We start from the raw sequence: 95,166 nt of genomic DNA, 5'->3' as shown, positions 1-95,166 counted from the left end.
TTATTATTCATGATTAGGTTATTGTGCCCGTGTTTGTTCCCTTTTTTGGGGTTTTGGTAAACAAACACGGGCAAAAATAAACAAACACAAGAAAACCATTCGCGCGTGATTCACGCGCTTACTATAGTGCGATTGTAGCAAAACTTGTTAGCGTAAAGAATCTTGTTAACGTTCTTGTTAGCGTAAAGAGTAGTGTATAAGTGTAGCTTTAATACAATTAAACTGATTAAACGGAAGTATGTATGAAAAAGGCTCTTATTAATATTGATTACACGAATGATTTCGTGGCAAGCGATGGCTCGCTTACAGTAGGAGAGCCTGCACAAAAGCTCGAGAAGCGCATTACCGAGATATCGCAGCAGTTCCTAGATGATGGCGAGTTTGTGGTCTTTGCAATTGATACGCATCATCTAAACGATCCGTATCACCCAGAAACTAAGCTTTTCCCACCTCACAATATTGCTGGAACGCACGGTCAGAAACTGTATGGAGCGCTTGGCGATTTTTACGAAGCAAATAAAGATAAGAGCAACGTGTATTACATTCATAAGACGCGCTACTCGTCGTTTAATGGCACAGATTTACTGATTAAGCTGCGTGAGCGCCATATTGAGGAATTGCACTTGGTGGGAGTTTGCACGGATATTTGCGTGCTCCACACTGCTGTTGACGCGTATAACCTTGGATTCAAGATTGTGGTTCACAAAGATGCAGTCGCAAGCTTTGATCCGCAAGGTCACGAGTGGGCGCTTCGTCATTTTAAGACTTGCCTTAATGCGGATATTGTAGAGGGCTAGTCGCAGTTTGTTGGCAGCTTTTTGCGCTAGCATATGCGTTATTTTTGCTAGTCTTATTTTCCTATCTTTCTATCGTCTATCTTGCAAAACCCAAAGTACTTTGGAAAATGTCAGATAGAATTGCCAAATATATCCTATTTTCGCTAATTCTATCTTGCAAAACCCAAAGTACTTTGCTAAATTGAAGATAGAAGTGGAAAGAAAAGGAATGTGAATGATTTTCAATCGTCAAAGGTACATAAAGAAACTTAACCAGCTTAGTTGGAATGGCTTGGTTAAAATCATTACTGGTGTGCGCCGCGCGGGGAAATCCTTCATTCTTAATGAGCTGTTTTATAATTCTCTTATTTCTCAAGGTGTTTTGCAGAATAATATTATTCGGTTTGCCTTTGATGCAGACGAAGATATTGATCGTCTTGAGCTATTCGCAAATGGCGAACCAGTAAAAATCGCAGATAAAAAACTTGGCTACGTTATCAATGCTAAAGTGTTCCGTCGCTACATTGCATCGCAAATAAATGATAGTGACAAGTTTTACATTTTCCTCGACGAAGTGCAATTGCTTGATAATTTTGTTGGTACACTTAACAGTTACTTAAGGCACGCAAATTTAGACATATATGTTACTGGATCTAACTCCCGTTTTCTTTCATCGGACATTGTTACTGAATTTAAGGGGAGGAGCACAGAAGTTCACGTTCAACCTCTTACTTTTGCCGAATACATGGAAAGTTCTAGCAAAACGATTTCAGAATCTTGGGCAGATTACATTGTTACTGGCGGAATACCGCTTGTAGCTAGAATGCAAAATGTTGAGGAACAAATAAAATACCTTGAAAATCTTGTTAAAGAAACTTATTTGAAAGATGTAGTTCAGCGAAACGGCGTGCGAAAAGAGCAGGCTCTTTCTGAAACGCTGCAAGTAATAGCTTCGTCAATAGGCGCTCCTGTTAACCCAAGGAAACTTTCTAACACGTTTATTAGCCACGGATATGGAGAAATTACTTCAGAAACTGTTAGTCGTTTTATAGACTACTACAGTGATGCTTTTCTTGTAAGTAAAGCTCAAAAGTATAATATTAAGGGCAAAAAATACATTGATTCCTTGTTCAAAATTTACTTTGAAGACATTGGGGTACGCAACGCTTTGCTTAATTTTAGGCAAATCGAAGAGTCGCATATTATGGAAAATGTTATATACAACGAATTAAGGTATCGCGGATATAACGTGGATATTGGCGAAATGAATATTGCCGAAAATACTGGTCGAAAAGATAGAAATAACCATGATATTTATGCGCAAAAATCTTTGGAAATAGATTTTATCGCTACTTTGGGAAGCGAAAAATATTATATACAATCTGCGCTCGCTATGACGACGGAAGAAAAATCATTGCAAGAAAAGCGCTCGCTTTACTATATTGATAATTCTTTCAAAAAGATAGTAGTTACGAAAAATGGATTGCATGCTACAAGAGATAATCGTGGGGTAGTCACCATGGATCTATTCGATTTTTTGCTTAACGAAGACAGTCTTAAGCGGTGATTTAATAGAATACTATTGAGGCATGGCGATGTCTGAGTGAAGAATGCCATGTGTGCTTTATAGCTTTTTATTGTGCTGATTTTGTATGCAACGCCTATTTACTTAATTGATAAATAGGCATATACTTATATGTGTGAAGCGAAAAGAGTTGGAGAAAAGACTCAATCAATGAGTGCTACTGAGCATGATAATGCAACGACTTGTTTGCAAAATGTGACCGCTATAGCTCGCAGATGCGATGGCTGGTGGGCTATAGAAGTGCCAGAAATACCCGGATTATTTACTCAAGTACGTAGGCTTGATCAGGTTGCAGCAATGGTAAAAGACGCTGCTGCAACGTTAAATGTTAAAGTCAATGGCGTGAAAGTGACTCCGAAACTTAGTGAGCAAGATGAGCTTATGCTTCAACATATGTTAGATGCAAAATCGGCAGCTATAAAAACTCAAGAAGAAGCGTCTATGCTTATGCGTGAAACGGTCCGCTTATTAAGGAATCAGGGATTGACGGTTCGTGATGTTGCAGAGCTTACGGGAGTTACTCCGCAGCGAATAAGCTCGCTTAAAGCTTAGTGATTTAATCACAATGTGGTTGAGACTGTGCGCAAGTAAGTTGCTTAGTAACGCATAAACTCTATGCAAAATAAATCATTAACAGATAAATAATAAAGGCCAAGCCGTAGTATGCATGGCTACAGCTTGGCCTTTGAAAATTGCGATATGTTTTTAAGTTAAAATCGCAGTCTAATGCTTTTATTTATTCTTGGCAATTCCAAGAGCTTTTGAACTTTCATCCTTGTCAAGACCTATAAATAAAAGCACAATTATGCCAATAATCAGCGGAACATAACCGTATCCAGATCCGTGGATTATGCCGAATATTTCCATAAGCCCATTTGCTATTACAGCTAGTGAGGATACGATAAAATATAGTTGCGCGCACCACGGTTTTTTAATGAGAAACATGGTTGCAAGGCCAAATAATCCAGCGATAATTTGAGGCACTCCCCATAGATAATCATTACGCATTACAATCAGCGCAATTCCGCTAGCAAGAAATACGCCATTGGCTATTGTCCAAAATACGGACGGAATTTGTGCTTTTGTATCTTCTAAATTACTCATATTCTTCTCCTTCTAATACAAGAAAATAATTGCGTATATAAAACCTTTACAATTTATAAATTAATGGCGCGCTAAAAGGTAAACAATATCTTGTATATGAAAACCTTTACAAATAATTACTAATCAAAACTACTCAAGATTCATTAATCTTTTAAACTGAATCAGTAAAGTATACTATTTATACGGTTATGTTCATTTTTTAAAGGGATAACTGCATTACATTCCCAATACTTGCCAAAGGCTCGAAAATAAAGTGAACCGCCTAAATGCTTTAGGGTATCGCGATGGAGCAGAAGCCCTTTTTGAGATACTGCGCGAATCGCATCTTTACTTTTCTTGCCCAAAAATCGAACATTGAACTGTTTTATAACAATTTGTTTTTTACGTATCGAAATTCTGATGTAATAAACTAGGGAAGCATATTTTCGCATGTTCAAATATAGCTCTTCGATTAATTCAATAACTTCACAGATGATTTCATCGCTAATGTCTTCAGGAATATCGTTACTAGATATATTGCATATGGATCTTCCTTTTAATCCACATGATTCATTGATTGAGTCGTTCATTTGTAGCGTATCTTCAATGCGCTGAATGAACTCGCTTCGAGCATCATGCTTAGCAGTATTTCCACGTAGAATGTCGATAATATTATGACCTTCCTCAAAAGCCTGATCTGCCAAATCATTTATTTCTTCAATAGCTTCTCGTTGCTTTTTAGAAATAGACTTGTCAAGTAATGCTATTTTACTTTGTAGTGCAATATCTGCAATCTTATTAGTTAATTTATCGTGCATTCGCACAGCCAAATTAAGATTATTAATTGTTTGCTTGTCTTTTTCATAAAGAACCATTTTTTGGTGATAAATGCGCAAAATAATACCAGTGCAAACGCAAAATATATTTATTAAAAGGTAAGCAATAAGATACTTGAAAGACAAAGTTGATAGGTATCGGTATGCAACGTAGTGTAATGCATCTAGTACTAAGAATAAAGGTAGCGTAAATTGAATCGGATATAAATATGAAATAAAAACAAATGATATGATGAGCCCGAAAGTTACTGGTGGAAGATTCAGACTAGGAATAGCAAGAATGCTGAGATGCACAAAAATATAGCACATGCTCATAAAATGCGGGAGCAAGCAAAGGAACAGATTCATAGCAGCAAGAATCATGTAAACTATAACAAGTTGTATTGTGCTATTGTCGCTATTTGAGTAAATATATGCATCCATTGCGCTTGACAAACATCCCAATAGCAAAAATGTTTTATTGTCAATAAGCTTTTCTCGCAAACGACGCATTAAGAAAATAATCATTGTGTATCATTTCCTAAATATTCATCATGCAGCCATGTGGTAATAAGTTGTGAACGATTCGTCACATTCAACTTTTTGAACACGCGACGAAGGATAGTTTCCACAGTACAAGTTTCAACAAATAAACGTTTAGCGATTTGCGCATTGGTCATGCCTTTACTGCACAACTTTACAATTTCAGTCTCATGATCCGTTAAAGCAAGGCGTCCCTTTTTTGGCTTATTTTGCAAACGTTGAAATGCTGTCATCGTGTCGTCAAAATGAAGATTACCTATTATTTGCGGCTTGAATGTGCCATGGGCAATACTGCTAAGCATGGCGCAAATAGTTTCTGGGTGGTTCTTTCCAACAATGCCTTGTGCGCCTGCTGTTGATGCTTTTAAAGCATAATCGTTGATAGGGAATGAAGTTATAGCAATTATTATTGGGAGTGAGTATCTTCTTCGCAATTCGTATAATATTTTAATTCCCGAAACCCCAGACATATACATGTCAATTAGCAGCACGTCTGGGCATTGATTTTGACAAAACTGAATTGCTTGATCGGCGTACGCGGATAACCAGCAAATACTGCAGGATGGAACAACCTGTTCAATATATGTTTTTAGGCCGTGTAGACAAAAACAATCATCATCAACAATGCCAACAGTAATATGCTTTGCTGCCATACTGCTCCTTTATAAAAGCATTATTTAAGTAATAATAATACTTGAATTTGTATAAGGAATATCTTGTCTAGGAAAACCTTTACAAATGGAATCTTATAAAGGTAGTCGCTGAGAGATTACGGGGGTTACTCCGCAGCGAATAAGCTCGCTTAAAGCTTAGTGATTTAATCACAATGTGGTTGCGTCTATGCGCAAGTAACTCGCTCAGTAACGTATAAACTCTATGCAGAACAAATCATTCTCTGGTATTATGCAAGCTCCAAGAATCATAAATAAAAATCATCATTTAGTGTGATGCAAACTCTTTACGGCGATTATAGGCTATTAAGCAAAAGCTGAAATCCTCAATAAAGTGTCAATCATAAAAGCGTTAATCGTAGCATTATCAGGCACTTTATTTATTTTGGATCAGTTTGAGAGGCTTGTTTCAACGCATCCTATGCGTTTACGAGTTTGGAGAGTGAGGAGCTTTGTATTATGCGTAAGTTTACGAAAGTACTCTTGCTTGCTGCTCTGCCAGTGTGTTTGCTTACTGCATGCTCTGGTAGAGCAGTTGATAATAGTCAACAGCAGGCGTCACATGATTCAGTTCCACTTGTTTCAGTCAAAAAACAGCCTTTAACACAAGTTGTGTCGGGTAAAGCAGCAATAGAACAATCGTCTACCTTTGTTATCACTGCTGTAAGTAGAGGGAATTTTTCTCCATCGGTAAAAGCAGGAAGTGCTGTAAAAGCTGGAAGTGTTCTAGGATACAATGCTGGTAACAAAATTATTGCTCCCGTAGACGCTAAAGTTGTGTCAGTAGCTGAATCATCTGCGGACGTGCCTAAATCTTTCCCACTATTCACTCTTAAATATGAAGGTTTTTCAATAAGCCTTAATGCAAAAGCTTTACTTCGTTCTGCGGATATTACAGATGTTAAAGGTCGCTTCCAAGTTGAAGACGGTGTTGGGCCAACCAATTGTTTGCAAATAGTACAAAGCGGTGGAACTTCTACCGATATTGCAGCTTCGGGTAGTAGCAAGAATGATAGTGCTGATTCGACTCAAACAGATGAGTCGAGTTTGCAAAGTACACCTAGCGTATCGTCAAAAGTTTTAACGTGTTTAATAGATAAAAGCGCAGAAGTAGAATCAGGTCAAAATGCGACGCTTGTTTTTAATGGCAAGCATAAACAATCAGTTCTAACACTGCCCGTTAGTGCGGTTGCTGGAAGAGTTCAAAAAGGCTTAGTCTCATACAAAAAAGGCGATAATTGGGAGAGTAAAGAAGTTGGTCTTGGAATAAGTGACGGCGCTAATATTGAAATTACGTCTGGTTTGCATGAGGGTGATGTCGTAGCAGGTGTTTCTCCTGATCTCATTCCAGGAGTGCAATGATTATGGAAAACAATCCTGTTCCGCTGGTTGAACTACAAGACGTGTCAGCGCGTGTAAAACTAGGCAATGGCGAATGGCTTACCACTGTTAACTCTGCTTCTATGTTACTTAATCAAGGTGAAACATACGCGGTAGTTGGCAGGTCTGGATCTGGCAAAACGAGTCTTATTTCTATTATTGGATTTTTGAATAAAAATTTTACTGGAAAATACTATTATTCTGGCAAGTCAATCCAAAAGTGTAGTGATAATACAGTATCGCATATGCGCGCTCGAAATATTGGTTTTGTTTTTCAAAACTATTCTCTCATTAAGCATTTAAGTATTAGAGAAAATGTTGAGTTGCCGCTTTTATATGCAGGACTACAACAAAGCAAGCAGACAAGAAGAAAAACTATAGAAGAAGCATTATGTGATGTTGGATTGCAAGATAAACTAAACGAATACCCTGGAAGGCTATCAGGCGGTGAACAGCAGAGAGTTGCGATAGCGCGTGCTCTCGTTACTAATCCCGAATTACTTATTTGCGATGAGCCAACTGGTGCGCTCGATAGTAGTACTGGAGAAAAAGTGCTTCAAGTGTTGCATGATCGTGTTCAAGAATCTGGAACAACATTACTATTAGTCACTCATGATATGAAAGTGGCTCGTTCTTGCTCTCACATTTTTACCATGGAAGGCGGTGTTCTTTATGATCATGCTGCTTAAAGATTTGCGCCTGTCTCCTATGAGATCCTTCCTCACAGGTTTTTCAATGTTTATAGGCATCATTGCCGTTATTGCGTCAGTGCTTATCGGCACGGTTGGTAAGGACTATCTTATTGCAACTAACGAACAGCTAAACGGTCGTAGACCAACATACGAGATTACTTTTTCAGCACAAAATTTTGACGAATATTCAGTATTTAACAAATTCTTAAATCGCATTGAATCCGCAAACCGTAACGCTAACGTTATGCTACAACCAAACACTGGACTACTGTTTAGCGCTTCTATGCCAGCCTCGAAGAGTGTAAAAATAAGCAAAGAATATAAGACCAGCAATCTTCAATATGTTGACGCTGTTTACACTACGGCAGGATACAACAAAGTTTATAACTTACCTATTGTAAGTGGAAGATGGTTTAGTAATAGCGCTAAAAGCAACGCATTAGAAATGGTAGTAAACCAATCTGCTAGCAAAAGATACAAGATTGGTGAAGTAGCATTTATTACTTCTCGCAAAACAACACAAATGAGTCCTATAAGGATTGTTGGAGTTGTGAACGATGGCGTAGACTCAGCAAAAGTATACGTGAATATTCTAGGATTATTACGTTACGCTCCAACTCTTTGGGAATATTCTGGAAAAGAAGCTCAAGGCTCAATCTACTGGTTGAATAAAGAAAATCGTCCTCAAAAATCAATTAAATCTTATGTTTCAGATGCTCTTTACGACTGTTGTGGTGGACAAGTAAACGAAATTAGAAGACATGATAATAGTGATGATTACGAGAATGTTATAACAGTATTGCAATTAAGTTTTGCTATCGTAGCCGTATTATTGCTTTTTGTTTCCGCGCTAGGTTTAATCAATATTGGTTTAGCATCGTTGGAGCAGCGCACGCATGAACTGCTTATACGCAGAGCTTTGGGTGCTACTAGATGGTCGATTGCTTCACTTGTGTTAGGCAGTGCGATTATTTTAGCGCTGATAGTTTCGATTGCTGCCGTCGCTGTTTCTTTTGGTCTTGTGTCTATAGCATCAAGTTTTTGGGATGTAGCAAGCCCAGTTAGTCCGCCAGTTTACCCATATGAAGCTGCTATTGGAGCTGTTATTGCGGCTTTTATTACAGCGCTTGCTGGAAGTGTGGTGCCGGCAATAAAAGCATCGCGTTTACAGCCAGCATTAGCATTGCGTTAATTTTCAAAAAATAAGAAAGAAGGAATAATGAATAATCATACTATTGGTAAAGCAACTCTTATTATTGGTGTGCTTAGTGCGCTTCTTATGTTCAATGCTTGTGGAGGAGTAGGCAACAATAATGCGAGTGGTATGGGTGATGCGCGCTCGCAAAATAGTTCACCTAGAGAGACTGTTGATTTTGCTCATATAGAGAAGGAATACCAGGAGTCCGTTGCAAAGCTTAGTTGGCCTGAAAAATATAAAGCTCCTGCAAACTTGGTTGGAGAAGAAAAAGACAGCCAGTTCCAGAGTGGATATGGTGATACGCAAGCATCTAATTATTATCAGTGTGCTTGGGAGCGGCAATGGTTAGACACGTATGCTAGTGATGAACAAGCGGCAAGTAAAGCTTTGCATGAGCTTGAAAAAGTGCCTAGCATGCCGTTTATGGGTCCAGACCGTTGTGATGATGCAACGCGAAACTTTTTCAAAGAGCACATGCGTAAAGCAAAACTAGGAGATCCGTCAGGATTCCAACAGGATGTGCAAACTAATTGTCCTGTGATGTAATTGCATTTGTATGGCTTTATTGCGCTGTCGCACTAAATGGATTGTTATATGCTTCTTTTTACCCATGTTGATGGTGTCCAATAATCTTTGGTAAGCATTGATGGGTATGTTTGTTTACGAGTTTGAATAATCCACAAGGCTATGCCTGTTGAAACAAGTATTACGCCAGCTGCAATCATTATGAATAATGATGAATTTAGATTTCCCCATGCTAGTACGCTTGCATACCCTACGATAATGCCGCATTGCTCCATAATAGAAGTAAAAGTAGTAGTCGCGCCGAGAATGTGTGTTGGTATGCCGTCGAGAAGAGCTGTTTGCCCATAGACGATGGTTGCGTCAAAAATAATACCTGCAATGAAAGCAGAGCAAAGAAAAAGAGCAATCCAATTATTAAGTGCGAAAATAAGTAAAGGAATAGAAAGGAATCCAGGTAATAAAATAGAGTATAAAATCTCATAATGTAGCACAATGTATTTGCATAATAGCGAACCTACAATCATGCCAATGTTAAATATGCTGACTATTGACCCCCACGTGGATGCCGAATGAAAAAGCGTGAGACAATGGTGTGCTCCCATTAGTCTGAATGCAGCAAGCCATGATCCAGATTGTAACGCCGATACTACTCCTAAGACTATTAACCATGGTGTAGATTTCATATAGTGTAGAGAAGCTGCAAAACCAGCAGTTTTATTGCTTCCTGTATTGCTTCCTGTCTTCGTATTGTTTGCGCTATTTTGCGATTGCTGGTTTAGATTAACTAACAGCAGAGGTAGCGCCGCTAGTATCATCACAATAGCAATGCTCGTAAAGAAAATGAGCGGATTACATATATCAACAAATATGCCAGTAATCGCTGGTGCAGCAAGCCTGCTGAGATTAATCCACATGCGCATGCTTGCTAAAAATTTGGTTTTTTCGCCAGTCGGTACGCTATACGCCATCAATACTTTTTGATTAGGTGAAGAAAATGCAGTAAAGAACCCGAATATTATGCCGAGTAGTGTAACCATAATAGCAATAAGATTATGCTGTGCTACTAAAGCGAAACCATATCCAGTACACAATAAGGCAAAGCAGAACGTTAGCGCTATAAACAATCTAGTTGGTGGATATTTATCTGCAATAATGCCGCCAAGCGGTGCTGCTACGCAGGTCATAAGTGCTACGGACACTGCGTTAAGCGCTGCGTGAGATAAGTCGACATGTATTAAAAGATATAGGCTTACGCCAAATCTACAGCTCGTTAAAAGAAAAGCATTAAGCGATAAAACGGCAATAATAAGAGTTGTGCGAATCCGCGCCGCAGCGTTCATTTCCTTCTCTTTTTTTTTTCTTTCATATTATGAATGTCTTTCATATTCTGAATAATATATGCCTCTTGATGTACACCTTTTTCTGGACTGTGAGAGAAATGTGTGTTTTATGCAGTTTATAGGCAGGGGTTGCGGCTACTGGCGATAGTAGGAGAGGAAGCTGGAGAGTTTGCCCATTGCGTCGCGAAGCGTCTGCAAGCGCGGCAAGTAGACTACGCGGAAGTAGCCTGGAGTCTGCCAATTAAAGCCTTTGCCGTGCACAATCAGCAACTTCTGATCGCGAAGCAAATCAAGCGCAAACTGTTCGTCGTCGTGAATGTTGTAGCGAGCAGGATCAAGCTTTACAAACATGTAGAAAGCGGCATCTGGTCGCTCAACGCTTACGCCATCCATCTCTTGAAGCGCGTTATAGCAGTACTCGCGCTGCTCATACACGCGTCCGCCTGGCTCCAAATACTTTTCAACGCTCTGGTACCCGCCCAAAGCAGTCTGAATAATTGATTGCGCAGGAACGTTTGAGCACAAGCGCATATTAGACAGCATGTTAAGTCCCATAATGTAGTCGCGAGCCTTGGATTTATCTCCCGAAAGGCTCATCCATCCAATGCGGAAGCCAGCAATCATATGCGACTTAGAAAGTCCGCTAAAAGTTACGCAGAATACGTCTGGAGCAAGAGAAGCAATCGAAATATGCTTCTTGCCGTCCATAACAAGACGGTCGTAAATCTCGTCCGCAAAAATAATCAAATTAAATTCGCGCGCAATCTTAACAATCTCTTCCAAAACTTCGCGACTATACAGCACACCCGTAGGATTATTTGGGTTAATAATCACAATTGCTTTAGTGCGAGGCGTGATTTTAGAGCGAATATCGGCAATATCTGGGTACCAATGCGATTTTTCGTCACACATGTAGTGCACAGGAGTGCCGCCAGCCAAGCTCGCGCACGCAGTCCACAAGGGATAGTCTGGGCTTGGTATAAGAATCTCGTCGCCGCAATCAAGCAGCGCTTGCATAGAAAGGTTAATCAGCTCGGAAACGCCGTTTCCAGTGTAAATATCTTCCATTTGCACGCCTGGAATGCCCTTAAGCTGATCGTATTGCATAATCGCCTTGCGCGCGGCGAAAAGTCCGCGGCTATCCGAGTAGCCTTCGCAGTCAATAAGCTGCTGCTGCATGTCGTAAATCACTTCGTCTGGAGCGCGGAATCCAAAAGGCGCAGGATTTCCAATGTTGAGCTTTAAAATATGCGTTCCGTTTGCTTCCATGCGGTTTGCTTCTTCTACAACTGGGCCGCGAACGTCGTAAAGCACGTGTTCAAGTTTGGTGGATTTGTTGAAATTTCTACGTTTAAGTGTTTTGGAAAGCTCTTCTTCTGTTAATTTGCGATTTTCTTCGTGCTGCTCGCTGCAATCTGCTGGCGACTTTTGCGCGGTTTTTACGCAAGAATGGCCACCTTTAATCGAATTGCTGCCGATTCCATTGCTGCCGATTCCAAGAATTTCTTCGAGCATATCTCGTACGTCTTTGCGAGGCTCAGTTTTGCCACTTAAATATTGACTTAACTGGCTTTTGCCAAGCTTATGGCCACTTTTTGCTGCAAGCTCGATTACATCGATCTGCTTGTATCCCTTGATTTTCATGGCCTTTTTAAGGTCGTTTGCAAAATTCTGTGCCATAATCCGTCTTTCTTTACACCATCTTATAGAAGCTTATAAAATCAGCATTCGTAAATTGAACAAACGTACAACAAAGTTCAAAATAGAAGCTATAAATTGAACTTTGCGGCGATTAAAAGACAATTTTACGCGCCAAAACGCATTTTGCAAGCCTAAAATTGAATTTATTTTGAATTTTGATTGAATTTTTACTGAGCAATAATTAAGAATTGAACTAAAAAGACATTAAATTGAACTTATTGATTCCCGACTTTGTTCCCTTTTGCCCGAAAATGTTTACGTTTTGGGTCAAATGGTAAACAAAAGCAAGAAAAAGGGAACGAATACAAGAAAAAGGGAACAAACGCAAGCGAATCAGCGCAGTTTGTTGCGGTGATACTATGGGTTACATGTATTTCTTTACTCCGCGCAGATGTGAATCTACCCAAAAAATAATGTACGCCAATAAAGGGCAGGCTCTTATGGCAGCGGATAAAAGCTTTAAGGAGCGCGGAGCAAAACTTTGGGTTTATAAATGCGATTATTGCGGCAGCTGGCATTTAACGCATTCAAATCCTGCGATTCGTAAGTACTGCGATATGCGCTCGCGGTTTGAAACAACCAAACCTAAGTCTAGAAAACGCGGATACAAGCCGCGTATGCGCTAAAAATCAGTAAATTAGTAAATCAGTACTTAAAAGTAAATCCTTGCGCATTAAGCTGCGATTCGCAGCTGTGGTTTTTGGCTCCAGGGTCCACCGCAAGCTTTGCGATTTGCGCGCTGAACGCGTCCACTGGCCTATCTGCATTACGCAAATCGTAGTATTTATGCACTCTTTCGTCGAAGCTTGCCAGATTTTCAAGCAAAACGTCATCGCTACTAGGGTATTCATTTTCAAAAAATTGCATGCCAGAATCCATGCGCGGCTTTAGCTCTGGGCTTTGATCTGGCTCGCCAATCGCAAGCCCAAGAACGGGGTACGTGTATTTGGGCAACTTCAAAAGTTCAATTAGCTCGGGAATGTTGTTTAAAATTGAACCAAGAATTACGCAACCAAGTCCAAGCGATTCCGCGGCTGTTTCCATGGCATGTAGCGCAAGAACCGCATCGTTCTGCGACTGCGAGAATCTGTAGCCCGTTTTAAGAGTAAAGTCGTCTCCGTCTGTGTCAATTCCGCTTTTTCGCGCGATTGCAGCATTTCTGTGCTGATCTATTACGAATACGTACAAAAGTGGCGCTGTGGCTATATAAGCCTGATTTCCAAGCTGGGAAAGCTTTTGTTTAAGACTTTCGCTCGTAATTTTAATAGCCGACCAATCGTTTAAAAATTGACTGCAAGCTGAGCGCTGTGCCGCCGCTTCTAGTGTTTTTACAACATCTTCGCTAATCGGATTGTTTTTAAAAGCGCGTATAGATCTGCGATTAAGAAGCGTTTGAATAGTTTGATTCGCATATACGTTCTGCGCGTCGTTTTGTTCGCCGTCTTGCGCATTATTCTGTACATTACTCTGAGTTGACATCATGTTTTTATGTTAATGGCAACGAAATACCAAATTGAAATACCAATTAGAAATTGACATGTAAAAGTGTTATAAAAGTGTTATAAAAGTGAGCGAACTTGGCAGTGAAGCCAGTTTGTATGTAATGGGTTTAGATTTGCGCTAAGGCACCAAGCGCAGATTTTTTACTTGTTGGCGGTGCTAAGGCGGCGTGGATTATGCTGAACAGTATTGACGTTGACGTTAATGGTGGTTCATTTAGCGCAGATTCGTACGCGATTCAAGACGTTCCAGCAACATGCTCGGGCGCGCCCGAAGGGCGACTCGTGCTTTTGCGCCACGGTCAAACTGTTTGGAGTAAATCTGGCCAGCACACAGGCCGCACCGATATTCCACTAACACAAGTTGGCCGCAATCAGGCTATAAACGCAGGCGCCAGGATTCGCCAGGCTTTTCCAAACGGCTTTAGCGAGGATTGCCAGTTTGTAAGCCCGCTTATTCGCGCTCGCCAAACCGCTCAGTTGGCCGGATTTACGCATTGCACGTCGCTAGAATACGCCGCCGAATGGGATTACGGCTGCGCAGAGGGGCGCACAAGAAAAGACGTTTCTACGCTAAGCGGCGTTGAGTCATGGGATGTTTGGAAAGATGGCCCTAAAGCTCTGCCAGATTTTATGTCGGATTCTAGCGAAGAAGTTTTGCCAAGCGGAGAAACTGTAAAAGTGGTGCGCTCTAATGGAGAATCTTTACAAGATGTTTCTAATCGCACTCAAAAAATAATCGACTCTGTTTTGCCAAAACTTAAAAGCGGCAAAGATGTGATTATTGTAGCTCACGCGCATATTCTTAGGATTTTAGCAACCAGATGGCTTGGGGTAGATGCCCAGCAGGCGCGCTTACTTCGATTAGACACCGCGCACTATTGCGCACTTGGAACATATAAAGGCGATCGTGTAATCGTTCGCTGGAATTGCTGATTTTTGCTTGCTAAAAATATGCGACACGCCGCTATATCAACACTGCTATCGTTTGCAATATTTTTATATTTGAGGCATAATAAAAAATGTCGAAAGGGCACCTAGGGGTGCGGCGGCCAAAAGGTAGGCCGACGGCATAGGAGAAAGGTTCGATGATGAATCGTACAATTAAGTCAACAATTGCGCTTGTAGCTTGCTCAGCAATGGCATTTGGTGCGCTCGCTGCATGCGGTTCTAGCTCTTCGGATTCTTCCGATAAGGGCAAAGTTTACTTCCTTAACTTCAAGCCAGAATCTGCTGATCAGTGGAAGGAAGTTGCTAAGGAATACACCAAGAAGACTGGCATTCCTGTAAAGGTTCAGAATGCTGCTTCTGGCACTTACGAGCAGTCCCTTAAGAGCGAAATCAGCAAGGGCGATGAAGCGCCTACACTGTTCCAGGTTAATGGTCCTGTTGGCTACGCAAGCTGGAAGGATTACACCGCAGATCTTAAGGATACCGAGCTTTATAAGCAGCTTCAGAACAAGGATATTGCTCTTAAGGACGGAGATAAGGTTGTTGGCGTTCCATACGCAATGGAAACCTACGGCTTGATTTACAATAAGGCTTTGCTTAAGAAGTACACCGAGCTTAAGGACGCAAAGGTAAAGTCTGCCGAAGAGATTAACTCCTTCGATAAGCTTAAGGCTGTTGCAGACGACATTCAGGCTCGTAAGGGTGAGCTTGGCGTTGATGGCGCCTTCACTTCTGCTGGCTTCGATTCCAGCTCTGATTGGCGCTTTAAGACCCACCTTGCAAACCTTCCTCTGTACTACGAGTTCAAGGAAGATCATGTTACCAAGCAGCCAGCAAAGATTAAGGGTACATTCCTTGATGGCTACAAGAAGATTTTCGATCTTTACATTACAGATTCCACCACTCCTGCAACTCAGCTCAGCTCCAAGACTGGTGAGGATGCAAACTCTGAGTTCTCGCTTGGCAAGGCTGTGTTCTATCAGAATGGTACTTGGGCTTGGACCGACTTGCAGAAGGCTGGCATGAAGGCCGAAGACCTTGGCATGCTCCCAATCTACATTGGTGCTAAGGGCGAAGAAAAGCAAGGCTTGGCTACTGGTTCCGAGAACTACTGGTGCATTAACGAGAAGACTTCGGATGCCAACAAGAAGGCAACCAAGGACTTCTTGAAGTGGGTTCTTACCTCTGATTACGGCAAGGAAGCTATGTCTAAGAAGATGGGCTTCACCACTCCATTCAAGAGCTTTGCAGATATAAAGTCTGAGAATCCTTTGACTGCTGCTGCTGTTGAAGATGCTCAGTCTGGCAAGACTCCTGTAAGCTGGAACTTCACTATGATGCCATCTGACAACTGGAAGAACGATCTTGGCTCCGCTTTGCTTGAGTATGCTCAGGGCACTGGCAAGTGGGATAAGGTTAAGAGCGCCTTCGTTGACAATTGGGCTAAGGAAGTTGCTCAGGCTCACGAAGATCAGGATTAATCCAAAGAATTGGGTTAAAACTGGCTCATTAAATTCATAATTTAATATATGTCATTTTTGTAATTGCATTAGCACAGTGCATTAGTGACAAGTAAAAGAGCTTCAAGCCTAATGGTTTGAAGCTCTTTTTTAGTGTAAAGATAGTTGATAATTGTTAGCCGTTAGCTGTTAGTCGTTAGTCGTTAGTCGTTAGTCGTTAGTCGATAGTCGATAGCAACTAGCTATTTTCAATCTGACTTGTGCTAGATCTAACTATAAGCTGTGCAGGAATGGTAATGTATCTGCAGATTTTGCTTAAGTAATCGCCATTAATCAAAGACAAAGTCATTTTGGCTAGGCTTTTTGCCATCTCAACAGGGTCTTGACGAATTGTTGTTAGCCCCGTTTCTCTTGCGTAGAAACTATCGTCAAAGCCAATAATCGAAACGTCTCCAGGAGTACTGTAGCCGCTTCTAGAAAGCTGGAACATAAGCGGAATTGCTATTGCATCTTCTTGGCAGGCGATTGCCGTTGGAACGTTTGTATTGCTTAAAAGCGAAGAAACGATTGAGCTTATGCGGTCGGCGCCTTCGGGTGCTGCGATTTCTATAGGAGTAATGCCGTTAATTTTGCATTCGTCAATAAAAGAATGGTAGCGCTGCAAAACGCTAAAATGCAGGGAAATATCGCGGTTTGTGCGAATGTAGGCAATGTTTTTATGGCCTAAACCAATAAGATGACGTGCCATAAGCCTAGCGCCTTGATCGTCATCTATGTTAATAGTTGCGTCAAAGTTGCAATCCAAAGGATTCACGCAATTTATTCCCAAAACTGGCACGCCAGTGGCTTTTAAAGAATCAACTTCCTCCTTGTTTACGTCGAATGAGCAAACAATCACAGCATCTGCATTTCTGCGCGTAGGAAGCATGTTAAAGAATTCCGCGCGCTCTTGACTGCTAGATATTTGGAAGACTGAAAGGTCGTAGCCAGCTGGGTGAAGAACTTGATTTAGGCCTTGCATAATAGACGCAGTAAACCAGAGTCGCATGCTGCCGCTAATAAGAAGCGCAACTCTTAGCGTTCTTCCAGATTTTAAAGCAGCCGCAGAACGCGATATTGAAAAGTTTAGTTTTTCGGCAATAGTCAATACTTTGTTGCGGGTTGCTGCAGAAACTAGGTCTGGGCGCGTAAACGAGCGTGAAACAGTAGATACTGATACGTGCGCTTGGCTGGCAACGTCTTGAATATTGGCCGGCATGTGAACTCCTTTATTCGCACAGCAAAATATTTCGTCAATATCTTCATTAATATTACTAAAATATGTACAAAGTTAGTGTACAAGCTGCGTAGCATACGCGATTTGCGCCTGCTTAATTTGCATTTATTACACAAACGTTTGCAATACGAACAATAATAGCAGGTTTTGCCGTAAAATCGCCAAAAATTAGGATTTTTTTCACATTTGTTTTTTAGTATTTTTTGCTGCGACATGCAAAAAATGACAACGTTTGACATTACTGTTACATGTAGTAATATAAAAGTATTGATTCGGGCGCGGCTGCTCGTTCAGTGACGTACTCAAGGAGGAGAAAGTGACGAATTATGATTAATATGAGTGGAAAGGCAATACGCAAGTGGTGGGCGTTATTTGCTCTGCCAACGTTTGCCGCTTTTGTAATTGGCTTTTTAGTGCCATTTGTAATGGGCGTGTATCTTAGCTTTACTAAGTTCCACACTGTTACCGACGGAAAGTTTGTTGGAATACGCAATTATCGCAAGGCTTTGCGCGACCCACACTTCCTTCATTCGTTAATATTTACAACGGCTTTTACGATTGTAACAACAATTGTTATTAATGTTATTGCATTCGCAATTGCCTACATGCTTACAAAAAAGTTTAAAGGATCCAACCTGTTCCGCACAGTGTTCTTTATGCCAAATTTGATTGGCGGCATTGTTTTGGGCTACGTTTGGCAGGTAGTGCTTAATGGCATCTTGGGCTATTTTGGCCGCGCTATTACCTATTCTGCAACGTATGGATTCTGGGGCATGGTTCTTTTGATATGCTGGCAGCAAATCGGCTATATGATGATTATTTACATTGCAGGTTTGCAGGCGCTTCCAGGAGACGTTATTGAGGCGGCAGCAGTTGACGGCGCAAGCCCAGCTCAAACGCTGTTTAAGATTACGATTCCTCTTATGATGCCTTCTATTACGGTTTGCACGTTCTTAACTGTTACAAACGGATTCAAGCTATTCGATCAGAACTTGGCATTGACTAATGGTGCTCCTTCTAGAAAGTCGGAGATGCTTGCGTTGAACATCTTTAACACGTTCTATGGAAGGATTAACGGCGAAGGTGTTGGCCAGGCAAAGGCAGTTATATTCTTTATTATCGTTGCCGTTATTGCCTTGGTTCAGAACAAGTTGGCAACATCTAAGGAGGTGGCAGCATGAACGAGAAAGCTAAGCATCCAGTACTTTGGACCACGCTCTTTTCTATAGTGAGCTTGCTGTGGATTTTCCCAATTGCGTTAGTATTTATGAACTCCTTTAAGTCAAAGGTGTATATTGCTAGCGAGCCATTTTCGTTTACTCCAAAGTCGTTTATTGGCTTTGACAACTACGTTCTTGGCATTAATCGCACCAACTTGCTTATGAGCTTCTGGTGGACGATTGTGGTAACAGTTGGCGCCGTAATTTTGATTCTGCTTTGCACTTCTATGTGCGCTTGGTGGATTGTGCGCGTAAATAACTGGGCTGCAAAACTTCTTTACGTGTTGTTCTTGTTCAACATGATTGTGCCATTCCAAATGGTTATGTTCACGCTTTCCAACATCACTACAAAGCTTGGATTGAACACCCCTTGGGGCTTGTGGATTATCTACCTTGGATTTGGCGCAGGTTTGGCTGTGTTTATTTTCACGGGCGTTGTAAAGGGCATTCCTCAAGAGTTGGAAGAGTCTGCAATGATTGATGGCGCTTCTGTGCCACGCATATTCTTCCAGATTATTGTTCCGATTATGAGGCCAGCGATTATATCCGTTTCTATCTTGCAAACAATGTGGATTTGGAACGACTTCCTTCTTCCTTACCTCACTTTGGATTTGAACAAGTACAAGACGGTTTCTATTGCAGTTCAATATTTGAAGGGCGGCTATGGTTCCGTTGAAATGGGTGCCATGATGGGCTGCTTGGTTATGGCAATTGTTCCAATCATAGTCTTCTACCTAATCTGCCAGAAGTACATTATTAAAGGTGTTATGGCTGGTGCGGTAAAGGGCTGAGATTTTTTCTCCTTCGAATCTCGGCATCTAGCGATGGTGGTTGCACGCGTCTGCAGCCACCATCATTTATATTTATCTCATCATTTATATTTATAATGTATTGTTGGTTAGGATTGCGTTTAAAGCGCGCCATTAGGCAGGAGTGGTTGTAATGATTTCTTTTGGAGGCCCTGATTCAAAGTTTGCACAAGGAATGGAATCGTTTGCAGACGCGGTCTGGCTTACTGTTTTAATGATTATTACAAGTATTCCGCTTATAACAATTGGCGCATCTATTACAGCCGCGCACGAAACAGCTAGAAGAATTGAGCGTGGCGAGGCGCATACAACAGCAATCTACTTTAAGTCTTTTAAGAATAATTTTGTTAAGGCCACCATTATTTGGGCTATTTTAGGGCCACTTTTAGCGCTGATTGTGTGGTCTTGGATTTTCTTGCAACTCACTCCGCTTTTAATAATAAAGTTTGCGATTAGCATTTTGTGGATTATTGTTGCGCAGTGGGTTTTTGCTCTGCAAGCGCGTTTTGAAAACTCCATTGGCCGAACTCTTATTAACTCGCTGATTTTTGGCGTGAGCTATGTGGCAACCACTTTTATGATGTTTTTGCTTGATTGTGTGTTCTTCGCTCTTGTGTATCTTTCGCTAAAGTATTTTTTGCAGGGATTGCCGCTGCTGATTTTGCTTGGATGGGGATCTTTGATTATGCTTCACACGCCGCTTTTGGAGCGCGTGTTTGCTAAGTATGTTGCGGCTAACCGCGATTAGAGGTTAGCGATTTAAGCGGCTAATATGTTAGTGAGGCGAGCATCGCCATAGACGCTCGCCTCACTCAGGACATCAAAAGCGTGATGCGCAAAATGGTGTCTACAAGCCATCCTACGCATCACGCGGAGAGGGAAGAAGTTACTTGCATGAGCAACTTTATGTATTACTAGTATACCTCTAATTGCTCTATTTGCAAAGCTTTTTTAACCTTTCTTTTTACGTTTTTGGTGGTAATTTTACTGTTGTTCTGGGTTATTGGTTAAATTTTTTCACCATTCATAATTTTGGCCATGGAAAGCACTCGTGGAGACTTAAAAACATCGCCCGTGTGAACAACATTGCCATCTTTGTCTGCAAGAGGAATACGCCAATTTGGATATTCCGTACTGGTTCCAGGCTGATTCTGCGAACGCTTTTCTCCAACAGCGTCTACAAGTGCCACTTGCAAAAGCAAAGATGGGGAAGTGCGCATAATCGCATGCATGGCTTCTACGATTTCTTGCACGTGATCTTCCACATGCTCGGCCGCATCTTTGCTAATCCAGCCGCCGTCCAAAAGCATCTTCATCATGGCGTCACGCTCTGCGCTAGCAGCCTTTTGGAAGCTTTCTACAGAATCGGTAAGCAGGTGCAGCTCTTCGCGAATCTTAACATGCTCGAACTCAAGGTAGCCTGCAGTAGGAGGCATATCGTGAGTAGTAACAGAAGCCAAAGCGTATTCGCGGTAGGTAGAAGGATTTGCAAATATGATTTCCTTCTTTCCAGCCTTTTTAGCGGCTTTTTCGGCTTCATCATTGTGTGTAAACCATTCAACAACCGTTCCAAGAATGCCGTGAGAAGCAAGTACCTTGGAAACGTAGGCTGGAACAGTGCCAAGGTCTTCGCCAATCACCAATCCGCCTGCGCGAGTGGCCTCAATGCTAAGAACTGCAAGCATTGCGTCCACATTGTAGTAAACGTAAGCGCCGTTCTTTGCGCCCTGGCCGCGTGGAATCCACCAAAGGCGGAAAAGCCCAAGCACGTGGTCAATGCGAACCGCTCCAGCGTGCAAGAACACGTTGTGAACCATGTCTCGGTAGGCAATGTAGCCAGTTTCGTCTAAGTAATTAGGGTCAAATGGCGGCTGGCCCCAATCCTGACCTTGCTGGTTGTAGAAGTCTGGAGGAGCGCCAACACTAACGCCATTAGCAAAGCGCTCTGGGCTCCACCACACGTCTGCGCCGTATCCGTGCACGCCAACTGCCATGTCTTGCATAAGGCCAATTGCCATTCCAGCGGCCTTTGCTTCGGCGTGAGCGGCTGCAACCTGCTCATCTGCAATCCACTGAAGCCAGCGGTGGAATTCAAGCAAATCGGCGTGTTCGCTTCTAAGTGTGTCAATCTGAGGAGTGCCTTTGCCAGTGGTGTCAAACCAAAGATTATCTCCCCAAGGCGCGCCCCAAACCTCAAAGGCCACGCACCAGGTGGCAAAAGCATCTAAATCTGCACCAGAACGAGCCTTAAAGTCTGCGAATTCCTGCTCGCGCTCGGCGCTTCTAGGCTGCTTAAAAATAAGCCTTAATGCTGGAAGTTTTGCGTTCCACGCGGCGTTAATATCCATTGGATTTGGATTATCGTTAAGCGCTTCCACGCCCGCGTGCAAAATTTCCACCTCTTTGCGCTGGCTTTCGCTAAGCTGCGCGTACTCTGGAATATCTTGTGGACGAATGTATGTAACGTTTAAGAACCTGCGCGATTCTGGCAAGTAAGGCGAAGGCTCCAAAGGTGCCACTGGCGCGCACGCATGAATCGGGTTTATAAGCATAAAGTCGGCTTTGCCAATGCTTCCAGCGTCTTTAAGTAGCCTGCGCAAATCGCCATAATCACCAACGCCCCAAGATTCCTTTGAACGCACGGAGTAAAGCTGAGTCATGTAGCCCCAACGATGGCGTTCCTTAACGCTTTGTGGAAGTGGGATTTTTGCTGGAGCGCAAATCAAAGTTGACTGCGCATGAGCAATGGTTTTGCCATTTTTATCTTCTACTTTTGCAAGAAGAGTGTGGTACCCCATTGGCAAGTCTTGTGGAATCTCAAGCGTTAGGCCGTCTTCCTTGCTGTTTTCAAATCTGTTTAGAGGCTCTTCGTATTGCGACCCATCTTCTAGCGTAAGCGTTATGTGAATTTTTTCTGGGCTGCTTGTGGCTTCTTCAGCGTGAATAGGAACAATCGTTTTTGTGCCGCTAAAGCACACCACGGTTGGCGGCAACAGCTCGCTATTGCGCTTTTCTTGAACGCTTTTTAGCGAATTTTCAATGTTTTCGCTTGTGTTTGCCGGGTAGCCCAGGGCGTCTAGAACGCCTACAAGCGCTTCGTCCGTAATCTCTGTGTAGTCGCCTAGTTGGTCTATGTAGAAAGTTGCGACTCCGCATGCTTTTGCAAGTTTAATTAGTGGGCGAGCAAGTCTTTCTGCGCTTTCTTCTACGGGCACAGGCGTGGCAGCCCTTGTTTTGCCATTGTCTGTTGTGCTCATGATGCTCCTTTGTTAATCGTGGCACGTGTACGAGCATCGAATTTGTTGCAAACGATGCTAAAAAGTGCGGGCTCTCAACACATCGCTGGATTGAGGCACGCTCTAAGCAACAATTATATTAAGTATTGACATCGTTTGCAATATTGGCGATTTTGGGCGATTTTGGGCGATTTTAGCGGAGATAAGCAAAAACCGCAGAAGGTTAAATGCCAACTGCGGTTTTATTTGCAATATTTAAAACGACTACTTGCGGCGGATTCGCATAAAGTGCCATCCAGCGCCGATTGCGCCGATTCCTGCGATTATGCTTCCTGTAACAGCTGCGATTAGCGTTGTGTTGTTGCCAGCGGCCTGCGCGCCGTTGTTTGCGCCAGATGCCTGAGCGCTTTTATCGCTGCTCTTGGAATCTTCGTTATTTGACTCTTCGTTTTTGTTGCTCTTGGAGTCTGCGGAATCCGACTGGCTTTCGGAGCTAGCGGAATCGGAAGAATCTGCGCTCTTTGCGGAGTCTGCGGAATCCTTTGCGTTGTTGCTCTTAGCTGAGTTGCTGGAGCCTGCGCTCTTTGCAGAGCCTGCAGCGGAGGATGCAGAAGAGGAAGAAGAGGCAGAAGACGCGGCAGCATTGCTTGCAGTGGCGCTTGCAGCTTGATTTGCCTGTGCTTTCTGTGCGCCTGCAGAGGCCTTATTTGCTGCAGGAACTACTGCAGAGCCTGATTCGCCAGCAGCCTGAGCGCCCAACTTTTCTAAGACTTGAGCATCTAGAATGCCGTTTTCGTACGCTTTGCCAGCTGCAGCGTAGTGGCTATTTGTGCGTGAGCTGCTGCCAGATTCTTTGGCTGCAGGAGCTTCTACCTGTGGAGCAGCCTGTGGAGTTTGTGGAGCAGCCTGTGGGGCATCAACGCGTGGATCCTGTGGACGCTCTTGGGCTTGTGGAGCCTGTGGTTCCGCTGCCTGTCCTTCGGCGTGATTCTGCTCTTGCTGTTCTGGCTGCTGTGGAGCAGGGTCAGCAGGAGGAACATGGTTTTGATTCTGCTGCTTTGCCTGTAGTGCCTTTTCGCCCTTTTCAAGAGAAGCTGTAAGCTTATTTAAAGCACCACTTAGCTTAGTTTTTGCGTCTTCAATATCTGAATTGCTTTGGTTAATTGATTTGTTGGTTTCCGCAATAACTTTATCTGCGTTAGTTATCTTACCGTTAACCTCGTTTTTCTTAACTTCATTATTTAAAGACTCTAAAGACTTATTTATTCTATCTTTAATCGTTTCTATTTTGTTTTTTAGTGCATCGAATCTGTTCTTTGCTGTGCCAAAATCAGTTCCTACGCTTTCAATTTCTTTTTGAGCTTCTTTTACTTTAGCTTCAGCTTCTTTTACAGCGTCTATAGCAGATTGAATCTTTTCTTTAGTTTCACTTTCTGCATTATCAACTTTTGTTGAAGCTTCTCTGGATGCATCGTCAGCCTTATTTGCGTTTTGCTTTGCATTATCTAATTTATTTTGAAAATCATCCGAGATAATAGGATTTTTTATAAGATTTCCTATTTCAGTTATAATCTCTTGCACATCTTTTTCTACTTGTGCTGCTGCATCAGAGCTGGAGTTATCTTGATTAGCGACTCCTATTGTGCCTTCCTTCGCATCGCCTTGCGGATCAACAGTAACAACTTCGCTTACGCGGTCAAAGCTTTCGCCAGTTTGTGCGTCAGCAGAAGTCTGCGCTGTAGTAGAAACCACGGTGTTGTCTTGCGTCAAGGTTGTAGGGGCATCTGTGGATGCGTTTGCAATTCCAATACTTCCAATAAGTACCAAAGAGCTAGCTCCCAAAGAGATGGCGGCTGCAATCTTAGCGTTCATATTTACCTCATTCTTCAAATCATTTAGGTTTGGGGGGTGGGGATATTTGTTTAATTATCAAGTTGTAAGATCAAAGCGCAAACTGTTTATTACGTTGCGTCTCTGTCTTGTTACTGAACTTTCTCCTCTCCACCATCGCGAGTATACGCATGGGGGGTATAAAGTCTAAAAATGATTCTAGCAGAACAACAGGAATAATTCGCTCACCTTGGCAATTTATAAGGAACAATTAAGGAAATTACAAGGTTTTGCCTTTAAAAAATAATCCCGACTTTGTTTCCAAATCACAAGAATAAGGGAACAAAATCGGGATAAAATACGATTCGCGCGATTAAAACTCGCGCGATTAAAACTCGAGCGATTAAGCGCGCTTGTTGCTTAACACAACAAAAGTACGCGGAGGCACATGAACCGCACGCGGATCGCCGTTATCGTCGCAAAGCATTGCCGCGCGGCTGCCCGAGTCGTGCCCCGTCCACTTATCAAAGTACTCGCTGGAATCCAACACACAGCGCCACGGGCTTGCAGATTTAGCAGGCAAATCAACCGTTGCAGACGCATCTTTCATAGGATTAGCGCATACAATCAAGTCGCTTCCAATTTGCTCTGCAAGAATGGAGTTATCGGATGCCGTAAGGCGAGTGTGCTGAGCATCGTAGAAATCAGCGTTCTTAGCGCGAAGTTTTATAAGCGCACTATACCAGTCTACAAGCGGCTGGAATCGCTTAGCTCTAGACCAATCAAGCTGGTTCATAGCAACTCCGCGATTATAGGAATTATCGCAGCCGTGCTTAGTGCGGCCAAACTCTTCGCCGCCAAGCATAAATGGCATTCCAGCGGAGCACAAAATTATGCCAGCGCTAAGAATGTTAGCGCTGAAGATGTCTGCAACACTGTTTGGATCACTTGCGTCAAAATCGCAGCTAGACGCGTTATCGCGCATAGAAATACACAGCTTATCCCACAAAGTCAAATCGTCGTGAGCAGAAATATACTGCACAATCTGGCCAACACTTTTGCCTGCGCAAGGCATACCACGCCAGCCATTAAACGCGTTTCGCACAGGATCCGCGGTCCAAAACTCGTTGCCGTTTACATAGCCGCGGTCGTGATGATCCATAACGTTGCCCTTAAGCGTGTCTCTAGACTCGTCACTAAACCAGCCGATTCTAGAATCAAGGAATCCGCGCCCCGCTTTATCTCCCATAGGGCAGTCATCGCCAACAGCTGCAGCGGCCGCGCCCCACGGCTCGCCATACATAAGAATATCTTTGCCGCCATCAAGCTTATCTAGTTCGGCGCGAATCATGTTCAAAGTTTGCGCATCCGCTAAGCCCATAAGGTCAAACCTAAAACCATCCACATGGTAGCAGCGCGCCCAATGCAAAATAGACTCAATCATAAAACGCCTAAACATTGGGTGGTCGGAAGCCATTTCGTTTCCGCAGCCCGATCCGTTTGCAAATCCGCCGTCATCCTTGCGTCTGCAGAAGTAGCCAGGAGCAACGCTTTCAAATGCGTTCGACGCTGATTCAAACATGTGATTATAAACAACATCCATCACTACGCGCATGCCATTCTTGTGCAAAGCGCCAATCATTGCCTTGCATTCGCGGATTCTTGCCGTGCCATCGTACGGATTGCTGGAGTATGCGCCTTCTGGCACGTTGTATGCGTGCGGATCGTAGCCCCAATTGTAAAGTGAATCAACGTTTTCGCCATCTTTGCGCGCGGCATAAATCGCAACCTCGTCCACAGTTGCAAAATCGTAGATTGGCATTAGTTGAACGTGCGTTACGCCAAGTTTTTTAAGATAGTCGATTCCAGTAGAGAAGTGCTCGTCGCCATCTAAAGTCGTATGCGAATCTGTAAAAGCAAGATACTGACCGCGGTGTTCTGGCTTAAATCCGCCATTAGGATTGCTACTAAAGTCTTCAACGTGCATCTCCCACACAACAGTTGCATGGCGCACAAATTCTGGCGATTTGTCTTTGTGCCAGCCTGCAGGAGACACGCGATCTTCGTCAATAACAAGGCTGCGCTCGCCATTTACGCCGCTAGCAACGCCCCACGGGTCGCTTGTGCGATTTACTGTGCCGTCTGCAAAAGTAACAAGAAAGTCGTAGTAAACGCCATCCAGCCTCTGCAATATTGATGTTCTCCATGCTCCGTCGCGCAATGGCTTTAAATCGCGTGTTTTAAACGGTTCGCTGTTGTTTCCTGTTTCAAAAAGTCGTAGTGTTACGCATGATGCTGTTGGCGCCCAAAGCGTAAATGTGGTCGATTTTTCGTTAAGTGAGAATCCGAGCTGCCCCGAATAAACTGGCCATTGTGTTGAAGATGGGAACGTCATGAATTATATCCTTTTATATTTTTTAAAGTATTGAGCAGAAAATGAAGGCCAAACGCTTTTAACGTTCGGCCCCCATTTTCTAAACCCCACAATTGCTGCAGAGTTTACTATCCCTTAACAGAGCCAGACATCGATTCTTCGTAGAATCTCTGCATAACAATGAACAGGATTGCGATTGGAATGGAAACGCACACAGCTCCAGCGGAGAATCGTGCGAACCAGTGATTAATGTATTCTCTCTGCAACATTTGGTACAAGCCCAAAGCCACAGTGTAGTTATCTTGGGTACGAGCAATCGTCTTAACAAGAACGAAGTCGAGCCATGGACCCAAGAAGCTAACAATAGCCTGGAACACAATCATAGGCTTGCAGATTGGAAGAATAATCTTATAGAATACTTGCCAAGTTGTGCAGCCGTCCAAATATGCAGCCTCATCCAAAGACTTTGGAATCGTATCCATATAACCCTTCATAACGTAGAAGCCCATGCCGCTACCAGCAGAGTATACGATAATCAGGGAAATAAGAACAACAGAGCCATTCGTCAATCCAAAAGCCTTCAAAATGAAGTAGATAGCAATAACTGCCATGATGCCTGGGAACATACCAAGAATCAAAGCAATGTTCATAAATGTCTTACGACCGCGGAAACGCAAGCGAGACATGCAGAACGCTACTACAAGCACGAAGAACAGAGAGATAATGCACACGAAAATAGACACAATCAAGGTGTTTAAGAACATGCGTGGGAAGTCAAGAACTTCTCGCTCAGTAAACAGCTGAATGTAGTTGTTAAACGTGTACTTAGTTGGGAAGAACGTTGTCTGGTATGGAGCGGTGTTTTGGTTAAAGCTTTCCAAGAACACCCATACGATTGGCGCGAGCCAAATAATAGACATAATAATCAGGAAGATATGAGTGATGATATCTCCGATTATGCGGCGCACGCGCTGATCGCGCCAGAATGGAACGCTGCGTGTACTATGCACAGTTTGTTCGCTTTGCATAAGATCCTTCTTATTACTCACCGGAATCCCTCCTCATTCTTGTAGGAGCCAGAGTTGCGGTATGTTATCAAAGCAACAATCGCAAGCACAATGAATGTCATAATGCCGATTACCGCGCCCATGCTGTAGTTATCTTTATCAACCGTAAGCTTGTACAGCCAGGTGATGAGCAAATCAGTCTTACCTGCCGAAGAGCCGATTGGTGTTGGCTCGCCGCCAGACAAGAGGTAAATAACGTTGAAGTTGTTAACATTGCCAGTGAACGTTGTAATTAAGTATGGAGTCATAACAAAGAAGATGTATGGCATAGTAACGTTCATAAAGCGCTGCCACCAGCTTGCACCGTCGAGTTCTGCTGCTTCGTAAAGTTCTGCTGGAACATTCTGCAAAATACCAGTGATTTGCATGATTGTGTAAGGAATACCAACCCAAAGGTTGATGAGAATAACGGTAACCCTTGCCCAAGTAGCATCCTGGAAGAATGGCAGTGGAGAATGAATCCAGCCAGAAGAGATAAGAAGGCGGTTAATAGCGCCATCTCTTTGAAGCATGCTGTGCATAACAAGCAAAGACACAAACTGTGGAACTGCGATTGTAAGCGAGAAGCAGATGCGCCACAAGCTCTTAAGGCGGGTAGTGCGTCTGTTAATAATCATTGCCATAAACATGCCAAAGAAGAAGTTCAAGAACGTAGCGAAGAAGGCCCAAACAAGGGTCCAAATCAAAACATCGAAGAAGATTCCAGCATTAATGGTTCCAGTTGTGTTTCCAAGAATCTTAACAAAGTTGTCTAAACCAACCCAGTGGAAAAGAAGTGTGTGGTCACGGTCGTAGTTTGTAAATGCCATTGAAATCATGAATGCTAATGGCAATACCGTAAACAGAACAATTCCAGCGGTTGGAAGAGTCATAAAACCAACGTGCGCGTGGCGGTCGAGCAAAGATTCAACATCTTTAACAAAGGTGATAGGCTTTTCTCCGCGCTTTACAAAGGATTGAGCCTTGTATGCGCTGCGCAAAGATAAAGTAGCCAAATAAACTAAAACAATAATTGCTGCAATGCTCATAACGCCATACAGCAAAATCTCAACAGAATTATCTCCAGCAACGTAGTGCCAGAAGCCGTTAATCTTTACTCTGCCTTGCTTTCTAGTGCCGAGAGTACCGAATTTTGGCAGATATTCCGCGCCAGTTGTGGCCAAGAAGGCAAGAACTCCAGCCTCGCATAGAAGAAATACGAGACCTTTCACGTACTGTTTGCGAACGAAGTTACCAAAACCAAAGATAATTATCGAAACCCAAGACAGTGCGTCTGCGTGCTTTGCAGCCTCCTGTAATGAGTATTGCGAAGGAGCCACAAATTCATCGGCAGAAGGTGCCTTCTTTCGCTTCCCTCGCTTGGTGGATGTCGTGCCAGTCATGACATGCCTTTCCGTAAAATTGTGGGGCTTATACAAGCAAAGAACGCCCCGCCCCGATTTATTGTCTTAGGGGAGCGGGGCGTCCTTGCCGTGTTTTTCTAAACAAGAATTTGAGTTTAGAAAATAGTTTGTAAGTTAGTACTTAGTAGTGCTAATACTTACTGATTTCGCTACTTCTTAAGAGCTTCCTCAAAGCCCTTCTGGAAGTCTGCAATCTTTGCAGCGGCGTTGCCGTCGTTAACTTCCTTGTTGGCCAATGCAGTGCCGAAGGTCTTCATTGGATCCCAGAAGGCACCCATTTCTGGAACGGTTGGCTGCAAAACAGAGGTGTTAGCAATGGTGTTCATCTGAGCAACAGCGGCTGGGTTATCCTTAACGAGATCGCTCAAAGCCTTAGCAACTGGGATGTCGCCGTGAAGCTTGTACATCTGCTCCTGGGATTCCTTAGAACCAAGGAATGCAGCGAACTTAGCGGCCATCTCTGGAGCCTTGGAGTTAGGGTTGTAAGCAACAGCCTTGGAGCCAGCGAAGGACTTCATCTGGTGCTCGCCGTCTTCGGACTTAAACTTTGGAAGCTGAGCAGCAGCGTAGTTGTCGCCCAAAGCCTTCTTTACGTCGCCAGCATCCCAAGAGCCAGAGAAGTAAGCGTCAACAGTGTGGTTCTTAATGCCAGACAAGCCAGCGCCGTCGCCATCCATTACAAAGTTCTTGTTCTGAATGAGCTTTGCAACATACTTAGTGATTTCGGCAGCCTTGTCACCAATCTTGATGCCGGCCTTGCCGTCGTTGCTCTTCTCGCCGAAGAGGGTCATGTTGCCATCAAGGTAGAAGCCTGGAAGGTACCAAGCGTTGCTAATATCGAAAGCAACCTTGCCCTTTTCGAGCATCTTATCGAGGGACTTAACGTCTTCGTCGGTGAACTTGGACTTATCGTAGTACATGAACCAAGTGTTGCCCATGTATGGAACGCCATAGAGCTTGCCGTCCTGAGCGGTTACAGACTGGATGATGGTCTCATCGTTGTCTTCCTTAACCTGCTTGGCAGCGTCGTCGCTCAACTCGCCAATTGCGTTTGCCTTTACCAAGTCGCCGAGCTGATCGTTAGGGAACAGGTAAACGTCGGCAGCGGCCTTAGCGTCTTGCTTAACTGTCTTAGCAGCATCTGGTGGTGCAACAACAGCGTTCTTAAAAGTAACTTCTGGGTGATCCTTCTGGAAGGCTTTCTCCATAGCTTGAATCCAGCCGCCAGCCTTCTGATCTTCGGAAGAAGACCATACGGTGAGCTTTACTGGGTTTGACTTGCTGCTGGAGCCAGCATTGGTGCTAGAACCGCATGCGGCAAATCCAAACATAGTGGCGATTGCGAGGCCTGCGCCCAGCACTTTCTTCATATTCGTCATCCTTGACCTCCTATATCATGCCAGCTTGGCATGTTCTTTGGTGGCATAGTAACAAATTTCATGTGGCGCAACTTCGACGTTTCTCTGCGTTTTTGCAGCGTCACATTTGTTGTTGAAATCTGTTTATAAGCAATGTGTAGTATACACGTATATATTGTAGTTGGCAAATCATGTTGCGTGCTATTGGAAAAATTTCCGATAAAGCCGATTGTTGTTGATAAAAAGTCGTATTTTATTTTGTAAATCAGCAAATTTATCGGAATTTTATTTTGATTGGTTGCGCTTTGACCTGCCTTTGCGCCTGTGTTTGTTTCTTTTTGCCCGTGTTTGTTTACGTTTTGGGTCAAATTGGGAACAAATGCAGGAACACATGCCCGCGTTTGTTTCTTTTTGCCCGTGTTTGTTCCCATTTTTGGTGTTTTGGGGAACAAATGCGGGAACACTTGCCCGTGTTTGTTTCTTTTTGCCCGTGTTTGTTCCCATTTTTGGTGTTTTGGGGAACAAATGCGGGAAAGTGAATAGTAAAATAAAATCGTACGAGTTAAAAGTCAAGTCAAAATAAAAGATAAGTTACGCCAACAAAACGGGGGAAATATGCAAAACGAACATGCACAATGGCTACGCGACGCCGTGTTCTACGAAATCTACCCACAAAGCTTCTACGATTCAAACGGCGACGGAATTGGCGATATTCCAGGCATAATCGAAAAGCTTGACTACGTAAAGTCGCTTGGCTGCAACGCAATCTGGTTGAATCCTTGCTACGATTCGCCATTTAAAGACGCGGGCTACGATGTTCGCGACTACAAAAAGGTGGCAGCGCGCTACGGTACAAACGAGGATTTGCAGCGTCTTTTTAGCGAGGCGCACAATCGCGGAATGCACATTCTGCTAGACCTTGTTCCAGGGCACACAAGCGAGGAGCACGAGTGGTTTAAGCAAAGCTCGCGCGCGCAAGAAAACGAGTTTAGCAAGCGATATATATGGACAGACAGCGCGTTTAGTGGCTATTCCATGCCGTTTATTGGCGGCGAAAGTGAGCGAGATGCCACGTATATTCTTAACTTCTTTAAGTGCCAGCCAGCGTTAAATTACGGTTTTGCGCATAGGGATCGCGCGTGGCAATCCGCGCCAGATTCCACGGAGGCTGCACAAACGCGTGCCGCGATGGTTGATGTTATGCGATTCTGGCTTGCGCTCGGTGCGGATGGATTCCGCGTAGACATGGCGGATTCGCTTGTAAAAAACGACGACAACAATGGCCCGGGAAGCCTTGGAAAAGACAACACGATTCGCGCATGGCAAGAAATGCTGGGTACTGTAAAAGCCGAGTACCCGCAGGCTGCTTTCGTTTCGGAGTGGGGCAGGCCGCGTCAGGCGCTGGCTGCTGGGTTCGACATGGACTTCTATTTGAATTGGCGCTGGGATGGGCAGCCAAACGGTTACGCGCGCTTGGCTCGCGATGTGGATAATGCGCTAGATAGCAGCCCCGAGCGCGATCACAGTTACTTTAATGCGCGCGGCGGCGGCAGTATTTGCCCATTTTTAGACGATTATTGCCCGCAGTATGAGGCCACTTGCAACGAGGGCTACTTTAGCTTTATAACGTGCAATCACGATACTCCGCGCCTTGCTCCGCGATTAAGCGAGCGCGAAAGGCGGATTGCGTTTGGCATGATTCTTACAATGCCAGGCGTGCCGTTTGTGTATTACGGCGACGAAATCGGCATGAAATACCGCGACATTCCTACAAAAGAGGGCGGTTATGCGCGCACGGGCACGCGCACGCCAATGCAGTGGGATGATTCTAAGAATTTTGGATTCTCCACGGCCGCAAAGTCGAAGTTGTACCTGCCTGTTGAGGTGCGCGCGGATGGGAGGGCTTGCGCAAACTCGCGCAAGCAGGCCGTGCAAAGTGGCGAAATTCCAACGGTTTTGGGGCAGGAGCAGAATGGTGATTCGCTGCTTAACTGGGTGCGCGCGCTGATTTCTTTGCGTCACGAGTGCGCGGCGTTGCACGCGGATGCCAGTTGGCGAGTGTTGTACGCGCCTGTGGATGGTCGTAGTTTTGCGTACGAGCGATGCGCGGCTGGATCGAATGGGTCGGATGGCGAATCTTCTACAGAACGAATCATTGTGGCTATGAATCCTGGATTAAACGAGGAGACGATTGCGCTTAGCGCGCTTGCAGGGCTTACGCCAGAGGCGATTTTGCAGCCGCGGATTTCGGTTGGAGCGGTTGCTTGCGATTCTTCCGCGCTTAAACTCGGCGCGCAGTCCTTCGCAATGTTTGTTTTATAATCCGTTTCATCGTTTGGCGTTGCGCGAGCGATATTTCCGCTTTTTGTTGTTGATTTTGCCGTTTTGAACAACATTTTCGGGAAAATCTTCCCGAGTTTGTTTACGAAATGGGTCAAAAAGGGAACAAACGCGGGTAAAAGGGAACAAACGAGGGGAAGTGTGCCCGAGTTTGTTTACGAAATGGGCCAAAATGGGAACAAATGCGGGTAAAAGGGAACAAACGCGGGATAAAAGAAAAAGCTCACTACAGAGATTTAAGTCTGAGTTTGATACAATTGCAATGATGTCAACGCTGTTGTCAATAACGTTGCAACAATGGCAAAAGCTTATACGCACTCAACGTTATACGCACTTAACGCCACGCGTGCTAGCAAGAGGTGAATTATGGACGCGCTAAAACCAAAGATCCGCGCAGACAAGAACATAAAAATGGGGATTACGCTCAAAAAGTTCAAGCTGCTCGGTGCTGTAATGATGATGTTCAGCGCGTTTGGCACAACCGTTATTCCGCACCTTTTTGGCGGCCTTTCCAACTCCAACATGTGGAGCCTCACCGCTGCCGTAGTGTGCGAAGTTATAAGCTGGTCGGCTCTGCCGTGGTACGCGTGGCTGCTTGTTCGCGGATATCAAAACACGCATAACCTAAACCTTTACACGCTTCGGCTGCTTGTGCTTGCGCTTATTTGCGAGGTTCCGTACGACTTTACAACCTTTGGCTGCGCTTTCGACATGCGCTCGCAAAACCCAGTGTTTGGGCTTGTTATTGCGCTTTTTGTGCTTTCGGGAATCGACATGGTTCGTGCGCGTTTTAAGGGCGCGCAAAAAGTGGCGTCAATCGCAGTGATCCTGGTTGCAGGAATATTGTGGAATCTTTTCGGCAAAGTCGGCTTTAGGCAGAATATTTTTTGGGGCGGAGCTTTACTTTTAGGATTTGTGCTGATTTTTAGGTTCCTAGAAAATCACGAGATTCGCATGGAGCTGATTGCAGGCGCGTTTGGCGCTATGTCGCTTTTGGCGCCAGGTGTTGGCGTGGCTGTGCTGCACTATCGCAGTCCGTATGGCGACGGCCCTAAGCAAACTAAGCAATTCCGCTGGCTTATGTATGCGTGGTATCCGCTTATGCTTGTAATCGCAAGCGTGTTCACGATTTTGCTTTAGGTGCTATCTTAGTATTCACGATTTTGCTTTAGTCTTTAGGTGCAGCCGTAGATTTCCTTATAATAAGCTGCAACGGGGCTGTAATATGCCTTCTTGCTACAGGCTTGCCTTCTATAAGTGATATTGCAATATTGCCAGCCTGTTCCGCCATAATTTTAGGATTTTGACGAATCGTAGTTAGCTCTGCCTCTTTTGCATATGTGCCATTGTCAAATCCAATAATCGACAAATCTTCTGGCACACGAATCCCCAATTTTTGCAATCTAAACAAAAATGGCATTGCTGTTGAATCCTGGTGGAAACATATTGCGGTAGGCGGATTATCTTGTGCAAAAATTTCGGAAAGTGTGGCATTTATGGGGTCATCTTTGGTGTCTATTGGCAGCACTTTCCATTGCATGCCTTCAATATTTCTACACACATTTTCAAAGCTTGTGATTCTTCTTGACGAGCTAAAGTGGAAAGGCGAACAAAAATGCTCATACACGTATAAAAGACGCCTATGCCCTAATGTTGCTAAGTGTTGAATCGCAAGTTTTATGCCGAGTGCGTCGTCGATTCCGATTGATGCAGAAAGCACTTTAGAAGCTGTACAGTTTATTCCAACAATTGGCACATTTATGCGCTGCAACTGTTCTGCCTCGCTGTTACTTATGTCGAATGAAGATACGATTATTGCGTCTGTGTTTGCGCGCAAAGGCAATTCTTTAAAGAAGGTTTTTCTTTGCTCAACTTCTTCTAAAAGGTAGATTACAAGGTCGTATCCATTTTTTTGTAGCACATTATTTAGGCCTTCTATAATCGCGGAGCTAAACCACTCGATTTTGCTACTTCCGATTAGAAGCGTTATTCGGTATGACCTACCTGTTTTAAGTTCCCCAGCGGTTCTAGAAACAGTGAATTCCATCTGTTCGGCGGCGCGCATAACTTTTGCGCGAGTAGATGCTGATACTTTTTCTGGATGCGCGAATGTTCTGGAGACGGTTGCAATTGATACACCAGCCAGTGTTGCTACATCGCAAATACTAGTTTTTGACAAATCGCACCTCTTTTAAGAGTTTTATTTAACTACACTGTTTTAATCACACTGTTACTGTTTTAACTGCATCTCTTTTTAATTACCATGCTTCTAGTCATCATAAATGAAAAGGTTTACATTTTTAGACACGCCGTCTAAAGGGCGTTTATTCTTGCAAAAATCGCCTAGTATTAGGGATTTAAAATGAAAACCTTTACATTTACATTTTTAATGTTTGACCGCACCAAACATAAAGCAATATTATAAAATTACCCATCAATTTCACGAGGAAGTGGAGTAACAATGAAGATTAAAAAAATATGCATATCCTGTATAGCAGTTTTGGGCATGATTTCTACGCTTGCCGCATGTGGGAATAATGGTGCAGCAGGAGTAACCGATACAAAGAAAGACAAAGGCCTAGCTGTTATGGGTCAAGCTTTAAAGTACGACCCAAATCATTTAGTAAATCAAGGAAAGCCAATCCAGCTTGAGTATTGGAGCTGGGGAGACGCATCCACAGATCCGATTTACGACATGATTAAGGATTATCAAAAGATTTATCCAAATGTAAAGTTTAAGACTAAGAACGTTGCTTGGGATGATTATTGGACAAAGCTCCCACTTGCTCTAAAGGGAACAAAAGGCCCAGCTTTGTTTAATATTCACAATTCCAAGGATGAGCTTATTCGCCCATATGCTGCCGATTACAAGATTGACAAGGCTGCTATGGAATCGGATTATGCAACGGCGAGTGCGCATGAAGATGCTAAAGGTAATGTAAAGTACATTGACTCCGTAATTAATACGGGAAACATTTACTACAACAAGAAGCTTTGGAAGGAAGCTGGTTTAACCGAGGCAGACATTCCTACAACTTGGGATGAGTTGCGCGAAGTGGCAAAGAAACTCACTAAGTGGAACGGCTCCAAGATGGAACAGGCTGGATTCAACGTGAATGGCGATGCTTATGCTGCAATCAATCAAGGATTGAACTATCAGCGTGGCGAGCTTGCTTTTGATGCAAGTGGCAAGAAGCCTAATTATGACAACAAAGTCACGCGTGAAAACATGAAGTTCTTGAAGGATTTGTACGACAAAGACAAGGTTATTTCTACCGACTTTGGTACAGATTACACTCAGAGCTTTGGAAACGGCCAATCTGGAATGGTTTATGCCTGGGGATGGCTTGAAGGTGTGCTAAAAGAAAAGTACCCAGATGTTGAATACGGAATCTTCCCAACTCCAACATTTACAAAAGAAAAGCCATTTGCTTACGACCGCTTCAACGGCGAATCCACTCCAGGAATTAACGCTCATCAGTCAAAAGAACAGCAAGAGGTTGCTCAAGATTTTATTAAGTTCATTCTTGCTAACGACGCGTTTATTCGCTCGGCGGTAAAACATTTGAACTCGTTCCCAGCAAAGAAGTCTTTGCAAAACGATCCTGAGATTCTAAAGGCTCCAGTAATGGCTGCGATTCAACCGCGTGTAGATCGCCTAATCTGGCCAGGAATCACGCCTTCTACCGTGGAAACAAGTAGCAAGGCTGCTTTCCAGAACGTTATGCAAAATGGTGAGTCTATTGATGCTGCAATCAAAGAGGCTCAAGCAACAATGGTCAAAGATATGAAGAATTCTAAGTTTATGTCTGCAGAAAGTAAGTACGAGTTCTTCAAAGAGCACAAGTAAAAATAAAGTAGACTAGGCAGCTAGAAATAGTCGATTTAAGTTGACTATAAGTCGACTATAAGTAATTAGTTGCCTAGTCAAAACTAGCTATAACTAGTAATCATTGTGCTCAGTAGGTAAGGCAAGGAAAATCATGAAACAGGTAAATCAGGATTCTCATTTGTACAAAATGAGAAAACATAATGGTGGTATGTCAAAAATAAGCACTGCTCTTTCTCGAACCTTCTCCTTTCGGAATATAGCAGTAGTGTTTCTGATTGTTTATTTTGTGATTTTTCTTGCCTATCCAATATATAAGGCTTTTGCAGGCAGCTTCCACGAATGGAATCCGCTTGTTGGAACATACAATTGGGTTGGGCTAGATAATTTTAAACAGATTTTAGTAGATAAGTTATTCTGGAAGTCAATAGCAAACACTGCAATCTTTACGTTTGTATCCGTTGTGTTCCGAGTTATTCTTGGCATTGGTTTTGCAATGTTGTTAAGCTCCAAGCTGGTTAAGTGCAAAGACACATTGCGAGGTCTTTTTTACATGCCAACAATCACGCCGTTGGTGGCGGTGAGCTTTGTGTGGATGTGGATGTTTGACCCGCAGTTTGGCATGATTGATAGAGTTACTGGCTTAAATATCAATTGGCTGCACAGTTCCACTTGGGCTATGCCAGCAATCATAATAATGACAATTTGGAAAGATTTTGGTTACGCAACGGTGCTTTATTTGGCTGGATTAATGAACTTGCCAAAAGATGTTTACGAAGCGGCAGAAATCGACGGCGCTAACAGCGTGCAAAAATTCTTTAGAATAACAGTTCCATTGCTAAAACCAACAACACTTTTTATAGTAATCACATCTATGATTGGCTATATTCAAGCGTATGTTCAGATTCTTGTTATGACCAACGGTGGTCCAGGAACATCAACGTACACAATCAGCTATTTGATTTTTGATCAAGCATTCCAAAAATATAACTTTGGAATCGCCTCTGCAATGAGCGTTGTTCTATTTATAATCACTGGAATCCTAACATTCATAATGTTTAAAGCGTCTAAGGATAGTGAGTTAGTATGAAAAAACATAATCTTAAGAAGAGCATCATTAGCTGGTCTCTTACAATATTCCTATTCTTATTGTCTTTCTTAACAATCGTGCCATTTATTTGGATGTTTGTATCTTCCTTTGCTCCAAACAGCGACATTGTGCGTGTTGACGGCGGGCTGTTCCCAAAGCCAAGTACGTTTGGAAATTACGTTGGGATTCAAGAAAAATTCGACTTTTTGAGGCTATTCTTTAACTCGCTGTTTATATCGGTGGTTAAAACAGTAATAGCCATTTATACAAGCGCCGTTCTTGGATATGTGTTTGCAAAAATGAGGTTCCGTGGCAGAAATCTGCTTTTTGGAATAGTAATAAGCACAATGATGGTTCCTTGGGCGGTAACAATCATTCCGCAATACGACATGATGACTAGCTTTGGCTGGCAAGACACGTATCGCGCGCTTATTGTTCCAGGCTTAATAAGCGCATTCGGAATCTTTTTATTCCGTCAATCAATAAGTGGAATATCCGACGAACTGATTGAGGCTGCAAAACTGGATGGAGCTTCGGATTCTAGAATATTCCACAGAATAATCTTGCCAATGAGCCACAATACTATTGCTGCGCTAGCAATATTTACGTTCTTGTGGAATTGGGAAGACTATTTGTGGCCATTCCTTATGATTACAGACGAGAAAAAGCAGCTTCTTGCAGTTGGATTGAAGACTTTTAGTGGAAGATTTGGAACCGACTACGGCGGTTTGTTTGCTGCGGCATCGCTTGCTATTATTCCTGTGATAGTAGTGTACTTGGTGTTCCAAAAGCAGTTTATTGCTGGAATTTCAACTGGTAGCGGCAAGTAGAAAAGATAAGTAGAGAAGTCGCAAGTAGATGTTGCAAGTAGATGTTGCAAGTAGATGTTGCAAGTAGAAAAGGGCAAACCGAATGACTTTACAAGACGCACGCGGTGTTCAAGACGAGCACATTTTTTACGATTACGCCAAAAATCCGCTGACTAAGGCAAAAGAGTCGCAGGTTATAAGCGGCAAAAATTGGCGAATTACGTTAATCACGGATTCGCTTGTGCGCCTTGAGTGGAGCGAAAACGGCGGATTTGTAGACGCGCCTACGCAAACAGTTGTAAGGCGAAACTTTGATGCTGGCACGCCTGTGTTCAGTGTAAAAAACTTGGAAAACGGCTGGATAGAAGTCGAAACCGAAAAACTGTTGATTTCGTACAACCAGCAGCCGTTTAGCAAAGAGGGCTTGAGCATTGTTGTGCACGGAGTGCCAGGCTCGCAATTTAACACATGGCATTACGGCGACGAATGCCACGGCAATCTGCTTGGCACGGCGCGAACGGTGGACGAGGCGGATGGGGCTGTAAAGCTTGGAACGGGCGTAATATCTCGCGACGGGTGGGCCGTGTTAGATGATTCGCGCTCGGCAAAAATCGCGTACGCGGCTGCTGTTGATGGAAAAGAAAACCCATACGGGGCATGGGTGGAACCGCGCGCAAAGGCAGATGGCAGTGGGCTTGAATCAACCCCTAAATCAACCTCTAAAGACCTATACTTCTTTGGCTACGGTCACAACTATATAGGCGCAATTTGCGACTTTTACAAGCTTACGGGCGCGCAGCCGCTTCTTCCGCGATTTGCGCTGAGCAACTGGTGGAGCAGGTACTACAGGTACAGTCAAGACGAATATTTGCAGCTAATGAGCCGCTTTAAGCGCGAAGGCATACCGTTCTCCACGGCCGTAATCGACATGGATTGGCACGTAACGGACGTGGACCCAAAGTACGGTTCGGGATGGACTGGCTACACGTGGAACCGCGATTTATTCCCAGATCATCGCGCGTTTTTGCGCCAACTTGCCAGCGACGGGCTTGCTGTAACGCTTAATTTGCATCCGCGAGACGGCGTGCGCGCGTTTGAAGAAGACTATGCGCAAGTTGCGCGCGATATGGGAATTGATCCAGCAAGCGGCAAGGCAGTTGAGTTTGACCTTACAAATCCGCGCTTTTTGCGCGCGTACCTAAACATGCATCGGCGCATGGAGAACGAGGGCGTTGGGTTCTGGTGGATTGATTGGCAGCAGGGCGGAGTCACGAAGCAGGCTGGGCTGGATCCGCTTTGGATGCTTAACCACGTGCATTACCAGGATTCGGGGCGCGGCGGCGCGTGGCCGCTCACGTTCTCGCGCTACGCGGGGCCTGGCTCGCATCGCTACCCAGTGGGATTTTCGGGAGATAGCGTAACAACGTGGGATTCGCTGGCCTTCCAAACTTACTTTACTTCTACGGCGTCTAACATTGGCTACGGCTGGTGGAGCCACGATATTGGCGGCCACATGCTTGGTGTGCGATGCGATGAGCTGGAGGCGCGCTGGTATGCGTTCGGCGCGTTTAGCCCGATTAATCGCCTTCACTCCAGCTGCTCGCCGTTTGCAGGCAAGGAGCCGTGGAACTTCCCGCGTGAAACTCGTGACGCGATGGTTAAAATGCTGCGACTTCGCGCGCAATTGCTGCCTTATTTATATACAATGAATTATCGCGCGGCGGTTGATGGCAGGCCAATCGTAGAGCCAATGTATTGGCAATCGCCAGAAACGCCTGCAGCATACGAGATGCCGAACGAGTACCGCTTTGGCAGCCAGCTTGTGGTTGCGCCAATCGTTAGCAAGGGGTGCGCGCAAGTTGAGCGCGGGTGCACTGCCGTTTGGCTTCCAGAAGGCGATTGGTACGATTTCTTTGACGGAAGGCGCTACGTTTCGCGCGGCGGTGCGGGGCGCAGGCTTGAGGTTTGGCGAGGAATCGACCGCGTGCCAGCGTTTGCGCGTGCTGGGGTCATTGTGCCAATGCAAGTTTTGCCGAGTGAGGCGTCTTGCGCAAGTAGCGAGCAGGCGGCGGCTGCGGTTAATAGCGTTGAAAATCCGCGATCTTTGCGCGTTCTTGCATTCCCAGGGGATTGCGGCGAATTTGTGATGCGCGAAGATAATGGCCGATTTGAAGACGCGTGCGCTGGGAAAACTGCCGATACGCGTATGGAGTTGATTTGGCGCGACGGCAACGCGTCTACGCAATTTGTGATTAACGCTGCAACGGGTTGCAATAGTGCCGTTTCTTCCCTGCCTTCCAAGCGCGATTGGAGCGTGGTGTTTAGAGGCGTGGCTTGCCCAGACTTTTCGCGCGTTCGCGTTTTTGTTGGGGAAAATCAGCTTGAATCTAAGGCTGTAGAAGTTTCATATGAAGGCGAAGAGGGCGACTTAAGTCTTACTGTTTCTGTGCGAAACGTGCCTGTTGGCGATTGCGTGCGCATAATTGTTGACGGCGGGCTGCAAATTGCTGCCGACCCTAAGGTTGGCGATTGCTACAGGTTGCTTTTACAAGCGCAAATGCCATACCGCGGCAAGGAGATTGCTTTTGATGCGATTCGCCAGGCTGATGGCAGCGCGAGTGCTATAAGTGAGCTTTGTGCGCTTGAATACACTAGCGAGAGCGAGTTTGAGCGACATCAGCAAAGCGTTGACTTGACTAACGCGCATGCGCCGCAGCACCCAGAGGTTGCTAAGTGGGCGCAATGGAAGTGCACGTTGCCTGACTCGGTTAAGCGTGCGCTTGAGGAGATTTTACTTCGCAGCGCGTTGTAAGCGCTCGAACGATATTTCCTACTTGTTGTTGCGCGAGGTTTGAGTATTTCTCTCCTCGCAAGTGACGCGCACTTTTACGGATAGTTTATGAACGTTAATATTCTAAGGTTTTAGGTTTTAGGATGGCGCTATTTATTGCTCGTAGAGAAATACATCAAACCTTCTGGATATCTAGAACTTTTGCGTGTTTTTCATCACCGAGATTCTCGATTTTTCTTGCTCTCTCGGCGAGTCACCACCTTTCGGCGCTGAGGCTCGCCTCTTTCGCGGCGAAAAATCTCGAATCTCTACCTCACTTGATGCAGTCAGCGCGAACGATATTTCCGCACTTTGTACCAAATTTGGCCTATCGCTCGCGCGTTACAGCGCGCTCGCGTCTTCGCCGCGCGTAAAGTCCACTGGGCTTTACGCTTGAGCGGCTCAGCGCTTTGAAGGAGCTTGAAATGCGTTATGCAATTTCAAGCTCAGTCAAAGCGCGTACAAAAAGCGGGAAAAATGTGATTTGTATCATATACAAATGTTTAGGAAATTAAGCTAAAAACGGCGCTTGGCGTGTTGAAATCGCCAGAAATATCTAAAAAATATTCCGCAAAAATCCTTGAAATAAAAGGCCTGGGGGGGGGGTATACATCCCTAAAAGCCATAAACATTTGTTGGTAGTCTTCAAAATTTTTTATTAAATGTTATAATGACTTATCAGAGGTTAGATACATCATTATAGATGTAACCTATGGGACTTTAAATTGTTATTGTTAAAATCTATAGCACTTTGGGCGCCAATGGTAGACGCGCAAAGCGGTATCAAATAAGTCGAATTAAACTCACAGAAAGAGGAGAACATGACCACAAAATCTGGTAAGCACACCAATAAGATTGCAAAGAATACATTGAGTTCCGCAGCCAACAATGGCGTTATAAAGGCTGTTGACATGCGAAAGGTGGCTGCTCTTTCTGCTGGAGCTGCTGGCGTAATTGCTGGCGCGGCGATTGCTTTTGGCGCAACTCCTGCAATGGCGGCGGAGACTACTTCTACGCCTGTTAAGACAAGTAATGCTGCAAATGAGCAGGATTTAACTGCTAATAAGAAGAATGCTGAAGGCGAGGCTAAGGACGCTAAGGACGAAGGCAAGGTCAAGGCTAAGGCTGAAGGTGAGGCTAAGGGCGCTGAGGACGCTAAGGCTGAGGGTGCTAAGAAGACTGAGACTTCTGATAAGGCCGATTCTAAGGCTAACAAGAATGAGACTGGGCTGGCTGGGGATGGTGCTGCAAACGGTAGTGCGAATGCAGCTGATGTTGTGGATCAGCAGGCTGAAGGTGGGAAAGCGCCTGCTGATTCTACTACTTCCAATGCAGAGAGCGATGCTTCTGCTGACACAAATGAGCAAGGTGCTGTGAACAAGGATAGCGGCTCGGCAAAGCGTCGCGGTAGGCGCTCGTTGCCTGGTGCTCAGCCAACCGATGAGGCTGCGACTGCTCAAGATCGCGAAGCGACGGGGCAGCAAGACCCAGGACCACAAGCTAACAGCGAGATAACGATTTCAAAAGACACAAAAGACACTCTCCCAAACATGTACGCATGGGGCAAGTCTGACAATGTGTATGTTGAAAGCGGACAAAACCAAGAAGTTAAATTTATTCTTAAGCCAGCCGATGGTGTCTCTGTTACCAAGGTTGCTATTTTCCCGAACGATAATATTGATATTAATAATAAGAATGCCAAAGGTTTTTCTGAATATAATTCGGGTGATGGTGAATGGCATCAGTCTTACTCTGGTGAGTACTCTCTTAAAACAAATGGCGACGGCTCTGTCACGCTTACTATGACTAAGCTTTATAGAAAAGGAAGCATTAATGGCGCACAAGGTTATGCTGCCAACCGCAGTATCTATGCGTATGGCGTGAAAGACGGGAAGGAAGTCTTGCTGTACAAGACGAATATTGCGCGTGCGGCAACGATTATTCCACCAAAAAAGACTGGCTCGATTGTTTTAAAGTACGATGAGCAGCTTACTGACGAACAAATTCGCGCAAGGCTTAAAGAGGCTCTTGGCGCTCCTACCGCGGCCAAGGATGGCAAGTCGGTGCGTGAGCAAATTAAAGACGCAAGCCAAGCTTTCGGCGTGGGCGTGCGCAAGGAAGAATCAAAGCCAGTTGTTAATACTACAGATGACCCTGATAAAAAGATTGTTATTACCGATAAGCAGGCGTATGACGTTAATCAGTTTAATAGCATTAATAAGGTAACGTCGCAGCAGGGTCAGCCAACAACGTATGTTACGGGCGTGAACAACTTCAAGACCTACTTGGTCTCCGACCTCGGCTACAAGTCCGAGCCGCTCGCCCTTACCGTTGCGCGCTACGATACGCGCATCGACAAGCCAGTTGTTGAAGACCCGAACAGCATCTCCGATGACGTAAAGAACGAAATCGCAAAGAAGCTGGCAAATCTTAACCACATTCCTCAAGACAAGATTGTCTTTAACGCTGACAGCACAGTCACCATCAACTTCGAAGGCGTGGACCCAAGCCTCGCCCCTACGATTAAGCTCAGCGACCTTGTGTTGAAGAAGTTTGAAGAAAAGGATGTTAAGGTTCCAACTGGCGATAAAGCAGTCTTTGTGGCTAACCCACTCGATTATTCGAAAGACGAGATTGCGCGCATTAAGAAGGCTATTTACGAAGCTAACAAGGGCAATGATAAGCTTGGCCTGACTGAAGCTGATTATGAGAACCAGATTTCGCTTGAATATCTTAAGGGCAATTTTACTAAGGCTGGTCATGCAAATCAGGGAATCTCTAATGGTCAGGCGGAAAATACAATTACCGTTAAAATCAAGACCGATAAGGCGGTTGCCGAGTTTACCTCTAATGTAAAGGAAAACAAGCTTACAAGGATTCCAAATATTCGTACGGATTACGATGTTTCGTGGACTAAAGACAAGATTGATGGCCGCAACTCCGACGAAGGTCTTTCCTGGAGCGAAGACAAGAAGACTATTATCTACCGCTACGACCCAACTGCGGCACAAGAGTTTGATACAAATAAGATTCTTAATTTGCTAACGGCTAAGCCAAAGGAAGACAAGTCTGGCTTGCCAACGCTTGCTGGTGGCGAAACTCTTGCTCATGAAGGCGATAAAGACAACCCGCAGAAGTCGCATGTAGGCTACGTGCTTAAAGATGGACAGCCTACAACTGAGTTGTCGCTCGGCAATATGGACGGCGCTTACTGGAAATATAGTCGTAAGGTTGATAATTCTGGCGAAAAACTAGGTGATAATTTATCAGAAGCTGGTTCGTATTCTTGGGATGAAGACGCTAAGCCGGTAAAAGTTGCTGCTAAAGGAAACAAGGTATATAAAGCGCGCCTGTTTGTTTTGCCGTATGGAATGACGATGTACAGAAACATTTACATCGAAAGTGGCAAAAACCCTTGGAACACAGCAAAGGCGATTAACGTTATTTTTGTGCCGCAGACGAATCATAAGACGAGCGATTTGCAGACGTCGATTGAGGGTCACAAGACCACTAAGATTGACAACACAGACGTTCCTACCGAGGCTAAGTACTACAACGCGTCTAAGGATAAGAAAGATGCGTACGATAAGGCGTTGCAAGATGCAAAGACCTTGTATGATCAAGTTAAAAACACCGACGAGTCGAAGCTTACCGAGGATCAGAAGGCACAAATCGATAACGCAACGATTAAGCTGAATAAGGCTCGCGCCGAACTTGATGGTGATAATACTGACAAGACAAAGCTTGAGCAGTCGATTAATGATCACGGCAAGGCTCAAGAAGGTCAAACTGCTGCGTCTGGTACGCAAGCAACGAATCAGTTTAAGAACGTGAGCGATCCTGACTTCAAGAAGGCCGACGGTTCTGATGACACCGAAAGAAATGAAGCAGCTAAGAAAGCCAAGACAGCTTACGATGAAGCGCTTGCTGAAGCTGAAAAAGTAAAAGCGGACGACAACGCTACTCAAAAAGCCGTTGACGAAGCCAAGGCAAAGCTGGACGATGCTCGCAAGAAGCTTAACGATTTCACCACTAACAAGGATGAGTTGAATAATGCCATCGCTCAGCATGGCAAGGTAAACACGGGCGATGCTGATAAGACTGGTGACGAAAAACTCAAGACCGCTGACCCAACCTACCAAAACTCGAAGAAGGAAGAGCGCGAAGCCTACGATAACGCTGTAAAGAAGGCAAAAGAACTTGCCAAGGAACCAAACGCTTCCCAGAGGGAAGTGAACGAGGCTATCAAGAAACTTAAGGAAGCCAAGGAAGCGCTCGACAAGAACGCAACCGACAAGTCTCCTCTTGATGCTGCTGTGCAAAAGAGCTTCGATAATCCGAATCCAGATGATGAGTCGCAGCAAAGCGTGTTCTACAAGAACGCCAAGAATAAGACTAATGATCCTGCTGCTCAGCAAGCTGTTAAGAATTACGACGACGCTTTAAAGAAAGCCAAGGATGTTCTTGATGACAAAAAAGCCACCAAGAAAGACGTTGAGGACGCAAAGAAGGCGCTTGAAGACGCTGAAGCAGCACTTCATGCTGATACCTATCAAACAAATCCAACTGATCTTGCGCAGGCACTTGTGGACAACTTCAGCGGTTATTTGATGCCAGCGTACTTCAATGCGTTTGATTTGGCACAAAGCAAAGATCCTGCCGATGCTGAGAATGCTAAACAAGCTGCTAAGGACTTTAAAGCCTACAATGACGCTTACCACGATGCAAAAAAATTGATGGATGAATTAAAGAAGTCAGGGAGCACCGTAGATCAGAAAAAGGTTGACGCGGCTAAGGATAAGCTTATTGAAGCCCGTAAGGCAATCGATAAGTACGCAACCGATACCAGCAAGATTTCGGCGGCGCTGCTTCACAGCTTAGCCATTACTAATAGCCCGGCGTATAAAAACGCGTCCGCTGGTGCTGCAGGTTCTGACGAAGCGAAGGCAGCGAAAGCATACGACGATGCACTTAAGGAGTTGCAAAAGGCCTTCAATGATCAAATGGATAAGGACAAGGGTGACGACGATATCGAAATCCCAGAGTCTGTTATTCCAGATAAAGACATTGACATGACCAACGCAGATGCGCTTAAGAAGTTGCAGCAGCATGCTAAGGGTCAGCCTTTGAATAGGGATGTAAAAAATCTCCTTGCAAAGCTTAATGATGCTGTTAAAGGTCTGGATAAGTTTAAGACTAATACCGACGACTTGATTAAGTCGATTAATGAGGACGACAACACCAAGCAGACTCCTGCGTATAAGAATGCTTCGTTGCGTGTGTTCCAAAAAGCCGATAGCGCTGATCCAGACGCTGGCAAGAACGAACAGGCAAAGCAAGCGGTTGACAAGTATGGCGAAATGCTTAACAAAGCAAAAGAGTTGCTCGTAAAAGTTGATGCAACGCAAGAAGAGGTGGACAAAGCTAAAAAAGACCTTGACGACGCTCGCAAAGCACTGTTAGGCGATCCGAAAGATCAAGCGCATGTTCCTGGCTTTAACACCGACACCTCCAAGCTCCAAAAGAGCGTTGGCAAGCACGGTAAAGAGAAGCAGGGTGAGACTGCGGCTACCGAAGGTACTGTTACCTCCGACGCATATCGCAACGCCTCTGATCCTCACTTCTTGAAGGATGATGGCCAGCCTGATGACACCAGGAACAATGCTGCCAAGAAAGCTAAGGTCGATTACGACAAGGCGTTGGCCGAGGCTCAGGAGTTGATCAATAAAGCAGATCCTAAGAGCAAGACGCCTTTGGATGCGCAGCCAACTCAGCAAGAAGTTAACGACGCTTTGAAGAAGCTTGACGATGCTCGTACCGCGCTTGATGCCTACAAGACTAATACGTATGCATTGAGCGAAGAAGCAGCTAAGTCTACTGCGGACGGAGCGCAAACTGTCGGTGAAAGCGACTTTGAGAACACGCCAGAGTTCAAGAACGCTGACGCTAAGAAGGGTGAAGGCAACAAGGACAATGACGACGTCGATGCTTATAGGAAGGCTCTCAAGGCTGCACGTGATTTACTTGCCAAGAAGGATTCGACTACACTCAGCGAACGTCCAACGCAGCAGCAGGTTGACGAGGCGCTTGCTGCCTTGAAGAAGGCTAAGCAAACTATTACCGACACCTACAAGACCGATGTATCTTTGCTTAAGGATGCAAAGGACTTTGCGAATGGCGGCTTTAAGCAGACTCCTGAGTATACGAATGCTGTGGCGCTTAAGAATGACAGTTCTGATACGCAGAAGCAATCCAAGGCTAAAGAGGATGTTGAAGCTCTCGATGAGAACACTGATAATGGTGCTTTGAAGAAGGCCAAGGACATCATTGATAATCCAACTGGTAAAACTCAGAAGGAAGTTGATGAAGCGCTTAAGACTTTGCAAGACGCCATGAACAAAGTTACCGACAACTACAAGACCGACGTAAAGCCTCTTCAAAACGAAGTTGGCGATAAGAATGACAAGGGCCAGGATGTAACACCTCCGTTCGAAGCGACGGTTGAGTACAAGAATGCGCTTGCGAAGAAGGATGCTGGTGACACTGATGCAACCTCAAAGCTGGAAGCTTACAACGAAAAGCTTAAGGCTGCGCAGGAACTTATCAACAAGGTCAAGAATCCTGATCCAAACGCTGAAGCTGACTCAAAGCCAACCAATGCTGATGTTAAGCAAGCTCTTGATGAGTTGAAGGCTGCCAAGGATGCAATCACCAATGGTTTCAAGACCAACGCAGCTGACCTTAAGAAGGAAGCTGATGATAAGGATGAGCACGGAACGGCTCATAATCCTGCTTTTGAGAGCAGCCCAGAGTATAAGAACGCACTTGCCAAGAAGGGTAATAGCGACAAGGACATTGAGGATGTGCAAACGTACAAAGATGCTCTAAAGAAAGCTAACGACCTTCTTAGTAAGTTCGATGAGAACGGTAATCCAAAGTCTGGTGAAAAGGACATCCCATCTCAGCAAGAAGTTGATGAGGCTCAAAAGGCTCTTAAGGAAATCAAGGAAAAGATCCTTGCTAACTACAAGACCAATCCAACCGAGCTGAACGAAGAAGTCAAGCAGTCTAAGGACGGCGACGACGACCCGCGCGATACCGTGTTCGAGAACACTCCTGCGTTCAAGAATGCGACTGCTAAGGGTGATGAAGATGCTAAGAAGGATCTTAAGGACTACAACGACAAGCTCACAGCAGCCAGGAATCTTCTTAAGGCCTTCGATCTTGTTAATGGTGGTGTACAAAATCCTCTTCCAGCAGGCACTAAGGTTCCAACCCAGCAGGAACTCGACAAGGCTCTAAAGGAGCTCCAAGAAGCCAAGTCGAAGATCGAAAAAGATTATGCGACTCAGAAGGGCGATTTGTCTACTGAGGCTGGTGCTGACGACACCTTCAGGAAGACTCCAGAATTCCAGAACGCTGCAGGAAGCGAAGAAGCCAAAGAGTACGCGAATGCGCTTGCCGAGGCAAATTCTGTGCTTGGCGACGAGAACGCTACACAGGCCGATGTTGACGCGGCTTTGAAGAGGCTCCAGGATGCCAAGGCAGCCCTTAGAAGAAACCATGGAACCGACAAGTCTGATTTGCGTAATGAGGCAGATAATGACCCTACATTCCGCGATTCAATCCCGTTCTTGATTGCAAACAGTGCGGATATTGCTGAGTACAACAAGGCGCTGCAGGAAGCGAATGAGGTGCTTAAGGATCCAAATGCAACGCAGGCCCAGGTTGATGCGGCTCTTAGAAAGTTGCAGGCTATAAAGCGTCGTATTCTTGATGCATTTGGCTCGTTTGGCAACGGCGGTAGCGGTTATGTTGGCACTGGTTTTGGTGTTGGCGCTGCTGCGGTTGATAAGTCCATGCTGATTGTGGAGGTAAATGGCGCACTTGCGGATATTGCTAATGGCGTGAATGCTAATGCTTCTGCGGATGCTGCGAACGCTGCTGCCGTGATTAGCGAGTTTAATGCTGCGTTGCAGAATGCGCGTGCTGTTCTTGCCAATCCAAATGCAACTCAGGCGCAGGTTGACGCAGCTTTGAATAGGCTTCGTGCGGCTCGTGCTGCTCTTGCGGCGCTGAATGCGGCGGATGCAGATAGGGGCGGTTCTTCTCGCGGTAGTTTGAGCGTTCAGACTGGCGTTGATTCTGCAACGCTAAGCGCGTTCGCCGCTATGTTTGTGGGGCTGGCAGGACTCGGAGTGTCTGCTAAGCGCCGTAAGCACGCTAGTAAGTAGCTTGGCTGCGATGCGCTGCGATGCGCGCCTGCACTGATGTCTGTTAGCTTATAACTGATATCGCACAAAATGGCTTGCGCTCCGACCTGCCTTTTCGCTTAAAGCGTAGTGCGAAAAGGCAATTCGGAGCGCTGAGCTTGCTCAAGGTTGAAAGCACTGTGTGCTTTCAACGCAAGCGAAGACGTTCGCGCGCTTAGACCGCGCAAGCGATTTGACGGGTTTTGTACCAAATTTGGCCTAAATCACGTACAAAAAGCGGAGTTGTTTTCCCGATTTTGTAGTTGATTTTGCTGTTTTGAGCAACATTTTCGGGAAAATCTTCCCGATTTTGTAGCTCGACACACCGTGAATCAGCTACAAACGCAGTACAAGGCAGGTCGTCGCGCAAGTTAGGTAGAGATTCGAGATTTTTCGCCGCGAAAGAGGTGAGCCTCAGCGCCGAAGGTGGTGACTCGCCGAGAGAGCAAGAAAAATCGAGAATCTCAGGCGACTAGCGATACGCAATTGTTCAAGCATGCAAGAGGGCTGGGTGATTCTTGGTCGAACAGTATAAGAGCGGCAGCCGATACCAAATAATCCAATGACTCACCCTACAAACAAACTTAAGCAAAAAACAAAATCAAAGCCAAATCGGAACAACCGCAACACAAGACAACACGTAATAGGCGGAGCGTTGTGAGACAAGAATTAGCCAGCCCTCCTACAACGTTAAATAGGAAGCCGCGCAACACCAAGTAAGGAATTGCGCAACTCTAAATATAAAGGCGCGCTCGCTGCGCAAAGTTGAGTGGGGGAGTGTTAAGTTTTTGCGAAACGCGCGCAAAAATGCTTGACTTTAATAACTTGAGTGTGTTAGACTCAAGTTTTGTAAAAAGAAAAAGCGGCTAGTCGCAAGGCTGGCTGCCAAGAATTTGAGTACATAGATTAAAAGGTACATAGATAAGATAGCTAGGAGATATTATGGGACGCGCAGTAGGTATTGATTTAGGAACAACGAACTCCTGCATTGCAACGCTTGAAGGCGGCAGCCCAACAGTTATTGTTAACGCAGAAGGTGCGCGTACAACACCGTCCGTGGTGGCTTTCAGCAAGTCGGGAGAAATCTTGGTTGGCGAAGTTGCTAAGCGTCAGGCTGTTACTAACGTTGACCGCACGATTAGCTCCGTAAAGCGCCATATGGGTACGGATTGGTCCGTTGAGATTGATGGCAAGAAGTGGACTCCACAAGAGATTTCTGCTCAGGTTTTGATGAAGTTGAAGCGAGATGCAGAAGCCTACCTTGGTGAGCCAGTAACCGATGCTGTTATTACATGCCCAGCATACTTCAACGATGCTCAGCGTCAGGCAACTAAGGATGCAGGTAAGATTGCAGGCTTGAACGTGCTGCGTATTATTAACGAACCAACTGCTGCTGCATTGGCTTATGGCCTTGAAAAAGGCAAGGAAGACGAGCGCATTTTGGTGTTCGACTTGGGTGGCGGTACTTTCGATGTGTCGCTTCTTGAGATTGGTAAGGATGACGACGGCTTCTCCACAATCCAGGTGCAGGCCACTAATGGCGATAACCACTTGGGTGGCGATGACTGGGATCAGAAGATTATTGACTGGCTTGTTAGCGAAGTCAAGAACAAGTATGGCGTTGATTTGAGCAAAGATAAGATTGCTTTGCAGCGCTTGAAGGAAGCTGCTGAGCAGGCAAAGAAGGAGCTTAGCTCTTCTACATCCGCCTCAATTTCGATGCAATACTTGGCTATGACTGCAGACGGAACTCCAGTGCATTTGGATGAGACATTGACTCGCGCTCACTTTGAGGAGATGACTTCCGACTTGCTTGGTCGCTGCCGTACGCCATTTAACAACGTGCTTTCCGACGCTGGCATCTCCGTAAGCCAGATTGATCACGTGGTGCTTGTTGGTGGTTCTACTCGTATGCCAGCCGTCAAGGAGCTTGTAAAGGAGCTTACGGGCGGTAAGGAAGCGAACCAGTCCGTGAATCCAGATGAGGTTGTGGCTGTTGGTGCAGCTGTGCAATCGGGTGTTATTAAGGGAGACCGCAAAGACGTTCTGCTTATTGACGTAACTCCACTTTCTTTGGGAATTGAAACCAAGGGTGGAATTATGACGAAGCTTATTGAGCGTAATACCGCAATCCCTACTAAGCGATCCGAAGTGTTCTCTACTGCAGAAGACAATCAGCCATCCGTGTTGATTCAGGTTTACCAGGGCGAACGCGAGTTTGCGCGCGACAACAAGCCTCTTGGTACTTTTGAGTTGACGGGTATTGCTCCAGCTCCTCGTGGCGTTCCACAAATCGAAGTGACTTTCGACATTGACGCTAACGGCATTGTGCATGTTTCTGCTAAAGATAAGGGCACGGGCAAGGAACAGTCCATGACGATTACTGGCGGATCTGGCTTGCCAAAGGACGAGATTGACCGCATGGTTAAAGAGGCGGAAGCTCACGAAGCGGAAGATAAGAAGCGCAAGGAAGAAGCGGATACTCGTAACCAGGCAGAATCCTTTGCTTACCAGACTGAAAAGCTTGTTAACGACAATAAGGATAAGCTTTCCGACGAAATCTCCAAGGAAGTTACCGAAAAGGTGAATGCTTTGAAGGAAGCTTTGAAGGGTGACGACATTGAGAAGATTAAGAGTGCGCAAAGCGAGCTTATGACGTCTGCTCAAAAGATTGGTCAGCAGCTTTATGCTCAGCAGGGTGCGGCTGGTGCTGCAGGTGCTGCTGGTGCTGGTGCTGCATCTGATGCAAATGCAGGTGCCTCTAAAGATGACGACGTGGTTGACGCCGAAGTGGTGGACGACGACAAGGACGATAAGGACAACAAGTAATGTCCGAGTTTAACGCCAACGACTACTTGAGCGGTTTGGAAGACGTGCCGTCGGATTCTGGCGATTCGGCTGCTGGCGATTCGCGTGCGGCGGATAGCGCTGCGGCAGATGGTGTTGCAGCGCATGAGGAAACTCATGAGGCAAAGCACGAAGCAAAGCATGCGGCTGCTAACACAGACGCAGCTGCGGAAGAATCGCAAGCAACCGACGACGAATCCAACGCGCGTAAATCTAAAGAGAATGACAATTCTGCAAACAAGCAAAGCAGCGAAGAAGACGATTCCTTAACGCCTCTTGGCAAAGCCAAAAAAGAGGCGGCGGACTATTTGGAAGCGTTGCAACGCGAGCGAGCAGAGTTCATCAACTTTAGAAACCGCGCCGCCAAAGAGCAAGACAGATTTAGGCAGCATGGAATAACAGACGTGCTTACGGCTTTATTGCCAGCTTTAGACGACATTGATAGGATTCGCGAACACGGCGCAATGGACGATTCGTTCAAGGCCGTGGCCGCAAAATTAGATAAGGCGTTTGAAAAGTTTGGCGTAGAAAAGTTTGGCGAAAAGGGCGAAGACTTTGACCCGACTAAGCACGATGCGATTCTACACAAGCCAGATGCAAATGCTACTAAGGAAACGGTTGATGTTGTTGTGGAGTCGGGCTACAGGATTGGCGATCGCGTTATACGCGCGGCAAGAGTTGTAGTGGCGTCTCCAAGCAATGAGTAGTAGCGTGCGCAGTGTAAAACAGTGTGAAACAACGCGTGAAACATCGCTAGTGTTAGTGCTTGTTTAGCTTGTCTAGCTCGCGCACTGCATCAAACGTCTACTTGCGAGTCCCATGCCTACTCGTGTTGGTGGTTTAGATTCTAAGCTGCCAGCGCGGGTAGGTTATTTAGATATAGGTTATTTAGATAAATGCCAGTGGCTCAAGAAAAAGGAGCTTAAATGGCTGAGAATGAATGGCTAGCCAAAGATTTTTACAAGGTTCTCGGCGTCTCCAAAGATGCTGACGAAGACACGATTACAAAAGCGTACAGAAAACTCGCTAGAAAATATCATCCAGACTTAAACAAAACTAAAGAAGCAGAAGAAAAATTTAAAGATGTATCTGAAGCGTACGATGTTTTGAAAGATAAGCAGATGCGTGCGCGCTACGATGCGATTCGTCAATTTGGCGCAGGCGGAGCAAGATTCGCTGGCGGCTCTGGAGCAGGCGGATTCGACGCAAGCGGATTCAGCGACATTTTCTCATCAATGTTTGGCGGGTCGCCGATGGGCGGCGGCTCACGCGTGCGATTCTCCACGGGCGGAGCTGGGCCAGACATGGGCAACATATTCTCCATGTTTACGGGCGGCGCGGGCGCGCAGTCGCAAGCAGGATTTGGCGGCGCAGACTACGGGCAGTACGGGCAGTATGCTCAATCTGGCCAGTACGCTCAATCTGCTCAATCTGCTCCGCAAAACTCGCCTGAACGCGGCGAAGACATTACAACGTCTATAAAACTAACGTTTAAGCAAGCGTTTAAAGGTGCTACAGTTTCGCTTCGATCGGGCGGAGAGTCGTTTAAAACGCATATTCCTGCAGGCGTAAAAGACGGGCAAAAAATCCGCCTAAAGTCAAAGGGAAAGCCAGGAAAGTTTGGCGGCGCTTCTGGAGACATGTATTTGCAAGTGCAAGTGGAAAAGTCGGAGCAATTCTCGATTGAAGGCTGCGACTTAGTGGCCACTTTGCCGCTGACTTTAAGCGAAGCTGTGCACGGAGCAAAAGTCACGCTTAAAAACGTAGATGGCGAGCCAGTTGTGTTTAAGGTGCCGTCTGGAACTTCGGGCGGCAGCAGAATACGCGTAGAAGGCGAAGGCGTGCCAGGCAAAGACGGCGCGTTTGTTGGAATTGTGCAAATTCGCGTTCCAAAAAAGTCAACAATGGCGGTAAAGCGCGCTGCAAAAGAGTTTGATAAGGCGTGCGGCGCAGATTACGAGCAAGAAGTTAAGGATTTGCGGGCATAGCAACAAATCGCTTAGCGGTTGCGTTTGCGTGTAGAAAGGAAAATCATGGCTAGGTTGGATCGCCAAATTAGGGCGCTGTATGAGATGTGTGCAGTGGCGCTAGTGCGTGGAAATGCAACGCTTGACGGCGCGGACGAAGTGGGCTTTAAAATCGACATGCCGATTTTTACCGTGAGTCACGTAGCCAACCTAACCGACACGCATCCGCAAACGCTTAGGCAATACGATAGATTGCACCTGATTATGCCGCAGCGTACAGAAGGCGGAGCCAGAAGATACTCGCTTAGAGACATAGATAGGCTTGTGCAAACGCAAAAACTGAGCCAAGAAAACGGCGTGAATCTTGCTGGAATTATGCGGATTTTGGAGCTTCAAGAAGAAAATCGCCAACTTAAAAGGCAAGTGAGGCGCCTGGTTGACGAGGCGGCGAGTGCGGAGCGAAACATTTTTGCAGCGAGTGCAGATGGGAACATTGTGGAGGTTCAGCGATCGCAGCGTGCAAAGGATTGGCGCCGAGATATTCGCGTGCCTCAGCGCGAGTTGCCGTCGTCTTATGCGAGAGGCAATAATGGCGATTCGCAATATAATGATTATGCAAGCAATGATTTAGAAGACGATAGGTCGATTGTTTTGTGGCGTGCGTTTGGGCTGTAGCGCCTACTCCAACATTAGTTTAGATTTTTCTAAATACTAGTCAAATGTTTAAATAGACTGTGGATATGTGGATAATCACAAATGCAAACGCGCAAATAAGTGCATAAGTGAATAAGTTAAGTAGCGCTTAAGCGCGTAGGTGTATAAGTGTATAAGAATATAAGGGGATTAATGGCAACGAGCGCAACCGAGGAAAATGCATTGGCAGAGTTAACAGCACAAAAATCGGCAATTGAGATGGCGGCTGCGGAAAATCGCAAGCTGGCTGCAGTGTTTTGGGATATGGACGGCACGCTAATCGACTCCGAGCCGTATTGGCACGAATCCGAGATTAAAATCGCAAAAGAACACGGCGGCGAGTGGAGCGAAGACCTTGCGTGGCAGTACTCGGGCGGGTCGCTAAAAGATGTTGCCGAAGCCATGATTGCGCGCGGAACAAAGATGGGCGTTGAAGAGATTGGCAACGCGATGGTGGACTACGTTGCCGAGCGCGAAAGCGCGGAAGTTCCATGGGTGCCAGACGTTTTAGATCTTTTGCAAAAGCTTGCCGACGCAGAAATCCCTTCGATTTTAGTGAGCAATTCGCCAAGGCGACTTGTTGAAAACATTGTGAATCATGCGCCTAAAGGTGCGTTTGCTGGCTTTATTTGCGGCGATGACGGATACCCTACAAAGCCAAGCCCCGAGCCGTATTTGGCTGCAGGTAGGTTGCTTGGCATTAGTGCGCAAAACATGAAGTATTGCATTGCGATTGAGGATTCGTTTGCGGGGCTAAAGTCGGCTGCGGCTTCGGGAGCGACCACTCTTGCACAAAGAGCGTACTCGAACTTAGATGTTAGCGGCGGACCGCAGTTTGCGGACTTAAACGGCTACAAAGACCTTACGCCGCAAGCGCTTGAGCGCTACATCATTGATCGCCTTGCGCAGTAGCGCGCGACATTTCCTATTTGGTGTGTAGGAGGGCTGGCTAATTCTTGTCTCACAACGCTCCGCCTATTACGTGTGGTTTGTTGTTGCGGTTGTTCCGATTTGGCTTTGATTTTGTTTTTTGGATTGAAGTTTGTTTGTAGGGTGAGTCATTGGATTATTTGGTATCGGCTGCCGCTCTTATACTGTTCGACCAAGAATCACCCAGCCCTCTTGCATGCTTGAACCTTTGCGTATCGCTAGTCGCCTGAGATTCTCGATTTTTCTTGCTACTTCAGCGAATCACCATCAAAGATGCTGAGGTTCGCTTCATCCGCTGCGAAAAATCTCGAATCTCTACCTCACTTGATGCAGTCAGCGCGAGCGATTTTCCCGAGAATGTTGTTCAAAATGGCAAAATTAGCTACAAAATCGGGAGATTTTTCCCGAAAATGTAGCTCTAAACGGCGTGTTGAACAACAAACTCGGGAAAATACAGATTAATCGCCGCCAGCTCCAGCAGTATTTTGGCCGCTTGTGCCGCTTGTGCCGTAGCCTCCGCTCCAGCTGCCCGCGCCGCCAGACCCATCGCCAGCACTGCCGCTGCTAGTAGTGCCACTGCCAGCCGATCTGTTCTCGTTATTCGTGCCGCCATCGCCAGAACCATTCAATCCATTGGCGCCATTCGCACGATCTTCACTACTAGAACCATCTTCCTTATTAGCGCCATTTGCGCCACTTGATTCGCTTTCGCCATCTTCGTCGTCCGCAGCCTCGTGCTTGCTTCCGCCAAGCCCCCAAGTTCCATCTTCGCCGCCAATTTTGCCATTATCTTTAGCTTCTGGGAACTTTTCCGCAGCCGTTCCAGCCAGCGCCGCACGCATGTATCTTGTAAACAAATGCGCCGAATACCCAATTCCACCAGGGTACCCGCGGAAAGTTGGCACAGGCAAAGGATTTCCTTGCGCATCTGGATTCCAAATAGCAAACACAGTCACAACACTCGGCGTAAATCCAACAAAACTACACGCCGAAGCATCGTTAGCGGTTCCCGACTTTCCAGCAATCGGCTTTCCAACGCCCCTAACCTCTGGCGAAGTACCGTATTGCACAACGCCTTGCATGGCCTTAATAGCAAGCGCCATGTCTGCAGCCGCAAACACCTGTTTTCCAGCGGTCGGCGCCCTATAAAACTCTTTGCCATCTGGGTTCTTAACGCTAGAAACAATGTGCAAATCTGGCCTGCGCCCCTGGTTTGCAATCGTGGAATACGCGCGCGCAATCTCACTAATATGCACAGGGTCGTTTCCAAGAACAGTAAACGGATTCTTGCCGTTAATGCGCTGCGCATTTAACCCAGCCATAACAGCCGTATTTGCCACGCCTTTTTGCCCCAGCTTTTCTTGCAAAGCCATAAATGGCGTGTTTACAGAGTTTGCTGTTGCTTTATAAAGGTTGATTATTCCCCAATTTGTGTTTGCAAAGTTGTTTACTGGCTTGTCAATTCCCTTAAACTTTAGCCCAGTATTGCCATTAAACAGCGTGTTTAGATTTGTGCCAGCCTGAATCGCCCCAATAAGCGCAAATGGCTTCATGGTACTTCCAGGCTCGTAAAGCGCTTGAGTGGCGTTATTTAGTGGCTTAGAAAGGTAGTCGTCGCCCGCGTAAACCGATATAATCGACCCGTCCTTAGGATTTACGCTCATTGCGCCCGTCTGCACTCCCTGCGGCGTAACTCCGCGCGCGCCAGCAGTCGGGCTTGCCACGCTAAACATAAGGTCTTGCTTAGCTTTGTCGATTGTTGTAATAATGCGGTATCCGCCCGTGTCTAGGTCTTCTTTTGTAAACGCGCCGCCGCTTGTAAGCTCGCTGCGAACCATCTGCAAAAGGTATCCTTGCGGCCCCGCGTACACGTTTTGCTTGGTTTGATTAATGGTCTGCGGCATTTTTGCGTTTTTGTATTCTTCGCTTGTAATGTACTTGTCTTCACGCATAATTCGCAGAACGCGCTTGAATCGAATATTCGCCTCTTTAGGCATGATTGCAGGATCCCAGCTGCTTGGCGCAGGAATTATTCCAGCCAGCATTGCCGCTTGAGATAGCGTAAGATCCTTCGCTTCCACACCAAAATACGCTTTTGCTGCCGCCTGAATTCCGTACGCTCCGCGACCCAGATAAATCGTGTTCATGTAATTGCACAGCACGGTGTTTTTGTCTTGCGTTTGCGCAATTTTTAGCGCAAGAATGGCCTCGTGCAGTTTGCCTAAATACGTTTTTGTTTCGCCAAGATAGTAGCGTTCCGCGTATTGTTGCGTAATCGTAGAGCCGCCCCATCTGCCTTTAGACGTTACGTTGTGGATTATTGCGCGCCCAATTCCCTTAAGATCGATGCCGCCGTCTTTGTAGAATGACCTGTTTTCGCTTGCGATTATTGCGTTTCCAACATATGGCTTTAGCACAGAGCAGTTTATGATTTCGCGATTTTGCTCTGCAAAGCTGCCGATTTCCGTTTTTCCGTCCGCGTAGTAAACCTTGGTTTTATCCGCCATTGCGATTTTGTCTGGCTGCGGAATGTCTGTTGTTACGTACATCCACGCAACCGTTAGAATTCCAAGGATTATTGGTGTAAAAACTACGATTAGCGCCCAAAAAATAATCGGGTGTTTTGTTCTAAAGTTTTTTGGGATTCTTCTGTGGCTTCTGCGATTGTATGGTCGCCTTGCGCTTCCGCCGTTTCTTCCGCCGTTTCTTCCGCCATTTCTTCCGCCTGCCCTGTTGCCTGCGCCATTGCCTGCTCTGTTGCCTGCCTCATTGCCAGCGGCATTGCCTGCGCCCGCGCTTCTTATAGTGCGTCTTGTGCTAGAAGAGTGCGAATTTCGTCCATAACTATTTGCAACCATACAATCCAAGTTAGCGCTTGGCGAGGAATTTTAATCATATGCAACGAGGAATTTTAATCATGCATAATATCATGTGTAATATTTGTAAAAGCTAGTATTATAAAAGTGTATTAGTGCGGCGTTGGTGTGTGCCGCTAATTTTTGCTAAGGAGTTTATATGAGTATCCGCGTTGCCATTGCCGGTGTTGGCAATTGTGCTTCGTCGTTAGTTCAGGGCGTTGAATATTACAAAAATGCCAATGATGGCGATAAAATTCCAGGATTAATGCATGCTGTTTTTGGGCAATATCGCGTGCGAGACATTGAGTTTGTAGCTGCTTTTGACGTTGACGCTTTAAAAGTTGGCCACGACTTAAGCGAGGCGATTTATGCTTCTCAAAACAACACGATTCGCTTTGCAGACGTGCCTAATCTTGGAGTTACAGTGCAGCGCGGCCCTACCTACGACGGCTTGGGCGATTACTACAAGCAGATGATTGAGGAGTCTAAAGAAGAGCCTGTAAATGTTGCCGCGGTTTTGCGCGATTTGCATGTAGACGTGCTTGTTTCTTACTTGCCAGTGGGCTCCGAGCAGGCAGACAAGGCGTATGCTACGGCTGCTATGGAAGCTGGATGCGCGTTTGTAAATTGCCTTCCTGTTTTTATTGCTTCCGACCCAGTTTGGGCGCAAAAATTCCGCGATGCAGGCGTGCCGATTATTGGCGACGATATTAAAAGCCAGGTTGGCGCCACGATTACACACCGCGTTATGGCGCGACTTTTTGAAGATAGAGGAGTGCGTTTAGACCGCACTTACCAGCTTAATGTTGGCGGAAACATGGACTTTATGAACATGTTGCAGCGCTCTAGGCTTGAGTCGAAGAAGATTTCTAAGACGCGCGCGGTTACTTCGATTGTTCCGCACGATATGGATGACCACAACGTGCACATTGGCCCTTCGGATTATGTTGCTTGGCTTGACGACCGCAAGTTTGCGTTTGTGCGCTTGGAGGGCACCACTTTTGGCGATGTTCCGCTTAGCTTGGAGTACAAGCTTGAGGTGTGGGATTCGCCTAATTCCGCAGGCATTGTTATAGACGCTGTGCGCGCGGCGAAGATTGCGATGGATCGCAAGCTTTCGGGGCCGATTTTGGCTCCTAGCTCTTACTTTATGAAGTCGCCAGCTGTTCAGCATGAAGATAGCGAGGCGCGCGAACTTGTTGAGCGCTATATTGCTGGAGATGTTGAGGCAGATGAGTCGCAGCTTAATGCAGATGTTGAGGATGCAAAGAAGAGCGGCAAAAGCGTGTGGCGCGCTTAGCGATGCGCCTAGCGATGCGCCTAATGGTGCGGTTGCTTGAGATTTGATTTCGGCATTCGCTTGGCTTTTCATCGGTTGCTTGCGACTTGCGCTCGGCTTGCGCTCGACTTTTATCCATAATCGTGTAATATAGGTAGAGCCTCCGCGTGGCACTACGTCACCCAATCCCCCCAGGGCAGGAATGCAGCAAGGGTAAGTGGCCTCTGGTGGGTGCGCGGGGGTTTTCTGTATTTTTGTTAATATCTTTGTAAATTCTTCCCGACTTTGTTCCCAAAATTGGCCAAAAAGAAACAAACGCGGGCAAAAAGAAACAAACGCGGGCAAGTGTTCTTGCTTTTGTTCCCAAAATTGGTCGAAATGGGAACAAACGCGGGCAAAAAGAAACAAACGCGGGCAAAAAGAAACAAACACGGGCAAGTGTTCCCGACTTTGTTCCCAAAATTGGCCAAAACGTAAACAAACGCGGGGGAAAAGAAACAAACGCGGGAAAATCGCTCGCGCGCTGCGCTCTAAGCGAAAAGGTATGTCGGAGCGAGTGGAGTGTTGTTTGATAAAATATTGCGTATGGGTCAATTTGAAGGCAGCCAGATTAGCGGCGATAGTCAGCTAACTCAAAACTCTAATAGCAGCGAAGCTAATCAAGATATTTCTAAGCTCGATCCATTGATGAATCGCCCTAGAATATCTACAATCGTGCTATGCGCCGTATGCGCGGTTCTTTTTGCAGCATCTGCTGCGGCAGTGTGGTTTTTAGCTGTACGAACTTCGTTAGGTCAGTCGTACGAAGAAATGGTGATTAGCACTTTTGGCTATAGCGCCATTCCATCAACACTTGCTGCGATTTTAGCGCCGCTTAGAAACTCCATAATCGTTATAGTTTTGAGCGTGCTAATATGCGTTGCTGCGCTAATAGTTGTGATTATAAGAAAACGCTGGTGGTTGCTTGCCCAATGCGCTGCAATACTTGCTTTATCGCTTGCAGCAGAGCCACTAAAGCGCGTCCTTCCGCGACCAATGCTGGTAAACGTTGCCACTCTTGCAAAGAACTCTGCGCCTTCGGGGCACACTCTTTTAATGGCGGCCGCTTGCGCGATTCTTATTTGCGCTGTTAGCCGAGCGTTTAGAGCGTGGGTTGCAGCTGGAGCCGCGTTAATAACATTTTTGCTGGCTGTGGCTCTTATGGGAGGCCGTTGGCATAGGCCTGCAGACGTTGTAATGTCGGTGCTAATGGTGGGAGCAATCGCTTGCGCTGCAATGGCTTTTACGCGCGGATCTGCAATGGATTTACCTGGTCGTAGAAGGTCTTCTATAAGCGTGCAAATTGTTGGAACTGCAATGATTACAATGGGCATTATTGGCATCGTGTATTTTGCGTACATGTTTTATCAGATTTTGCCAGGTGTTGAATTGGGCGCAAAATGGGCGATTGGCGTTTCGCACGTTTTAACATATTGGGCAGTTGCGGGAGTGTGCGGCCTAACGTTCGGCGTTTTGATGGTTCTTAAACACTGCACGGCCGCGCCTTTGAGCAGACTCGGGTTAGTTGGCGCGCCGCCTACGCCGCCAGCAAAAAGCGATGCGCAAAGTCAGCCTGATGAAAGTGATTTGTTAAAAATGCTATCGTCTAATTAAATAAAAAAAAATAAGTAAAATTGAATAAAAAATCATTAAAGTGGTATATATAGGAGTATATGCTGATATTTCGCAAAATTTGATTTATTGGGAATGATGCGTAAATTGCGTTAGAGTAGGTTGCGTTAGAGTAGGTTGCATAAAGCAAGTTGCGTTAGAGTTGGCGCAGGTAGTGAGCGCGAAATATGCAGTGCATTTAGTGTTTAGTGCATGCGAGTGCATGTGAGTGCAGATACGAAAGGAGAGAGTATGACAGAGCAGAACAAGCTTGTCATTGTGGAGTCTCCCACTAAAGCGCGTAAAATAGGCGGATATCTTGGAAGCGGATACACGGTTATGGCGTCCGTTGGCCACATTCGCGATTTAGCACAGCCAAGTCAGGTGCCAGCCGCTAAAAAGGCGGAATTTGGCAAGTTTGGCGTAGACGTAAACAATGGTTTTGAGCCGTACTACATTGTTGGGGCCGATAAAAAGAAAACCGTTTCCGACTTAAAAGCCGCGCTGGCAAAGTCGGGCGAGTTGTTCCTTGCAACTGATGAGGACCGCGAAGGAGAGGCGATTGCGTGGCATCTTGTGCAGGCGCTTAAGCCAAAAGTGCCAGTAAAGCGCATGGTGTTTCACGAGATTACAAAGCCTGCGATTCAGGCTTCGCTTGCTAACACGAGAGACGTTGACGATCACATGGTTGATGCGCAAGAAACGCGCCGCGTGTTGGATAGATTGTACGGCTACGAGCTTTCGCCAGTTTTGTGGCGCAAGGTGGGGCCGGGTCTTTCCGCTGGACGAGTGCAATCTGTTGCAACGCGTTTGATTGTTGAGCGCGAGCGCGAGAGAATGGCGTTTAGAAAAGCGAGCTATTGGGATGTTTGCGCGGATTTGAGCGCAAACGGCGTAGATTTTCAGGCGCGAATGACGGCTCTAAACGGAGCGCGTTTGGCGGGTTCTAAAGATTTTAACTCTCTTGGCGAGCTTCAAAAAGCCAAGGGCGAATCTGCTTTAGCGCACTATTTAAACGAGGCGGACGCTTGCGCGATTGCGCAAAATCTTGGCGCGGCCGATTTTGTTGTAAACTCAATGGATACTAAGCCGTATCGCCGCCGCCCATTGCCTCCGTTTACAACGTCTACTCTTCAGCAAACCGCTGGAAATCGCTTGTCTATGAGTTCTCGCCAAACTATGCGCGCGGCTCAATCTTTGTATGAAAACGGTTATATAACATACATGCGTACGGATTCTGTAACGCTTTCTAAAGAGGCGATTTTTGCGGCTCGAGATTGTGTTAAGTCTAATTTTGGAGACGAGTATTTAGCGGATTCTCCAAAACAGTACGCTACGACTTCTGCAGGCGCTCAAGAGGCGCACGAGTGTATTCGTCCTGCTGGGTCTGCGTTTAAAAATCCTGCGGATTTGGCGGGCGCGCTGCCTGCCGATCAGCTTAAGCTTTACACGCTTATTTGGCAGCGCACGCTTGCGTCTCAAATGGCGGACGCCACTGGTTTTACAGCTACAGTTAAGCTAGACGCTTTAGCTGGCAGCTTTGGAACGGCTAATTTCCAGGCTTCTGGAACCGTTATTGAGTTTGCTGGATTTATGAAGGTGTTTGGCGGATTTAGCGAAGACGAGCAGTCTAAGGCTTTGCCGCCTATGGCTAATGGCGATGTTCTTAAAGCTTTGCAAGTTAGCGCGGATGGCCACGAGACTCAGCCGCCAGCACGCTACACGGAAGCGTCTTTAGTTAAAACGTTGGAAGCTAAGGAGATTGGTAGGCCGTCTACTTACGCTAGCATTATTTCCACGATTATTGATCGCGGATACGTGTATGAGCGTGGGCGTGCGTTAATCCCAAGCTGGCTTGCTTTTGCGGTTATTAAGCTTTTGGAATCTAATTTCCCAACTTATGTTGACTACGCGTTTACAGCAGACATGGAAAATGGCCTGGATCGCATTGCGCATGGTGAGGAAGCTGGTAAAGATTGGCTTTACAAGTTTTACTTTGGAGATGACGGGGCGGTTGCTAGCGATTCTGCGTCCGCGGCTGCTAGCGATTTTTCCGCGCACAAAGGCTTGCAAAAGCAGGTTGATCAGCTTGGCGAGATTGACGCGCGAGAGATTAACACGATTGATATTGGCGGCGGATTGCATGTTCGCGTAGGCAGATACGGCCCGTATTTGGAAGATACTAAGAATCTAGACGAAGAGGGTAATGCGCGCAGAGCTTCGATTCCAAGTACTTTGGCTCCAGACGAGCTTACCGAGCAGGTTGCGAGAGATTTGATTGAAAACAACTCCGAAGGCCCGCGCGTTTTGGGAACGGATCCGCAAACTGGCGGAAGTGTAGAAGTTAGAAACGGGCGTTTTGGTGCGTATGTTGCGCTTGTTGAGGCTTCGAGTGAGGCTTCGGGTGAGGGTGAATCGCAAGTAGCCAGCGATTCCGCTAAAGCTGGCGCAAAGTCTTCTGCAAAATCTAAGAAGTCTGCCCAAAATAAGCCAAAAATGGCGTCTTTGTTTAAAACAATGGATCCTGCAACAATAACTTTGCAAGAGGCTTTGCAACTTTTGAGTTTGCCTCGATTGGTTGGCGTTGTAGAAGAAGTTGACGAGCAGGGCGAGGTTAAGCGTGCAAAGATTGAGGCGAATAATGGGCGATACGGACCTTATTTGACTAAGACTTACGAGCGCGTGGCGGCTGGCGAAACGGCTGCGGATTCTAAGCCAGACAATCGTTCGCTTGCAAGCGAAGACGCGATTTTTAGTGTGACTTTAGACGAAGCCAAGGAGCTGTTTGCGCAGCCAAAGTATGCAAAGCGCACGCGTGGAGCTGCAAAACCGCCACTTAGGGAGCTTGGAGAAGACCCAGAAAGCGGCAAGCCAGTGGTGATTAAAGACGGCTTCTACGGCGCTTATATTACGGATGGCGTTACGAATCGCACGCTGCCAAAGCAATATACGCCTGAGTCGATTGAGCCACAAGTTGCGTTTGAGCTTTTGGCGCAAAAGCGCGCGGCAGGGCCTGTAAAGCGCAAGAGAGCTGCTGCAAAGAAGACGACTACAAAGAAGCCTGCTGCTAAGAAAACTGCGACTAAAAAGAGCGCTGCAAAAAAGCCTGCTGCAAAAAAGAGCACAGCAAAAAAGTCCACGTCTAAAGCCGAGTAAACCTGGTAGAGGTATGCAAAATGGCTATAGATCTTAAAAACAGCGAGCTTAATGGCTTAAACAAAGGGCTTTTTATATCTTTTGAAGGCATAGACGGCGTAGGGAAAACCACGCAAGTTAATGCTTTGCGCGATTTTTTGCAAGCGCGCGGGCTTGAGGTTGTTGTGACTAGAGAGCCTGGCGGCACGCAGCTAGGAAAACAGTTGCGAGAAATTCTTTTGCATGGCGATTCGATTTGCGCGCGCGCTGAGGCTCTGCTTTTTGCGGCAGACCGCGCTCAACATGCTGCGCAAATCATTATTCCAGCTTTGCAGCGCGGTGCGGTTGTTATAACGGATCGCTACATTGATTCTTCGCTAGCGTACCAATCGGGTGGGCGCGAACTCACTATGCAAGACGTGCGCGATTTAAGCGAGTGGGCGTCTAATGGCCTTTGGCCAAATCGCACGTATTTGCTAGATATGAGCGAGAAAGATGCTGCTGTGCGCTTGCACGGGCAGGCGGATCGCATGGAAAGCGCGGGACTTGATTTTGCGCGCCGCACGCGTGAAGCGTTCTTAGATCTTGCTAAACAAAACGCGCAAAGATTTTGCGTTTTAGACGCCACTTTGCCAGCTGGCGATTTATCGAAGTTGATTGCTAAAGATATGTGCGAGCTGCTGGATAATATTGCTGTGCGTGAGGAAGAATCGCAAGGATCGCAAGGATCGCAAGGATCGCAAGAATCGCAAGAATCACAAGGATCGCAAGACGCCGCAGGATCGCTAGAAAATCAAGGATTTTAGGATTTTAGCAATGGACGTTTGGGAATCGGTAGTTGGTCAAGCGCAAGTTGTTGAGCGTCTTAAAAAAGTAGCGCAAGGCGATTCAAGCAAGATCGCGCAATCGTGGCTTATTTGCGGCGCTTCGGGATTTGGGTGCGCAAAAGTGGCAAGAGCGTTTGCAGCAGCATTGCAATCGCGCGAAAAAATCGCAAGCAGCCGCACCGCCGAAAACTCCGCCACTCAAATAAACACAGATAAAATCGCAAGTGAAGTGTTGGCTGGAACAAGCCCAGACGTAAACATTTTAAGCACAGACAAAGTTACAGTAAGCATTGACGAAGTGCGCGAGATTGTGTCAATTTCCGAGCAGATGCCAAGTGTTGCGCCGTGGCGAATCATAATAATCGAAGATGTTGGGCGCATGCTTGAGCGCACAACAAACGTTTTGCTAAAAGAAATCGAAGAGCCAGCACCTCGCACAATTTGGATTCTTTGCGCTGCAAGCGCGGCAGATGTTTTGCCAACAATTCGATCCAGGTCTCAAATAGTGAATTTGGCGCAGCCAAGCGACCAAGATGTTCAAGAATACGTGCAAAAACACTCGAATGTGGATGCAAAAACGGCGGCGAGCGTTGCGCGAATTGCGCAAGGAAATGTTGATTTGGCAATGCTTTACGCAACTAGCGAGCAGGCCAGAAGCAGGCGAGAAGAGCTTGTGGCAGGCGTTTTGCGAATTAGCAGCGCAATAGATGCGATTATGCTGGCGCAAACGCTAATCGAAGATGCTAAAAGCCAAGCAGAAGACGAAGTGCAAAAGTCTATTGAAGCTGAGCAAAGCGAGTTTTTGCGCATAAATGGCCTTAAACCAATGGATAAAATTCCGCCTAAAATTCGTAGCGCATACAATGCGATTGGCAAAAAAGACGATGTTAAACGCAAAGTAACTCGCGTAAGCAGAGACGTTCTAAACCGCGCAATCGACGCCATTTGCAGCGTGTATTGCGATGCTCTTGTTTTAATAAACAACGCGCAAGATAAAGCGCCGCTGGTAAATCAAGATTTTAAGGCGCAAATTGCGGCTCTTGCAAAAAATCTTAATGCCGAGCGTGCGCTTAAATGCCTGGACGCGCTTGCTGTGGCTAAAAAGCGGCTTGCTGGCAATGGAAACGCAACGCTTGTTTTTGAAGCGCTTTTCTGCTCGCTTAGACCACGCGAGTGATATTTCCTATTTCCTTGCTTGGTGTTGTAGGAGGGCTGGGTGTTTCTTGTCTCACAACGCTTCGCCTCTTACGTGTGGTTTGTTGTTGCGGTTGTTCCGTTTTGGCTTTGATTTTGTTTTTGGGTTGAGGTTTGTTTGTAGGGTGAGTCATTGGATTGTTTGGTATCGGCTGCCGCTCTTATACTGTTCGACCAAGAATCACCCAGCCCTCTTTCGTGCTTGAACAATTGCGTATCGCTAGTCGCCTGAGATTCTCGATTTTTCTTGCTCTCTCGGCGAGTCACCACCTTCGGCGCTGAGGCTCGCCTCTTTCGCGGCGAAAAATCTCGAATCTCTACCTTACTTGCACTTCGATTTGTATAGTCACAGCGGTGGGAGATACTTAAAACATGGATATTTCAACAGATTTCACCACCATTCCAAGCAACTTTGCAAAAGATGCGCCGAATGAAAATAAGGTTGACGGCGTTCCCGTTGTGTCTTTTCCGTTTTATGTAAATAATCTGCCAGATTTTGTTCACTACTTGCATTGGAGATTTGTAGACGACGACGCTATACCAGTGTGCGGATTCCAGTGGATTCATTGGACGGTAGCAAACTTGCCCGTGGAATCGCTTATGTTTGACTTTAACGATTCGCGCGCGTTGCAAATTCCGCAAGACTTTTCGCGCACAATGCCAACCATGATTCCAGAAGCGGTGCAAGGGCGAAACAGCCAAGCAAGCCGATTTGTGGGTTGCACGAATCCTGCGGTTACAATGCGTTACAACGGTCCGCAGCCGCCAGACAAGGATCACGACTACATGCTAGAGGTTTTTGGCACGCAGGAGCCTCTTAAAAATCTTAAAGAGGGCTTTTATCTTAACGAGCTTATAAACGAGATTAGGCATTGCAAGTCTTATGTAGACGTTAATGGCCTTTATTTAAGGGGCGAGGCGTAGCGTTTAGGATTTATATGACTTCGCGCTGGAAAATCGCAAGCAGCTTGCGATTAGATGTGCGTGCGTAAAATAATCAAAATAAGCTAGATAAGCAAAATAATCAAATAACCAAAATAATCAAAAATTAGAAAATAGGGGATGCAAATATGGCATGCACAACAATTTTAGTAGGACGCAAAGCGAGCTACGACGGATCCACGCTTATTGCGCGTAACGAAGACTCCGCAAACGGCGAGTTTAACCCAAAGCGCTTAGTGGTGGTAAAGCCACAAGACCAGCCGCGTGTTTATAAGTCCGTGCTTAGCCACGTAACAGTTGAGTTGCCAGATAATCCAATGCAATACACAAGCGTGCCAAACGCAGACTTGCGCGAAGGAATTTGGGGAGAAGCTGGCGTTAACGAAGCAAACGTGGCAATGAGCGCAACCGAAACGCTTACATCTAACGAGCGCGTGTTGGGCGCAGACCCAATGGTGGAGCTTCAAAAAGCGCAAGGCAAGGAAGGCGACGCTGATTACAAGCCAGAAGTGCCTGGTGGAATTGGCGAAGAAGACTTCTTAACGCTTGTTTTGCCTTATATTCGTAGCGCTCGCGAAGGCGTTGAGCGTTTGGGCGCGCTGCTAGAAAAGTACGGCACGTACGAGATGAATGGCGTTGCGTTCTCGGACGTAAACGAGATTTGGTGGATGGAAACTGTTGGCGGACACCACTGGATTGCTAAGCGCGTTCCAGACGAGGCGTATGTTGTTATGCCAAACCAGCTTGGAATCGACGAGTTCGATTTGGAAGACGCTTTGTCAGACCAAGAAGAGCACATGTGTTCGGCTGATTTGCTTGAGTTTATTGAAGAAAACCACTTGGATTTGTCGGTAGAAAACGCTTCGCCATTTAATCCTCGCGATGCTTTTGGCTCTCACTCGGACGCCGACCATGTGTACAACACGCCGCGCGCGTGGTTTATGGAGCGTTTCTTGAATCCGTATGACGAAGTGTGGGATGGAAAAGACGCGGATCATAGGCCAGATAGCAACGATATTCCGTGGGCTCGCCAGCCTGAACGCAAGGTGACGATTGAAGACGTTAAGTATGTGCTTAGCTCGCACTATCAGGGAACGCAGTACGATCCATACGGAAAGCTTGGCGATGAGCATACGCGTCATCTTTTCCGCCCAATCGGCATTAATCGCCAAAGCCAGCTTGCTGTTATGCAAATCCGCCCTTATATGCCAGAAGCGTTCCGCGCAATTCAGTGGATGGCCTACGGATCTAACCCGTTTAATGCGCTTGTGCCGTTCTACCCAAATGTAAACGAAACGCCAAAGTATTTGGAAGATACAACTACTCGCGTAACAAGCGAAAACTTCTATTGGGAAAATCGCATTATTGCGGCTCTTGCGGATGCTGCATTTAACGACACTGCAAACGCGATTGAGCGCTACCAGGAGGTTGTTGGTTCTCTTGGACACGCAATGGTTAAGGCTACGGATGCTGCCGCTGCAAAGATTCTTGGCGTTTCTTTGAAAGATTACGAGCCAGAGCGCGAAGGCGACGAAAGTAATGATGGCGATGAGTATTGCGATTTAGTTCGCGACACAGATGCCATTATTGCGCAGCTTAGAAACGAAGATGTGCGCGCGGCTTTGGCTGAAGCGAATGAGGGTATGGCAGCAAAGCTAAAGAAAGAAACCGATTCTTTGCTAGATACTGTTCTTTACATAACCAGCATGCGCATGAAGAATGGCTTTAACCGCTCCGACCACTAATCGCAAGTTGTTTAGCGGCTTAAGTTGTTTAAGTTGTTAAGTCGCTAATCGCAAGTTGTTATAGACGTTACTAATAACGCGCATAGTTTTAATGCAATATTGCTATACCGCGCCCATGCAATCGTATAGTATAAAAACTGTTCACTTAATCTATGCGCGTCTATTAGGCGTTTCTTGCCGAAAGTGGGGAATATGAGCATTCTTGATTCGTTTACTGCACAATTTGGATTAGTTAAAAAAATCGATGCCTTTGGATTTATGGATTATTTAAAGACTAATCCAAGCGAGCCAAGAAAGCATGGTAAGGTGCTGCTTGTTACTGCAGATACACCTCTTAAGGCTTCTAGGGGAGAAGGCAAAACAACCACCACTATTGCGCTTGTAGACGCGTTGCGTGAGCGTGGGGTGGACGCAGCGGCCGTTTTGCGCCAGCCGAGCATGGGTATTACTGCGGCGGGTTCTAAAGGCGGCGCGAGCGGCGGCGGAAAGTCATCTCTTTCGCACCCAGATTTGATTGACTGGGGTTTGTGCGGAGAAATGGCCGCCATTGAATGCGCGCAAAATCTTCTTGTTTCTTTTGCAGAAAAGGCGATTGATGAGGGTATTTTAGACACGATTTTGGTGCCGCGTGTAAGCGAAGTGCCTTCGCGATCTTTGCGTAGCATTGCCGTTGATTTTGGCAAGGGCACGGTTGCCGAGCGCGTTGTGTTAACGCCAACTTGCGAACTTATGCAAATCGTAGTGCTTTCTAGAAGCATGGAAGAAATCGCAAATCGCGTTGCTGCCATGATTGCTGGCACAAAAGACGGCAATCCTGTTAAATTTGGCGAATTTGTGGACTTGTGGCGAATCACAAATATTCTTACCGACGCTGTAAAGCCTGTAAAAACAGAGACGATTAACGGATCGCCGATTTACGTTCACTGCGGCCCATTTGCCAATGTTTCGCTTGGAATTCCAAGCCTTGTAAGCGTTGAGATGGCGTGCGCGCTGCACGATGTTGTTGTTGTGGAGGCAGGGTACGGCACGGATGCTGGTGCGCAAAAGTGGCTTGATATTGCTGCGCGCGAGTTTGGAGCAAAGTGGCCTGCAGCTGCGGTTGTTGTTACTCGTGCCAGCACTTGGCGAGATGACGAAACGCTTGCGTGGCGCTACCCGTTCCACGTTTCGCGCCTGGAATCGCTTGATATTCCTACTTTCCCTCTGATTAATTTGTGGGAAGGGGAAGATGACCAAGTTCCAGATTTGCTTGAGCAAGCTAAAGCTTTGGGCTTCCGTAAGCCGATTGTTGGCAATTTGTTCCGTGATGGCGGGGATGGCTTGGCAAATCAGCTAGATGATTTTGTTACTGCGATTAGCGCTGGTGGCGATGCTAAATCTGCGCCAAGCCGCCGCGGAAAGTCGCTTCTAGAGCGCATTAATCTGCTTTGCTCCGAGGCTTATGGCGTTCCTGCTGAGCGCGTAATCGACAAAGCAGGTTTTGCGGATTCGTTGAAAGAAGCGCAGGATTTGTGCAATAAGGCTGGGGTTGATTTTGATAGCTTGGCGCTTGTTGCTGTAAAGTCGCCAGCAACCATGACGGATGACGACCACGCGCCTGCAGATTCTCGCACTGTAACGCTTAAAAAGGTGGAAGTACATTCTGGCGCAGGCGTTGTTCAGGTAAATCTTACGGCCTCGCTCACAACTCCAATGCCAAAAATCGTGTGATTTTCCGCTGTGAAATCTTCCGCATTTTGTACGCGCTTTGACTGAGCTTGAAATTGCATAACGTATTTCAAGCTCCTTCAAAGCGCTGAGCCGCTTAAGCGTAAAGTCCAGTGGACTTTACGCGCGGCGAAGACGTTCGCGCGCTTAGGCCGCGCGAACGATTCGTCAAATGTGGTACAAAGTGCGGAAGGTTTTTCCTGATTTTGTACGTGATTTGGGTCGAATGTGGTACAAAGTGCGGAGTTGTTTTCCCGAGTTTGTTCCCTTTTGGGTCAAAAAGTAAACAAACTCGGGAATATTTTCCGCTTTTTGTAGTCCGACACGCCGTTTTGAGCAACATTCTCGGGAAAAATCTAGTGCGCGCACGCAGTTAGATTATGCAAATGTGCGACGCAGCCAATCGCAAGCAAGATCAATCCATTGCTGAACTTCTGGCTGAACAAACTCAGGCAGCACCGCTCCATTTTCATCGCGCTTGGCGGTCTCTTTAACCGCCAGCGCCAAACCGTGCGGCCCCTTAGGGAAAAGATGTGCCTCAACACTCACGCCCGCCTTAACGCACGCGTCTATAAACATAATCGAATTTTGCACTGGAACCGTTTGATCCGTAATGGTTTGCCAAATAAACACTGGCGGAGTTGTGCAATCCACGTGATTTTCCAGCGAAAGTTGCTCAACAAGCTGCTGGCGTTCCTCGCTGGTAACGTTTCCAAAAAGACGCTCGAAAGTTGGCTTATGTGCGTATTCTCCAGCAGAAATCACTGGGTAGGCGAGCATAAGAGCGTTTGGCTTAACGGCTTCGGCGTTGTATCCGTTTGCCTCTTTAACGTTGTTGCTTGCGCAAGTAGCAAGATTTGCGGCAACATGGCCTCCTGCCGAAAAGCCAATAATCGCAACGTTTTGTGAATTTATGTGCCACTCTTCGGAGTTGTTGCGAATCAATCGCATTGCCTCTGCCGCCTCTAAAAGTTGCGTAGGGTATGAGCTCGGAACAAGAGAGTAGCGCAAAACAAAAGCGTGGAATCCTGCCGCTGCAAACTTCATTGCAATAGGCTCTGCTTCTCTATTAGAAACACGCAAGAATCCGCCGCCTGGAAGAATTAAAACGGCTGGCCTATCTTGTTTTCCTTTACTGTCTAAATTGTCGTTTAAAAGGTAGCCAGTAAGTTTTGCGTCTCTTCCGTCAATGCCTCTAATTTGGCGCTCTATAATTTTCATAGCATCTCTTTTCTTTTGCTTATTTGCAATTTATGCTAACCATAAACTAAGCATAATTCTAATCAAATACCTTGTTTTTAAGTGTGTTTTTAAGTGTGTTTTTAAGTGCGATATTTAGTGTGTTTTTAATTGTGTTATTTAGTGTGTTATTTAGTGCGATATTTTATAAATTCGTGTAGAGTCTTAAGAGGCTTTATAAGGAGATTTAAGATGCGTAATGAAGAAGATAGTTTAGGCAAGGTTGTTCTTGCGGCCACTCCGATTGGCAATATGGGCGATGCCTCTGCGCGCCTAATTAATCTTCTAGAAACCGCGGATATTGTTGCCGCGGAAGATACGCGCAGACTTTACGACCTTGCAAATCGCCTTGGCGTGCGCGTTTCGGGGCAGGTTGTGGCGTATCACGATCATAATGAGCGCAATAAGGCAGATGGCCTGCTTGACCAGGTTGAGCAAGGCAGCACGGTTCTTGTTGTTTCCGACGCTGGCATGCCTACGATTAACGATCCAGGCCTCGCCATTGTTCGCCGCGCAATAGAGCGCGATTTGCCCGTTACGTGTGCGCCTGGACCGAGCGCTGTTTTAGACGCGTTGGCGCTTTCGGGCTTGCCAACAGATCGTTTTTGCTACGAAGGCTTTTTGCCGCGCAAGTCGGGGGAGCGCAGCCAGCATTTGCGCTCGCTTCTTTCGGAAAAGCGAACAATCGTGTTTTACGAGGCTCCGCATAGAATTGCCGAATCAATGCGCGATATTCTTAATGTTTTTGGCGCCAACCGAAAAATGGCTCTTTGTAGAGAGCTTACTAAGGATTTTGAAGAAGTGCGCCGTGGAACTGTTGAACAGATTGCAAAAAGCGTAGAAAATGACCCTCCTCGCGGCGAGATTGTGCTTGTTATTGCGGGCGCAAGCGAAGATGAAGTTGCGCAGCAAAACGTTGATTTAAGCGTGGATCAGCTTGCGCAAATGGCTTGCGACCTTTCGCAAAACGAGGGTTTGCGAATCAAAGATGCTATAACTAGCGTTGTTTCCAGCCATCCGCTTTACGATGGATCTTTTGCTAATCGCAAAGAAGTTTATGCAGCTTGCTTAAAAATCAAGGGAAATGTGAACAACTAAGTAGGAAATTAAGCGAAAAATGTGGAAATGTGGAAAAGTTGCAGCAATAAAAGCGAAAAATGTGGAAATGTGGGAAAGTTCTAGCAATTAATCCCCATTTTTTGCGTATTCGTAGGCTTCTAAAAGCACGTCTAAACTGTGTTTAACGCCTGGTCCGCCTTGCTGAGATATGTATTCCAGCATTTTTGCGTCCGCAATTGGGTTTGCAACAACCCATTTTCTTAAGTCAGGAACGTTCTTTGCAATATGCCATAGCACGTCTTTGCTTGTGTTTTCGCAGCACGCAACTTGCTCAGTGAGTACGATTGGCGGCTTTGGAGGCATTGAGCTAAAGTCGCCAGTATCGCCAGTATCGTAAGTATCGCCAGTGTTTCCAGTGTTAATAGTCATAAAGAATATCCTCCTTGTCTATTATGTATTTAATCCACTCTTTGGCTTTAGCGGCCCCTGGAAAATAAGGATTGCTGTCTATAATTTTTTCGCAGTCTTTAAAACTTGTGTTGTACTTTTGCACCAACTCGCACACTGTATCTACTCTTCGCATTTCGTCGTAAATGTTTTTTGATGGAGTTAGCGCAATATCGCAGATAGTGCGTGCAACAGAGGTTACGCGCAAATCTTTAATCATTCTTTGCTCTTTTTTTAACAATTTTCTTCTAAACACTTGTAGCTGGTGGTCGTGTGGTTTTATTCGATAATGACTGTTGGATATTATCTCTAGTATGTTTGGGATTTTTCCGCCCAGCCAAATCCAAGATGCCGTAAAAGCGCAGGCCACGGTTCCGCTTGGAAGTAACTTTTTTAATACAGCGCAACGTCCTTCTGGCGTTTTTGCAGTGGATTGAGCGAATCCGCTTCGTATTGAAAGATTGTTGAATGCTCCGTAGTTGCACAGTTGTTTCATGCTTAATGGCCCTGGTAAATGCTTTGTGTCTATAAGCAATGGCAAATCATTGTTTTCTTGTTCCGAAAATAAAATCAGCTCTTCGTCTTTGTTGATTTGGTTGATTTTGCTAGTTTTGCTAGTTTTATTGTTTTCGCTGATTTTGTTGACTTTGTAATCTTTGTGTCTTTTGTAGTCTTTTGTTGATTTTTTATCTTTTTCGTCATTGCGGATTGTGCGTTTTTTGCTCAGCGTTAAAGTGCTCATGTTTCTCCTTTCTGTGTAATGCTCGCGAATATGTATCTTTTTAATGTTTTAGGTTTTATACACAATAGTGTGTTTTGATCTTTTGTCTACGCGATTTTTTGGGATTGTGTAAAAGTGGATTTTTAGTTTTTGCTCTTTAAAAAATGTGTTTATGTGTTTATGTGTTTATGTGTTTATGTGTTTATGTGTGACTAGTCATGCTTATGCTTGCGATTTTTACTGTGATTTTTACTGTGATTTTTGCCGTGATTTTTCGTTGCATTATCTAATGTGTCCTCGCTGAACAAGATAATATTTGGCTATGAGTCATATTTTGGTGAATGTTGCATGGCCTTACGCAAATGGCCCTCGTCATATTGGTCACGTTGCGGGATTTGGCGTCCCTTCCGACGTATACGCGCGCTACGAGCGCATGAAGGGCAACAGCGTGCTTATGGTTTCGGGAACCGACGAACACGGCACGCCGATTTTAGTTGAGGCAGATAAAGAAGGCGTGAGCGCGCAAGAGCTTGCAAACCGCTACAATCGCGTGATTACTAAAGACTTGTGCGATTTAGGATTAAGCTACGATTTGTTTACGCGCACAACAACGGCAAATCATGAGCATGTTGTTCAAGAGATGTTCCGCCAGTGCCTTAAGAATGGTTATATTTACAAGGGAACTCAAAAAGTTGCGATTTCGCCTTCTACAGGCCGCACTCTTCCAGACCGCTACATTGAGGGCACTTGCCCGATTTGCGGTGCGGACGGCGCCAGGGGAGACCAGTGCGATGCTTGCGGAAACGAGTTGGACCCAGACGAGCTTATTAACCCTGTTTCTAAGATTAACGGCGAAACTCCGCGTTTTGAAGAAACAGAGCATTACTTCCTCGATTTGCCAGCTTTGGCAAACGCAAACTTGGATTGGCTTAATTCCAGGGATGGCTGGCGCACAAATGTTATCAACTTCTCGATTGGCTTGTTTAAGGAAGTTAAGCCTCGAGCAATTACGCGAGACATTGATTGGGGTATTCCTGTTCCTGTAGAAGGCTGGATTGATAACCCAAATAAGCGCTTGTACGTGTGGTTTGACGCCGTTATTGGCTACTTGTCTGCCTCCATTGAGTGGGCGCGTAGGCAAGGCAAGCCAGACGCTTGGCGCGATTGGTGGTGCGATCCTAAGGCTCCTGGCTATTACTTTATGGGCAAAGATAACATAACTTTCCATTCTCAGATTTGGCCTTCGGAGATGCTTGCGTATAATGGCGCTGGCTCTAAGGGTGGAGAATCTGGCGTTTACGGCCCACTCAATATGCCAGAGCAGGTTGTTGCCTCTGAATTTATGACTATGGAAGGCAAGAAGTTCAGCTCTTCGCGCGGAATTGTGATTTATGTTAAAGATATTTTGGCGCGCTACCCAGTGGATGCTGTGCGCTACTACATTTCCATTGCTGGGCCAGAAAATTCCGACGCCGACTTTACTTGGGCAGAGTTTGTTCGCCACAATAACGAGGAACTCGCTGCAAGCTGGGGAAATCTTGTTAATCGTGTTGCAAATTTGATTCACAAGAATTTTGGTGCTATTCCTCCGTTGGATGAAGATTGCATGACCGATATGGACCGTGCGCTTTTGGATCAGACTTCCAACGCGTTTGAGATTGTTGGAGGCTTGATTGATCGCCATCATCAAAAGAACGCTCTTAACGAGGCCATGCGCGTTGTGTCGGATATCAACAAGTATATTTCTGCTACGGAGCCTTGGAAGATTAAGGATGACGAAGCTCGTCTTGGAACGGTTTTGCACGTTGCTGCACAAGCTGTTTTGGATGCTAATCATTTGCTTGCGCCATTCTTGCCTCATTCCGCGCAAAAAGTGTGGGAAGCTCTTGGTGGCACGGGTGTGTTCTCGCCGCTTCCAAGAATCGAAGAGGTAACCGATTTAGATAATCCAGATTTTAAGTATCCGATTATTACTGGCGACTATCGTCTTGGTGAAACTGTTCACCCGTGGGAAAGCGAGGAATTGGTTACTGGCACACCTGTTGCTAAGCCAACTCCGATTTTTGCCAAGATTCCTAAAGAGGCGATTGATGAGGAGCTTGAGCGCTTTGAGTCTGCGCTTGCTGCTCGTCGTAAAGCCGACGAAGAAAGATTGGCCGCTGCAAAAAAATCGCTGGAATCGAAGTGATTTGAGCAAAAGATTCTATTGCAAGTGACGTATGTAACAAAAAACAGGCATACTACCAGGAATTAAAAAAATTTTTCAGGAAATTTTTAGCTTATATGCGTGTTTCGCGAGAAAAGTATGGTTATAATAGATATTGCTGATGGTTCATCCATCGGTGAGGTTCGTTCGCGAACCCCATAACTGAAACCTTCTTCTCTCTTTCTCTCTGCCCCGGTGGGTCTTCTCTTTCCCACCGGGCTTCTTTTTATCTTTTTCAAGTGTTCGCCGCTTGTGCTCGTGCCGTTCATCCGCATTTCCCGATTTTGTAGCTCTAAACGTCAAAATCAACAACAAAATGCGCAAGATTTTCCCGATTTTGTAGCTGATTTGCGGCGTGTCGGACTACAAAAAGCGGAAATGTAGGTCGTCGTTCGCGCGCTACGCTCTAAGCGAAAAGGCAGGTCGTAGCGCAAGCGCGGTGGAGATTCGAGATTTTTCGCACTGAATGAGATGTATCGCTCGCGCGTTACAGCGCGCTCACGTCTTCGCTTGCGTTGAAAGCACACTGTGCTTTCAACTTTGAGCAAGCTCAGCGAATCGAAGTGCATTCGCGCGCCACGCTTTAAGCGCTCATGCAAGTCGATTCGCAGCTCTTTGATGGTGACTCGCCGAGAGAGCAAGAAAAATCGAGAATCTCAGGCGACTAGCGATACGAAATTGTTCAAGCATGCAAGAGGGCTGGGTGATTCTTGGTCGAACAGTATAAGAGCGGCAGCCGATACCAAATAATCCAATGACTCACCCTACAAACAAACTTCAACCAAAAACAAAATCAAAGCCAAATCGGAACAACCGCAACGCTAGACAACACGTAATAGGCGGAGCGTTGTGCGAATCGACAACTTCGAGCTGCATAGCGCGCGAGAAGTCACCTCGATTCGCTGAGCCGCTCAAGGCAGAAGCACTGCTTCTGCGCGGCGAAGGCGTGAGCGCGGCTAATCCGTGCGAACGCAGAAACACCCAGCCCTCCTACACGCCAAACAAGGAGCATACAACACCAAATAGGAAGGCGTAATAAAACAAAAACGCAGACTGCATTTGCAATCTGCGTTTGTAAATCAGCTCGCGCTAAATAACGTTTAGCGGCAGCGCTTTGTAAGTGGCGTCCATGGATCAAGCATTACAGGCTCTTGATCCAATACAGCTCGCGTTGCTTCATCAAGATACTTCTTGTTAATAATGATTTCGGTAACGTAGCGGTCAAACCACTGTGCGGACCCAACGTAATATCCGTCTTCGCCGTTATCTTTGCCCCAGCTGTTTTCAATCTTCCAGCGGTCTGGCTCGCCATCTTTGTTAAGATTTACGCCAGTAAAGGTCATTGCGTGGTTGCCTGGGCAATCCATGTATTCCAAGCCTTTAGCCTTGTTGAATGTAAACTCTACGTCGAATAGCTCGTCTACGCGCACAACTGCTGGGTCAAAGAAGCCCTCTTGCCTTAGCGAGAACTGCGTGCAATCGCAAGCAAACCAGATTGGGTGTCCGTCTTTTAGCTGATCCACAGCGGCTTTGCGGAACACTTCTAGCGCAACGTTTGCAAACTCCATTTCCTTCGTCTCAGCAACATTTGTGGTGTACTTAAGCTGGTAGAGCTTGTTGAACGGAGTGCGTTCCATTGGGGAGTTGCATAAGCTTACAAAGTCGTTTACGTCTACTGGCACGTACTTCTTTGCAAACTCGAGTGGCGTGATGCCGTATTCGCAAATCATTGGGCGATCGTCTTTGCCGCTCTTTGGCTTTTCGCTGCCTTTATCGTCCTTCTTTTCGTCGCTCTTAGACTCGCTATTTTCGTCGCTCTTCTTATTGTCCTTCTTGTCGTCGTCATCTTTAGTGCGCGCAAAGAAGTCGAAACGCTCTGGTGGCTCGCCAAGAGCGATTGCAGTCATGCGGTACACGGTTTCCAAGTCGCGAATCTTCATTTTTCGCAACTCTTCCATAGAAGTGCCATTCTTGTGTGCCTCGCGCAACTCGCATGCAAACTCGCGAAGCTTGCTGTTAATGTATTGCACGAAGGCCTCGGAATCGGTGGCGTTTTGCGAATCTGGGTATGCACTCTTTGGCATAAGTCCGTACTTGTTTACCAAGTTAACGAACATTTGCCACCAGCCGCCGTCGTCGATCGGGCCGTAGTTAATGTTTTCAAAGATTCGGCTATCTAATGTCTCGTCTAAAGTTGCCAACACATTTTCCAAGTATGCGTTTGCTTTTTCAATCTTGTCCCAGAAGAACAAGTAGCTTTCGGAAAACTCAAAGTCCTCTAAATTCCACTTATGCATAAGCTCGTAGCGCAAGGTGTTAAGTGCTGCAAACATCCAGCAACGCCCAGAATGTTGCTGATTTGTTATTGTTCCTTGCTTTAGCTCTATAGAAAAGTTGCGTGGCAGCGCGCGCTGACCCTGGTAGCTTGTTGCTGCTTTAAGAACGCCGCTAGATACAGAAGCGTTTGCCGCTACTCGATTTGCTCGCTGTTCGTTAAAATGCTTAGAATATTCGCGAACGTCGTTTAGTGTAACGGCTTTTACGTTTTCAGACATATATCTCCTTGCTTTGATTGTTTTGAAAGTAATGAATAAGTGTTATTGTAGCTTGCTCAATGCACGAGTCGCGTTTTGCGCGGCTTTAAGTGTTCGCGAGTGTTTGTGTTTCGTTTATGTAAAACATGTTATTTTTATGTGTTTATGGCGATTTACGCAACAAGTTTTCGTAAATTTTAAGTAATTTCGTTAAATATTTTGATATTTTGCCGATTTTATGTATTAATTTTGGTTAAGATTACTATTTATTACGTGTTATTGCATGTTTATTTTAGGTAATGTACATAGGTTAGCTAAAAATATACTAATTACACGTCCAAATTATTAGGGCTTACTTAAGTGTGCCTTAAGCACTTATGATTTGCCTTTTTGATTAGTGATTAAATGATGGCAGTGTGCAAGCGTAAGTTTGCAGTTACCAGATGGAGGTAACAATGTTTAGACGTAGAAAAGAGTCACAATGATACGATACATCGTTAAACGATGCCTGAATTATGTTGTGATGCTGTTTGTGTCCGTATCCATGACGTATTTCTTGGCAAGTGCATTTATGGATCCGCGATCGAACTATATGTCTAGGCATCCGCATCCACCAATTCCTTCGATTAACCGTTCTTTGGATTTGGCAAATATTAACGACCAAACTCCAGTTATTACAAGGTATTTGCGTTGGATTACTGGCGTTCTTACTCGTTGGGATTGGGGATTAAGCCCAGAGCAAGCGCCTGTTGGCCCTGCGATTGCAGCGCGTATCGGCGCATCGGTGCAGCTGGTTACTTGCGCAACTGTTCTTGGCATTGTTTTGGGTGTTAGCGTTGGCGTTTATACTGCTATTCGCCAATATAAGTGGCAAGACAGGGTTCTTAACTCTATTGCTACGTTCTTGCTTGTTGTTCCAGCCGCCGTGTTTGGCTTGCTTATTGTTTTAGCTGCGATTAGCATTAACAACGCTGCTGGTTCTCGTTTATTCTTTGTTACTGGATTACATTCCTACCAAGGTTCTAATCCTATTGCTTTTATTCTTGACTTCTTGCAGCATTTGATTTTGCCAACAATTGTTATGACCGTTCCTGGCATGGTTGGCTATCATTTAACCCAGCGCACCTATTTGCTCGACACTATGAATGCTGATTACGTTCGTACTGCTCGCGCTAAGGGTTTGCCTCTAAATGTGGCTATTCGTCGCCACGCTTTGCGTACTTCTTTGATTCCTACGGCCGTAGACGTTGCCTTCTCGATTGCAGGCGTGTTTACGGGTGCTGTGATTACCGAAACCGTGTTTGCAATTAACGGTTTGGGTAGCTACTTCGTACAAACTATTTCTAATAACGACATTAATGGTTCTGTTGCTATTGCTGCGTTCGGAGCCGTGTGTACTTTGGCTGGAGCCTTGTTGGCAGATATCTTCTCCGCTTGGCTTGATCCTCGTATTCGTTTGAGCTAATTGCGCAACAGTGTAGGTGTATTGATATGAGTAAAAAAGATGTATCTTCAAAGACTCAAGAGTCTGCTGCCGATAAAAAGGCAACTGCTAATTCTTGGGGTAATTTTAAGCGCACAGGCAAAATAACGCTTTATACGCGTCGCTTCTTTAGGCGTCCATCCGCTGTTGTTGGCTTGGTCTTGCTTGTGTTTTTGATTCTTCTTGCGCTGTTTGGCTCTAAGATTAGCAAGTGGGGCTACGACGAGCCTGATTTTACGGCTCTTGCAACTCCTCCTAGCGCCGAGCATTGGCTAGGAACTACGCCTGGCGGATCAGACATGTATGCAATGGTTGTTCGCGGACTTGGTCGCTCGCTTTCTATTGGTATTGTAAGCTCCATTTCGATTACAATTATTGCTGCTTTGGTTGGTACTGCTATCTCGTACTTTGAAGGCTGGTTTGAGCAGGTTGGCATGTGGGTTCTAGACATGCTTTTGATTGTTCCATCCTTCTTGCTTATTGCTTTGATTGTTAGCTCCGCTACTGGCGGCAACGACTGGCTGTGGCTTGCCTTTGGTATGACTTCCTTTGGCTGGATTGGCTATGCTCGTACGCTTAGAACTTTGACTTTGAGCTTGCGTGAACGTGAATATGTGCGTGCCGCTAAGTTTGAAGGCGTTTCTTCGTTCCGCATTATTGTTCGCCACCTTGTTCCAAACCTTGGTTCCGTTTTGATTATTAACACGGTTCTTGGTGTTATCGGCGCAATCAACGGCGAAACCGCATTAAGCTTCTTGGGTCTTGGTATTAAGGCTCCAGATACTTCTTTGGGTACTCTTCTTAACGTTGGTCAAAGTAGCGTTATGACGTCTCCTTGGGTTCTTTTGGTTCCATCGGCTGTTTTGGTTATTTTGACTTTCTCCGTTCAGCTTATTGGAGATGGCTTGCGCGATGCGATTGATCCATATTCTAGGTCTGTTGGCAAGGCCGAGTAAGGCTTGTTGGAGGTGTAAACATGACTGATATGGGTAATAACGCAATTAAGGAAGATTCTGCAATGGAAAATCAGAACAACGAACCACTTCTTTCTGTACGCAACTTGCAAGTCAGCTTTGCTTCGGAAGCTGGTACAGTTCACGCTGTTCGCGATATGAACTTTGATTTGTACCGCGGCAAGACCATTGGTATTGTTGGCGAGTCTGGATCTGGTAAGTCTGTTACTTCTTTGGCTGTTATGGGCTTGCTAGATAAGAACGCTTCGGTTAAGGGTTCTGTTGTTTATAAGGGCGAAGAGCTTTTAACAAAGTCTGATGCCGAAATGAGCAAGATTCGCGGTAAGAACATTGCAATGGTGTTCCAGGATCCTCTTTCTGCTTTAACTCCAGTGTTTTCTATTGGAGATCAGCTTAAGGAAGCTTTGGTTATTCATAATCCAAATATGACCGAAGAGCAGATTCGCGATCGATCAATTGAGCTTCTTAATTTGGTAGGTATTACTAAGCCAGCCGAGCGTTTAAAGGCGTTCCCTCACGAGTTTTCTGGCGGCATGCGTCAGCGCGTTATGATTGCAATGGCAATTGCTAACAACCCAGATATTATTATCGCCGATGAGCCTACTACCGCTTTGGATGTTACGATTCAGGCTCAGGTTTTGGATGTTTTGAAGAAGGCTCAGAAAGAAACTGGCGCCGCAATGATCTTCATTACTCACGATTTGGGCGTTATTGCTGGCGTTGCCGACGAAGTTATTGTTATGTATGCGGGCCACTTGGTTGAGCATAACAGCGTTGAGGAGATTTTTGCTCACCCAACTCAGCCATATACAATCGGCTTGCTTGGTGCTGTTCCGCGCGTTGATCAAAAGCGCACTCGCCGCTTAACTCCAATCTCTAAGCCAACAATGGATATGTTGATTGCAGAAGAAAAGAGTGGAGATACCAGCGATATGATGGGCCTTGAGGCAGAAAGCGAAACTGTTCGCGCGATGCTTCATGCGGAAACCGAAAAAACGATTAAGCCAATGTTTGAAGGCGTTCCTCGCGAGGATCGCAAGGTTGTTTTGGATGTTAAGGGCTTAGTTAAAACATTCCCAATTACAGGTGGCGGTTTCTTGCGACGCAAGGTTGGCGAGGTTCGCGCTGTTGATGGCATTAATCTTGAGATTCGCGAAGGCGAAACTGTGGCTCTTGTTGGCGAGTCTGGTTCTGGTAAGTCAACTACTTTGATGGAAATCATGAGCTTAAAGAAGCCAGAAGCTGGCTCTATTACCGTCTTTGGCACCGAGCTTAACGATAAGTTGACTAACGAGCAGCGTCGCGAGCTTCGTTCTAAGATTCAGTACGTGTTCCAAGACCCTATGAGCTCTCTTGATCCTCGTATGCTTGTTTACGATATTTTGGCGGAGCCTCTTCATGTTCAAAAGAAGTCGAAGGAAGAGATTCGTCAGCGTATTGCGGAGCTTATGCAGCTTGTTGAGCTGAATCCAGACCAGGTTGATCGCTTCCCAACGCAGTTCTCTGGTGGCCAGCGTCAGCGTATTGCTATTGCTCGCGCTTTGGCTGTAAACCCTAAGCTGCTTCTTCTTGACGAGCCAGTTTCGGCTTTGGACGTTTCTATTCAGGCTGGAATTATCAACTTGCTTGAAGATTTGCAAGATAAGCTGGGCGTTGCCTACTTGTTTGTGGCTCACAACATGGCGGTTGTTCGTCATATTTCTAGCCGAATTGCTGTTATGTACCACGGACGCATTGTTGAATCTGGCGAAACGGATGAGGTGTTCGATAATCCTAAGCACCCGTACACTAAGGCTTTGATTAGCGCTGTGCCAATTCCAGATCCTGTTATTGAGAAGAATCGCAAGCGTATTATTCTTAACGAAGAAGATTCGTTTGATGATGTTGCAAGCATCTGATTCTAATCTTTTGTGAATACTCCTAAACTTTTGTTTAGGGCAATTTTGATCGCGTGTGTTATGCAAGACACACGCGATTTTTTGTTACAAGCACATAAATTCTAAAAAAGTAATATATTTTGTTTTTTAATCAAAATAAACTAAAAAATTTTCTGTTTTGCGGTTTTCTGTGTTTAATTTTCTTTTTTACGGATTAAATCTTAAGTAACAAAAGTTTAAATTCAGCATTTGTTAAAAAAGTCGTAACACAAAATGTCAAAAGATTAGATATACTCTACACACATACCAGAAAGTGGACATCATTTCTGGGGAATGAGAGGAATCATGAAAAAAACTAATGCAGGTAAATTAACTGTATTCGCCGCAGCTGCACTTTCTGTTGCAATGCTGCTCGGCGCTTGCGGTGGCACAACCGCTACTACAGCAGATAAGGCTAAGGGCGGAATGACCGAAGAGCCAGCCGCAGGTGTAGATACTTCATACACTGGCGATCTTCCAATGCCTAAGGTCGATAAGCGTTACGACAATCCACAGCCTCGTGACAATGTTAAGGATGGCGGTACTTACACGTTCTCGCTTTCCGACATGGGTCCAAACTGGAACTACGCTTCTAACGACGGTAACACCGCTTATATGGCCACTTTGTGGGGCTTCTACCAGCCATCGCTTCCTTATTACGATACCGTTAAGGGCGAGAAGGTTAAGTACAACCCTGATTACATTACTTCTGTTAAGAAGGTTAGCGACAAGCCACTCGTAGTTCAGTACGATTTGAACCCAAAGGCTAAGTGGAACGATGGCACAGACATCGATTACACTGCTTTCAAGGCCACTTGGGAAGTTATGAATGGCAAGAACGAAGCCTACTCCGTTCCATCTCACGAAGGCTACGATTGCATTGAGTCCGTTGAGCAGGGCGCAAATCCTAAGCAAGTAATCGTTAAGTACGATAAGCCATGCGCAACTTGGGAAATGCTTTTCGCTCCATTGGTTCATCCAAAGGCAACCGATCCAACCGTGTTCAACCAGGGTTGGGTAGGTAATCCTCATAACGAGTGGGGTGCAGGTCCATTCGAGATTCAGTCCGCAACCGAAGATCAGGTTGTTTTCGTGCGCAATCCAAAGTGGTGGGGCAAGAAGGCAAAGCTTGACAAGGTTGTTGTAAAGCGTATGGAAGATACCGCTGCAATGAACGCCTTCCAGAACGGCGAAATCGATTCCGTGGATTCCATCTCCACCAAGGATAAGATTAAGGCTGCTCGTAGCGTTAAGGGCGCTCAGCTCCGTTACGGCTACAGCACCAAGATTCGTGTTATTAACTTGAACGCAAAGGCTGGCGCATTTAAGGATAAGGCAGTGCGTAAGGCCGTTGCTCAGGCATTCGACGTTGCAACCTACAACAAGATTCAGTTCCAGGGCATGAACTGGAAGAGCGAGCAGCCAGGTTCGGAGCTTCTCTCCATGTTCCAGGCTGGCTACAAGAACAACCTTCCAGCTGATGGTAAGTTCAACGTAGAAAACGCTAAGAAGACTCTTGAGGCCGCTGGCTACAAGATGGGCAAAGACGGTTACTACGCTAAGAATGGTAAGACCGTTCAGTTCTCATTCACCTTCTTCGGCGATGACTCCACTCAGGCAGCTCTTGCTAACGCATTCCAGGCCATGATGAAGAAGGCTGGCATGAAGTGCAAGACTGTAAACAAGCCTGCTTCTAAGTTCTCTAAGACTGTAACCTCCTTCGACTTCCAGGTTCTTCCAATGGCTTGGGTTTCCCAATCTCCATTGAGCTTCTTGGCATCCGCTTCCCAGCTTTACGGTTCTAAGAGTGATTCCAACTTTACTGGCACTGGCAGCAAGAAGATTGATGCCCTGCTCGCCAAGATTGGCAAGATCTACGATTACAAGGAACAGACTGCATTGAGCAACAAGGCTGAGTCCATGGCTTTCGCCGAGTATGGTACGCTCCCAGTTTCTGCTCCTCCAACCTACCAGGCATACAAGAAGGGCTTTGCTAACGGCGGTCCTGCTGGATATGCTAACGTTTTCGTTGAAAACATCGGTTGGCAGAAGTGAGTAAATTTGTAGCGATGATTCGCGCAAGTTTACTAAGCTGATTGCTTAACTTATAGCATGTGGCGTGTGGTCTTTGGGCTGCACGCCACATGCTTTTGCGCGCGCTTTGATTGAGCTTGAAATCAACAGGATTTCAAGCTCCTTCAAAGCGTGATTTGGCTCAATTGTGAAGCACGGTGTGCTTCACATGCCAAATCAGCCGAACGGCTATGCCGTGAGGAATAAGCGCTCGCTACGAAACTCGCTCAACACAAAACAAGAGCTGTCGATTAAACTATAAATTTAAGATTAAGTCTCAAAAAATAAAGTCAAAAATAAGGGAGAATCTAGCGCATGTATGTAAATCCAAATAAACGCAAAGACGCAAGCAATGTGCGCTGGGTTTTGCAATATTGTAAGCCAGATATGTGGAGAGTAGGCGTATCGCTAGTTCTTTTTACTATAAACGACACAATGGCAATGACAATGCCTCTGCTTTCGGGCTTTATTGTAGACAAAGTCATTATTGGAAAACAGCATGATTTGCTTGCTTTTGTGTGCGTGCTAATGGTTGCAATGATGATTGTTCGCGTAGGCTCAAGGTATATCTACCAGCTTCTAATGGAAAAGTTTGGGCAGAATGCCGTGTATCGCCTTGTAAGCGACGAGTACGAAAAGCTGCATTCGCTTGACTTTACGTACTTTAATCACACGCGCACAGGCGACATTATGAGCCGCATGACTTCGGATACGGACGCGATTCGCCACATTTTAAGCTGGGTGTCTTATATGGCGCTGGATTGCTTAGTAATGTTTGTGTTTGCGCTAATTATAATGTTTTCAATCCAATGGCAGCTAGCTCTAGCGCTTATGGCAATTACGCCATTTTTGTTCTGGCTTGCAAGACTTATGGGCAAAAACGCTAGGCCGAAATTCCTTGCGATTCGCGAATCATTTGCGCGCATGAATTCAATGGTAGAAGAAAACATTGAAGGCAATCGCGTTGTAAAAGCTTTTGTTCGCGAACCTTTTGAAACAAAGAAATTCGACGATTGCAACGAAGACTACTTTAATCGCAATATTACGCTTGCAAAAAACACGCAAAAATACATGCCATGGCTGGACGGTATGGGCTTTGCGCTGGAGCTTGTAACAGTAGGATTTGGCGGATGGCTTGTGCTTAATGGAAGCATGACTTTAGGCGCGTTTGTAACGTTTAACAGTTTTCTTTGGATGCTCCACATGCCAGTAAGAATGGTTGGGTGGCTTATTAATGATTGGCAGCGATTCAACGCAGGATGCGTAAATATTCGTAAGCTTCTTACGCAAGAATCGCATATTGATTTGCCATCTACATCTGCGGAAAATCTTAAAGTTAAGGGGCGCGTAACTTTTGAACACGTTGATTTTGCGTTCCCAGACGATCTTGATTCCCCAATTTTAAGTGATATTGATTTAGATGTTCCAGCAGGCACAAAGCTTGGAATCTTAGGTGAAACGGGGTCTGGAAAGTCAACGCTTGTAAGTCTTATAGCGCGTTTTTATGACACTACGCGCGGCCGCGTTTTGATTGATGGAAAAGACGTGCGCGAATGGCCTCTAGAAACTGTTAGAAATCAAGTTAGCATAGTCGCGCAAGAAACATTCCTGTTTTCCGATACAATTGCAGGAAATATTAGCTTTGGATTGCCTCAAAACGAGGAAAATTGCAAAGAATTAGATGGCACGATTAGGCGCATGGCAAGAATCGCAGATGCAGACGATTTTATTATGAGCATGCCAGAAGGCTACGAAACTGTTGTAGGAGAACGAGGAGTTGGCCTTTCGGGCGGTCAAAAGCAGCGCTTAAGTCTTGCTCGCGCGCTAGCAAATAATCCCGCAGTCTTAATTATGGACGATACAACTTCTGCAGTAGACATGGAAACTGAGGAGCATATTCAAAAAGAGCTAAAAAAGTTAGACGGCTTGCGAACAGTAATCACAATTGCGCACAGAATCTCATCTGTTAAAGACGCAGACATGATTGTTGTACTAGATCACGGCAAAATCGTAGAGCGCGGAACGCATGAGCAGCTTGTTGCGTCGCATGGAAGATATTGGGAAATCTACAAAAAGCAGCTTGGTATGCAAACGGGCAAAGCTTTGGGATTTGAAGATTCGCACGAGGCTAAGGGGGAGTAGAATGGCGCAACGCAACACTTATAAAGAAGACGAAGGCCAAGAAGAGCACGTAAATCTGCACGAGTTGATGCGCGTTCGCAAATATATAAAGCCGTACGCATGGCAGCTAGTCAAAATAGTTTTAGTTGTTATTAGCGGAAGCTGCATTATGACAGTAACTCCAATGATTACAAAAACACTTATAGACGTAGTTTTGCCTAATAAAAACGTCTCTTATTTGTATGCGCTTATTGCATTGTTTGGCGTACTTATTGTGCTGTACGAGCTTGGGTTAGCCTACAGAACGCTTGCAATTACGCGACTTGGTCAAATGGTAATTAAAGATATGCGCCGCGATATTTTTACGCATGTGCAATCGTTATCGTTTGACTACTTCGATTCGCGCCCACACGGCAAGATTTTGATTCGCATAGTAAACTACATTAATACGCTTTCCGACACGCTTTCTTCTGGTTTAATCAACGTGTTTTCCGATGTTTTTGTGCTAATCATTACGCTAATCGCAATGTTTGCTATGGATTGGCGAATGGCGTTGTGGAGTCTTGTATTATTCCCAGTTTTTATAATCTGGACTCGCACTTTGCAAATTTTGCAACGAAAAGCGTCTAAAAAACTATCAAATAAGCAAAGCAATCTTAACGCATATTTGCACGAATCAATTGCAGGCGTAAAAACCACTCAGACTTTTGCGCGAGAATCGGAGCAATATGCCACATTCCAAGAGCAGCAGTCGGGAGTTAGAAAAGCGTGGATGCAAAACGTTAGAGTGCAAATGCTGCTTTGGCCTGGAGCTTCTATTATTGAAAGCGCAGCAATCGCGCTTCTCTACTATGTTGGCATAACAAACGCGAGCAGTATGAACATAAGCACGGGTACGCTTATAGCATTTGTGTGGTATTCAAGCACTTTCTGGGAGCCAGTTGTAAACATTGGTAACTTCTACACGCAACTTGTAACATGCTCAGTGTATTTGGAGCGTATTTTTGAAACTCTAAGCATTAAGCCAAATATTGTAGATAAGCCAGATGCAAAAGAATTGCCGAAAATTAAAGGCAAGGTTGACGTAAACGACGTTGTTTTTCGCTACGAAGAGGGCGGAAAGCCGATTTTGAATTTAGTTGACTTGCACGTTGAGCCTGGAACTACGGTTGCTCTTGTAGGCCCTACTGGGGCTGGCAAAACAACGCTTGTAAGTCTGCTTTCTAGATTCTACGATGTTTCCGAAGGCTCAATCACAATTGATGGCTACGATGTGCGTTCAATAACGTTAGCATCTTTGCGAAAGCAAATGGGCGTTATGCTTCAAGACAGCTTTATATTTAGCGGAACTGTTAAAGAAAACATTCGATATGGCAATCTGGACGCAACAGACGAGGAGATTGAGGCTGCAGCTCGGGTGGTTCACGCGCACGAGTTTATTGAAGAATTGCCAAATGGCTACAATACTAAGATTGAAGAGCGAGGAGCTACTCTTTCTGCAGGCCAAAGGCAGCTTATATCGTTTGCGCGCGTGCTTTTGGCAGATCCGCGAATTTTAATCCTAGACGAAGCAACAAGCAATATAGATACTCGTACGGAAGAGGCGTTGCAGGCTGGATTGGCTCAATTGCTTAAAAATCGCACTTCTTTTGTGATTGCACACAGGCTTTCTACAATCGAGAATGCGGATTTGATTTGCGTGATTGACCATGGGCAAATCGTGGAGCGCGGAAGCCATGAGCAACTTATGGCGCAAAAAGGTGCGTATTACAGACTTGTGGAATCGCAGTATGCTGCGATTAGTGCTGCGATTGGTTAAGCGCCAAAGTCACATTGTAAGTCGCGTTAAATATGCGACTACACTTGTAAATCATGAGTAAGCATCATCGCGAACACAATTGGGCGCCTTCTTTAACAGAGCAGTCCCAAGTATGGCAGAATCTAATTAAAGAAGGCATAACAATCGCAGACGACCACACGCATATGCTAAGCGTAGTGGATTTTGCAAAAAACCTTAATCAAGAATTAGCGCAAAAAGGTCGAGATTTAATAGCCGAACCTAATGCAAGCGATTTAGTAAATAGCGCAAAAGCATCAGGCGTTTCTAAAATGATTGAAGTTGGATGCGAATACCCAGATTGGCAGCCCACAATAGACTTTGCAGCAGATCACGCGGATTGCGTACGTGCTGCAATAGCTATTCACCCAAACGAAGCGCCTCTACACGGCCATAGGGGAGCAGAAGGGCCAGACGGCTTGCCAGTAGTTTATAAGCCGTATCACGATATTCCATTTGACGAAGCGATGCAACACTTGCGCTCGCTAGTTGTAGATAACGCAGAAGAAGTAGTGGCGATTGGCGAGACGGGATTAGACTATTTTCGTACGGGCGAACGCGCAAGAATTTACCAACGCGACTCATTCCGCGCGCATATAGCGCTTGCAAAAGAGCTTAATTTGCCGCTTCAAATTCACGATAGAGATGCGCATAGCGATGTTGTAGAAATTTTGCTAAAAGACGGAGCGCCAGAGCGAACAGTTTTCCACAGCTATTCTGGCGGAAAAGACTTAGCTCAAGTGTTAAAAGAAAACGGATGGTACGCAAGTTTTTCTGGAACGATTAGCTATAAGGGAAATGAGGATTTGCGCGAATCGGCCAGAATTATAGGCAAAGAGCACATAACTGTAGAAACAGATGCGCCGTACCTTACGCCGATGCCTTACCGCGGGCGGCCTAACGCGCCGTATATGGTGCCTTACACTCTTGAATCGTTAGCAACCGCGCTTGACTGTTCTTTGCAAGAAGTAGCAAAGTCAACCTTAAAAACAACGCAAGAAGTCTATGGGTTTTAAGAAGTCTATGGTTTTTAAAAAGTCTATGGTTTTTAACATTTAGGCATTAATCGCGCTTAAATCAGCCCTTATTTTTCAAGGATTCTGAGTCAATTTTGCGCTATATATCTGTTGTTGTATACAATATTTAGGTATAAATAAATAAAACTGTAAGCAGTAAGACCGTATGCGACTTCTTATTATGGCAGATTATGCAAGAAGCGGTTTTACTTTTTGGAGGAAAAATCAAGCATGACTAAGTCACGCGTTTCAGCGTTATCTGGCGATAATGCTAAAGATTTTCGCAACGTGGCAAAGGAATCTGAGAAAGCCGCTAAGGGCATAACAAACCCTAAAGAGGCGATTCTAAAGGCCGCTTCTTTTACAAAGGCACCAAAGGTTTCTCAGAAAACCACCACTCGCGAAGAACGAGAGGCGTTGGCGTATCAGCAGGCAAAAGAGGTTAAAGAAGCCGAAAAGCTTGCGGATAGTGCGGTTAGAGGTCCACTTGGAAGATTGTGGGCAAAGATACAAACCAGCTCCGATAAATTCACTTTAGGAATGTCAATAGTGGCATTGGGCGTTGTTTATGGAGATATTGGAACATCTCCTTTATACACCGCTCAAACATTCTTGGCTGGCCAAGGTGGGTTGCAAAACATTAGTCGCGAAGCAGTTTACGGAATGCTTTCCCTTGTGTTTTGGTCAATTACGCTAATCACAACTGTAAAATACGTGTTTGTGGCAATGAGCACAGACAACAAGGGCGAAGGCGGAATTTTTGCGCTCTACTCGCTTATTAGGCGAAAAGGCGCATGGCTTGCGATTCCAGCAATGATTGGTGGTGCGGCGTTCCTTGCGGATTCTGTTTTAACTCCAGCAGTTTCAATATCTTCCGCAGTAGAAGGCTTGCGCACAATATCTGCGTTTAGGCCTATCTTCTTAGAAAACGACAATCTTTCTTTAATGATCACAGTAATTATTATTGTGATTCTGTTTTCTGTTCAACAGCGCGGAACTGAAAGAATTGGAAAAGTTTTCGGCATAGTCGTTATGATTTGGTTCGGATTCCTAGCGCTTGTTGGAATCATGAATATTGGCGAAAATCTGGCGATTTTTGAGGCTTTGAACCCAATTTACGGCCTAAAGTTCTTGTTTAGTTCGCACAATATGCAAGGAATGGCCTTAATGGGCATTATCTTCCTTTCTACAACTGGTGCGGAAGCCTTGTACTCCGATATGGGTCACGTTGGGCGCGGAAACGTTTATGTTACTTGGCCGTTTATTAAAGTGGCGCTTATTCTAAACTACTTTGGCCAAGGCAGCTGGATGCTTCAGCATCAAAACAATAAAGCATTGTGGTCTATAGAAGGCTTAAACCCGTTCTTCCAGATGCTAAGCCCGAATTTACGTTACGTTGCCGTTGTCCTTTCTGTAACAGCTGGCATTATTGCATCTCAGGCTTTGATTACTGGTGCTTTTACTATGGTTTCGGAAGCTACCAGCCTTAACTGGATGCCTCATCTTCAGGTGCGATACCCTGCGCGAACTCGCGGTCAGCTTTATATTCCTGTTGTTAATTTTGTGCTTTGCCTTGCCACGCTTACAGTTTTGGCTGTGTTTAAGGATTCTGAGCATATATCTGGAGCGTACGGTCTTGCTCTTACGCTTACCATGATTGCCACAACAATACTTCTTACGGTTCACATGTGGTATCAAAATAAGAAGCTTGGCGCTTTAGTATTTGCTGTAGTGTTCCTGATTATTGAGATTTTGTTCTTTATAGCTTCTATGGCAAAGTTTATGCACGGCGGCTGGTTTACCATGCTTCTTGGTGCTTCGATTTTGATTATTATGCTCACTTGGAAAGATGGCACTAAGATTGAGCGCTCGCAGCGATTGCACATGAAGCCTAAGGACTTTTTGCCTGTTCTAGATAAGTTACACAGCGATTTTAGAATCCCTTATTTTGCAGACAATATTGTGTATTTGACTTCCGATAAGGAGATGAAGCGTCTAGATACTGGTATTTTCTTCTCGATTTTTGCGGATCATCCTAAGCGCGCTCGTGCGTGGTGGGCTGTTTCTGTAGAAACTGATGACGCTCCGTTTACTCGCGAATATTGCGTGGAGAATTTTGGCACGGACTATTTGTTCCGCGTTAAAATCAAGCTTGGATTTAAGGTTTCTCCTTCGATTCCTGCGTATTTGCATCAGATTATGCACGATTTGTCGCATACGGGCGAGCTACCGCAGCAGCAGTCTGTGTACCCTAAGGTAGATGCGGATCCAGATATTGGCCCAATTCGTTACGTTCTTTTGCACAAGGCGTTAATGCCTGAGTCGAATATTTCTTTGCGTGGCGCGTTATCACTAAAGATGAAGTATGCGATTCGTCATATTGCTGGAACGCCAGTTAAGTGGTTTGGTTTAGCTCCGTACAATCCGATTGTAGAAGTTCAGCCATTGTTTGTTTCTACTCGTAGGCCTCCGCGATTAAAGCGAGAAGAGGTTGCTGCTTCTAGAGCTGTTCAGTCTTTGCAGGGCAATGATGTTGCAGCGCAAGCTGCTGTTGACGCCGAGCAAACTACGATTATGAACGCTAGAGATATTGCTGCGGCAAATGTTTCTGGAGAAGGTAAGTCTGAGAAGTCTGGAAGCAAGCCCGAAAATAAAGAGACTAAGGAATCTAAGATATCTAATACTGGCAAAATCGCTAGAATAGATACTGGTCAGATTAAAGCAGTTAAAAAATAATTAAAACCCGAATTATTGCTTTATTGCTTTATTGCTAATCGGCCGTTTGTGTTGGCTTGCGTATGCGCTTATGTTTGCTTGTGCGCTTGCTTTCAATAAACGGCCGTTTTGCAATTGAGTGGGTTTAAGGAGTGCGATTATTATGCTTGCAAATATTCCTGATTTTAATACGATTGAAAAGCTGCATCGCGCTGCCTCGCCTAGCAAAGACGCTTATAATCTTATTCATTGCCATTGTGTTGTTATTGCTACGATTTCTTGGATGCTTGCGCGGCGTCAAAATCAGTTGTTGGCTTTTAAGCAGCTTAATTTGAGTGGGGATTTTGGGGATTTTGAGAATCTTGCGGATTTTGCGGATAAGTCGCAAGCTGCTGTTGAGCAAATTATGCTTCGTCAAATGTCTAAAATCAATGAAGATTTAAAGAACAGGTGTGATTTAGCAAAGTCTTGTCTTAAAGAATTGATTGGCATAAATCCGCTAGAGCTTCCTAAAGTTAGCGGTGGAATTGCGCCAAGCGATTATGTAGATGAGTATGCGGCGTTTGCTGGCGGATTGTTGCACGATATTGGAACGTATTTTGTTTTAGCTAAAGACGGTTCAAAAGCAGCGAATGGAAAGTTGGAGTTTGACGGGCCGAATTACATTTTGCATGGTTTGCGTGGCTACAACTATTTGATTGAGCATGGTTTTAGCGAGGATGCTGCTCAGTTTGCACGCAATCATACTGGCGTTGGGTTGACTAGTGAGCAAGTTGTTGCGCAAAATCTGCCGCTTCCTGCTGGCGATTATATTCCGCGTACAGTTGAGCAAGAAATTGTGATGGTTGCAGATAAGTACAACAGTAAGTCGATTCCGCCGCGATTTTTAACGGTAGATACTTATAAGCGTAAGGCTGCGCGCTTTGGCGAAGAGAATGCAAAACGTTGGATGTGCTTGGTTAATAAATACGGTAGACCGAGTGTTTGCAAGCTTGCAGATCTTTTTGGACTTAAGGTTGATTAGTTGCTGTGTTTTCAACACGCCGATGTTTTGGCTTTGTTTCAATGGTTTTGGCTTGTTGGTGTGGGGGTGATTTGCTTTTGAGTCT

64 protein-coding genes and 1 other RNA gene are annotated in these 95,166 nt (G+C 45.6%); 45 read left to right on the top strand and 20 right to left on the bottom strand.

Going from position 1 to position 95,166, the window contains the following annotated elements:
• The first annotated feature begins 242 nt into the window (after positions 1–242).
• The 3 genes from ACZ0NX_RS05775 to ACZ0NX_RS05765 all read left to right on the top strand — a co-directional run bounded on the left by ACZ0NX_RS05775 (position 243) and on the right by ACZ0NX_RS05765 (position 2,913).
• Positions 243–797: a cysteine hydrolase family protein gene (locus ACZ0NX_RS05775; protein WP_060786455.1), complete on the top strand. Its 555-nt coding sequence runs from the start codon at positions 243–245 to the stop codon at positions 795–797.
• A gap of 214 nt (positions 798–1,011) precedes the next feature.
• Positions 1,012–2,343: an ATP-binding protein gene (locus ACZ0NX_RS05770; protein WP_464406068.1), complete on the top strand. Its 1,332-nt coding sequence runs from the start codon at positions 1,012–1,014 to the stop codon at positions 2,341–2,343.
• 168 nt (positions 2,344–2,511) lie between these two features.
• Complete coding sequence (locus ACZ0NX_RS05765; protein WP_415689797.1) at positions 2,512–2,913, top strand: XRE family transcriptional regulator; 402 nt, start codon at positions 2,512–2,514, stop codon at positions 2,911–2,913.
• Positions 2,914–3,093: 180 nt separating this feature from the next.
• On the opposite strand, the gene ACZ0NX_RS05760 is transcribed toward ACZ0NX_RS05765, so the two are convergent.
• The 3 genes from ACZ0NX_RS05760 to ACZ0NX_RS05750 form a co-directional block, all read right to left on the bottom strand.
• Complete coding sequence (locus ACZ0NX_RS05760; protein WP_004112863.1) at positions 3,094–3,465, bottom strand: hypothetical protein; 372 nt, start codon at positions 3,463–3,465, stop codon at positions 3,094–3,096.
• A 161-nt stretch (positions 3,466–3,626) separates the two neighbouring features.
• Complete coding sequence (locus ACZ0NX_RS05755) at positions 3,627–4,787, bottom strand: histidine kinase (protein ID WP_464406066.1); 1,161 nt, start codon at positions 4,785–4,787, stop codon at positions 3,627–3,629.
• Positions 4,784–5,455: a response regulator gene (locus ACZ0NX_RS05750; RefSeq protein WP_415689707.1), complete on the bottom strand. Its 672-nt coding sequence runs from the start codon at positions 5,453–5,455 to the stop codon at positions 4,784–4,786. Before ACZ0NX_RS05750 ends, ACZ0NX_RS05755 begins: the two co-directional genes overlap by 4 nt.
• A 477-nt stretch (positions 5,456–5,932) precedes the next feature.
• On the opposite strand from ACZ0NX_RS05750, the gene ACZ0NX_RS05745 reads away from it, so the two are divergent.
• Genes ACZ0NX_RS05745 through ACZ0NX_RS05730 form a run of 4 tightly spaced genes read left to right on the top strand, consistent with a single transcriptional unit; the run spans position 5,933 to position 9,289 of the window.
• Positions 5,933–6,835, top strand: coding sequence for an efflux RND transporter periplasmic adaptor subunit (locus tag ACZ0NX_RS05745; protein WP_464406063.1), 903 nt, complete (start codon positions 5,933–5,935; stop codon positions 6,833–6,835).
• Positions 6,832–7,542 (top strand): ABC transporter ATP-binding protein, encoded by a 711-nt coding sequence (locus ACZ0NX_RS05740; RefSeq protein ID WP_060786451.1) that lies wholly within the window; start codon positions 6,832–6,834, stop codon positions 7,540–7,542. Before ACZ0NX_RS05745 ends, ACZ0NX_RS05740 begins: the two co-directional genes overlap by 4 nt.
• Positions 7,526–8,737, top strand: coding sequence for an ABC transporter permease (locus ACZ0NX_RS05735; RefSeq protein WP_464406061.1), 1,212 nt, complete (start codon positions 7,526–7,528; stop codon positions 8,735–8,737). Before ACZ0NX_RS05740 ends, ACZ0NX_RS05735 begins: the two co-directional genes overlap by 17 nt.
• Positions 8,738–8,764: 27 nt before the next feature.
• Positions 8,765–9,289, top strand: a complete 525-nt coding sequence (locus ACZ0NX_RS05730; RefSeq protein ID WP_464406059.1) for a hypothetical protein — start codon at positions 8,765–8,767, stop codon at positions 9,287–9,289.
• Between the two features lie 44 nt (positions 9,290–9,333).
• Here the strand turns inward: ACZ0NX_RS05730 and ACZ0NX_RS05725 are convergent, their stop codons facing one another.
• Both ACZ0NX_RS05725 and ACZ0NX_RS05720 read right to left on the bottom strand, forming a co-directional pair.
• A complete protein-coding gene (locus ACZ0NX_RS05725) occupies positions 9,334–10,608 on the bottom strand; it encodes an MFS transporter (RefSeq protein ID WP_464406057.1) in 1,275 nt (424 codons plus the stop codon).
• Between the two features lie 135 nt (positions 10,609–10,743).
• Positions 10,744–12,288: an aminotransferase class I/II-fold pyridoxal phosphate-dependent enzyme gene (locus ACZ0NX_RS05720; RefSeq protein ID WP_464406055.1), complete on the bottom strand. Its 1,545-nt coding sequence runs from the start codon at positions 12,286–12,288 to the stop codon at positions 10,744–10,746.
• Positions 12,289–12,668: 380 nt separating this feature from the next.
• Between ACZ0NX_RS05720 and ACZ0NX_RS05715 the strand changes: the two genes are divergently transcribed.
• Entirely contained in the window at positions 12,669–12,935 is a 267-nt protein-coding gene (locus tag ACZ0NX_RS05715) for a hypothetical protein (protein WP_415689719.1), read from the top strand.
• A gap of 19 nt (positions 12,936–12,954) precedes the next feature.
• Here ACZ0NX_RS05715 and ACZ0NX_RS05710 read toward each other — a convergent pair whose 3' ends face one another.
• Positions 12,955–13,791 carry a nitroreductase family protein gene (locus ACZ0NX_RS05710; protein WP_464406053.1) on the bottom strand — a complete coding sequence of 279 codons (837 nt, stop codon included), beginning with the start codon at positions 13,789–13,791 and terminating at the stop codon, positions 12,955–12,957.
• Positions 13,792–13,985: 194 nt separating this feature from the next.
• Here ACZ0NX_RS05710 and ACZ0NX_RS05705 point away from each other — a divergent pair, with 194 nt between their 5' ends.
• Complete coding sequence (locus tag ACZ0NX_RS05705) at positions 13,986–14,744, top strand: histidine phosphatase family protein (protein ID WP_464406051.1); 759 nt, start codon at positions 13,986–13,988, stop codon at positions 14,742–14,744.
• A gap of 152 nt (positions 14,745–14,896) precedes the next feature.
• Positions 14,897–16,240, top strand: coding sequence for an ABC transporter substrate-binding protein (locus ACZ0NX_RS05700; protein WP_415689725.1), 1,344 nt, complete (start codon positions 14,897–14,899; stop codon positions 16,238–16,240).
• 217 nt (positions 16,241–16,457) lie between these two features.
• On the opposite strand, the gene ACZ0NX_RS05695 is transcribed toward ACZ0NX_RS05700, so the two are convergent.
• Entirely contained in the window at positions 16,458–17,477 is a 1,020-nt protein-coding gene (locus tag ACZ0NX_RS05695; RefSeq protein ID WP_464406048.1) for a LacI family DNA-binding transcriptional regulator, read from the bottom strand.
• Between the two features lie 344 nt (positions 17,478–17,821).
• Here ACZ0NX_RS05695 and ACZ0NX_RS05690 point away from each other — a divergent pair, with 344 nt between their 5' ends.
• The 3 genes from ACZ0NX_RS05690 to ACZ0NX_RS05680 all read left to right on the top strand — a co-directional run bounded on the left by ACZ0NX_RS05690 (position 17,822) and on the right by ACZ0NX_RS05680 (position 20,272).
• Complete coding sequence (locus ACZ0NX_RS05690) at positions 17,822–18,676, top strand: carbohydrate ABC transporter permease (RefSeq protein WP_060786444.1); 855 nt, start codon at positions 17,822–17,824, stop codon at positions 18,674–18,676.
• Positions 18,673–19,506 (top strand): carbohydrate ABC transporter permease, encoded by an 834-nt coding sequence (locus tag ACZ0NX_RS05685; RefSeq protein ID WP_060786443.1) that lies wholly within the window; start codon positions 18,673–18,675, stop codon positions 19,504–19,506. The genes ACZ0NX_RS05690 and ACZ0NX_RS05685 overlap by 4 nt, the downstream gene beginning before the upstream one ends.
• Positions 19,507–19,657: 151 nt before the next feature.
• A complete protein-coding gene (locus ACZ0NX_RS05680) occupies positions 19,658–20,272 on the top strand; it encodes a DUF624 domain-containing protein (protein WP_464406046.1) in 615 nt (204 codons plus the stop codon).
• 259 nt (positions 20,273–20,531) lie between these two features.
• Here ACZ0NX_RS05680 and malQ read toward each other — a convergent pair whose 3' ends face one another.
• The 7 genes from malQ to ACZ0NX_RS05645 form a co-directional block, all read right to left on the bottom strand.
• The gene (gene malQ / locus ACZ0NX_RS05675; RefSeq protein ID WP_464406045.1) at positions 20,532–22,781 is read right to left on the bottom strand and encodes a 4-alpha-glucanotransferase; all 2,250 of its coding nucleotides are present in this window, start codon (positions 22,779–22,781) and stop codon (positions 20,532–20,534) included.
• A 243-nt stretch (positions 22,782–23,024) separates the two neighbouring features.
• The gene (locus ACZ0NX_RS05670; RefSeq protein ID WP_464406044.1) at positions 23,025–24,632 is read right to left on the bottom strand and encodes a hypothetical protein; all 1,608 of its coding nucleotides are present in this window, start codon (positions 24,630–24,632) and stop codon (positions 23,025–23,027) included.
• A gap of 361 nt (positions 24,633–24,993) precedes the next feature.
• A complete protein-coding gene (gene pulA, locus ACZ0NX_RS05665) occupies positions 24,994–26,985 on the bottom strand; it encodes a type I pullulanase (protein WP_464406042.1) in 1,992 nt (663 codons plus the stop codon).
• A gap of 107 nt (positions 26,986–27,092) precedes the next feature.
• Entirely contained in the window at positions 27,093–28,013 is a 921-nt protein-coding gene (locus tag ACZ0NX_RS05660; RefSeq protein WP_004131368.1) for a sugar ABC transporter permease, read from the bottom strand.
• Positions 28,010–29,413, bottom strand: coding sequence for a carbohydrate ABC transporter permease (locus ACZ0NX_RS05655; protein ID WP_016839868.1), 1,404 nt, complete (start codon positions 29,411–29,413; stop codon positions 28,010–28,012). The genes ACZ0NX_RS05660 and ACZ0NX_RS05655 overlap by 4 nt, the downstream gene beginning before the upstream one ends.
• Before the next feature lie 170 nt (positions 29,414–29,583).
• Positions 29,584–30,813 (bottom strand): extracellular solute-binding protein, encoded by a 1,230-nt coding sequence (locus ACZ0NX_RS05650; protein ID WP_060786437.1) that lies wholly within the window; start codon positions 30,811–30,813, stop codon positions 29,584–29,586.
• A complete protein-coding gene (locus tag ACZ0NX_RS05645) occupies positions 30,810–31,223 on the bottom strand; it encodes a hypothetical protein (RefSeq protein WP_464406039.1) in 414 nt (137 codons plus the stop codon). Before ACZ0NX_RS05645 ends, ACZ0NX_RS05650 begins: the two co-directional genes overlap by 4 nt.
• Positions 31,224–31,407: 184 nt before the next feature.
• Here ACZ0NX_RS05645 and ACZ0NX_RS05640 point away from each other — a divergent pair, with 184 nt between their 5' ends.
• Together ACZ0NX_RS05640 and ACZ0NX_RS05635 are read left to right on the top strand one after the other, a co-directional pair.
• Positions 31,408–33,114, top strand: a complete 1,707-nt coding sequence (locus tag ACZ0NX_RS05640) for an alpha-amylase family glycosyl hydrolase (RefSeq protein WP_464406038.1) — start codon at positions 31,408–31,410, stop codon at positions 33,112–33,114.
• A 384-nt stretch (positions 33,115–33,498) separates the two neighbouring features.
• Positions 33,499–34,272, top strand: a complete 774-nt coding sequence (locus ACZ0NX_RS05635; RefSeq protein WP_464406037.1) for a TraX family protein — start codon at positions 33,499–33,501, stop codon at positions 34,270–34,272.
• A 28-nt stretch (positions 34,273–34,300) separates the two neighbouring features.
• Here ACZ0NX_RS05635 and ACZ0NX_RS05630 read toward each other — a convergent pair whose 3' ends face one another.
• Positions 34,301–35,311 carry a LacI family DNA-binding transcriptional regulator gene (locus ACZ0NX_RS05630; RefSeq protein WP_464406035.1) on the bottom strand — a complete coding sequence of 337 codons (1,011 nt, stop codon included), beginning with the start codon at positions 35,309–35,311 and terminating at the stop codon, positions 34,301–34,303.
• A gap of 282 nt (positions 35,312–35,593) precedes the next feature.
• Here ACZ0NX_RS05630 and ACZ0NX_RS05625 point away from each other — a divergent pair, with 282 nt between their 5' ends.
• From ACZ0NX_RS05625 to ACZ0NX_RS05580, 10 genes are all read left to right on the top strand, one after another.
• Positions 35,594–36,982: an extracellular solute-binding protein gene (locus ACZ0NX_RS05625; RefSeq protein WP_464406033.1), complete on the top strand. Its 1,389-nt coding sequence runs from the start codon at positions 35,594–35,596 to the stop codon at positions 36,980–36,982.
• 133 nt (positions 36,983–37,115) lie between these two features.
• The gene (locus tag ACZ0NX_RS05620; protein WP_081090941.1) at positions 37,116–38,051 is read left to right on the top strand and encodes a carbohydrate ABC transporter permease; all 936 of its coding nucleotides are present in this window, start codon (positions 37,116–37,118) and stop codon (positions 38,049–38,051) included.
• Entirely contained in the window at positions 38,048–38,881 is an 834-nt protein-coding gene (locus ACZ0NX_RS05615) for a carbohydrate ABC transporter permease (RefSeq protein WP_060786880.1), read from the top strand. Before ACZ0NX_RS05620 ends, ACZ0NX_RS05615 begins: the two co-directional genes overlap by 4 nt.
• 82 nt (positions 38,882–38,963) lie before the next feature.
• The gene (locus tag ACZ0NX_RS05610; protein ID WP_464406030.1) at positions 38,964–41,672 is read left to right on the top strand and encodes a glycoside hydrolase family 31 protein; all 2,709 of its coding nucleotides are present in this window, start codon (positions 38,964–38,966) and stop codon (positions 41,670–41,672) included.
• Positions 41,673–42,511: 839 nt separating this feature from the next.
• Complete coding sequence (locus ACZ0NX_RS05605; protein ID WP_464406029.1) at positions 42,512–49,924, top strand: peptidase; 7,413 nt, start codon at positions 42,512–42,514, stop codon at positions 49,922–49,924.
• A 960-nt stretch (positions 49,925–50,884) separates the two neighbouring features.
• Complete coding sequence (dnaK, locus tag ACZ0NX_RS05600) at positions 50,885–52,771, top strand: molecular chaperone DnaK (RefSeq protein WP_464406028.1); 1,887 nt, start codon at positions 50,885–50,887, stop codon at positions 52,769–52,771.
• On the top strand, positions 52,771–53,496 hold the full coding sequence (gene grpE / locus ACZ0NX_RS05595; protein WP_464406026.1) for a nucleotide exchange factor GrpE: 726 nt from the start codon (positions 52,771–52,773) through the stop codon (positions 53,494–53,496). The genes dnaK and grpE overlap by 1 nt, the downstream gene beginning before the upstream one ends.
• A gap of 219 nt (positions 53,497–53,715) precedes the next feature.
• Entirely contained in the window at positions 53,716–54,777 is a 1,062-nt protein-coding gene (locus ACZ0NX_RS05590) for a DnaJ C-terminal domain-containing protein (RefSeq protein ID WP_464406024.1), read from the top strand.
• Between the two features lie 45 nt (positions 54,778–54,822).
• A complete protein-coding gene (locus ACZ0NX_RS05585; protein WP_060786873.1) occupies positions 54,823–55,431 on the top strand; it encodes a heat shock protein transcriptional repressor HspR in 609 nt (202 codons plus the stop codon).
• Positions 55,432–55,668: 237 nt separating this feature from the next.
• Complete coding sequence (locus tag ACZ0NX_RS05580) at positions 55,669–56,361, top strand: HAD family hydrolase (RefSeq protein WP_464406072.1); 693 nt, start codon at positions 55,669–55,671, stop codon at positions 56,359–56,361.
• A gap of 476 nt (positions 56,362–56,837) precedes the next feature.
• On the opposite strand, the gene ACZ0NX_RS05575 is transcribed toward ACZ0NX_RS05580, so the two are convergent.
• Positions 56,838–59,237 (bottom strand): transglycosylase domain-containing protein, encoded by a 2,400-nt coding sequence (locus tag ACZ0NX_RS05575; RefSeq protein WP_464406021.1) that lies wholly within the window; start codon positions 59,235–59,237, stop codon positions 56,838–56,840.
• 157 nt (positions 59,238–59,394) lie between these two features.
• Here ACZ0NX_RS05575 and ACZ0NX_RS05570 point away from each other — a divergent pair, with 157 nt between their 5' ends.
• The 9 genes from ACZ0NX_RS05570 (at position 59,395) to ACZ0NX_RS05530 (ending at position 71,719) form a co-directional block, all read left to right on the top strand.
• On the top strand, positions 59,395–60,537 hold the full coding sequence (locus tag ACZ0NX_RS05570) for an inositol-3-phosphate synthase (RefSeq protein WP_464406020.1): 1,143 nt from the start codon (positions 59,395–59,397) through the stop codon (positions 60,535–60,537).
• A gap of 133 nt (positions 60,538–60,670) precedes the next feature.
• Positions 60,671–60,767, top strand: an RNA gene (ffs, locus tag ACZ0NX_RS05565) — signal recognition particle sRNA small type.
• A 325-nt stretch (positions 60,768–61,092) separates the two neighbouring features.
• Positions 61,093–62,169, top strand: a complete 1,077-nt coding sequence (locus ACZ0NX_RS05560) for a phosphatase PAP2 family protein (protein WP_464406070.1) — start codon at positions 61,093–61,095, stop codon at positions 62,167–62,169.
• 249 nt (positions 62,170–62,418) lie between these two features.
• Positions 62,419–65,322, top strand: a complete 2,904-nt coding sequence (gene topA / locus ACZ0NX_RS05555; RefSeq protein ID WP_464406018.1) for a type I DNA topoisomerase — start codon at positions 62,419–62,421, stop codon at positions 65,320–65,322.
• 20 nt (positions 65,323–65,342) lie between these two features.
• Positions 65,343–66,107, top strand: a complete 765-nt coding sequence (gene tmk, locus ACZ0NX_RS05550) for a dTMP kinase (protein ID WP_464406016.1) — start codon at positions 65,343–65,345, stop codon at positions 66,105–66,107.
• A gap of 10 nt (positions 66,108–66,117) precedes the next feature.
• Complete coding sequence (locus ACZ0NX_RS05545) at positions 66,118–67,305, top strand: DNA polymerase III subunit delta' (RefSeq protein WP_464406014.1); 1,188 nt, start codon at positions 66,118–66,120, stop codon at positions 67,303–67,305.
• Positions 67,306–67,694: 389 nt separating this feature from the next.
• Positions 67,695–68,246, top strand: coding sequence for a YbhB/YbcL family Raf kinase inhibitor-like protein (locus ACZ0NX_RS05540; protein WP_060787244.1), 552 nt, complete (start codon positions 67,695–67,697; stop codon positions 68,244–68,246).
• A gap of 146 nt (positions 68,247–68,392) precedes the next feature.
• The gene (locus ACZ0NX_RS05535) at positions 68,393–70,009 is read left to right on the top strand and encodes a C69 family dipeptidase (RefSeq protein ID WP_464406012.1); all 1,617 of its coding nucleotides are present in this window, start codon (positions 68,393–68,395) and stop codon (positions 70,007–70,009) included.
• A gap of 192 nt (positions 70,010–70,201) precedes the next feature.
• Complete coding sequence (locus ACZ0NX_RS05530) at positions 70,202–71,719, top strand: formate--tetrahydrofolate ligase (RefSeq protein ID WP_464406010.1); 1,518 nt, start codon at positions 70,202–70,204, stop codon at positions 71,717–71,719.
• Positions 71,720–72,094: 375 nt separating this feature from the next.
• Here ACZ0NX_RS05530 and ACZ0NX_RS05525 read toward each other — a convergent pair whose 3' ends face one another.
• Positions 72,095–72,937: an alpha/beta hydrolase gene (locus ACZ0NX_RS05525; protein ID WP_464406008.1), complete on the bottom strand. Its 843-nt coding sequence runs from the start codon at positions 72,935–72,937 to the stop codon at positions 72,095–72,097.
• Between the two features lie 210 nt (positions 72,938–73,147).
• Between ACZ0NX_RS05525 and rsmI the strand changes: the two genes are divergently transcribed.
• A complete protein-coding gene (rsmI, locus tag ACZ0NX_RS05520; protein ID WP_464406006.1) occupies positions 73,148–74,053 on the top strand; it encodes a 16S rRNA (cytidine(1402)-2'-O)-methyltransferase in 906 nt (301 codons plus the stop codon).
• Positions 74,054–74,140: 87 nt separating this feature from the next.
• On the opposite strand, the gene ACZ0NX_RS05515 is transcribed toward rsmI, so the two are convergent.
• The gene (locus ACZ0NX_RS05515) at positions 74,141–74,377 is read right to left on the bottom strand and encodes a variant leucine-rich repeat-containing protein (protein WP_060787260.1); all 237 of its coding nucleotides are present in this window, start codon (positions 74,375–74,377) and stop codon (positions 74,141–74,143) included.
• A 55-nt stretch (positions 74,378–74,432) separates the two neighbouring features.
• The gene (locus tag ACZ0NX_RS05510) at positions 74,433–75,203 is read right to left on the bottom strand and encodes a hypothetical protein (protein WP_464406004.1); all 771 of its coding nucleotides are present in this window, start codon (positions 75,201–75,203) and stop codon (positions 74,433–74,435) included.
• A gap of 301 nt (positions 75,204–75,504) precedes the next feature.
• Between ACZ0NX_RS05510 and metG the strand changes: the two genes are divergently transcribed.
• Positions 75,505–77,370, top strand: a complete 1,866-nt coding sequence (gene metG, locus ACZ0NX_RS05505) for a methionine--tRNA ligase (protein WP_060787250.1) — start codon at positions 75,505–75,507, stop codon at positions 77,368–77,370.
• A gap of 1,118 nt (positions 77,371–78,488) precedes the next feature.
• On the opposite strand, the gene ACZ0NX_RS05500 is transcribed toward metG, so the two are convergent.
• A complete protein-coding gene (locus ACZ0NX_RS05500; RefSeq protein ID WP_464406002.1) occupies positions 78,489–79,943 on the bottom strand; it encodes a C1 family peptidase in 1,455 nt (484 codons plus the stop codon).
• Between the two features lie 460 nt (positions 79,944–80,403).
• Between ACZ0NX_RS05500 and ACZ0NX_RS05495 the strand changes: the two genes are divergently transcribed.
• From ACZ0NX_RS05495 to ACZ0NX_RS05455, 9 genes are all read left to right on the top strand, one after another.
• Complete coding sequence (locus ACZ0NX_RS05495) at positions 80,404–81,387, top strand: ABC transporter permease (protein ID WP_032815600.1); 984 nt, start codon at positions 80,404–80,406, stop codon at positions 81,385–81,387.
• Between the two features lie 26 nt (positions 81,388–81,413).
• Positions 81,414–82,361 (top strand): ABC transporter permease, encoded by a 948-nt coding sequence (locus tag ACZ0NX_RS05490; RefSeq protein WP_060787252.1) that lies wholly within the window; start codon positions 81,414–81,416, stop codon positions 82,359–82,361.
• A 20-nt stretch (positions 82,362–82,381) separates the two neighbouring features.
• A complete protein-coding gene (locus tag ACZ0NX_RS05485) occupies positions 82,382–84,277 on the top strand; it encodes an ABC transporter ATP-binding protein (protein ID WP_464405999.1) in 1,896 nt (631 codons plus the stop codon).
• Positions 84,278–84,601: 324 nt separating this feature from the next.
• Entirely contained in the window at positions 84,602–86,350 is a 1,749-nt protein-coding gene (locus ACZ0NX_RS05480) for an ABC transporter family substrate-binding protein (protein ID WP_464405997.1), read from the top strand.
• Between the two features lie 333 nt (positions 86,351–86,683).
• The gene (locus tag ACZ0NX_RS05475) at positions 86,684–88,510 is read left to right on the top strand and encodes an ABC transporter ATP-binding protein (protein WP_464405995.1); all 1,827 of its coding nucleotides are present in this window, start codon (positions 86,684–86,686) and stop codon (positions 88,508–88,510) included.
• A 1-nt stretch (position 88,511) separates the two neighbouring features.
• Positions 88,512–90,308, top strand: a complete 1,797-nt coding sequence (locus tag ACZ0NX_RS05470) for an ABC transporter ATP-binding protein (protein WP_464405993.1) — start codon at positions 88,512–88,514, stop codon at positions 90,306–90,308.
• 53 nt (positions 90,309–90,361) lie between these two features.
• A complete protein-coding gene (locus ACZ0NX_RS05465; RefSeq protein WP_464405991.1) occupies positions 90,362–91,342 on the top strand; it encodes a TatD family hydrolase in 981 nt (326 codons plus the stop codon).
• A 231-nt stretch (positions 91,343–91,573) separates the two neighbouring features.
• Complete coding sequence (locus ACZ0NX_RS05460) at positions 91,574–94,078, top strand: KUP/HAK/KT family potassium transporter (RefSeq protein WP_464405990.1); 2,505 nt, start codon at positions 91,574–91,576, stop codon at positions 94,076–94,078.
• A 142-nt stretch (positions 94,079–94,220) separates the two neighbouring features.
• Positions 94,221–95,081 (top strand): HD domain-containing protein, encoded by an 861-nt coding sequence (locus tag ACZ0NX_RS05455; RefSeq protein ID WP_464405988.1) that lies wholly within the window; start codon positions 94,221–94,223, stop codon positions 95,079–95,081.
• Positions 95,082–95,166: the final 85 nt, after the last annotated feature.

This window comes from Gardnerella rara (assembly GCF_055452355.1).
Note: the sequence above shows the minus strand (reverse complement) of the source record. Positions and strands in the feature narration are given on the sequence as shown.

Coding starts and splice junctions, on each gene's coding strand:
- ACZ0NX_RS05460 (WP_464405990.1), top strand. CDS start 91,574: ATGACTAAGTCACGCGTTTCAGCGTTATCTGGCGATAATGCTAAAGAT.
- ACZ0NX_RS05490 (WP_060787252.1), top strand. CDS start 81,414: ATGAGTAAAAAAGATGTATCTTCAAAGACTCAAGAGTCTGCTGCCGAT.
- ACZ0NX_RS05545 (WP_464406014.1), top strand. CDS start 66,118: ATGGACGTTTGGGAATCGGTAGTTGGTCAAGCGCAAGTTGTTGAGCGT.
- ACZ0NX_RS05590 (WP_464406024.1), top strand. CDS start 53,716: ATGGCTGAGAATGAATGGCTAGCCAAAGATTTTTACAAGGTTCTCGGC.
- ACZ0NX_RS05650 (WP_060786437.1), bottom strand. CDS start 30,813: ATGACGAATATGAAGAAAGTGCTGGGCGCAGGCCTCGCAATCGCCACT.
- ACZ0NX_RS05755 (WP_464406066.1), bottom strand. CDS start 4,787: ATGATTATTTTCTTAATGCGTCGTTTGCGAGAAAAGCTTATTGACAAT.
- ACZ0NX_RS05745 (WP_464406063.1), top strand. CDS start 5,933: ATGCGTAAGTTTACGAAAGTACTCTTGCTTGCTGCTCTGCCAGTGTGT.
- ACZ0NX_RS05720 (WP_464406055.1), bottom strand. CDS start 12,288: ATGGCACAGAATTTTGCAAACGACCTTAAAAAGGCCATGAAAATCAAG.
- ACZ0NX_RS05760 (WP_004112863.1), bottom strand. CDS start 3,465: ATGAGTAATTTAGAAGATACAAAAGCACAAATTCCGTCCGTATTTTGG.
- ACZ0NX_RS05775 (WP_060786455.1), top strand. CDS start 243: ATGAAAAAGGCTCTTATTAATATTGATTACACGAATGATTTCGTGGCA.
- ACZ0NX_RS05695 (WP_464406048.1), bottom strand. CDS start 17,477: ATGCCGGCCAATATTCAAGACGTTGCCAGCCAAGCGCACGTATCAGTA.
- ACZ0NX_RS05735 (WP_464406061.1), top strand. CDS start 7,526: ATGATCATGCTGCTTAAAGATTTGCGCCTGTCTCCTATGAGATCCTTC.
- ACZ0NX_RS05625 (WP_464406033.1), top strand. CDS start 35,594: ATGAAGATTAAAAAAATATGCATATCCTGTATAGCAGTTTTGGGCATG.
- ACZ0NX_RS05685 (WP_060786443.1), top strand. CDS start 18,673: ATGAACGAGAAAGCTAAGCATCCAGTACTTTGGACCACGCTCTTTTCT.
- ACZ0NX_RS05615 (WP_060786880.1), top strand. CDS start 38,048: ATGAAAAAACATAATCTTAAGAAGAGCATCATTAGCTGGTCTCTTACA.
- ACZ0NX_RS05575 (WP_464406021.1), bottom strand. CDS start 59,237: ATGGTTGCAAATAGTTATGGACGAAATTCGCACTCTTCTAGCACAAGA.
- ACZ0NX_RS05580 (WP_464406072.1), top strand. CDS start 55,669: ATGGCGGCTGCGGAAAATCGCAAGCTGGCTGCAGTGTTTTGGGATATG.
- ACZ0NX_RS05730 (WP_464406059.1), top strand. CDS start 8,765: ATGAATAATCATACTATTGGTAAAGCAACTCTTATTATTGGTGTGCTT.
- ACZ0NX_RS05680 (WP_464406046.1), top strand. CDS start 19,658: ATGATTTCTTTTGGAGGCCCTGATTCAAAGTTTGCACAAGGAATGGAA.
- ACZ0NX_RS05475 (WP_464405995.1), top strand. CDS start 86,684: ATGTATGTAAATCCAAATAAACGCAAAGACGCAAGCAATGTGCGCTGG.
- ACZ0NX_RS05765 (WP_415689797.1), top strand. CDS start 2,512: ATGAGTGCTACTGAGCATGATAATGCAACGACTTGTTTGCAAAATGTG.
- grpE (WP_464406026.1), top strand. CDS start 52,771: ATGTCCGAGTTTAACGCCAACGACTACTTGAGCGGTTTGGAAGACGTG.
- ACZ0NX_RS05725 (WP_464406057.1), bottom strand. CDS start 10,608: ATGAACGCTGCGGCGCGGATTCGCACAACTCTTATTATTGCCGTTTTA.
- ACZ0NX_RS05465 (WP_464405991.1), top strand. CDS start 90,362: ATGAGTAAGCATCATCGCGAACACAATTGGGCGCCTTCTTTAACAGAG.
- pulA (WP_464406042.1), bottom strand. CDS start 26,985: ATGACGTTCCCATCTTCAACACAATGGCCAGTTTATTCGGGGCAGCTC.
- ACZ0NX_RS05710 (WP_464406053.1), bottom strand. CDS start 13,791: ATGATGTCAACTCAGAGTAATGTACAGAATAATGCGCAAGACGGCGAA.
- ACZ0NX_RS05495 (WP_032815600.1), top strand. CDS start 80,404: ATGATACGATACATCGTTAAACGATGCCTGAATTATGTTGTGATGCTG.
- ACZ0NX_RS05620 (WP_081090941.1), top strand. CDS start 37,116: ATGAAACAGGTAAATCAGGATTCTCATTTGTACAAAATGAGAAAACAT.
- ACZ0NX_RS05610 (WP_464406030.1), top strand. CDS start 38,964: ATGACTTTACAAGACGCACGCGGTGTTCAAGACGAGCACATTTTTTAC.
- ACZ0NX_RS05570 (WP_464406020.1), top strand. CDS start 59,395: ATGAGTATCCGCGTTGCCATTGCCGGTGTTGGCAATTGTGCTTCGTCG.
- malQ (WP_464406045.1), bottom strand. CDS start 22,781: ATGAGCACAACAGACAATGGCAAAACAAGGGCTGCCACGCCTGTGCCC.
- ACZ0NX_RS05655 (WP_016839868.1), bottom strand. CDS start 29,413: ATGACTGGCACGACATCCACCAAGCGAGGGAAGCGAAAGAAGGCACCT.
- ACZ0NX_RS05455 (WP_464405988.1), top strand. CDS start 94,221: ATGCTTGCAAATATTCCTGATTTTAATACGATTGAAAAGCTGCATCGC.
- tmk (WP_464406016.1), top strand. CDS start 65,343: ATGGCTATAGATCTTAAAAACAGCGAGCTTAATGGCTTAAACAAAGGG.
- ACZ0NX_RS05645 (WP_464406039.1), bottom strand. CDS start 31,223: ATGGGAACAAACACGGGCAAAAAGAAACAAACGCGGGCATGTGTTCCT.
- ACZ0NX_RS05470 (WP_464405993.1), top strand. CDS start 88,512: ATGGCGCAACGCAACACTTATAAAGAAGACGAAGGCCAAGAAGAGCAC.
- ACZ0NX_RS05530 (WP_464406010.1), top strand. CDS start 70,202: ATGAGCATTCTTGATTCGTTTACTGCACAATTTGGATTAGTTAAAAAA.
- ACZ0NX_RS05480 (WP_464405997.1), top strand. CDS start 84,602: ATGAAAAAAACTAATGCAGGTAAATTAACTGTATTCGCCGCAGCTGCA.
- ACZ0NX_RS05640 (WP_464406038.1), top strand. CDS start 31,408: ATGCAAAACGAACATGCACAATGGCTACGCGACGCCGTGTTCTACGAA.
- ACZ0NX_RS05750 (WP_415689707.1), bottom strand. CDS start 5,455: ATGGCAGCAAAGCATATTACTGTTGGCATTGTTGATGATGATTGTTTT.
- ACZ0NX_RS05525 (WP_464406008.1), bottom strand. CDS start 72,937: ATGAAAATTATAGAGCGCCAAATTAGAGGCATTGACGGAAGAGACGCA.
- ACZ0NX_RS05510 (WP_464406004.1), bottom strand. CDS start 75,203: ATGAGCACTTTAACGCTGAGCAAAAAACGCACAATCCGCAATGACGAA.
- ACZ0NX_RS05485 (WP_464405999.1), top strand. CDS start 82,382: ATGACTGATATGGGTAATAACGCAATTAAGGAAGATTCTGCAATGGAA.
- ACZ0NX_RS05635 (WP_464406037.1), top strand. CDS start 33,499: ATGGACGCGCTAAAACCAAAGATCCGCGCAGACAAGAACATAAAAATG.
- ACZ0NX_RS05500 (WP_464406002.1), bottom strand. CDS start 79,943: ATGTCTGAAAACGTAAAAGCCGTTACACTAAACGACGTTCGCGAATAT.
- ACZ0NX_RS05535 (WP_464406012.1), top strand. CDS start 68,393: ATGGCATGCACAACAATTTTAGTAGGACGCAAAGCGAGCTACGACGGA.
- topA (WP_464406018.1), top strand. CDS start 62,419: ATGACAGAGCAGAACAAGCTTGTCATTGTGGAGTCTCCCACTAAAGCG.
- ACZ0NX_RS05740 (WP_060786451.1), top strand. CDS start 6,832: ATGATTATGGAAAACAATCCTGTTCCGCTGGTTGAACTACAAGACGTG.
- metG (WP_060787250.1), top strand. CDS start 75,505: ATGAGTCATATTTTGGTGAATGTTGCATGGCCTTACGCAAATGGCCCT.
- ACZ0NX_RS05705 (WP_464406051.1), top strand. CDS start 13,986: ATGCTGAACAGTATTGACGTTGACGTTAATGGTGGTTCATTTAGCGCA.
- ACZ0NX_RS05770 (WP_464406068.1), top strand. CDS start 1,012: ATGATTTTCAATCGTCAAAGGTACATAAAGAAACTTAACCAGCTTAGT.
- rsmI (WP_464406006.1), top strand. CDS start 73,148: ATGCGTAATGAAGAAGATAGTTTAGGCAAGGTTGTTCTTGCGGCCACT.
- ACZ0NX_RS05715 (WP_415689719.1), top strand. CDS start 12,669: ATGGGTTACATGTATTTCTTTACTCCGCGCAGATGTGAATCTACCCAA.
- ACZ0NX_RS05515 (WP_060787260.1), bottom strand. CDS start 74,377: ATGCCTCCAAAGCCGCCAATCGTACTCACTGAGCAAGTTGCGTGCTGC.
- ACZ0NX_RS05690 (WP_060786444.1), top strand. CDS start 17,822: ATGATTAATATGAGTGGAAAGGCAATACGCAAGTGGTGGGCGTTATTT.
- ACZ0NX_RS05540 (WP_060787244.1), top strand. CDS start 67,695: ATGGATATTTCAACAGATTTCACCACCATTCCAAGCAACTTTGCAAAA.
- ACZ0NX_RS05585 (WP_060786873.1), top strand. CDS start 54,823: ATGGCTAGGTTGGATCGCCAAATTAGGGCGCTGTATGAGATGTGTGCA.
- ACZ0NX_RS05700 (WP_415689725.1), top strand. CDS start 14,897: ATGATGAATCGTACAATTAAGTCAACAATTGCGCTTGTAGCTTGCTCA.
- ACZ0NX_RS05670 (WP_464406044.1), bottom strand. CDS start 24,632: ATGAACGCTAAGATTGCAGCCGCCATCTCTTTGGGAGCTAGCTCTTTG.
- ACZ0NX_RS05605 (WP_464406029.1), top strand. CDS start 42,512: ATGACCACAAAATCTGGTAAGCACACCAATAAGATTGCAAAGAATACA.
- dnaK (WP_464406028.1), top strand. CDS start 50,885: ATGGGACGCGCAGTAGGTATTGATTTAGGAACAACGAACTCCTGCATT.